Origin of the sequence: Clostridium ihumii AP5, assembly GCF_000612845.1 — a bacterium.
Lineage (GTDB): Bacteria > Bacillota > Clostridia > Clostridiales > Clostridiaceae > Clostridium_J > Clostridium_J ihumii.
This window is the reverse complement of sequence record NZ_CCAT010000043.1, coordinates 1-115,343: the sequence shown is the minus strand read 5'-3', so window position 1 is coordinate 115,343 and position 115,343 is coordinate 1. Positions and strand designations below refer to the sequence as shown.

At 25.9% G+C, this 115,343-nt stretch carries 101 protein-coding genes, 1 pseudogene and 2 riboswitches (1 of these 104 running past the window's edge); of the genes and pseudogenes, 37 read left to right on the top strand and 65 right to left on the bottom strand.

All coding sequences use genetic code 11. The features are described from left to right. On the bottom strand, positions 1-910 hold the 5' portion of the coding sequence (locus BN346_RS06375; protein ID WP_040327308.1) for a pseudouridine-5'-phosphate glycosidase. The gene continues 8 nt to the left of window position 1, outside the view; the window shows 910 of its 918 coding nt (coding positions 1-910); its start codon is at positions 908-910; the stop codon falls past the left edge of the window. Between the two features lie 4 nt (positions 911-914). After that, positions 915-2,003, bottom strand: coding sequence for a PfkB family carbohydrate kinase (locus BN346_RS06370; protein WP_040327307.1), 1,089 nt, complete (start codon positions 2,001-2,003; stop codon positions 915-917). 1,426 nt (positions 2,004-3,429) lie between these two features. Here BN346_RS06370 and rsxC point away from each other — a divergent pair. The 10 genes and pseudogenes from rsxC (at position 3,430) to pdaA (ending at position 13,248) form a co-directional block, all read left to right on the top strand. After that, positions 3,430-4,746, top strand: a complete 1,317-nt coding sequence (gene rsxC / locus BN346_RS21330) for an electron transport complex subunit RsxC (protein ID WP_040327306.1) — start codon at positions 3,430-3,432, stop codon at positions 4,744-4,746. A 15-nt stretch (positions 4,747-4,761) separates the two neighbouring features. Continuing rightward, positions 4,762-5,703 carry an RnfABCDGE type electron transport complex subunit D gene (locus tag BN346_RS21325; RefSeq protein WP_040327305.1) on the top strand — a complete coding sequence of 314 codons (942 nt, stop codon included), beginning with the start codon at positions 4,762-4,764 and terminating at the stop codon, positions 5,701-5,703. Continuing rightward, on the top strand, positions 5,704-6,264 hold the full coding sequence (locus BN346_RS06355; protein ID WP_051540118.1) for an RnfABCDGE type electron transport complex subunit G: 561 nt from the start codon (positions 5,704-5,706) through the stop codon (positions 6,262-6,264). It abuts the gene before it with no gap. A gap of 2 nt (positions 6,265-6,266) precedes the next feature. Next, positions 6,267-6,884 (top strand): electron transport complex subunit RsxE, encoded by a 618-nt coding sequence (rsxE, locus tag BN346_RS06350; RefSeq protein ID WP_040327304.1) that lies wholly within the window; start codon positions 6,267-6,269, stop codon positions 6,882-6,884. Between the two features lie 20 nt (positions 6,885-6,904). After that, positions 6,905-7,480, top strand: coding sequence for an electron transport complex subunit RsxA (rsxA, locus tag BN346_RS06345; protein ID WP_040327303.1), 576 nt, complete (start codon positions 6,905-6,907; stop codon positions 7,478-7,480). 18 nt (positions 7,481-7,498) lie between these two features. Beyond that, positions 7,499-8,302, top strand: a pseudogene (locus BN346_RS06340) (RnfABCDGE type electron transport complex subunit B); the annotation flags it as partial. Between the two features lie 854 nt (positions 8,303-9,156). Then, positions 9,157-9,576 carry a SoxR reducing system RseC family protein gene (locus BN346_RS06335; protein ID WP_040327302.1) on the top strand — a complete coding sequence of 140 codons (420 nt, stop codon included), beginning with the start codon at positions 9,157-9,159 and terminating at the stop codon, positions 9,574-9,576. Positions 9,577-9,781: 205 nt separating this feature from the next. Continuing rightward, positions 9,782-10,447: a deoxyribose-phosphate aldolase gene (deoC, locus tag BN346_RS06330; RefSeq protein ID WP_040327301.1), complete on the top strand. Its 666-nt coding sequence runs from the start codon at positions 9,782-9,784 to the stop codon at positions 10,445-10,447. A gap of 256 nt (positions 10,448-10,703) precedes the next feature. Continuing rightward, complete coding sequence (locus tag BN346_RS06325) at positions 10,704-12,218, top strand: Na+/H+ antiporter NhaC family protein (protein ID WP_242838401.1); 1,515 nt, start codon at positions 10,704-10,706, stop codon at positions 12,216-12,218. 181 nt (positions 12,219-12,399) lie between these two features. Then, the gene (pdaA, locus tag BN346_RS06320) at positions 12,400-13,248 is read left to right on the top strand and encodes a delta-lactam-biosynthetic de-N-acetylase (protein ID WP_040327300.1); all 849 of its coding nucleotides are present in this window, start codon (positions 12,400-12,402) and stop codon (positions 13,246-13,248) included. Between the two features lie 40 nt (positions 13,249-13,288). Here the strand turns inward: pdaA and BN346_RS06315 are convergent, their stop codons facing one another. The 8 genes from BN346_RS06315 to BN346_RS06280 form a co-directional block, all read right to left on the bottom strand. Then, on the bottom strand, positions 13,289-13,549 hold the full coding sequence (locus BN346_RS06315; RefSeq protein ID WP_040327299.1) for a DUF1292 domain-containing protein: 261 nt from the start codon (positions 13,547-13,549) through the stop codon (positions 13,289-13,291). Between the two features lie 82 nt (positions 13,550-13,631). Continuing rightward, a complete protein-coding gene (locus BN346_RS06310; protein ID WP_040327298.1) occupies positions 13,632-14,969 on the bottom strand; it encodes a CCA tRNA nucleotidyltransferase in 1,338 nt (445 codons plus the stop codon). 121 nt (positions 14,970-15,090) lie between these two features. Further along, a complete protein-coding gene (locus BN346_RS06305) occupies positions 15,091-15,987 on the bottom strand; it encodes a polysaccharide deacetylase family protein (RefSeq protein ID WP_051540114.1) in 897 nt (298 codons plus the stop codon). 166 nt (positions 15,988-16,153) lie between these two features. Next, entirely contained in the window at positions 16,154-16,819 is a 666-nt protein-coding gene (locus BN346_RS06300) for a deoxynucleoside kinase (protein WP_040327297.1), read from the bottom strand. Between the two features lie 424 nt (positions 16,820-17,243). After that, a complete protein-coding gene (locus tag BN346_RS06295) occupies positions 17,244-17,861 on the bottom strand; it encodes a class I SAM-dependent DNA methyltransferase (protein ID WP_040327296.1) in 618 nt (205 codons plus the stop codon). A 422-nt stretch (positions 17,862-18,283) separates the two neighbouring features. Beyond that, complete coding sequence (gene cplR, locus BN346_RS06290) at positions 18,284-19,927, bottom strand: ABC-F type ribosomal protection protein CplR (protein ID WP_040327295.1); 1,644 nt, start codon at positions 19,925-19,927, stop codon at positions 18,284-18,286. A gap of 291 nt (positions 19,928-20,218) precedes the next feature. Beyond that, complete coding sequence (locus tag BN346_RS06285) at positions 20,219-21,100, bottom strand: glycerophosphodiester phosphodiesterase family protein (RefSeq protein WP_242838400.1); 882 nt, start codon at positions 21,098-21,100, stop codon at positions 20,219-20,221. A 145-nt stretch (positions 21,101-21,245) separates the two neighbouring features. Next, positions 21,246-21,866 carry an HD domain-containing protein gene (locus tag BN346_RS06280; RefSeq protein WP_040327294.1) on the bottom strand — a complete coding sequence of 207 codons (621 nt, stop codon included), beginning with the start codon at positions 21,864-21,866 and terminating at the stop codon, positions 21,246-21,248. Positions 21,867-22,083: 217 nt separating this feature from the next. Between BN346_RS06280 and BN346_RS06275 the strand changes: the two genes are divergently transcribed. Then, the gene (locus tag BN346_RS06275; protein WP_040327293.1) at positions 22,084-24,081 is read left to right on the top strand and encodes a FapA family protein; all 1,998 of its coding nucleotides are present in this window, start codon (positions 22,084-22,086) and stop codon (positions 24,079-24,081) included. An 83-nt stretch (positions 24,082-24,164) separates the two neighbouring features. On the opposite strand, the gene BN346_RS06270 is transcribed toward BN346_RS06275, so the two are convergent. Continuing rightward, a complete protein-coding gene (locus BN346_RS06270; RefSeq protein WP_040327292.1) occupies positions 24,165-25,022 on the bottom strand; it encodes an undecaprenyl-diphosphate phosphatase in 858 nt (285 codons plus the stop codon). Between the two features lie 1,050 nt (positions 25,023-26,072). Between BN346_RS06270 and BN346_RS20460 the strand changes: the two genes are divergently transcribed. Then, positions 26,073-26,627, top strand: a complete 555-nt coding sequence (locus BN346_RS20460) for a flavodoxin family protein (protein ID WP_051540112.1) — start codon at positions 26,073-26,075, stop codon at positions 26,625-26,627. A gap of 46 nt (positions 26,628-26,673) precedes the next feature. Here BN346_RS20460 and BN346_RS06260 read toward each other — a convergent pair whose 3' ends face one another. The 3 genes from BN346_RS06260 to BN346_RS06250 all read right to left on the bottom strand — a co-directional run bounded on the left by BN346_RS06260 (position 26,674) and on the right by BN346_RS06250 (position 30,027). After that, positions 26,674-28,026, bottom strand: a complete 1,353-nt coding sequence (locus tag BN346_RS06260) for an MATE family efflux transporter (RefSeq protein WP_040327291.1) — start codon at positions 28,024-28,026, stop codon at positions 26,674-26,676. A gap of 151 nt (positions 28,027-28,177) precedes the next feature. Next, positions 28,178-29,566 (bottom strand): MATE family efflux transporter, encoded by a 1,389-nt coding sequence (locus BN346_RS06255; protein WP_040327290.1) that lies wholly within the window; start codon positions 29,564-29,566, stop codon positions 28,178-28,180. Then, positions 29,563-30,027 carry a MarR family winged helix-turn-helix transcriptional regulator gene (locus BN346_RS06250; protein ID WP_051540110.1) on the bottom strand — a complete coding sequence of 155 codons (465 nt, stop codon included), beginning with the start codon at positions 30,025-30,027 and terminating at the stop codon, positions 29,563-29,565. Before BN346_RS06250 ends, BN346_RS06255 begins: the two co-directional genes overlap by 4 nt. Before the next feature lie 208 nt (positions 30,028-30,235). Between BN346_RS06250 and BN346_RS06245 the strand changes: the two genes are divergently transcribed. Together BN346_RS06245 and BN346_RS21905 are read left to right on the top strand one after the other, a co-directional pair. After that, a complete protein-coding gene (locus BN346_RS06245; protein ID WP_051540108.1) occupies positions 30,236-31,087 on the top strand; it encodes a hypothetical protein in 852 nt (283 codons plus the stop codon). Positions 31,088-31,176: 89 nt separating this feature from the next. Then, positions 31,177-31,332 (top strand): hypothetical protein, encoded by a 156-nt coding sequence (locus BN346_RS21905; protein ID WP_187372128.1) that lies wholly within the window; start codon positions 31,177-31,179, stop codon positions 31,330-31,332. 302 nt (positions 31,333-31,634) lie between these two features. Here BN346_RS21905 and BN346_RS06240 read toward each other — a convergent pair whose 3' ends face one another. The 7 genes from BN346_RS06240 to BN346_RS06210 form a co-directional block, all read right to left on the bottom strand. Next, entirely contained in the window at positions 31,635-33,008 is a 1,374-nt protein-coding gene (locus BN346_RS06240) for a Na+/H+ antiporter NhaC family protein (RefSeq protein WP_051540107.1), read from the bottom strand. Between the two features lie 84 nt (positions 33,009-33,092). Next, positions 33,093-34,160, bottom strand: coding sequence for a methylcobamide--CoM methyltransferase (locus BN346_RS06235; RefSeq protein ID WP_040327289.1), 1,068 nt, complete (start codon positions 34,158-34,160; stop codon positions 33,093-33,095). Positions 34,161-34,396: 236 nt separating this feature from the next. After that, entirely contained in the window at positions 34,397-34,906 is a 510-nt protein-coding gene (locus BN346_RS06230) for a GNAT family N-acetyltransferase (protein ID WP_051540105.1), read from the bottom strand. Between the two features lie 38 nt (positions 34,907-34,944). Further along, positions 34,945-35,490, bottom strand: coding sequence for a spore protease YyaC (gene yyaC, locus BN346_RS06225; protein ID WP_051540103.1), 546 nt, complete (start codon positions 35,488-35,490; stop codon positions 34,945-34,947). 228 nt (positions 35,491-35,718) lie between these two features. Continuing rightward, complete coding sequence (locus BN346_RS06220) at positions 35,719-35,976, bottom strand: hypothetical protein (protein ID WP_040327288.1); 258 nt, start codon at positions 35,974-35,976, stop codon at positions 35,719-35,721. A gap of 9 nt (positions 35,977-35,985) precedes the next feature. After that, a complete protein-coding gene (locus BN346_RS06215; RefSeq protein ID WP_040327287.1) occupies positions 35,986-36,771 on the bottom strand; it encodes a class I SAM-dependent methyltransferase in 786 nt (261 codons plus the stop codon). Between the two features lie 348 nt (positions 36,772-37,119). Further along, the gene (locus BN346_RS06210) at positions 37,120-37,968 is read right to left on the bottom strand and encodes a Nif3-like dinuclear metal center hexameric protein (protein ID WP_051540102.1); all 849 of its coding nucleotides are present in this window, start codon (positions 37,966-37,968) and stop codon (positions 37,120-37,122) included. 477 nt (positions 37,969-38,445) lie between these two features. Between BN346_RS06210 and BN346_RS06205 the strand changes: the two genes are divergently transcribed. Beyond that, positions 38,446-38,973, top strand: a complete 528-nt coding sequence (locus tag BN346_RS06205) for a GNAT family N-acetyltransferase (RefSeq protein WP_040327286.1) — start codon at positions 38,446-38,448, stop codon at positions 38,971-38,973. A 537-nt stretch (positions 38,974-39,510) separates the two neighbouring features. Here BN346_RS06205 and BN346_RS06200 read toward each other — a convergent pair. The 4 genes from BN346_RS06200 to BN346_RS06185 all read right to left on the bottom strand — a co-directional run bounded on the left by BN346_RS06200 (position 39,511) and on the right by BN346_RS06185 (position 42,302). Further along, entirely contained in the window at positions 39,511-39,753 is a 243-nt protein-coding gene (locus BN346_RS06200) for a hypothetical protein (RefSeq protein ID WP_040327285.1), read from the bottom strand. 116 nt (positions 39,754-39,869) lie between these two features. Next, a complete protein-coding gene (locus BN346_RS20455; RefSeq protein WP_051540100.1) occupies positions 39,870-40,268 on the bottom strand; it encodes a DUF3888 domain-containing protein in 399 nt (132 codons plus the stop codon). Between the two features lie 110 nt (positions 40,269-40,378). Then, positions 40,379-41,815, bottom strand: coding sequence for a PH domain-containing protein (locus BN346_RS06190; RefSeq protein WP_040327284.1), 1,437 nt, complete (start codon positions 41,813-41,815; stop codon positions 40,379-40,381). After that, a complete protein-coding gene (locus BN346_RS06185; protein WP_040327283.1) occupies positions 41,799-42,302 on the bottom strand; it encodes a PH domain-containing protein in 504 nt (167 codons plus the stop codon). The genes BN346_RS06190 and BN346_RS06185 overlap by 17 nt, the downstream gene beginning before the upstream one ends. A 172-nt stretch (positions 42,303-42,474) precedes the next feature. Between BN346_RS06185 and BN346_RS06180 the strand changes: the two genes are divergently transcribed. Next, a complete protein-coding gene (locus BN346_RS06180; RefSeq protein ID WP_040327282.1) occupies positions 42,475-43,107 on the top strand; it encodes a hypothetical protein in 633 nt (210 codons plus the stop codon). A 156-nt stretch (positions 43,108-43,263) separates the two neighbouring features. Further along, positions 43,264-44,031, top strand: a complete 768-nt coding sequence (locus BN346_RS06175) for an SDR family NAD(P)-dependent oxidoreductase (protein WP_040327281.1) — start codon at positions 43,264-43,266, stop codon at positions 44,029-44,031. Positions 44,032-44,083: 52 nt separating this feature from the next. Here the strand turns inward: BN346_RS06175 and BN346_RS06170 are convergent, their stop codons facing one another. The 11 genes from BN346_RS06170 to BN346_RS06120 all read right to left on the bottom strand — a co-directional run bounded on the left by BN346_RS06170 (position 44,084) and on the right by BN346_RS06120 (position 61,134). Next, a complete protein-coding gene (locus tag BN346_RS06170) occupies positions 44,084-44,764 on the bottom strand; it encodes a nitrite/sulfite reductase domain-containing protein (RefSeq protein WP_040327280.1) in 681 nt (226 codons plus the stop codon). A 215-nt stretch (positions 44,765-44,979) separates the two neighbouring features. Continuing rightward, complete coding sequence (locus BN346_RS06165; protein ID WP_040327279.1) at positions 44,980-45,825, bottom strand: DegV family protein; 846 nt, start codon at positions 45,823-45,825, stop codon at positions 44,980-44,982. Between the two features lie 318 nt (positions 45,826-46,143). Continuing rightward, the gene (locus BN346_RS06160) at positions 46,144-48,042 is read right to left on the bottom strand and encodes a magnesium chelatase subunit D family protein (protein WP_040327278.1); all 1,899 of its coding nucleotides are present in this window, start codon (positions 48,040-48,042) and stop codon (positions 46,144-46,146) included. Continuing rightward, positions 48,043-49,074, bottom strand: a complete 1,032-nt coding sequence (locus BN346_RS06155) for a magnesium chelatase ATPase subunit I (RefSeq protein ID WP_040327277.1) — start codon at positions 49,072-49,074, stop codon at positions 48,043-48,045. 16 nt (positions 49,075-49,090) lie between these two features. After that, entirely contained in the window at positions 49,091-50,059 is a 969-nt protein-coding gene (locus tag BN346_RS06150; RefSeq protein WP_040327276.1) for a TIM barrel protein, read from the bottom strand. A 590-nt stretch (positions 50,060-50,649) separates the two neighbouring features. Next, positions 50,650-51,666 (bottom strand): radical SAM/SPASM domain-containing protein, encoded by a 1,017-nt coding sequence (locus BN346_RS06145; RefSeq protein WP_040327275.1) that lies wholly within the window; start codon positions 51,664-51,666, stop codon positions 50,650-50,652. Then, positions 51,659-55,405: a cobaltochelatase subunit CobN gene (gene cobN / locus BN346_RS06140; protein ID WP_040327274.1), complete on the bottom strand. Its 3,747-nt coding sequence runs from the start codon at positions 55,403-55,405 to the stop codon at positions 51,659-51,661. The genes BN346_RS06145 and cobN overlap by 8 nt, the downstream gene beginning before the upstream one ends. Next, the gene (locus BN346_RS06135; protein WP_040327273.1) at positions 55,398-56,540 is read right to left on the bottom strand and encodes an adenosylcobinamide amidohydrolase; all 1,143 of its coding nucleotides are present in this window, start codon (positions 56,538-56,540) and stop codon (positions 55,398-55,400) included. Before BN346_RS06135 ends, cobN begins: the two co-directional genes overlap by 8 nt. A gap of 469 nt (positions 56,541-57,009) precedes the next feature. Then, on the bottom strand, positions 57,010-58,209 hold the full coding sequence (locus BN346_RS06130; protein WP_040327272.1) for an ABC transporter ATP-binding protein: 1,200 nt from the start codon (positions 58,207-58,209) through the stop codon (positions 57,010-57,012). Next, positions 58,206-59,234, bottom strand: coding sequence for a FecCD family ABC transporter permease (locus BN346_RS06125; RefSeq protein ID WP_040327271.1), 1,029 nt, complete (start codon positions 59,232-59,234; stop codon positions 58,206-58,208). Before BN346_RS06125 ends, BN346_RS06130 begins: the two co-directional genes overlap by 4 nt. 451 nt (positions 59,235-59,685) lie before the next feature. Then, the gene (locus BN346_RS06120) at positions 59,686-61,134 is read right to left on the bottom strand and encodes an ABC transporter substrate-binding protein (RefSeq protein WP_040327270.1); all 1,449 of its coding nucleotides are present in this window, start codon (positions 61,132-61,134) and stop codon (positions 59,686-59,688) included. Between the two features lie 234 nt (positions 61,135-61,368). Further along, a riboswitch (cobalamin riboswitch) is annotated at positions 61,369-61,547 on the bottom strand. 395 nt (positions 61,548-61,942) lie between these two features. Between BN346_RS06120 and BN346_RS06115 the strand changes: the two genes are divergently transcribed. Beyond that, entirely contained in the window at positions 61,943-62,398 is a 456-nt protein-coding gene (locus BN346_RS06115) for a GNAT family N-acetyltransferase (protein ID WP_051540098.1), read from the top strand. A 138-nt stretch (positions 62,399-62,536) separates the two neighbouring features. Here BN346_RS06115 and BN346_RS20450 read toward each other — a convergent pair whose 3' ends face one another. The 7 genes from BN346_RS20450 to BN346_RS06080 all read right to left on the bottom strand — a co-directional run bounded on the left by BN346_RS20450 (position 62,537) and on the right by BN346_RS06080 (position 69,655). Further along, complete coding sequence (locus tag BN346_RS20450) at positions 62,537-63,508, bottom strand: stalk domain-containing protein (protein WP_051540096.1); 972 nt, start codon at positions 63,506-63,508, stop codon at positions 62,537-62,539. A 159-nt stretch (positions 63,509-63,667) separates the two neighbouring features. Continuing rightward, positions 63,668-63,841: riboswitch (cobalamin riboswitch) on the bottom strand. Between the two features lie 466 nt (positions 63,842-64,307). Next, positions 64,308-64,580, bottom strand: a complete 273-nt coding sequence (locus tag BN346_RS06105; RefSeq protein ID WP_051540094.1) for an RpnC/YadD family protein — start codon at positions 64,578-64,580, stop codon at positions 64,308-64,310. A gap of 239 nt (positions 64,581-64,819) precedes the next feature. Beyond that, a complete protein-coding gene (locus tag BN346_RS20445; protein ID WP_051540092.1) occupies positions 64,820-65,779 on the bottom strand; it encodes a stalk domain-containing protein in 960 nt (319 codons plus the stop codon). 440 nt (positions 65,780-66,219) lie between these two features. Next, entirely contained in the window at positions 66,220-66,705 is a 486-nt protein-coding gene (locus tag BN346_RS06095) for a hypothetical protein (protein ID WP_040327269.1), read from the bottom strand. Between the two features lie 16 nt (positions 66,706-66,721). Next, positions 66,722-66,913 (bottom strand): hypothetical protein, encoded by a 192-nt coding sequence (locus tag BN346_RS06090; RefSeq protein WP_040327268.1) that lies wholly within the window; start codon positions 66,911-66,913, stop codon positions 66,722-66,724. A gap of 330 nt (positions 66,914-67,243) precedes the next feature. Beyond that, positions 67,244-67,723: a hypothetical protein gene (locus BN346_RS06085; RefSeq protein WP_040327267.1), complete on the bottom strand. Its 480-nt coding sequence runs from the start codon at positions 67,721-67,723 to the stop codon at positions 67,244-67,246. A gap of 573 nt (positions 67,724-68,296) precedes the next feature. Next, positions 68,297-69,655 carry an MATE family efflux transporter gene (locus BN346_RS06080; RefSeq protein ID WP_040327266.1) on the bottom strand — a complete coding sequence of 453 codons (1,359 nt, stop codon included), beginning with the start codon at positions 69,653-69,655 and terminating at the stop codon, positions 68,297-68,299. 306 nt (positions 69,656-69,961) lie between these two features. Here BN346_RS06080 and BN346_RS06075 point away from each other — a divergent pair, with 306 nt between their 5' ends. After that, positions 69,962-71,032, top strand: coding sequence for a DnaD domain protein (locus tag BN346_RS06075; protein ID WP_040327265.1), 1,071 nt, complete (start codon positions 69,962-69,964; stop codon positions 71,030-71,032). Positions 71,033-71,078: 46 nt separating this feature from the next. Here the strand turns inward: BN346_RS06075 and BN346_RS06070 are convergent, their stop codons facing one another. The 3 genes from BN346_RS06070 to BN346_RS06060 all read right to left on the bottom strand — a co-directional run bounded on the left by BN346_RS06070 (position 71,079) and on the right by BN346_RS06060 (position 76,535). Further along, positions 71,079-73,121 carry a methyl-accepting chemotaxis protein gene (locus BN346_RS06070; protein ID WP_040327264.1) on the bottom strand — a complete coding sequence of 681 codons (2,043 nt, stop codon included), beginning with the start codon at positions 73,119-73,121 and terminating at the stop codon, positions 71,079-71,081. 432 nt (positions 73,122-73,553) lie between these two features. After that, positions 73,554-74,429: a DUF2268 domain-containing putative Zn-dependent protease gene (locus BN346_RS06065; protein WP_040327263.1), complete on the bottom strand. Its 876-nt coding sequence runs from the start codon at positions 74,427-74,429 to the stop codon at positions 73,554-73,556. Between the two features lie 195 nt (positions 74,430-74,624). Continuing rightward, positions 74,625-76,535: an FUSC family protein gene (locus tag BN346_RS06060; RefSeq protein ID WP_040327262.1), complete on the bottom strand. Its 1,911-nt coding sequence runs from the start codon at positions 76,533-76,535 to the stop codon at positions 74,625-74,627. A 683-nt stretch (positions 76,536-77,218) separates the two neighbouring features. Here BN346_RS06060 and BN346_RS06055 point away from each other — a divergent pair. Further along, a complete protein-coding gene (locus tag BN346_RS06055) occupies positions 77,219-77,791 on the top strand; it encodes a sigma-70 family RNA polymerase sigma factor (protein ID WP_040327261.1) in 573 nt (190 codons plus the stop codon). After that, a complete protein-coding gene (locus BN346_RS06050) occupies positions 77,784-78,746 on the top strand; it encodes a DUF4179 domain-containing protein (protein ID WP_158644461.1) in 963 nt (320 codons plus the stop codon). The genes BN346_RS06055 and BN346_RS06050 overlap by 8 nt, the downstream gene beginning before the upstream one ends. A 66-nt stretch (positions 78,747-78,812) precedes the next feature. Here the strand turns inward: BN346_RS06050 and BN346_RS06045 are convergent, their stop codons facing one another. The 5 genes from BN346_RS06045 to BN346_RS06025 form a co-directional block, all read right to left on the bottom strand. Next, positions 78,813-79,598, bottom strand: coding sequence for an ABC transporter ATP-binding protein (locus BN346_RS06045; protein ID WP_040327259.1), 786 nt, complete (start codon positions 79,596-79,598; stop codon positions 78,813-78,815). Then, entirely contained in the window at positions 79,598-80,593 is a 996-nt protein-coding gene (locus tag BN346_RS06040) for a FecCD family ABC transporter permease (RefSeq protein WP_051540148.1), read from the bottom strand. The genes BN346_RS06045 and BN346_RS06040 overlap by 1 nt, the downstream gene beginning before the upstream one ends. 132 nt (positions 80,594-80,725) lie before the next feature. Further along, complete coding sequence (locus BN346_RS06035; protein WP_051540089.1) at positions 80,726-81,724, bottom strand: ABC transporter substrate-binding protein; 999 nt, start codon at positions 81,722-81,724, stop codon at positions 80,726-80,728. 712 nt (positions 81,725-82,436) lie between these two features. Then, entirely contained in the window at positions 82,437-83,930 is a 1,494-nt protein-coding gene (locus BN346_RS06030) for a Na+/H+ antiporter NhaC family protein (RefSeq protein WP_242838399.1), read from the bottom strand. Between the two features lie 904 nt (positions 83,931-84,834). Then, positions 84,835-85,440, bottom strand: a complete 606-nt coding sequence (locus tag BN346_RS06025) for a peptidylprolyl isomerase (RefSeq protein ID WP_074432680.1) — start codon at positions 85,438-85,440, stop codon at positions 84,835-84,837. Between the two features lie 153 nt (positions 85,441-85,593). Between BN346_RS06025 and BN346_RS06020 the strand changes: the two genes are divergently transcribed. Further along, a complete protein-coding gene (locus BN346_RS06020; RefSeq protein WP_040327258.1) occupies positions 85,594-85,932 on the top strand; it encodes a DUF1622 domain-containing protein in 339 nt (112 codons plus the stop codon). Between the two features lie 6 nt (positions 85,933-85,938). Here the strand turns inward: BN346_RS06020 and BN346_RS06015 are convergent, their stop codons facing one another. Continuing rightward, positions 85,939-87,165, bottom strand: coding sequence for an MFS transporter (locus tag BN346_RS06015; RefSeq protein ID WP_040327257.1), 1,227 nt, complete (start codon positions 87,163-87,165; stop codon positions 85,939-85,941). Positions 87,166-87,966: 801 nt separating this feature from the next. Between BN346_RS06015 and abc-f the strand changes: the two genes are divergently transcribed. Further along, the gene (abc-f, locus tag BN346_RS06010) at positions 87,967-89,850 is read left to right on the top strand and encodes a ribosomal protection-like ABC-F family protein (protein WP_040327256.1); all 1,884 of its coding nucleotides are present in this window, start codon (positions 87,967-87,969) and stop codon (positions 89,848-89,850) included. Between the two features lie 51 nt (positions 89,851-89,901). Here abc-f and BN346_RS21900 read toward each other — a convergent pair whose 3' ends face one another. Together BN346_RS21900 and mprF are read right to left on the bottom strand one after the other, a co-directional pair. Further along, complete coding sequence (locus tag BN346_RS21900; RefSeq protein ID WP_187372127.1) at positions 89,902-90,039, bottom strand: clostri-philic family protein; 138 nt, start codon at positions 90,037-90,039, stop codon at positions 89,902-89,904. A 270-nt stretch (positions 90,040-90,309) separates the two neighbouring features. Next, positions 90,310-92,844, bottom strand: a complete 2,535-nt coding sequence (gene mprF, locus BN346_RS06005; protein WP_040327255.1) for a bifunctional lysylphosphatidylglycerol flippase/synthetase MprF — start codon at positions 92,842-92,844, stop codon at positions 90,310-90,312. Between the two features lie 708 nt (positions 92,845-93,552). On the opposite strand from mprF, the gene BN346_RS06000 reads away from it, so the two are divergent. Continuing rightward, a complete protein-coding gene (locus tag BN346_RS06000; protein WP_040327254.1) occupies positions 93,553-94,506 on the top strand; it encodes a transposase in 954 nt (317 codons plus the stop codon). A gap of 215 nt (positions 94,507-94,721) precedes the next feature. On the opposite strand, the gene BN346_RS05995 is transcribed toward BN346_RS06000, so the two are convergent. Beyond that, positions 94,722-95,453, bottom strand: coding sequence for a class I SAM-dependent methyltransferase (locus BN346_RS05995; protein WP_040327253.1), 732 nt, complete (start codon positions 95,451-95,453; stop codon positions 94,722-94,724). Positions 95,454-95,562: 109 nt separating this feature from the next. Between BN346_RS05995 and BN346_RS05990 the strand changes: the two genes are divergently transcribed. Genes BN346_RS05990 through BN346_RS05975 form a run of 6 tightly spaced genes read left to right on the top strand, consistent with a single transcriptional unit; the run spans position 95,563 to position 97,924 of the window. Continuing rightward, positions 95,563-96,009, top strand: coding sequence for a hypothetical protein (locus tag BN346_RS05990; RefSeq protein WP_051540085.1), 447 nt, complete (start codon positions 95,563-95,565; stop codon positions 96,007-96,009). A 27-nt stretch (positions 96,010-96,036) separates the two neighbouring features. Further along, entirely contained in the window at positions 96,037-96,525 is a 489-nt protein-coding gene (locus tag BN346_RS05985) for a GNAT family N-acetyltransferase (RefSeq protein ID WP_081770933.1), read from the top strand. A 20-nt stretch (positions 96,526-96,545) separates the two neighbouring features. Further along, positions 96,546-96,989: a hypothetical protein gene (locus tag BN346_RS05980; RefSeq protein WP_040327252.1), complete on the top strand. Its 444-nt coding sequence runs from the start codon at positions 96,546-96,548 to the stop codon at positions 96,987-96,989. A 30-nt stretch (positions 96,990-97,019) separates the two neighbouring features. Next, complete coding sequence (locus BN346_RS21570; protein ID WP_158644460.1) at positions 97,020-97,190, top strand: hypothetical protein; 171 nt, start codon at positions 97,020-97,022, stop codon at positions 97,188-97,190. 32 nt (positions 97,191-97,222) lie between these two features. Continuing rightward, the gene (locus BN346_RS21565) at positions 97,223-97,396 is read left to right on the top strand and encodes a hypothetical protein (protein WP_158644459.1); all 174 of its coding nucleotides are present in this window, start codon (positions 97,223-97,225) and stop codon (positions 97,394-97,396) included. Between the two features lie 21 nt (positions 97,397-97,417). Beyond that, a complete protein-coding gene (locus BN346_RS05975; RefSeq protein ID WP_051540083.1) occupies positions 97,418-97,924 on the top strand; it encodes an NUDIX domain-containing protein in 507 nt (168 codons plus the stop codon). Positions 97,925-97,964: 40 nt separating this feature from the next. On the opposite strand, the gene BN346_RS05970 is transcribed toward BN346_RS05975, so the two are convergent. After that, the gene (locus tag BN346_RS05970; RefSeq protein WP_040327251.1) at positions 97,965-98,306 is read right to left on the bottom strand and encodes an SdpI family protein; all 342 of its coding nucleotides are present in this window, start codon (positions 98,304-98,306) and stop codon (positions 97,965-97,967) included. 66 nt (positions 98,307-98,372) lie between these two features. After that, positions 98,373-98,735 (bottom strand): SdpI family protein, encoded by a 363-nt coding sequence (locus BN346_RS05965; RefSeq protein ID WP_034440495.1) that lies wholly within the window; start codon positions 98,733-98,735, stop codon positions 98,373-98,375. A 384-nt stretch (positions 98,736-99,119) separates the two neighbouring features. Between BN346_RS05965 and BN346_RS05960 the strand changes: the two genes are divergently transcribed. Genes BN346_RS05960 through BN346_RS05950 form a run of 3 tightly spaced genes read left to right on the top strand, consistent with a single transcriptional unit; the run spans position 99,120 to position 100,794 of the window. Then, positions 99,120-99,659 (top strand): GNAT family N-acetyltransferase, encoded by a 540-nt coding sequence (locus BN346_RS05960; RefSeq protein WP_034440494.1) that lies wholly within the window; start codon positions 99,120-99,122, stop codon positions 99,657-99,659. Between the two features lie 17 nt (positions 99,660-99,676). Beyond that, complete coding sequence (locus BN346_RS05955; protein ID WP_034440492.1) at positions 99,677-100,303, top strand: class I SAM-dependent methyltransferase; 627 nt, start codon at positions 99,677-99,679, stop codon at positions 100,301-100,303. Between the two features lie 23 nt (positions 100,304-100,326). Next, positions 100,327-100,794 carry a GNAT family N-acetyltransferase gene (locus tag BN346_RS05950; protein ID WP_034440490.1) on the top strand — a complete coding sequence of 156 codons (468 nt, stop codon included), beginning with the start codon at positions 100,327-100,329 and terminating at the stop codon, positions 100,792-100,794. Positions 100,795-100,872: 78 nt separating this feature from the next. Here BN346_RS05950 and BN346_RS05945 read toward each other — a convergent pair whose 3' ends face one another. After that, entirely contained in the window at positions 100,873-101,199 is a 327-nt protein-coding gene (locus tag BN346_RS05945; RefSeq protein ID WP_034440489.1) for a hypothetical protein, read from the bottom strand. Between the two features lie 95 nt (positions 101,200-101,294). Here BN346_RS05945 and BN346_RS05940 point away from each other — a divergent pair, with 95 nt between their 5' ends. The 3 genes from BN346_RS05940 (at position 101,295) to BN346_RS05930 (ending at position 102,558) form a co-directional block, all read left to right on the top strand. After that, positions 101,295-101,570: a hypothetical protein gene (locus tag BN346_RS05940; RefSeq protein WP_034440488.1), complete on the top strand. Its 276-nt coding sequence runs from the start codon at positions 101,295-101,297 to the stop codon at positions 101,568-101,570. Positions 101,571-101,727: 157 nt separating this feature from the next. After that, positions 101,728-102,090, top strand: coding sequence for a VOC family protein (locus tag BN346_RS05935; RefSeq protein ID WP_034440486.1), 363 nt, complete (start codon positions 101,728-101,730; stop codon positions 102,088-102,090). 99 nt (positions 102,091-102,189) lie between these two features. Continuing rightward, positions 102,190-102,558 (top strand): VOC family protein, encoded by a 369-nt coding sequence (locus tag BN346_RS05930; RefSeq protein ID WP_034440482.1) that lies wholly within the window; start codon positions 102,190-102,192, stop codon positions 102,556-102,558. A 436-nt stretch (positions 102,559-102,994) separates the two neighbouring features. Here the strand turns inward: BN346_RS05930 and BN346_RS05925 are convergent, their stop codons facing one another. From BN346_RS05925 to BN346_RS05910, 4 genes are all read right to left on the bottom strand, one after another. Then, positions 102,995-105,184 carry a DNA topoisomerase III gene (locus BN346_RS05925; RefSeq protein ID WP_034440480.1) on the bottom strand — a complete coding sequence of 730 codons (2,190 nt, stop codon included), beginning with the start codon at positions 105,182-105,184 and terminating at the stop codon, positions 102,995-102,997. 309 nt (positions 105,185-105,493) lie between these two features. Continuing rightward, positions 105,494-106,930 (bottom strand): DEAD/DEAH box helicase, encoded by a 1,437-nt coding sequence (locus BN346_RS05920; RefSeq protein ID WP_040327474.1) that lies wholly within the window; start codon positions 106,928-106,930, stop codon positions 105,494-105,496. 131 nt (positions 106,931-107,061) lie between these two features. Next, complete coding sequence (locus tag BN346_RS05915) at positions 107,062-108,660, bottom strand: putative ABC transporter permease subunit (protein ID WP_034440476.1); 1,599 nt, start codon at positions 108,658-108,660, stop codon at positions 107,062-107,064. After that, on the bottom strand, positions 108,653-109,369 hold the full coding sequence (locus tag BN346_RS05910) for an ABC transporter ATP-binding protein (RefSeq protein ID WP_034440475.1): 717 nt from the start codon (positions 109,367-109,369) through the stop codon (positions 108,653-108,655). The genes BN346_RS05915 and BN346_RS05910 overlap by 8 nt, the downstream gene beginning before the upstream one ends. A gap of 198 nt (positions 109,370-109,567) precedes the next feature. Here BN346_RS05910 and BN346_RS05905 point away from each other — a divergent pair, with 198 nt between their 5' ends. Beyond that, positions 109,568-109,942, top strand: a complete 375-nt coding sequence (locus tag BN346_RS05905; RefSeq protein WP_034440473.1) for a hypothetical protein — start codon at positions 109,568-109,570, stop codon at positions 109,940-109,942. A gap of 81 nt (positions 109,943-110,023) precedes the next feature. Here the strand turns inward: BN346_RS05905 and BN346_RS05900 are convergent, their stop codons facing one another. From BN346_RS05900 to BN346_RS05890, 3 genes are read right to left on the bottom strand one after another with little or no spacing between them, the layout of a single operon-like run. Next, entirely contained in the window at positions 110,024-111,793 is a 1,770-nt protein-coding gene (locus BN346_RS05900; RefSeq protein WP_034440472.1) for an ABC transporter ATP-binding protein, read from the bottom strand. Beyond that, on the bottom strand, positions 111,786-113,600 hold the full coding sequence (locus BN346_RS20440) for an ATP-binding cassette domain-containing protein (RefSeq protein WP_051540081.1): 1,815 nt from the start codon (positions 113,598-113,600) through the stop codon (positions 111,786-111,788). Before BN346_RS20440 ends, BN346_RS05900 begins: the two co-directional genes overlap by 8 nt. Before the next feature lie 5 nt (positions 113,601-113,605). Further along, positions 113,606-115,204, bottom strand: a complete 1,599-nt coding sequence (locus BN346_RS05890) for a sigma-70 family RNA polymerase sigma factor (protein WP_034440470.1) — start codon at positions 115,202-115,204, stop codon at positions 113,606-113,608. Between the last annotated feature and the right edge of the window lie 139 nt (positions 115,205-115,343).

Sequence of the window (115,343 nt, the reverse complement as noted above, 5' to 3'; positions counted from 1 at the left end):
GTTTGCTTAATTCAACTGCAAGTCTTGCTCCAACTTTTGCATTGTTATAAACTAATTCTATATTAGCATCTAAGCTCTTTCCTTTAGTTATATCTTTTACTTTTGATAATAAGAATGGAGTTGACTCTTTTCCTCTTATACCTTTTTCATCAGCTTCTTTAACTGCATTTTCTATAGCAGTTGTTATTTCATCATAATCCATTGCAAATTCACTTGGAATTGGATTTGCAACTACTGCTCCACCTTTTAAGTCTAAATCCCATTTAGCTTTTAATGCACTAGCAAGTTCTTCTTCAGACTCAACTTTATAATCAACTTTGAATCCAGATTTTATTGTATAGAATGCTGGTAATTCTGCTGTTTTAAATCCAACTACTGGCACACCATGAGTTTCTAAGTACTCTAATGTTAAACCAATATCTAATATAGATTTACATCCTGCACATACTACTGCTACATTTGTTTTTGCAAGTTCTTCAAGATCTGCTGATATATCAAATGTTTCCTCAGCACCTCTATGTACTCCACCAATTCCACCTGTAGCAAATACTTTTATTCCTGCTAAATTTGCTAATATCATAGTTGATGCAACAGTTGTAGCTCCATCAAGTTTTTTGCTTACTATAAATGGTATGTCTCTTCTGCTTGTTTTTATAACATTTTCAGCCTTACCTAAGTATTCTATTTCTTCATTTGTTAATCCAACTTTTAATTTTCCACCAAGTATTGCTATTGTTGCTGGAATTGCTCCATTATCTCTTATTATTTTTTCCACATTTAAAGCTGTTTCAACATTTCTTGGGTATGGCATTCCGTGTGATATAATTGTAGATTCTAATGCTACTACTGGTTTACCTTCCTCTAATGCTTTTTTTACTTCTTCATTTATTTCTAAATACTTTTCTAACATAAAATTACATCTCCTTTAGTATACTATTTACATTTTCTAAATTAATATTTGGATTTATAGTGTTTTCATGACTTATTGCCATTTTTGAACATCCCATAGCAAAATTTATTGTATCTTCTATGGAATAATCTTTTATATAACTATATACAAGACCTGAAACGAATGCGTCTCCTGCTCCATTAGCATTTACAACTTTAGTTTCAGGTGGTTTAACAAATTTTTCAAAACCATCTGCATCATTATAATATATGCCTTCTTCTCCTAAAGATAAAAATACTCTCTTAACTCCTTTTTCTAAAAAGAAATTACTAACTTTTTTAAAATCATCATTTGAGTTAATTTCTATCCCTGATAACATTTCAGCTTCATATCTATTAGGTTTAATAGTATGAAACTTTCCTATTATATCTTTTACTTTTTTACTTTTTTCAGTAGAAACAGTATCTAAAAAGAACTCTGTTTCCTTAAAATTGTTTACAATATAGTCCATAACATCTTTAGGTATATTAGTATCAATCACTGCTACTCTTGAATTTTCTATTATGTTCCTCTTTTGTTTAATAAAATCAATAGACATATTAGAAAGTATATCCATTTCAGATATAGCAAGATGCATATCGTTAGATGAATCTAGTATAGACATATATACTGAAGAGTTATATCCTTTTAACTTTAAACTGTTTTCAAGGTCTATCCCTATATCTCTACATTCATTTAAAATTTTCATTCCATATATATCATCACCGATAGCTGTAATAAGTTTAGTGTTAACACCTAATCTCACTAAATTTTCTGCTATGTTTCTTCCAACTCCACCTAAGGACATTTTTATATTCCCTATATTAGAGTCTTTATATCTTAATTCATTTTGTGATATTCCAACTATATCTACATTTGCGCCACCAATAACTACTGCAAAATCTTCATCACTTACAATATAACCTTTTCCTTTTATATATCCTTTTTTTATCAAGTTTGTTATATGTACTGCTACAGAAGATCTTGTAATTTTTAGAATATCGCTTAATTCATTTTGTGATATAAGTGGATTACTCTTTATTAAATTTAAAATTTCTTCTTCTCTCTTTGTCATATCTTCACCTATATATTTGCTTATTATCTAAACATTTGTTTACGTTGATTTAATAATAACACCTTTCTTTAATAATTTCAACTACTTATTTTATTTTTTATGTATAATTTTAATATATTTACTTTTACTTACATATACTTAGAATATGAACTGGATAATCTATAGGGTTCCAAGTTTAAATTTAAAGTAATGTATTTCTCAAATGATAGTACTAATCTTACACTTTATTCTATTATCATGTTTGGAACCAATTAACAATTAACAGTTAGCAATTAACAATGATGGTTGATATTAATCACTTCGCTTTTAATATCTAAAAATAGAAATATAAAAAACTAGTTTTTATATTATTTTCAACTAATTTGTTATGCAAATTTAATAAAAAATCATTCTTTTAAATTGAGAATCAGTTAACGATGATGGTAAATATCTCTGGGGATTGAAATCCCAGCTAAAATGTTTTATTTGCACTTCACATAATATTTATCCATAAAAAGTTCATTTTGGAGAATAAATTTCCCACTATAATATTCTTACTAACCATGGTTTTAATATTATATATAACTATTACTTTGAATATTTTATAAAATTTATTTTTTATACTGGTATTTAAATAATTTCATTTTTCAATTTAAAATTCTATAGAATAAATTTAATTTTGTTAATATTTTTCTTTACTTTTTATTTAATATTTTTATATTGTTTAATACCTTTAAATATATGTTAATACCTATATTTACTTTAATATAATTTTAATTTTTCCTAAAATTCATGAAATATTTATCGTTTTTATAATCCTACAAATAAATTACTTATATATTTTGTTACTATAGAATTTAAATTCAAATGAATTTTAATAAATAGTCCTTGTTAAATTATTTTTATATTAATATAAAAATTTATCCCTACATATATATATGTAATTATATCTATAATTTTAATTTTTATATTTTACCTAATGACATTAATTTAATTGTATATTGATTATTTTAAATAATTAATATTATTGTATTTTTATAAGTGAACTTGTATTTTTTATAAAAAATAAAATTTTAGCATTTTAAACATATTTTTTTGTTTTTTTAAAAATTTTTATTAGATTTTTTTCTATTTTTTGTTTAAGTTTACTTTAGCTTTTGTTTTCTAGTAAATTTAAATATTATTTATATGTTTTTTACTTTTTTTGTATTTTTAATACCTTGTCATTTTATAATTAATAGCTAAAGAGTTTTCCTTTTACATTTTTCGTCACAAGTTAATATTATTGATAATTAAAAAAATTACCATTATTTTAACTTTTTATACAATATATTAAATTCAAGGTTTTACAAATTAGTTTATTTGCCTTATAATTTTACTTATACATACACTGAAAAATTTTTTAGGTGTTAAATTTGTTATTTTATAATATTAAAGGAGGGTTATTATGGGACTTTTTAGTTTCAAAGGTGGTATTCACCCACCACATGGGAAACATTTAAGCAAAGATACTGCAATTGAAAGCTTACTTCCCAAAAAAGATCTTATTTTTCCTATGAGTCAACATATAGGTGCACCTTGTGAACCTACTGTAAAAAAGGGAGACAGAGTACTTGTAGGTCAAAAAATCGGACAAGCAACAGGATTTGTTTCAGCTCCAATCCACTGTAGTGTATCTGGTACTGTTAAAGACATTAAACCAGTTCTAACTTCTAGTGGAAAAAAAGTAATGTCTGTTATAGTTGAAAACGACAACTTATATGAAAAAGTAGAAGTTACTCCTCATAAGGACTACAAATCACTTTCTAAAGATCAATTATTAGAAATAATAAAAGAAGGTGGTATCGTAGGTCTTGGTGGTGCATGCTTCCCTACTCATGTAAAACTTGCGCCAAAAACTGAAATAGACACAATTATAATAAACGGAGCAGAATGTGAACCTTATTTAACTTGTGACTATCGATTAATGGTTGAGAAACATTCTGAAATAATTGAAGGTTTAGAAATTCTAAAGCATATGTTTCCAAAAGCTAATATTTATATTGGTATTGAGGATAACAAAAGTGATGCAATATCAATTTTCAATTCTGCTTTAGAAGACACTAAAGGTATTGAAGTTAAATCTTTAAAAACTAAATACCCACAAGGTGCTGAAAAACAACTTATATATGCTACAACTAAAAGAATGGTTCCTACTGGAAAACTTCCAGCAGATGTAGGTTGTATAGTTCAAAACCTTGCAACAGTTTATGCTATACGTAATCTTGTTATAGATGGCATGCCATTAACTGAAAGAATTGTAACCGTTACAGGTGAAGCTATTACTACACCAAAAAATTTACTTGTTAAATTTGGTACTTCATTAACAGAATTAATAGATGCTTGTGGTGGTTTCAAACAAGATCCTGTTAAAGTGCTATCTGGTGGTCCAATGATGGGTATGTCTCTTATTTCTTTAGATATTCCTTCTATTAAAGGAACATCTGGAATACTTGCATTGACTAAAGATATGGCTGACTTATCAGAAGAATCTAGTTGTATAAGATGTGGAAGATGTGTAGAGGCTTGCCCTATGTTCCTTACACCTTATAAATTAAACAGCTATGTTTTAAGAGGAGAGTTTGAAGAATTTGAAAAATTAAATGGATTATCTTGTATAGAATGTGGTGCATGTTCTTACATTTGTCCAGCTAAAAGACACTTAACTCAAAGTTGTCGTGAAGGCAAACGTGTAGTAATGAACAATAGAAAGAAAAGTAAATAATTGAGGTGAATAAATATGTCTGAAAAGTTATTTACAGTATCATCATCTCCTCACATTAAGTCTAAAGAATCTGTTAACACTATAATGAGAGATGTTGTTATTGCTTTAATGCCTGCATTAATCGCAGGAGTTATATATTTAGGTATTGGTGCTCTTACAGTTACTGTTACCTGTGTAGTTTCATGTGTACTTTTTGAATATTTATTTCAAAGATTCACAAAAAGACCTATTAAGATTAAAGATTTAAGTGCTGTTGTTACAGGTATACTTTTAGCTTTCAATCTTCCGCCTACAGCTCCACTTTGGATGTGTGTTGTAGGAAGTGCAGTTGCTGTAATTGTTGTTAAAGCCTTTTTTGGTGGAATTGGACAAAATATAGTAAACCCTGCATTACTTGCAAGAGCATTTTTACTATCTGCTTATCCTGGTCATATGACTAATTGGACTTTAGATGGTAAATCAACTGCTACACCACTTGCTATAGCAAAATATGGTGGTGCTTCAATGCCATCACTTACTGATGTATTCCTTGGAAACGTTGGTGGATGTATTGGTGAAATATCAGCACTTGCCTTACTTATAGGATTTGCTTATTTATTATATAGAAGAGTTATAACTTATCATATTCCTGTAGCTTATATAGGAACTACATTAATCCTTACATTAATATTAGGATTTGTAGGAAGAGATGGTTTCTCTGTACAACAAGCTTTTGTTGAATTATTTTCAGGTGGTTTAATGTTAGGTGCAATCTTCATGGCTACTGATTATACTACTTCTCCTATGACTAAAACAGGACAAGTAATCTTTGGAGTGTGTTGTGGTATCTTAACAGCTGTAATACGTATATTTGGTGGATATGCTGAAGGTGTATCTTATTCAATATTAATTATGAACTTATTTGTACCTATAATAGATAAATATGTTAAGCCACGTGCGTTTGGGGAGGTAAAATAAGTGAAAGAGAATTTAAAATTAGGAATAATACTTCTTATAATAGCAGCTACTGCTGGGCTTATATTATCTGTTGCCCATTCAGTTACTATGAAACCTATTTTAGCTAAAGAAAAAGAAGAAAAGGAATCTGCTATGAAATTAGTTCTTCACGAAGCAGAATCATTTGAAACTGTTAAAATAGATGAATCTGAAGAAGTTCTTGGTGCCGAAGCTGGAATGAAAGATGGTAAGAACATCGGCTACTGTATAAATGTATCAAGTAAAGGATACGGTGGTCCTATCAACATGATGGTTGGTATATCAGAAGACGGAAAAATTGAAGGAGTTAAAATTTTATCATTAAGTGAAACTCCTGGTTTAGGTAGTAAAACTCAAGAACCTGAATTTATTGATCAATTTAAAGATAAACAAGCAGCTGAATTATCTGTAGTTAAAGATAATGCATCTTCTGACAATCAAATACAAGCTGTTTCTGGAGCTACTATAAGTTCAACAGCTGTAACAAATGGCGTTAATAATGCAATTAAATTATTTAACGACACTCTGAAAGGAGGCAAATAATTATGAGTAAATTTAATGAAAGATTAAAAACAGGTTTAATTATAGAAAACCCTGTATTTATACAAGTTTTGGCTATGTGCCCTACTCTTGCAACTACTAATAGTGTTAATAATGCAATCGGTATGGGACTTGCAGCAACAGCAGTTCTTATAGGATCAAATGCTGTTATATCATTACTTAGAAAATGTATACCTGATAAAATCAGAATACCAGCATTCATAGTTATTATTGCTAGTTTCGTTACTTTAATTCAATTTTTAGTACAAGGTTATTTACCAGAGTTATACAAATCTCTAGGATTATTTATTCCACTTATAGTTGTTAACTGTATAATTCTTGGAAGAGCTGAAGCTTATGCTTCTAAAAATAAAGTATCAGATTCTATATTCGATGCTATCGGTATGGGTCTTGGATTTACTTTAGCCTTAGTTATATTAGCCTCTGTAAGAGAAATATTAGGAGCTGGAACATTTGCAGGATTTAGAGTTCTACCTAGTTCTTATGAACCAGCAGGAATCATGCTTTTAGCTCCAGGAGCTTTCATGACTTTAGGAATACTATTAGCTGGATTAAATCAATTTAAAATTTCTAAAGCTAAAAAAGCTAAAAATTCTAAATAGAAGTAGAGAGGTGAACGGATTTGGAACTTTTTGCAATTTTTATAAGTGCATTACTAGTTAATAACGTAATATTATCTAAGTTCTTAGGAATATGTTCATTCCTTGGTGTTTCTAAAAAAACTGAAACTGCTAAAGGTATGGGACTTGCTGTTGTATTCGTTATGATACTAGCTTCAATAATTACTTACATTGTTAATAAATGTATATTAATTCCTTTAGACATTGGCTATTTATCTACACTTGCTTTTGTATTAGTTATAGCTGCGTTAGTTCAATTTGTTGAAATCGTTGTTAAAAAGACTAACCCTAGTCTTTATAAAGCTTTAGGTATATTTTTACCTCTTATAACAACAAACTGTGCTGTTCTTGGAATAGCCGTTTTAAACATGGACAATAACTATAACTTAATTGAAGCAGTTGTTAACTCTGCTGGTGCCGCCCTAGGTTATATGCTTGCTATAGTTTTACTTGCAGGACTTAGAGAAAGAATGGAAGAAAATACTGATATACCAGAAGCATTCAAAGGATTGCCTCTTGCATTAATAACTGCAGGAATTATGGCTATCGCATTCTTTGGATTCAATGGTCTTATATAAGGAGGTATTTTAATGGAAATTAAAGAAATACTATTTCCTGTATTAAGCCTTGGAGGTCTTGGTCTTTTATTTGGTTTATTACTTGGATTTGCTAACGATAAATTTAAAGTTGAGGTAGACGAAAGAATTCCTAAAGTTCGTGAATGTCTACCTGGTGCAAACTGTGGTTCTTGTGGATTTGCTGGTTGTGATGCTTATGCAGAAGCTGTTGTTAATGGTGAAGCTAAGCCTAACCTTTGCAATCCTGGTGGATCTTCTGCTGCTTCAAACATTTCAGAGATTTTAGGAATATCTGTTGAAATGGGAGATCCAGTTGTTGCTTATGTACATTGTAATGGAACATGTAATAATGCAAAAACAAAATCTATATATTATGGTGTAAAAGATTGTAATATGGCTATGAATACACCAGGAGCTGGTAACAAAAGTTGTGACTTTGGTTGCTTAGGTTTTGGTAGTTGCGTTAAAGCTTGTAAATTTGATGCTTTAGAAATAGTTGATGGAGTAGCAAAGGTTAATAAAGATAACTGTGTTGCTTGTGGTGCTTGCGTAAATGCATGCCCTAAGGGAATAATAAGTATTGTTCCTAAAGAAACTAAAGTACTAATTAACTGTAACTCTCATTCAAAAGGCAAAGAAGTTATGGATGCTTGTAGTGTAGGTTGTATTGGTTGTGGACTATGTGCTAAAAATTGTCCTAAAGAAGCTATCACAATGGTTAATAATCTTCCTGTTATAGATTATTCTAAATGTGTAAACTGTGGAATATGTGCTAATAAATGTCCTAAACATTGTATTGAAAACTTACGTAAACCAGTAAACAAAACTACTCCTACTGCGAAAGCTCCAGTAGCTAAAGTTGAAGCTACACCTAATGTTAAGAGTGAAAATAATGTTGAAGCTACAAAATCTACTGAAATTAAATCAGAACCTAAAGATGAAGTGAAAGTAGATATAAATGCTAAAACTAGTGAAGCTGTTGAAGTTAAGGAAATTGAAACTTCTAATGATAAAGAAAATAATTCAACTGAAGTTTCTCATCCTAATGAAGATAAACTAGAAAAATAATTAAACTCTATATTAGAAAAGAAAAACCTTTAGAATATTAAATATTCAAAGGTTTTTCTTTTAAATAAATTAGTATCTTATATATAGGGTTCCAAGCTAAAAAATGAAATTATTAAAATATTAAATGAGAATAGTGGTAGTAAAGGAAACAGTAATTCTTTAAAACGTTATTCATAAAAATTTTAAAGAATGATTTTTTATTAAATTTGCATAGCAAATTAGATTGAAAACAATATAAAAACATAGTTTTATAAAATATCCAAAGTAATAGTGATAGTTACTATTGAAACTATGATTAGTAAGAATATTATGATGGGGAATTTATTCTCCAAAATGAACTTTTTATGGATAAATATTATACTGATTTTATTTGAAGTACAAATAAAACATTGTAGTGGGGATTTCAATCCCTGGGATATTCACCATCACTCTTCACTCTTACTTCTTACTTGGTTCCAAATACAAAATCAGGAACAAACTGTAAACTTAATAGTATCATTTGATAAAAAGATTACTTTAAATTTAAGCTTGAAGCCCTATAATTTTGCTTGCTTTTATAATTTTAAATATTAAAATGTACATAAAGAGTATTAAAGGAGGTTTTATTCTTGGAACAAGATGGTGTTGTAAAAAAAATTAATGGAGATACAGCAGATATAGCATTTATTAAAAAATCAGGTTGTGGTGGAAATTGTGGAAGTTGTAAATCCCCTTGCCCTTCTGATATTATTATAATTCCTGTAAAAAATACTTTAGATGCTAAAGTCGGTGATAAAATAAAAATTTCTGTAGGTAAGGAAGCTTTTTCTAATATGACTTTTTGGGCTTATGTGTTCCCTACTATTATGACTTTAATAGGACTAATTGGAAGTATGTTTTTATTTAAATCCTTAAACTTTAAAAGCTATGAAGTTTTATCTGTTGTAGTTGGAATAATATTTTTAGTTATTTCCTTTTTAATTTCTTCTAAATTAAATAAAAAAGCTAAAGATGGAAGTTATAATTTTAAAATGATAAAAAAATTATAATATATTTTTGTATTTTAATAGTATAATTTTATTAAATAATATAAACTTTATTATATTTATTGTGTTAGATTTGACAGTTTTTTCTTTTAAGTATATACTTTATTTATCTTTATATAGTTAATTAAAGTATACTTTTAATTATATTAGAAACACTATATGAAGTAATACTATTTTACAAAAGTTTTAAATTTCGGAGGTTTACAATATGAATATTGCTTCAATGATTGATCATACTATTTTAAAGGCAGATACTACTTTATCACAAGTTAAGAAAATATGTGATGAAGCTAAAGAATATAAATTCAAATCTGTTTGCGTTAATTCTTGTCACACTAAATTTGTATCTGATGAGTTAAAAGACTCTGGTGTTTTAGTTTGCACAGTTGTAGGGTTTCCTTTAGGCGCTATGGATGCAAAGGCTAAAGCTTTTGAAACAGCAAGAGCTATAGAGTTAGGTGCTAATGAAATAGACACTGTTATAAATATTGGTGCTTTAAAAGATAAAAACTATGATTTAGTTTTAAATGATATTAAAGAAGTTGTAGATACAGCTAAAGGAAAAGCTTTAGTTAAAGTTATAATTGAAACTTGTCTTTTAACTGATGAAGAAAAAGTTAAGGCTTGTGAACTTGCTGTTGAAGCTGGCGCTGACTTTGTTAAAACATCAACTGGATTTAGCACAGGTGGTTCAACTCCAGAAGACGTTAAGTTAATGAGAGAAACAGTAGGTCCTAACATAGGTGTTAAAGCATCTGGTGGTGTTAGATGTAAAGAAGATGCTATAAAAGTTATCGAAGCTGGTGCTTCTAGAATTGGAGCTAGTGCTTCTATTGCTATAGTAACTGATACTACTTCAAATTCTGATTATTAATATTTCAATATAAACAAAAACTTTCCTATATTAGGGAAGTTTTTTTTCATTTTATTATTTACATTTTAAAATATCTTTATAATTTTAAAATTTTCTAAACATTTTGATTATTCATAGATTGTTCAGTTTTCTTATAGTATAATAAAAAAAACTTAAAGTATTTCTTTTCCTTTATTAATTAGATATTTAATATCAAAATATGATATTAATTAAATAAATAAAATCTTTTACACGGGGATAAAAAGGGGGATTTATCTTGTCTAATTCGGAAAATACTTTTTTTAAAGTACTGATTGCTATTTTAAAGTTACTACCAGTAGTAGTTCTAGCGGTATTAATGCGGCTTGAATTTAATGTGTTAATAGCTGCACCACTTGCTACTATATGTGCTGCCTTAATAGCCTTTTTAACTGAAAAGTTAAAATTTAATGAGCTTATAGATTGTGCTGTAGATAATGTAAAAAATCTTCAATTAGTATTTTTTATATTAATGCTTGCATATGCTATGGCTGCAGTATTTATGTCTACAGGAGTTGGAGCTTCTATAGTTAACTTAGCATTAAAATTAGGACTTAATGCTAGAACTGTAGCTGTAACTGGATTTTTAGTAACTGCTATTTTATCAGTAGCAACTGGAACCTCTTGGGGAACATTTGCCGCTTGTGCTCCAATATTTTTATGGTTATCACATATAGTTGATGGAAATATTATATTAACTGTTTGTGCTATAGCTGGTGGTTCATGTTTTGGAGATAATATAGGTCTTATATCTGATACTACTATTGTTAGTTCTGGTATACAAAATGTTGAGGTCATTCATAGAATTAAACATCAAGGTGTTTGGTCTATAAGTTGTTTAATTATTACTGCAATCCTTTTCTATGTTGCAGGTATTGTTATGAAACTTCCAACAGATGTTTCAAATGCTAGTTTAGCTATTGATGCAATACCTAAAGAAGTTTGGGCAAATTTGGAGTTAAAAAAACCTGCTGCTATTGATCTTTTAAATCAAGTTAAATCTGGTGTTCCTTACTACATGGTAATACCACTAATCTTAGTTATTATTGCAGCTATAAAAGGAATTCCTACTTTAGCTTGTCTAGCCATAGGAATAATTTCTGCATTAATATTTGGACTATTTGCTGGAACAGTAACTAACTTAACAGAGTTTCTTGATTTAGTTCAAGGTGGTTTTGCTGAAGCAGGTGGTTGGGTTATTGTTATGATGATGTGGATTGCTGCATTTGGTGGAATAATGGCTAAAATGAAAGCCTTTGATCCGCTTTCTAAATTAGTAGTATTTCTTTCAAGAAATGTTCGTCAACTTATGTTTTGGAATGGAGTTCTTTCTATTGCCGGAAATGCACTTTTGGCCGATGAAATGGCTCAAATAGTTACAATAGGACCTATAATAAAGGAACTTGTTGATGATAATGTTGAAGGTGATGAAGAATCTATGTATACTCTTCATTTAAGAAATGCAACATTTTCAGATGCCTTAGGAGTATTTGGATCTCAATTAATTCCTTGGCATGTATACTTAACTTATTATGTAGGAATTGCAACAGCAGTGTATCCTTTGCATACCTTTACTGGAATGCAATTTTTAAAATATAACTTTATGGCCTTTGTAGCTGTAATTTCAATACTATTGCTTACTTTAACTGGATTAGACAGATTTATTCCTAAGTTTGCAATACCAAGAGAGCCAAAAGTTAGATTAAAAAAAAATAAATCACTTGCACATAATGAGCCTTCTAATTTTAATTAAATAAATTTATAAAAGAAGTAGAGATCTATCTGAGTATCTACTTCTTTTTCTCTTTATATAAAAAATGTCCTTAAAAAGAGAATATAATATAGGCTATTGCTTAAAATATATTTGTAACTCATTTTAGTCATTCAAAAGTAACATTTAAAATCAATTAAATTTTATAGAAAGGAGATACTTTATGAAAAACAAAAGATTAATCGCAATGATATCTTTATCTGTTATTTTAATTTCAAATTTTGCTAACAATACAGCCTTTGCTAAAACTACAACTGAAATGCCTGTTTTTGAAGATACTGTTCATGATAGCAATAGCGAAAATAAAAAGTGCGATACTAATGTAAACAATAATTGCATAGACTGGTGGATTGTGCCTAATAAAGACCATCAAACACCTAGAGTCAATACAGATATAAATTTTAAACTTGAAGATTATGATGCATACTATGTTGGTGATACTTCAAAAAAAGTATTATATCTTACATTTGATGAAGGCTATGAAAATGGCTATACTTCTAAAATACTAAATATATTGAAAGAAAATGATGTGAAAGCTATCTTTTTTGTAACTTTACCTTATGTAAAAGATAATCCAGATCTTATAAAGCGTATGGTTGATGAAGGACATATTGTAGGTAATCACTCACATCATCATCCTGCTATGCCTGATTATGCTGTAAATGAAGCAAAATTCAACAAAGAATTTTCAGATGTTGAAGATTTGTTTAAAGAAATTACAGGCACAGACATGCCTAAAGTTTTTAGACCACCAATGGGTAAATATTCTGAGAGAAGTTTAGCTATGACTAAAAATTTAGGCTATAAAACATTATTTTGGAGCTTTGCATATCACGATTGGGATATAAATAAGCAACCAAATCCTGATACTGCTAAAGAAAAAATTGTAAGCAATTTTCATGACGGCTCTGTAATGCTTATACATGCTGTTTCTAAAACTAATACAGAGATACTAGATTATGTATTAAAAGAAGCTAAAAATCAAGGTTATAGTTTTGAATTATTTCAATAAAATTTTATGAAAATAAAAAAGCACCTAAGGTGCTTTTTTATTAGTTATTCATTTCTTCTTCAAAAGACTTATCGTACGCTTCTACTACAGCTTGGAATTCTGCATCGTCTTCCACTTCTGTAAGCTCATATTTTTCGCCCTCTACATTTACGATTTTATATATAAACGCATCATCAGCATTATCAAGTGGTGCTAATAATAAATAAGTAGTACCATTTAATTCTATTCTATCAACTTCCTCTAATTCTATAACTTCATTAGTTTCTGGATCTATAAATTTCATTCTTTTCTTTAATTCCATTTTGTTTCTCCTTTTCTACTATAGGTTTCAATGTTATCCATTATATACTATTAAATAACTTTTAACAATAAAATTTATCATATTAGAATTTTATTAACTTTAATGACTTTTCCATTAAATATTCTCTTTCATTCAAATTTGGATTTTCCAAAACATCCTGTAATAGTAAATTAAGTATCTCTCCTACTTTTTTCCCCTTTTCTACACCTATTTCAATTAAATCATTTCCATTTATCTTTAAGTCTTTTATTCTCATAGGTTCATTATGTTCTAATATACTATTACAAGCTCTATTTAATTCATCTATATCTTCATATTTCGCATATGTTGGATGTGATGATATTCTATCTGCTCTCATTAAATTAAAAAGTGCATTTAAATTATCTTCACCTATATCTACTATATATTTTTTTAATTTAGCTTTACTTGTTATTCCAGGAACTCTCATATGATTTCTTATAAGTAAAGACACTTTTTCTATAGAACTATTGTCAAATCTTAATTTTTTTAATATGTCTTTAGCCATTTTTTCACCTTCAACTTCATGAAAATAGAAATGGCCTCCCTTTTTATCCATAGTAAAAGTTTTAGGTTTTGCTATGTCATGAAGTAATGCAGCTAATCTAATTTCTAAATTGTTTTCCACATTGTCAAGTACCATCATTGTGTGATTAAATACATCTTTATCATGATACCTACTTCTTTGGTCAAAATTTACTGTTTCTAAAAGCTCTGGAATTATATACTGTAAAAGGTTTAAATCAACTAGTCGCCTGATTCCTTTGGATGGTGATGAACTTATTAATATTTTTATAAATTCATCACGTATTCTTTCAGCACTAATGTTTTTTAAAAGAATACTATTAACTTTTATTGCTTTTAAAGTTTCTTTTTCAATTTCAAATCCTAATTGAGCTTCAAACCTTACAGCCCTAAGCATTCTAAGCCCATCTTCTTCAAATCTTTTTTCTTTTTCTCCTATTGCTCTTATTATTTTATTTTGTAAATCTTCTTTACCACTAAAATAATCTATAGTTCCAAATTTATTATTATAAGCTAGTGCATTTATTGTAAAGTCTCTTCTTTTTAAATCTTCTTTTAATTCATTGGTAAAAAAGACTTCGCTAGGTCTCCTATTATCTAAATACTCCCCTTCTATTCTATATGTTGTAACTTCAAAATTTTCTTTTTCTATAACAATAGTCACAGTTCCATGCTGTAATCCAGTGTCAATAACTTTATACCCTACTTCTTCAAAAATTTCTTTAACTTTAAGAGGTTTTGCATTTGTAGTTACATCAAAATCATTAGGATTTTTTCCTAAAATGCTATCTCTTACACATCCACCCACAACAAAGGCCTCATACCCATTACTATATAATGTATCAATTATATTATTAACATTTTTGGGTAAAATCAAAGTATCTCCCCCTCTAACTAAAATATATAATGTCGCACCATAGCAAAATAAAGTTAATCATTCTATTATATTTTTAACTTAACCAGTATATTATATCTTAGTTTTGAACATTTAATTATATTTAATACTTAGCTCTTAAGAATTGTATTACATATTCATCTGGACTTAATGCTCTAAATTCATAACCATCTTTTTTAAGTGTTTCTATAACACATGGTAATGCATAAACCGTAGTAGTTTTTGGTGGTGCATCATGCATAAGTATTATTGGAGAATTAAATTGTTTTGCTCCTTTTATAGCTTCTCTTATTATATTATCCACACTCATTGTTGTTGCATTTGCATCAGTAGAATCTACATTCCAATCAAAATAAGTTACATTGCTTTCTATTAAATATTTGCTTAAGTCCACCATAATATCTTTATGATATCTATCACTTACAGTATTATTGCTTCCACCTGGAAACCTTGCTATTTCTATATCATAATTACATTTTTCTTTTAAAAGCCTTTGAAGCTTTAAAAAGTCTTCTGAGTAGTTTTCAAGTGATGTATATATGTATTTATAATCGTGACTATAACTATGATTACCTATAGTATGCCCATTGTTTATTATTTCTTTATAAAGCTCTATAGATTCGTCATCTTCCTTACCAACAACAAAAAAAGTAGCTTTTATATCATACTTTTTTAAAATATCTAATATTTTTCTAGTATTAACACTTGGTCCATCATCAAAAGTTAAATACACTACTTTGTCATCAATTTCATTGGTTATGTAATATGATACCGCTTTCTCTCCATTGAAACTTTTTATAGTTTCTATTATTTTTTCACTGTTTTTCTCCATATCATCTATTAAGTTATTACTTTTATAATTAGCATTTACGGCTAAAGTGCTATTCACCTCGATTTTTTCACTAATATTTGTTATGATACCACTACTATAGCATATCATAACAACTAAACATACTAATATAAAAACCATATAAGATAAAAAATTTTTTTCATTATTCATATTTAATTCCTTCTTTAATCCAAAGTTTTGTATAATATATCATACCTTTTTATTTTACCTAATAAGCAGTAATTTATTCTTTAAAACCATTTTATAAAAAAAATAATTCTAAAATGAAATATAAATCTCATTTTAGAATTATTTTTAGATAATAAATTCCTATAAATTACATACCTTGCTGAATTTCTTTAAGTTTATCTTCAATAAGGTTCATAACTTTTTTTCTATCTTCAATATTATTCTCAAAGTCTAAATTATCTACATTTATTTTTAATATAGGTGATATGCTATATTCATCAAAATATTGTCTATAATTATCATTTAATTTTTCCCAATAATCTCTTTCAACTATTTTTTCGTATTCTCTTCCTCTTTTATTTATTCTTCTCATTGCTTCATCAACAGTAACTTCTAGATAAACTAAAAGCTTAGGAGCTTTACAATGTTCTATCATGTTTTCAAATAATTCTATGTAAAGATCAAACTCTTCCTTAGACATCTCCCCTGCATCTTGTAACATCTTTGCAAATATTATATCTCCATAAATACTTCTATCCATAACAGCATTTTCTATTTTAGATGCATCTTTTATATTTTTAAATCTCTTATTTAGGAAAAATATTTGTAATGGAAAACTATATCTTTCTCTATCATAATAGAACTTTTCTAATATAGGGTTGTCTACTACTGGCTCTTCAAACGCTACATACCCATTTTCCTCTAATATATTCATAAGGGTACTTTTACCTACACCCACTACTCCATCAATTACTAACATATTCCAGTATCCTCCTCTGTTGATCTTTTCTAATGTCTTCTTATAGAAACTCATTCCAATTACTCCTTATATATGGTTCTAAGCTAGTATTTCAGTTTATACCTTTATCCTTTGATAAATTTATATTTAAATCCTAGTTTGCTATCTGAAAACAGTTGAAAATTAGAAAGTAATAATCCCAATGTTGCCATTTAATATTAAAATATTGCGTATAATTCAATTGGCACATTTCATTTTTCCTTTGTTGCTAAAATCTAGCCTACCTTCGTAGCTGAAATTTTAACCTTAGCGGTCTTTGATTTGGATATAAATTTCCTACTTTCAATTATACTAATTTAATTATCAGTTGAAACAATAATAATTTAAATTTTCAACTATATCATACCAAATATTGTGTTTCACTTTTTTAAAACTACAAGTATTAGTATATTAATAATTTAATCTTATTTCAATAGATTTATTTAAATTTCATTTTTCATTAATCTTCACAATCTTCTTTCTTAATTCCACAGATACTAAATAAGCTATATTTATGTTTTTTATCTTCTATATCTTTAAAATCTGAATAAAAAACTCTGCCATCATTTAAAACATCAAAACCACTTTTTCTCAATATAGATTTAATTTCACCTATGTCAAATCCATTATGACCTTTAAAATCTTTATCATGAAAACTTCCATCATCTTTTGTTAAATCAACTATTATTATTTTTCCGCTTATATTTAAAAAATTATTTAACTTACTTAAAGTTTCTTCTAAATTCTCTATGTGATGTAATGCCATAGACGTATATATTACATCGTATTTTTCATCACTTTCTAAATTCAATATATCTCCACACCAAGTTTTCATATTATCTATACTATTTTCTTTTATCTTTTCATTTACAACATTTATCATACCTTCTGATAAATCTATTAACATAAACTCTTTAAAACTATCTATAAGTCCAAAAGATATAAGCCCCGTACCACATCCAAACTCTAAACCTTTACTCTCATTATTTAAATAACTTCCAATTTCCTCACTTATTTTCTTTGCTCTATTTACTCTATACTCACTATCCCATGTTTTTGACTTCTCATTAAAATCCATAATAAAAATTCTCCCTTACTTTTATAGGGAAACAAGCTCGAATTCAAAATAACAAATTTATCAATTGAAAAGCTTTTTTCTTGTAACACTACCACTCTCATTTAATATTTGAATAATTTCATTTTTCAGCTTGGAACCCTATATATACTCATATATAAATTCTACAATTCTGACATATCCATTGTCAATTTAAATAAGAAAACTTTAAAATATTATACAAAAATTAACTATTGACAATTAACAATTAAAATAGAACTAAACTAGAACTCTACAATTATCATTTAATAAATTTTTTCTCTTTATTTATAAAATGAATAGTACTGATATTCAATTTTATTTTAAAATTTACATTTATAAGTAGTTTAAAATCCTACATAAAAATGGTAGCCAAGTTATACCTAGACTACCATGAAACAACCAATCTATACTTTTATCTTCTTTATTTTGCTAATTAAATTTATATACTCATTATTTAAAGTTGACTTTTTCTCTTCATCAGTTTCTATTGATAATAATGAAATAGTTTCTGATAATCTATTTTCTAAAACTAATAACTCATCATCATGTTCTTTATCTACTTTATTTATTAATTTATTTTCATATTCTAAATATTCATTATAACTTCCATCAAATTGTTCAATTCTTTTATCTTTAAATTCCATTATATAATCACATACATTAGAAATAAAAGCTTTATCATGTGATACTACAATTACTGTTTTATCTGTACTTATAAGTGCATTTTCTAATGACTCTATAGATTTTACATCTAAATAATTTGTTGGTTCATCTAATATTATCATATTATTATCGCATAATATAACTTTACAAATAGCAACTTTAACTTTTTCACCACCACTAAGCTCTGAAACAAGTTTATTTACATCATCACAATTAAAACCAAAGTGATTTAAGTTCATCATTATAAAGCTATTATCATAGGATGAGTTCATTTTTACATTTTCTAATATACTTTTATTATCATTTAAAATGTTTTGACTTTGATCAAAATATCCTATATAAGCAGTATTACAAACATGTATATTATCATTAGTTCTATTTAATATTTCTCTTATCAAAGTAGTTTTCCCACAGCCATTTTCACCTATTATAGCTACTTTTTTTCCTCTCTCAATACTAAAATTAGCATCATTTAATAGAACTTTATCTTCAATACATAATGTTAAGTTTTTAGCAGTGATTGGATGTTTTGAATTCATTTCTTTACCCTTTTGTATATTAATTTTTATTTCAATTTCTTTTTTAGGTTTTTCTTTAATATCCATATGTTTTATTCTATTTTTTATTGACTTTATGTTATTATCAAGAGTTTTCTTTCCACTTTGATCACCCATTTTTATTGTCTTAGCTTCAGATTTCCCCATACCTTTTGGCGCTTTATTTATTCTTTCTCTTAATTCTTCTTTTTTCTCTATAGCTTTTTCTAACCTTATTTTTTCTTTCTTATATTCACAGTATTCCTTTTCTTCTCTTTTTCTTTTTTCACTTTTCAACTTACTATATGTATTATAATCACCACTATACTGAGTTAACTTTCCATTTTCTATTTCTACAATACTTGTACAAAGTTCATTTAAAAAGCTCCTATCATGAGAAACTATAAGTAATGTACCTTTAAAATCTTTTAGCATCTCTTTAAGTTCATCTATACTTTTAGAATCTAAATTCGATGTAGGTTCATCTAATATTATAAGACTAGTATTTTCAGTAAGTGCTTCTGATATCTTAAGCTTTACTTTTTCTCCACCAGATAAGTAGTCTTCATATTTAGTTGGTGCATTAAACACACTTTTTGCTTTAGAATCTAAACACTCGCCTAAAAAATTTTTTTGTTGGCTTACATAGGAATAACTATCTGTAATAAAAACCTTACCTTCATCTACTAATTCTTCTCCAATTAAAATTTTAAGTAATGTAGTTTTTCCTACACCATTACATCCAACAATTCCTATTCTATCTCCTTCTATAATCTCAAACTTTTTAATATCTAATATAACTCTGTCTTTGTAAGATTTTTTTACTTTATCTAACATAGCTAGTTGCATAAAAAGTTCCTCCTTAAAGAAATAAAAGATTTAAACTGTAATTCTTGTCATAAGTTTAATAAAAAACAAAATCATTTAATTAATCACATCAAAGATACGCTTTCATAAGGTAACTTTACACATCAATTAATCATATATATTATTTCATAAATGAAGTCATTGTATCCTATTATATTAAAAGATTTATTTGAATTATTAGTAAATATATATTTTAAAATTCAAATTATAGGAAAACAAGCCAATTTAAAAATAAATTGACTTGTTTTTTAATCATCATATTAATTTATAAGTTTATTGGGGTCTGAAATCTGAATATTCCACACTTCCTATTTCAAAAACATCTTTTGGATCTATATTTTCAAATATTGCATTGCCATATTCTTTAAGTGCTATCTTTAAATCCTCTTTTGTTCTTATTGTCCAACAAATAGGTGGTACACCATTTCCTCTTTGTTCATCTATAAACTCTTTATTTCCTTCTTTAAATTCACAAGCTATAAAATTAGGTCTACTTTTGAAATTTAGAAGCATATTTTTAAGAACAAATTTTTTTAATCCATTCATATCTTCATTTTTAAAACTTCCAACTAATTGACCTCTTAATACTTCAGGATTATTCTTTTTAAACCATTCTAAAACAAAAGGATTAAAGGATTGAACTGCATATTCTCCTTTATAATTTTGCAATTCTTTTTTTACCTCTTCTTCTAAAGTACCAACTTTACCTTCATTTTTTATTTCTATTAATAGTGAAGTTTTTTCATTCACAAACTTTAAAACTTCTTCAAATGTAGGAATTTTTTCTTTGCTATCTTTTAATGTAAGTCCTTTTATTTCTTCATAACTACATTCATCAATATTCTTATCTAAGCCTGTCATTCTCTTTAAATTTCTATCATGAAAAACTACAACCTTATTATCTTTAGTCATATGCACATCTAATTCTATTGTCATTTTATTATTTATAGCATTTTCAAAAGATTTTATTGAGTTCTCTGGAATAGCATCATTATGTAACCCTCTATGTGCTATAGGTTTATTTAGTAGCCATGGTGTTGCATAATTTTTACTATTATCTCCATTCCTCATAAATGAACTTAATGCTTTTATAACTATTATTAAAACTAATATTATTATTGCAAAAGTAACTATTTTATTTTTTCTTAGTTTCACAAAACAACACTCCCATCTTTTTTATTATGTATATATAAGTAAATTTTATCTTCTACATAATAAACTATACATTTTGTATAAGCTTAAAAATATATTAGTTTCAACACTTTCAATGTATTTCTTTATAAGATACATGTAGTAAAAGTTAAAAATTTTTTTCTACTATGCTTTCCAAATACTTTTTAGCATCTAATATCCACTTATGCGGACATAAAATAACATTATTATCTATTATATAATTAATATATGTTAATGATGCCTTTTCTAGAGATATACTTAGTGCTTTTTCTACCTCATTATAAAATGGTGGAACATTCTCTTGATCCCATGCAAGTTTATCTGCTATAAAAAGTGACATATCATACTTGGATGGATTGCTTTTTAAAGTTGTATGACATTCTATTGCATCTAACACTCTTATATCTTCTATTTTAAAAACTTCTTTTGAAATTATCTTTGATATTCTTTGATGTAATATAAACGGATATTTCTCTTCTGCATTATCTATATAGCTAAAGTTTTCTTTTGCATATTTAGACATTTCATTTAAACTTACAATTGCACCTATATCATGAAGATATCCTGCATTTTTGCAAGCTTCTATATCTAAATTAAACATCTTGGCTATTTTCACATTCATTTCAGCTACATTCTTACAATGATTATATGTTTCTTCTTTCTTACATTCATAAAGTAACTTTCTTACGCCCTCTTCTAATGTATTATCTAAAATATTGGTTGTATTATAATTTAACTTTATTGTCATATTACCCTCCTACATATACCTTAATTAAATACTAGATAAATTTGATTTTAACTCAATATGTACTTTCGATATTTCATTTAATAAACCCTCTATTTCAGTACATTTTATTTGAGATTGAAATTATTTTATAGTTAATTATGTAAATTCGTGTTATAATATGTCTAAATATAAATTATTTTTAAAATTTTCTAATAAATATCGAAAGGTGTGTGATATTATGCATTTATTATATCGTGGTATATCTTTAAATGACTGTTTAGAAAAAGCTTCTCTTGAGTTAAATTTACCTAAAGAAAAAATAGACTATAATATCATAAAAAAATCTAATTTTTTTAATAAGGAATTTATGGTAGAGGTCATATTTGACTATCTAACTCTAGATAATGATAAAGTAGAAAATCATTATTTAGATAATACTTCTACTACAGAAGAGAAATTAGACAACACATGTTCACTGCCAATATCCCCTAGTTTTGAAACATCTCTTAAGGAATATGGTGCTAGTGTTAAAAATGGTGAAATATTAGTTTATGAAGATATCTTTAATAAAAATAAAATACAAATTACACCTTGTCATGGAATTACAGTTTATATTAACAATGAAAAATGTGATGAGAACTCTCAATATACAATTACTGAAGAAGATATTATTACTTATGAAAGTATTGAGAATGATTCATTTAGAAAGTTTAATATATCTATATCTGATGATTGTATGGAAGCTTACTTAACTGTTGAATACATACCTAAATCCACTTATAAATTGAAAGACAGTGCTATTAAAGAAATTTTAAATTTAGAAGTTGAAGAAGAAATTATAGAGTTTCATAATAAATACACACTAATAGATATTGTTAAAGAATTAAATAAAATCAATGTAAAAAGTGGAGTTATTATAAAAAATATTAAGGATTGTTGCTTAAATGGTGGTGAAAACATTCTTATAGCAAAAGGTACACCTGTTATAGATGATACTAAAACTAAAATAGAACTTTTATTTGATTGCAATGATGACAAAAGTTTATATGATATAGATGAATTTAAAAACCTTTATTCTATGTCATATGTGAAAACTCAAGATATAATTGCTAAAATTATTCCAGGCTCCATTGGTGAAGATGGAATAAATATATATGGTGACATAGTAAAGAAATTAACTATAAAAAATACACCCATTAATGTAGGTGATGGCTGTAGAGTTAAAAATAATATAATTACATCTACAACTTCTGGACGACCTGTTGTTCAAAATGGTGTTATATCTGTTAACCCTGTTTATATGCTAGATAATATAGATGAGGATTCTGGTGACATTACTTTTAAAGGTGATATTGAAGTATCTAGTAATATTACAAACAACAACAAAGTTATAAGTACTAATTCCATATTAGTAAAAGGTAATGTTTTATATTCTAAATTGTCTTGTACTGGAAACATTAAAATTTTTAAAAATGTAATAAGTTCAACACTTATTTCAGGTGGAAAAGATTTAAATCCTTTAAAAGAATCTTATCTTAATACATTAAAAATTTATATAAATGAACTAGGTAATATAATAAACACTACAGAAAGGTTATTAACACATTATCCTAATAAAACTATTGGAGAACTTACTAAAATACTTATAGAAACTAGATATAAAACCTTACCGAAACTTTCAACTAACATTCTGACATATAACTTAAAACAAGGCATTATAAATAGTGATGTTTTAGACTTTATAAAAAATAAACTAGTAGGTTTATGTAGTTTTAAAGTTTCTTCAATTAAAGAACTATATAACTTTAAATTTATTCTTGAAAATGAATTTAAGAATTTAAATGTAAATGTAATAATTCCATCTGATGTTTATATATCTTACACAGAATCAAGTTTAATAAAATCTACAAAAGATATTATTATTTCTGGCAAAGGTTCCTATAACTCTGAAATAAGAGCTCTTTCAAATATAAAATTTCTTAATGAAAACGCTGTAGCCATGAGAGGAACTTTATATGCTGGAAATCATTTAGATTTAAAAACTGTTGGAAGCCCTTCTGGAATAAAAACTAAATTGCAAGTTGATGAATTTGGTGTAATAACTGCTGATAAAGCATATTCAAATACGTTATTTACCATTGGATATAAACAATATTTACTTGAAAGACCTATGAGAAATATTAAAGTTCAATTAAACTCTCATGGTGAAATAGACATAGAAGGTTTAGATCTATAAATTATACTGGTTTTATATAAATTTTAAAATACATTATAAAAATTAAGAGAGAACAGTATTTTGTTCTCTCTTTAAATCATTTGTTATGCACTTAATGTTATTACTTTTGTAAATACTAGTATTGCAAGTAAAACTCCTGCTGCTACTCTGTATATAGCAAATATTCTCATTGGTCTTTTCTTTAAGAATGTTACAAACTTATCCATAACTATTATTGATACTATGAATGCAACGATAAATCCAATTATAAGAGCTATCCATAATGTTGGAGTCATTATAGAAAAGTCAAATTCAAATAAATCTTTTCCTGATGATCCTATCATTGCTGGAATTGCTAAGAAAAATGAAAATTCTGCTGCTATTGGTGTTGAAAGTCCTGCAATCCATCCACCCATTATTGTAGATGCACTTCTTGACATTCCTGGCCACATAGATAACACTTGGAATATACCAACTTTTAATGATTGCATGTAGCTTATATTATCTATATCTCTTGTAGCATGTTTTTTCTTTCTAAACATGTTTTCTATAACTAATAATAATATACCACCAACTATAAAGCCTACAATTACAGCTTCTGGTTTAAATAGTTTCTTTATATCACTATAAAATAAAACACCAACTATACCTGCTGGAATAGAACCTACTATTACATTTATTCCAAATTTAAAACCTGTTCTTCCTTGTTTACCTTTTGTGAAAATATATTTAAAAAACTCGATTACACTGTCTTTTATTTTTTTCCAATATAGCACAACTACTGCAAGTATTGCTCCAAGCTGAATTACAACTTCAAACATTTTTGCAAATTCACCGTGAAAATTAATAGCACTTCCTACTAAAATCATATGTCCTGTAGATGATACTGGAATAAATTCCGTTAATCCTTCTACTATTGCGACTATAATTGCTTTAAAAATAAATAAAATATCTAATCCCATTATAAATCACTCTTTCTTTCTAAATCATTAACAATATATATCTAAATTAATATAAATCTAAGTTATTTTGACACTATATATCCTATGTAACCACTCCCATCACCATCAAATTAAGTACAACAACCATTATTTTATCACATATAAGTTTACATGACAATTATTGATATTTAATTCCATTTCTTATATCTAGGGTTCCAAGTTCAAATTTAAAGTAATGTCTTTCTCAAATGATAGTACTAATCTTACAGTTTATTTTTATATTTGGAACCAAGTAAGAGTTAAGAGTGAAAAGTGAAAAGTTATGGTGAATATCCCGGGGATTGAAATCCCCACTACAATGTTTTATTTGTACTTCAAATAAAATCAGTATAATATTTATCCATAAAAAGTTCATTTTGGAGAATAAATTCCCCATCATAATATTCTTACTAATCATAGTTTCAATAGTAACTATCACTATTACTTTGGATATTTTATAAAACTACGTTTTTATATTGTTTTCAACTAATTTGCTCTGCAAATTTAATAAAAAATCATTCTTTAAAATTGGAAGTCCAATTTTTACATTCACTTTCAATTTTCAATTTTCCATTTTCAATTAAATTAATTAGAATTCTCAGCTGAAACATAAATAACTTAAAGTTTCAACTTGGATACCCTTAAGAGTGAGACTAGCTCGGAATCATTTTATAATAAGTATTCTTTTGAAATCAATATATTTACAGCTTTAAAAAGAGTTTTGAATTCGAGCTTGTTTCACTATAGAATTAAATCTTCATTAAGTTTTACCTGCACTTTAAACTAGACAACCTATCTTAAATCTCTGTACTTGTAATTTTAATTCTTAACTGTTTACCCTATTAAATTATTGACTAAAAATCTAATTATTTTCATATACCTTATATTAAATAAAAATTTATAAATGTACCATTCATTCGTCTAACATATATCTAATTTAAAATTAAATTTATGTAACTTTGGATTTTTGATGTATTTTAAATACATTTATGTTATCATATACAAAATAAAAATAATTAGGGGGATTTATTTATGAAAGCAATATGTATAGTTGGAAGTCCAAACTCTAATGGAAGTACATCATATGTATCTGATAAAATTATAGAAGGTCTTAAAGTTAATAACATTGAAACAAAAAAATATGTTCTTGGGGAAATGAACATAAATTATTGTAAGGGTTGTAATTCATGTCATGAAACAAGAAAATGCATTCAAACTGATGATATGGATAAAATCTTTGCGGATTTATATGATTCAGATATTGTTATAATTGCATCACCTTCATACTGGGGTGATGTTACTGGACAATTAAAAGTTTTTTTTGATCGCTCTACTCCACTTTGTGATACAAATGGTGAAACATTAGTTCCTAAAGGAAAACTTGGAATTTCTGTTTCAATTAGAGCAGGTAGCCATGTTGAAGAAAATATACATTTAATTAACGCTATAGAACATTACTATGGTCACCTAGGCATAAAACCAATTAAAAGATTTACTATAGAAGGTGTAAACACTAAAAATGATCTTATAAAAAAACAAGACAAACTTAATGAAGCATTTGAATTAGGTAAACATATTTTAGTCTAATTTATAATTCCAATAACCTTGTAAATACAACGTTAAAATGTAATATTTACAAGATTATTTTCTTTTTCATGTTTTTAATTGTTTTTACAAGTATAATAGCTGTTATTACGGCTGAAAGTCCATCTGATATAGCTCCTGATAGCCATACTCCTGTAATTCCTTTAAACTTAGGAACTATTATCATACATGGTATCAATATAATTACTTGCCTTAATAAACTTAAAACCATAGCTATTTTCACTTTACCAATTGCTTGAAATAAATTAGATATGATTACTTGAAATCCAACCAATGGCATCATCATAAGATATATTCTTATACCTTTTATAGTTGTATTTATAAGCTCAGAATTATCATTAAACATTGATATAAGTACTTTAGGCATAAGCTGAATAATTAAAAATCCTAACATAAGAATAATAGTTGCTACTATTACTCCATATTTTACTGTTTCTTTAACTCTCTCATAATTTTTAGCGCCATAATTAAATCCTATTATAGGTTGAGATCCTTGATTTATTCCAAATACAGGCATCATAAATATCATTGATATACTTGAAATTATTGCCATAGCTGCTATTGCATTATCTCCACCATAAGTTTTCAATGCATTATTTGATATTAATTGCACAAATCCCTGTGCAATTTGTATACAAAATGGCACCATTCCTATAGTAATTATACTTATTACAACTTCTTTTTTTAATTTCATATTACTTTTCTTAATTTTAAGTATACTTTTTCCTTTAGTAAAATAATATAAAATCCATATTGTAGAAATAGACCGTGCTATAATTGTTGCTATTGCAGCACCCCTAACACCCATATCTAATACAAATATAAATATTGGATCTAATATGATGTTGGCTATGGCTCCTATTAACATAGAAAACATAGCTGTCTTTGGACTACCATCGCTTCTTATTGAGTGATTTAACCCAAAACTTAACATATTAAATACAGTTCCTATAAATATTATTTCTATATAATCTCTAGCAAATCCAATTGTATTTTTACTAGCACCAAATATATTTAATATAGGGTCAATAAATACAAGCCCTACAACTGATGCTAAAAAACTTAGTAATAATAACAATGTTACTGCATTGCCTAAATGATTTTCTGCATTTTCTTTGTCATTTTCGCCTAATTTTATTGATATTTTATAGGAAGTACCTATTCCAACCATCATGCTAAAAGCAGACACTACTGTAACTATTGGCATTGCTACGCCAACACCGCTTAATGCTAAGTTGCCAATTCCTTTTATATGACCTATATACATTCTATCTACTATATTATATAAAGTATTTACAATCATCCCCACTATTGCTGGGATTGAAAACTCTAATAATAACTTATATATTTTCTCTTCACCTAATCGCTTTTGCATATCCATTATTTAAATCCTCCATATCCACTCCTTTAAAACCCTTTTAATTGTATATTCTACATGAAGGTTTAAATTACCTTTAACACTTTTTGACCAAAAATAATTTACTATAAAAAAAATGATATACCATCTTGTGATATACCATTTCAAAAATAAATTATTTTGTTTCTAATGCAATTTTACCTTCTTCAATTTCATTACCATTTTCATCTTTTAAAGATCTAATTGTTTTTATAAATATTACCGCAGTTATAAGTGCTGATAATCCATCTGCTACTGCTCCAGATAACCATACTCCTGTAAGTCCTTTAAATCTTGGTAATATTAACATACATGGTATTAATATTATAACTTGTCTTAATAAACTTAAGAACATAGATATTTTCGCTTTACCAATTGATTGAAAAAAGTTAGAACTAACTACTTGGAATCCTATAACTGGCAACATCATAAGGAATATTCTTATTCCATGTACACCCATTTCAACAAGTTCTGGGTCGCTATTAAACATTGATATTAACATTTTTGGTGCAAGTTCAACTGCTAAAAATCCAATTGTAACAATAGTTGTTGCTGCTAAAACAGCATATTTAACTGCCATCTTAGCTCTTTTATACTTTTTAGCACCATAGTTAAATCCTATTATAGGTTGTGAGCCTTGATTTATTCCAAATACAGGCATCATAAATATCATTGAAATACTTGAAATTATAGCCATAGCACCAATTGCATTATCTCCACCGTATGTTTTTAATGAATTGTTAGCTATTAATTGAACAATACTTTGTGCAATTTGCATACTAAATGGACTCATTCCAATGGCAAATATACTTAATACAACTTCTTTTCTTAATATCATATATTTTTTCTTAATTTTAAGTACGCTCTTACCCTTTGTAAAGTAATATAATATCCATATAGTTGAAACAATTTGAGATATAACTGTTGCTATAGCTCCACCTCTAACTCCCATATCTAATGCAAATATAAATATAGGGTCTAAAACTATATTTGTTATAGCTCCTATAAGCATAGAACCCATTGCAACTTTTGGGCTACCATCACTTCTTATTGAGTGATTAAGACCAAAGCTTAACATGTTAAATATAGTTCCCATAAAGATTATTTGTACATAATCTTTTGCATAAACAAATGTATCTTTACTAGCTCCAAATATATTTAATAAAGGATCAATAAACACAAGTCCTATAATTGATATTAAAATACTTATTATTAGTAATAATGTAAATGCATTTCCTAAATGATTTTCTGCACTTTCTCTTTCGTTTTGTCCAAGCTTTATTGATATTTTTGCTGAAGTTCCTATACCAACAAGCATACCAAATGCTAATATTATTGTCATAATTGGTAGTGTAATTCCTACACCTGTAAGTGCTAAGTTTCCAACCTTAGGTATATGTCCTATATACATTCTGTCAATTATGTTATACAGAGTATTTACAACCATTCCTATAATTGCTGGAACTGAAAATTCTAAAAGCAATTTAGATACTTTTTCTTCACCTAATCTTTTTTGATGATTCATTCTTCAAACTCTCCCTTCATAAACCAATCACTTAAAACTATTTTCTTTAATACTTTTAAAGTAATATCTGACTCTTCTTTTGTTATTGTTTTACTTATAAGTTCTTTCCAATCATTTAAAACATGAAAAAACTCATTTTCTATATCATGAGCTTTTTTCGTTAATCTTAAATTATATGAACGTTTATCATCTTCTTTCCTAGTCCTTATAACATATCCTTCTTCTTCAAGTTTCTTAATAGCTCTTGCTGTAGTTCCTTTATCAACTCTAACTTCATCAGTCAGCTGTTCTTGAGTTATATTGTCATTTCTATATAAAAATAGTAGAAATAAATATTGTCCTGCTCCAATATTAAACTTAGCAAATTTTTTAGAATAGAACATAATTTGAGTTCTATATATTTCTGCTACATATCTACCTATAGAGTCACAATCAGTTATTTCTATATCATTTATATTCATAAAATTCACCTTCTAAATATTTATAATATAGTTGCGCCAACAACTATATTATCACTAATTAGTTGTCATTGCAACTAATTTAAGAATAAAATTTTATCTTATAAAAAAATTGTCTTATTTCAATTCTTGACATAATTATGTAATCCAATTTATTCTATATTAATAGGATGAACCTATACTTATTTTATATAGAAAAGAGGTGTTATAAATGAGCATTCCTATTTGGAAATATGCTTTATCTATGCTTACATACTTTGTAGTATTGCTATGCATAACAGAATTACTGAGGAAGAAATACAAACTTGCAAATATTGTTTGGATTTGTTCTTTGTTAACATTCCCACTTTGGTTAATGGGTGGTGTTAGTGGTTGGTTCCGTTGGGCAAAAATATTAAGTGTTATATTACCTACAATTGTAGTTGGTTTTTGCAGAATTGCTAACTTTGAAGAAAGAAAAGGTTCATTTTGGGAGTTCTTTCAAAAAGGTTGGATTCTTTGGTTCGTTTATGGAATGCTATTTTTAAATATACTAGAAGCAACATTAAAAGATGTAAGTTTAGGAAACTATGCTAATGCAGCTTGTGGTTTTTTACTATGTGCAACTATCCCTTTTGCACCTAAGTTTTGGGAGTATTCAAAAACTGGTGAAGGTGATTTAATATGTTACACAACTGTAGGCTGGAATTTCTTATATACTACTTGGAATTTATGTTTTGTATATGGTGAAAGTCCTAATTACTTTGCTAGTACAATCTGTATTTTAATGGCTGCAGAACTATATCCTATTTTCAAGAAGAAACCTGAATTGTATATTATGTCACGAGTTTACACTTTAGCAACTCATATGATTTTACGTTCTTGTTTTGGAACAATGTTCTTAAAAGTAATGGATGCATCAACATGGTATAATGCAAGTTTTGCAAAATACTGGGGGATTCTAAACTTTATACTAATTATACCTTATTTATTTTGGTATATGTGGCAACTTCACACTGGAAAAGCGGAAATATCATTTAAACGAGGAAAAACAAATAATAATGTAACTACATTAAATACTTAATATAACTTTTGTATAGTAAAAGCCTTTTGTAGCATACTAAGTTTATAAATTAAATATTTATTTAAAACTTTAAGAAAGGACTTTTAAATATGAAAGATAAAAATCAAAAAGAATACACTAAAGAAAATTACTTAAAAAACGGTAATAAAACTCAACATCAATATGCTAATAGTAGTTTTAATACCACAATTGAAGAACCTGGAACAAACGAAAGCGGAATTATTGCTAAAAAGAAAGGTTTTTAGGTATAAAAAACAAGTTAAATATTAATATTTAACTTGTTTTTTTACTTTACATAAATTTAAACTTCTTTATAAAAAACTATATTATTAGTATATGGTTCAAATTTTAAATAACACATTTATCAAATAAAAATTGTTTCTTCATCAATAACCAGAAATTATTTACATAAGTATTTCTTTAAAAATTGATTTAGAAAATTTTTATGAATACCGTTTTAAATAATTACTGATTCCTTTAATAACTTTGTTTTCATTTGATATATTAATAATTTCATTTTTCAAATTGAAACCCTATAAAAATAATTTTAAGCATCTAACTCATTAGATATTCCACTTGAATTTTCATTAAAATTCCAAGGATGTTTTTTTATATATCCATTTCCTAAAGGAGTCATTATTGATAAAACTGCAAATACTATTAATACAAATGAATACCACATATATGGAACTATTTGAACTGGACTTACCATTCCATTTGAAAAACTTCCAGCTATAAGCAGTTGTGCTCCATATGGTATAAGTCCTTGCATTATACAAGAAAATGCATCTAGTAATGACGCTGTTTTTCTTGGATCTATATTATGTTCTTTTGATAATTTCTTTGAAAGTTCTCCACTTACAATAATAGATACAGTATTGTTTGCTGTTGCTGCATCAGTAAGTGCTACTAGTGCACTAATTCCTATTTGAGCAGATTTTTCACCTTTTATTCTCTTGTTTATTTTATATAATAAATAGTCAAGTCCGCCACCTTTAGATACCATGTTTGCAAGTCCACCAGTTAATAAAGATAACACAAATATATCAAACATACCTGTGAATCCTGCATATATTTCTTTAACAAAACCTAAAAATGAAAAACTTCCATAGAACATTCCAATAGCTCCTGAAAGAATAATTCCTCCAGTTAAAACAGCAAATACATTTTTCCCTGCTAATGCCATAATCAAAACAAACATATATGGAACTATTTTTATTAAGTTAAATGCATGACTTTCAATTTGTGGTGTAGTTACTGGTTTACCAAATATGAATAAAAATATTATTGTAACTATTGCTGCCGGTAATACAAATCCTAAGTTAACCCTAAACTTATCTTTCATTGATACACCTTGAGTTCTTGTTGCTGCTATAGTTGTATCTGATATAATAGATAGATTATCTCCAAGCATTGCTCCACCAACCAATGCTCCTAATGCTAATGGCATATTCAGCCCAGCCTTTTCAACAAGTTCAACAGCTATAGGTGCTACAGCAACAATAGTTCCTACAGATGTTCCTGTTGAAATAGCTATAAAAGCTCCTATTATAAATATACCAACTATTATAAATTGTGCTGGTATTAAAGTTAATCCTAAATTTACTGTAGCATCAACACCACCCATAGCTTTTGAAACTGCTGAGAATCCTCCTGCTAATAAATATATGATACACATAATAATTATATTGTCATCTCCACAACCTTTTATAAATGTATCAAACTTACTATCTAAATTTCCTTTTATAAGTATAAATGCAACTATTATTCCTATGATTGCTGCTATTGGTGCTGGAAATTGATAAAATGCCATTTCCTCACCTTTTATAGAAAGTATAATCCCCGATGATAAATATACTAAAACAAATACAACAAATGGTATAAGTGCTAATCCATTCCCCTTTTTTTCATTATTTTTCATTTTATTTTCCCCCTTGTGTAATTAATGACATTCATTAATTACAGTACCTTATCCTTTTTAAATCCCTATTTTCCTTTAAGTCATTTACTCATTTAGTAAATTTATATCTATAGGATATTTTCCATACTTTTTAGCCGCATCCATAAACATTTCAATATTTTCAATTGGTGTATGCATTGGAATTTGACAGCCTGTACTTAAAACATATCCTTTTTTAGAATCATGACCTTTTCTAATACATGTTTTAACTGCTTCAAAAATTTCTTCCTTAGTACCTGAGTGTACCGCATCTACAGGTGGAACATTTCCTGTTATAACTACTCTATCCCCTATCATATTTTTAGCTTCTTCTAAATCTTCTACATTATCTATACTAAAGTTTGAAACTCCTGCATTAACAACATCTTCCCAAATTTCTTTACTTTTACCACAAATATGTATTCCTGGTGCACTGCCTGTTGTTTCTTTTATTTTATCAATATTCTTTTTTAATGCTGGTAATGAAAATTCTCTAAATTGCTTTGCACTTATTAAACTAGTAGATGATACTGGATCTGCAAATCCTATAGATAAACCAAGTTTAGCTACCTCTTCAATGTATTTATTATTGCACTCTGCAATTATATCCATTAAAGTGTGAACTTTTTTAGGATATTTAATCATCCATTTTAATAAATTTTCTGTTCCTACTACAGATGCTGCCACACTAAAAGGACCTGACATTGCTGCACTAACATCAACTTCATCTATAAGTGCATCTCTTGTTAGAGTCAATGCTTTAAGTAAAGTAGGTAAATTTCCATCTTTTAATGGATTAATTATTTTAAGTGATTCTATTTCATCTACAGATTTAATAGCTGGTTCTATTAAGTAAGAAATTCCATATTCAGGATACCCAACTTTTGCACCCATTGCTTCTGCAACACCTCTAAGACTTGTAGATATTCCTACTCCATCATGACGTAATCTTTTAAACAATGCTATTTCTAAATCGGCCATAAGCTCTGCTGAGTGATAATAATCACTTGCTTTAACTCCAGTAAATGGTGTCATTGTAACTCCCATATCTGGAACGCATATAACTCTATCAATTTCCTGTCCTTTAGAGAATGCTATCATTCTTTCCTTTGGTGTCATTTCTTCTCTAATCAATTTTAAAACCCCTTTCTTAAAAAATATTTATTTTAATATTTTTTACTCTACATCCTTTATATGTTAGCACCCTCCTATAACACTTTCTATAATTATAAATATTTCTAATAGATAAGAATTTCTTATAATTTTTTATAATATTATAAAAAGCAATAAAACCATAACTGATTTTATTGCTTTAATATGAAAAAATTGTATTTTTATTTCAACATAACAAATAATTTAATAGTCTAATTTTATAATTTGTCTAATCGCCACCAAAAACACTCCTCATCTTCCTTATACAAAGTCATACCTAATTTCTTTAATAAATTTTGAGATGGAATATTACTTTTTACTGTATCTGCAATTACACTTTTAACATCATTATTTAAAAATATCCATTCTATGATACATTTTAAAACTTCTTCCATGTACCCTTGTCTTCTATATTCTTTTCTTATAACATATCCAATTAACACTTCACCATTTTCATTTGGATACCCTTTTATCATCAGATGTCCAATATATTTATTTTCATTTTTAGATATTATAATCCACGTTGTGTACCACATATATTTTTCATTATTTTTAACTACATCTTTTAGCCTTATTAAAAAAACATTTCTATCTTTATCCTCTATATTCTTTTCAGAACAACTTAATCCTATATTTTTCTCAAACTTCTCAAAATCATTTATACATAATTTTAAATTTTCTTCATTTAAAGCTAAAATATCCAATCTTTTTGTATTAAGTTTCAACATTTTTATACCTCTTAATTTTTCTCATATAAAATTACTATTTACATTAACATTTCTAATTTCTCTATAATTTTATATATCTCTTCTACTGCTTTATTTATATCTTTTATGTCTACATTATTTAATTGAAAAAATGGGTTATACCCTTCTTCGTTAACTATATATAATATTGATATATCCCCAATAGAAGGCAAACTACTTCTTAGTCCTTTTCTAGGTGAAATAGCTTTATTTCTAACATAAACTTTTCCAATATCGCGTTCATCATCACAGAGGCATGCATCTATAACTATTACAAAAGCATTTTCATGATGTTTATCTATATAATCAATTTTTTCTCTAAAGTTTTTTGCATGAATAGGATCATCTAAAGTTCCATAAAATTTAATACTCATATTATGTTCTTCCATATAGCTTCCAAGCATTGGAGCAAAACTATCTCCAACACATTTATCAGTACCTACATTAATTATTATTAATTCATCTTTTGCACTTAATTTATAATGCTCTAAAATAAAATTAACTACATCACTAATATTTATTTCATCTAATTTGAAACTTAACTCTTTATATAAAAGTTTCTCCATTCATCAATTACCCTTTCTAATATTAATTTAAGCTTTTATAAAAAATTCCTATAATAGTATTTTAAATTAATTTTAAGAAAATTCAAATTATTTTTTATATTTTATTTGATTTTTCACATAAAGTTTAAAATATATTACTTACAATTTTTAAAACAACTTCTCTTATCTTAAATTAAAATTTCTATATAAAAAAATAAGCTAATATAAAAAATTAGCTTATTTTTTTGCTTAACCTACACTTTTGTATAAATACATTGTATATAAACCAACAAATATAACAAATATTGAACTCATTAAAAACAAAATAGCATCCATTTTCTTTTCATTTTTAAAAGAATTATATGCATAAATTATATTTAATACACCTAGCATTAATAATGAAATTGACATACCTATTTTAGAGTCAATGACTTTAAATAAACATAATACCGCATTAGCTATAAGAGCTATGACTAAAATAATTATTACTACTTTTAACCTCTTCATTTTTGCACTCTATAATTCATTTTTATGTGCAACTAATGTAAATTCACCCGGTATGTTTTTATGTTCATCAAATCTAGGTCCTTCAATAAGTTTTTCAATAACAAATCCAGCCTCTGCAAATGATGTTATTATTTCTCCCATGGTCCAGTATCTTAATAAGCACTTAGGGAATTGCTCTTCACAATTAATTTCCATTAGTTTTTCATAAGCTACTTCTGCCTCATGTAAATCATTTTCAAAGTAATCACCTACTACATCTAAGCTATCAGCATTATTTACAAAGATATCTCTGTCTTTAAATATCTTTCTTATAGGATGAAAATCATTTAAAATTAACTTTCCTCCTACCTTTAACATATCATATACTTTTCTTGAAAAATCATTTAATTCTGAAAAATAATGCAGTATTCCACCTTCCATATATGCAATATCAAAGCTATTTTTAATATTCTTTATATCAACTTCTAAAAAATCAGACACTATATATGTTAAATCTACCTTTGCATTTTTTGAAACTTCCATTGCATAATTTCTATTTTCACTTGATATATCTATAACTGTAACATCTGCTCCAAGTACTGCAAGTGGTACTGCTTTCTTACCACAAGAACCAAGTATATTAACAATCTTCTTATCTTTAACATCTCCTAAAAATTCAATGTGTCTTCTTAAATATTTATTAGGATCATTAACCATATCAATAGCAACCTTATCTGGGTTTCCTAAATCTTTTATCCAATGCTCATTTGCCCTATAATTCCATGCTCTTTTATTAATATCACTTTGTTTTTTCATAAACTTCTCCCCTTTATATACTCACTCCACATTACAGTATAATTTCAATTATATCACAATTATAATTTTTATTGTAAAAGGATATAATGTTCCAAGTACAAATTTAAAGTAATATCTGTATAAAATGATAGGACTAAAATCACATATTAATTCTATTTTAATGTTGGGAACCAATTAAGAAGTAAGAGTGAAAAGTTATGGTAGTTATTACTCACTTTGTTCCTAATATCTAAGATGGAAATACTTAAAAGCTACGTTTTTATGTGATGCTTAAATAACAAATTTATCAATTGAAAAATTTTTTTCTTTCATTAAATTATTATATTTATTTTATAAAATTTTTATAACTTACATATCCTCATATACTGGTTCTCCTTCAATAAAACAAGATGGAATTCCAAGGTTTTGAAAATATATACACATCTTTTGACATGCAAATTTTTCTGTAGAATAATGTGTTCCTCCCAAAATATTAATATGATTTTTTTCTTCAAACTCATGAACTTCTGAATATTTTTTGTTATTTATAGAAACACCTGTGATAAGAATATTTACATTATTTTCAATCATTTCTTTAGCAGTTTCTATGCTATTTCCCCCACCTGCTACAATTGCTACTCTTTCATCTTTTATATGGTTGTTTCCATACAAATAAAGTTTTGTATCATGACCTAAAACCTTGGAAAACTTATTATGCAGTTCTTCCATGGTTTTACATGCTGTTTTACCAATTACACCACTTAAGGCTCCACAATAGTTTTTAAATGGTTTTTCAATTTCTATATCCAAAATATCAGCTAAAGTTTTACTTGTTGAATATTCACCAAAATTATCTAATGGCACATGTAAATTATATATCGATATCTTATTTTCTTTAAATTTTTCTATTAGTTCTTTATCCATTTGATAAAATGACTTTTCTCCTCTAATATCCCAAATAGAAGGATGATGTAAAAACAACATTGAGTTTTTAACACCATCATCAATTATACTCTTTAAAACTTCTTTAGTAGGGAAAACAGCACAATACACCTTTTCAATTTCATTTGTGAAATCACAAACTAACCCCATACTTCTTTCCTTAAAATTTTTAGAAAGATAACAATCTAATTTTGTCATAAAAATTGCCCAAGTATCATTCATCTCATTTGTTATAAAGTCCTTTTCTAATTTATAATACAAATCAATAGCCCTCATAAAAATCCCCCTAATCCTATAAGTATTATATACTTATAATTTTAAGTTGATTATATCTCTTACAATTATTCCTTGCAAATATATAGGAATACAAGTCTAAACTTTAAGTTATTCATGTTTTAGTTGAGAAATATATATTTAAACTATTGTAGAAAAATTAATAATTAACGATAAACATTTTTTTGAAATCAATATATCCAAGTGACGTTTGGCAAAAATGAATTCTCGCCTACAAAGGTGGTAATGACATTTAAGAATAGAAATACTTAGAAACTTAACTTTAATATTAACTTTCAATTCTTAATTTTTAATTTTTCATTAAATTAATTAGAGGTTTCACTTGAAACATGAATAAACTCATCTTTAACTATATATATCTATATTAAAACTGAGATGCCTTTCATTACTTTAATTTACTTTATTTCTAATTTATTGTATAATAATATAAATTTTGTGCTTTTACTTTGGAGGTAGCATATGAATATTATTATTGAATTAGGAAAAGAATGTGATATAAATGAATTAGAAAATCTTTATAATGATTTAAATGATTATTTGGCCAGTGGAATAAATTATCCCGGATGGAAAAAAGGTATATATCCTACAAGAGAAGATGCAATCAATGGAATTAAAAATAGAAATCTTTATATAGCAAAGTATAATGATAAAATTATTGGTTCTATTATTTTAAGTAATACGCCTGAAGAAGCATATCATAATGCTACTTGGAACTTCAAATCTGACTATTCAAAAATTTTAGTTATATATACTTTTGTTGTTCATCCAAAGTTTATGAAATGTGGTGTAGGTAAAAGATTAATTGATTTTGCTACTGAATATGCTATTAATTTAAATATAAAATCTATTAGATTAGATGTTTATGAAGGTAATACACCAGCCATTAAGCTTTATGAAAAATGTGGTTTTAAGTATATTGACACTGTAGACTTAGGACTTAAGCATTATGGATTAGAATTTTTTAAACTATATGAAAAATTAATATAAAATAATATAAATAAAAAAATATTAGAACCACATAAAATTTAAGGCTCTAATATTTTCTTTATGCGAAATAAGTTGTTTTAACTATTTTTCTAGTATTCACTATTATGATATCAAAATTTGATATTACTTACTTATTTTAATATTTAGAACCAATTAATAACTAAAAAATAAGAATGAAAAGTTTCTTTACTAACATTATTCATATTTCAGTTGAGAAAGAGCAATTTAAAGTGTTATACAAAAATGAACAATTAACAATGAAGAATAAAACTGAAAGCTCAATTTTTTTAATAGATTTTTAAAATAATTTGTACAACAAATTAATTAAAGATTATATAAAAACTTAGTTTTTATAGATTTCTATTCAAAAATATTAGTAACGAAGTGAGTACTATTAACCATCATTGTTAATTGCTAATTGCTAATTGTTAATTGCTTCCAAGCATTATAATAGAATAAGCTGTGAGATTATTATTGTCATTTGAGAAAGCTATTACTTTGAATTTAAAATTGGAACCCTATATAATCTAATAAAGTCTAACCTATAAATATTACAATTGAAACTACTACAAGAAATAAAGAAGTTGCACTGTATATTACAGTATCCATTTTCTTTTGATTTTGAAAAGAATTATATGCGTACATTATATTTAATATACCTATCATTAAAAATGAAATTGGCATTCCTATGTTAGAATCAATAACTTTAAATAAACATAATAAAGATATAACTATTATAGCTATACTTAAAATAATTATTGCTGATTTGAATTTTTTCATAACTCCCTCCTATTTATCTACTTTTTTGTATATTGTTACAATTTATATTATATCATACCTACTACTTTTTATTTTTAAAATATATAAATTATAATTATTATATATATAAAGCTCTATTATAAATACTTATCTTGAAATTTAACTAATTTAGTTCCATAAGGACTTGTTTTAAATATCATTCTAACTAATTCACCTGGTGGATTATGGGCACCTGTATATGTATCTACTTCTATAATTATATAAAACTCAAATTTTTCACTAGGCCTTTTTATACTAATTACATTTGCATCAAATAAATCAAAGTTTCTTTCTGTACCAAAATACTTTTCAATTGAACTTTGAATATATGGGTATAACATACTCATTAAAGCTTCATGACATAATTTTTGTGACTGCTCATTATTATTATCTTTATAATTTATTAATTCCTCAGCATTAACATTTAAAGTAGAAATATTTAAAAACAAATATACAGTAATAATTATTAAATATAAAATTTCTTCAAATCTTTTCAATATATCACCTCGCTTTTATATCTAAACTTTTTGCTTTAAAAAGAGTTTAAATCTCTATAAAATTAAAAAGTATTAGAACCTTAAATTATTTTGATTCTAATACTTTATGTTTATACTCTTAAGTTTTCTTCCATTTCTTTTATAAGTTCACACTCTAAATGTTTTACCTCAACTACTTCCCCAAAGTAATTTGTGCATACATCAACTTTGTAATTGCAAACATTTCTAAATCGTTGTAATGGATTTTGTTTTGTCCCAATTGATTGAACTGTTTTTTGTTTTATTAAATGAGTTGTTTTTACTACTGCTCCACTGCTCATTACTATAACATCCCTATTTAATCCTATTGATGCATTTTTATAATTTCTATATCCCAATAAAATTTGACTTAAAATGCACATACCTATAAGAATTAACTTTAAAGGAATTGTTGGTATAAAATATACTGCTGGACTTATTAAAATTAAAGAAATTATATTTCTCTTAACTATAAATTTAAATATTGCTCTCTTAGGAGGATTGTTGAAATGTCCCTCAAAATTAAACTCAGGTAATAATGTATTTATTATATGATTTTTTAATTTTTCATTAGCAACTGGAAATATTATTGCTTTTTTATCATCTTCATCACCATATCCAATAACTATCCCCTCCATATTATACAGCCCTAAAAATTGTCCTAAAAAATTTTGTTTAAGTTTTAACGCCTGTATTTTTTCTATAGGTAATGAATATTTCTTTTTAGTAATTAATCCATACTCTATATTTAATTTATTAGAGCTTTCATAAAGGGTAAAATTATAGTATTTTATAATCTCTATTAATATTGATACTACACTTACAATGATATACAAAAATAAAATCACTAATATAACACTTATAACTATAAATGCTATAGAAGTAGAATTTTTTGCAATATCTCCTATTCCATTTACAAAACTTTCTGCTTTATTATCTATTGAATTTAAAAAGTCTTCACTTAAAAATTCATTTATTTGAGAAAGTATAGCAAATAGTCCTACAAGCCATCCTAGTTTATTTTTCGTAATACCATATATAGCTAAATCCTTCATGCTAGCTTTTATATAGGATTCTTTTAAAGATTTATCTTCTTTAATCTCTTCACTACTTTTATAACTTTTTAAAAGTTCTTCTCTAAATTTCTTAGCAAAATCCATTTTCACTGTGATTTTTACTTCTGTTTGTCCATCTCCTACTGCTCCACTATCAACTTTTAAATTACAAACATCAAAAATGCGATTTATTAAGTTTTGTTCCATATCTACTGTACTTATTTTATCTAAAGGAATTTCTTGTTTTTTTCTTGATAAAACTCCTTGCTTATAAACTAACATTTCATCGCTAATATAAAATTTTATATTATACCATTTAATTATAGAATATATTAAAATTATTACGCATGCTAAAACTATATAATACCATTTAACTTTAAAGAATAAAATTATTAATAAAAATAACCATTCTTTTAAACTACTTACTGCTTCATAACCTATAAAGATCCAATGATTTTTATTCTCTACATTCATTATCATTTTCCACCTTTATTTTTATCTTGCTTTTTAAATACTCACAAATTTCTTCAGCTTTTTGAATTTCTATATTAGGTATTCTATGACTTCCTCCAGCTGTTACAATTTCTACATCAGCAAGTTTAAACATCCTATTTATAGGACCTTGATTTATCTTTATATGTTGTACTCTTATTATAGGTATTACAGTTCTTTTAATAGAAAATATACCTTCTGAGAAATCAATTTTATCATCAGTTATAGCATATTTCCATTGCTTATATTCTATAATTGGATATAATAATGTATTTAAAAGTAATAGTCCTAAAATAATTGCTATTATAAGATTTATAACAAAACTATATTTAGTTATCCAACCTAAATCAAAATAATCTCTTAAAAACCACTTACCTCCAATTAAAACTCCCGAAAATATAATTGTTGTTATAAGCCTTGCTATAAACCATGACTTTTTTGAGTTAGCATTAAGCTTATTATAATCCATATAATCCCATCCTTTATTCTATTATTTTTTATATAATATCATATAAAGAAAATACACATCATATACTTTATAAATATTTTATAAATGCATATATGTTTTCACTAAGTATAAGGTATAATATATAAGAAGTTAAATTCAAATCTTAAAGTATATTTATAGGAGATTTTTTAAAATGAGTAAAAAGAAAAGTTTGTTACGCATACCATTAATAATATTATCAGTAATTCTTGTTTTATTATTAGCAGTTATTAGTATTTATTACATTTGGTTTAAACCTAAAGTTGAAGTTAAACCTATTGATTCTGAAATAACCATAAACAAAGGTGATATGATAAAAAAATTCATTCCTAATGATTTAAACTTTAGTAATAAAAAAATTACTGCTACTGCTACTGCTTCATTTAGTGAAGAAGAACTTACTGACTTATCAATAGAAATATTTAAAAATATAGATGAATTAAAACCTTATTTAACTGGTTCTAAAATATATTTAAATGACAACTCATTAGATTTATATTTACATCTAAAATATAAAAATATTCCTTTAGAAGCTAAACTTAAATTTACTTATTCAGTAAGCGACGGCAATGCTATTTTCCATTACGAGGAAGGTAAAGTAGGTTTCTTTAATATTCCAAAAGAAATACTATTTTCACGTTTAACTGAAACTTCATCTGTTAAAATAAATAGTGAAAATGGAGATGTTATATTAACACTTGATGATTTAAATGTTGTTGATATAACAAATATAACTATCGAAGATAACCTTCTTAAAATAAGCTTTGAAGGTAGTATAAAATTTTAAAATAAAAGAAGCTGTTACATTTATAGATTTTATTATTTATAAATGTAACAGCTTCTTTTATTTTAAAAAGCAATTTATTTTTATTGACATAATGAATATATATATGAAATATACTGTTAATATCCAATTTTTAAAGTATTTATAGGGGGAATTTTTATGAGTAAATTATTTGATTTAACTTCTAAAGTTGCAGTAATAGTTGGTGCTTCAAGTGGTATAGGTGTACAAGTTGCTAAAGCTCTTGCAAACGAAGGCGCTAATGTAGCTATACTTGCTAGAAGATATGACAAGTTAAAAGATGTAGCTAAAGAAATTGAAACTCTTGGTGTTAAGGCACTTCCTGTTAAATGTGATGTTACAAGTGAAGAAGAAGTAAAAAATGCTGTTAATAGCATAATAAAAGAATATGGAAAAATAGATATATTGTTTAATAATGCTGGTGTAGCCTCAATGGCTGATGTTGACAGTTTAGATGAAAATGAATGGAATAGAGTTATGGATACAAATGTTAAAGGTATATTTCTAATGACTAAATATGTTGTACCTTATATGAAAAATAATCATTACGGAAAAATTATAAACACATCTTCAGTTATGAGTTCTGTTGCTGCTAAAGCTGCTCCACTTCATGCATATGAAGCATCTAAAAGTGCGGTATTAGGTCTTACAAGAGGAATGGCTTCTTCTTGGGCTCAATATGGAATTACTGTGAATGCCATTTGTCCTGGCCTTTTCAAAACAGAAATGACAGAACATACTTTATTTGAAGAATCATTTCTAATGAGATATAACGCAGTATGTCCAGCATCAAGACCTGGAAAAGAAGGCGAACTAAATGGCGCTGTAATCTACTTTGCTTCAGATGCATCTAATTACACTACTGGCCAAGCATTATTTGTAGATGGTGGTTGGACATCAGTTTAATTATTTGAATAAAAATAGATATGCTTAAATGCATATCTATTTTTTATATTATTTAAGCATTAAGAAAATTTTCAAGATCTAATTTATTTTTAAGTTCATCTAAGCCTACTCTATCTATATAGTCTCCTAATCTTTCTTTTCCTTCTGCGTTTTCATCATACACAGCAATTATGTTTTCAATTAATTTAGTTACTTTTTCTTCTTCTACATTAATGCAAAGTTTATCACCAAGTCTTGGTTTTACTCCACCTTTTCCACCAACATAAACTGTCCAACCTTTAGGACCTCCAATAAGGCCTATATCTCTTGTGTGGCTATCAGCACAACTATTAGGACATCCACTTATACCCATTTTAAGTTTGTTAGGTAGATTTCTTCCATGATAAGCACCATCTAATTTTGTACCCATTCCTACTGAATCTTGCATACCTCTTTTACAGAAAGTAGTACCTGGACAAATCTTAACACTTCTTACACAAAGACCTATTGCAGCACCTGGTTTCATACCTAAGTCTTCCCATACGCTGTCTATATCTTCTTCTTTTAATCCAACAATAGCTATACGTTGCGCACCTGTAACTTTTATAGCTTGAGCATTGTATTTATCTGCCACATCAGCAATAGTTCTAAGTTGATCTGAAGTAATAAGACCACCTGTTAAATGTGGAGCAATTGCATAAGTTTCCTTGTCTCTTTGAAGTACTGCACCTTTTTCTAATAAATCTTTCATAATATATAATTCCTCCTTAAAACGCTTTCGTATAATACTAATTATTAACTAATAATTAGTATTATACTATATATGTATATAATTTACAACACTTTATTAATAAAATAATATTCACTTCTTACATAAGTATTTCCATTACAGCATAACTTTATTTATAAAACTACAAAAAGAAACCAATTAATGATATTATCACTAATTGGTTTTTAAATTATTTTTTATTAATTTTCTTCTAAAATGCATATTCCTAAAGCACCAGGACCAGTATGTACTCCCATAGCTGCTCCTATTGTTTCTAAAGAAACATCTGTTATGTTAGGATGGTTTTTAATATCATTATAAAAAGCAGTTGCTTCTTCTAATGCATCTCCACTTAGAACCCATACTCTACATTTACATGATTCTAAATATGTCATAAGAATCTCTTTAAGTTTTGATATTGATTGTTTTCTTCCTCTAGTTTTACAATATGTATAAAGTACACCTTCTTCATCAGATGATACTACAGGTTTTAAATGAAGTAAATTTCCTATTTTTCCGGTAACTTTTCCTATTCTTCCACCTTTTATTAAATAATCCAAAGTATTAAAAGTTATAAAACCATGTACTTTATTTTGAATTAATGGAAGATTAGCCATTACTTCTTCAACGCTATGTCCTTTTTCTATCATTTTTGCAGCTTCTAATACAATAGCACCTTGAGGATATCCTAGTGTTTTAGTATCAAAAAACTCAAATTTGAATTCTTCATGATGTTCACATAATAGTCTTAAACTATTTAATGTTCCTGATAATTTGCTTGATACTGTAGCTACAATTACATGTGTATATCCTTCATTTTTAAGGTCTTCTAAAACTTTATTACAGTAGTTTACATCAGGTAATGAAGTTGTTGGCAATTCCTCTTTTAAAGATGCATACATTTCTTCTGATGTTATATTAACCTTGTCCAAATATTCTCTATTTTTATAAATTATTCTTATCGGTAGTAACTTAATATTGTACCTTTCTAAAGTTTTATTATCTAGATCACAACTACTATCCGTTAATAATGCTATTTTTTGCAACCGCAACTCCTCCTTAGAGTAATGTATATTAAATCAAGCTTTAAACTTCATAGATTTTTAAACCATTTAATTGTAAGGCTTGTATAATTTATTTTTTCAAATTTATATGTATAAATTTTTTATACATAGTGTTTAAACTATACCATAATATTTTACGTAAAACAATATTTTTTATACGACTTAATTTTATTTTATTAAATTTAAGTATGAATATTTGTAATATTGTTTTATTTTACTTTCAAATATTCTTATAATTCTACTTTATTCTTATGTTTTAAACAAAAATACTTTCCAAATATGAAAAGTATTTTCTCCAATTTATTCTATATTTCTTATTGTTTTTGCAATTTCATCTGCCTTTAAATCTTCAAGTTTATAGTAATCTGCATTCATTTCAGTTGCAAGTTCTTTAGCAAGTCCTAGCTTTATAAAATCTTCTTCTGTATCTATAACTATAGTTTGTATTTTTTCTTCACTTATAGTTTTTCCTATTTTTAAAGCTTCTTCAAATGGATCACATTTGTTTATAGCTTGATTAGTTCTACCGTCTGATAATATTACCATAACTTGAATCATGTCTTTATCTTTCTTTTTATAATTTTTTAATACTTCATATGCCTTAGATAATCCTAATGAAAGTGGTGTCTTACCTCCAGTTGGCAAATATTCTAAATTTTTCTTTGCAAGTTCTACACTTCTTGTAACATCTAACAATAATTCTGCTTTTCCTTTTCTAAATGCAATCATACCTACCTTATCTCTCTTTTCATAAGCATCAGTAAGAAGTGACACTATTGCACCTTTTACGGCTTCCATTCTCTTTTTTGCTCCCATTGAACCACTTGCATCAACAACAAACATTATAGTGCTTCCTGTTCTTCTTTCTCTGATCTTTTCTCTAAAATCGCTTTTCTTTATATCTATGGCAACACTTTTCTTTTCATTTTTGTTTTGATGAATACACGCAGCTCTTAAAGTAGCATCAAATGCTAAATCTTTAACTTTTTCTTTTGAAAAATCATATTTTACATATCGTCCTTGAATTAATGTTGTTCTTGTTTTACTTCTCTTTCCAGTACCTTTTCTTTTCCTTTTTTCCATAGGTTTTATATCTAATTTTTTTACTTTAAATATATTACCTATATCATCTAATTTATCACTACTAGAACCTTCATTATTGCTTTCTTGTTTATTTTCTATATCTAAATCTTCTTCTAATTCATTATTATTAGTATCATTTTCATTATTTCTAGATTCATCTTCTGAATTTAAATTGTCCTCATTATTTTGTTCATTTGAGCTATTATCATCATCCTTTTCCTCTTTGTTTTCTTCTTTATTTTCATCATCTTCCTTTTGATTTGGAAGATTTCTCATTCTATGAGGTAAAGCAAAGCGTGAAGCTTCTTTTATATCATCTAGTGTCACATTTTTTCTAGAATCTACTGCTGCAATTGCCTTTGCTGTTTCAATGATTACAATTTCTCCTCTATGACCTTCACAATTAGCTTTATCACAAATTTCTGCTGCAAGTTTCATTGCTTCTTCAGAAACTTTAACAAGCTTTAATATTTTTTTAGCTTTTTTTATACTATCTAAAATACTATTACTTTCACATTTATATTTTTCTATATATTTTATAGGATTACTTTCATATTCTAATCTTCTCTTTATTATTTTTTTTCTTTCATAAATATTTTTATTACTATGTATATCTAAGTATAAACCAAATTTATCTAGTAGTTGACTTCTAAGCTCTCCTTCTTCAGGGTTCATTGTTCCAACTAATATAAAATTACATTCATGTGAAAAAGATATGCCCTCTCTTTCCACTTTATTAACTTTTGATGATGATATTTGCAATATTGAATTTACTATGTTATCACTTAAAAGATTTACTTCATCTATATAAAGTATATTTCTATGAGCTTTTTTTAAAATACCTTGTTCAAAAGTTCTTTTTCCTTCTAATATGGCATCTTCTATATTTATACTTCCTATAAGTCTATCTTCTGTAATATTTAAAGGTACATCTACAATTTCTACATCATCTATAATTGCACCTAAACTTCTAACTAAAGTAGATTTTGCAGTACCTTTTTCACCACAAAGTAAAACTCCTCCAATTTGAGGATTTATTATATTTAGTATAAGAGCTTTTTTAGCATCATCTTGTCCTATAACTGCAGCAAAAGGATATATACTTTTAGTAGTCATTTAAAATTTTTCCTCAATTATTTCTTTAACTTTTGAAATATCAAAACTCTTTTCTTCAAAAGGTTTTTTTCTCATTCTATGAGGAAGTACAAATTCTGCTGCTTCTAACATATCTTCTTTATTAACTTTAGTTCTACCATTAAATGCTGCTATAGTCATAGCTGTTTTTATCATGCTAATATCAGATCTGTGTCCATCTACATCCATTTCAATACTTATAATTGCTGCTATTTCTAAAATATCATCATCATATTTGACTTCTTTTAAAATACTTTGTGCTTTTTCAATTTTTTCTCTTAACTTTTCTTGACTATTTTCAAATTTTTCTGTAAAAATTTTTTTATCTTTTTCATATTCAATTCTTCTTTTTATAACTTCTACTCTTTTTTTAGTATCTCTTTCTCCCATAACATCAACAACCATTGGGAATCTATCCAAAAGCTGAGGTCTTAAATCACCTTCTTCTGGATTCATAGTTCCAACCAATATAAATTTTGATGGATGTGAAAAAGAAACACCTTCTCTTTCTATTGTGTTAACTCCCATAGCTGCTGAATCTAAGAGTACATCTACAATATGATCATCAAGTAAATTTATTTCATCAACATAAAGTATATTTCTATTTGCTTCTCCTAGTATTCCAGGTTCAAATTTCTTTTTACCATTCTTTATTGCATATTCAATATCTAAAGTTCCAACAACTCTATCTTCTGTGGCACTTACAGGAAGATCCACAACCTTCATATTCTCAGTAACTAACTCTATCTTTTCATTTTCCTCAAATTTTCTTTTACATTCATTACACATACTACTTTTATCATCAATACTGCATCTAAAAGCACAACCCTTAATCTCACTTCTTAATGGTAATAAATCAGCTATACCTCTAACAGCTGTAGACTTTGCTGTTCCCTTCTCACCTCTAATTAAAACTCCTCCTAAAGTTGGATTTATAACATTAAGTATCAATGCCTTTTTCATAGACTCCTGACCAACTATTGCTGTAAACGGATACATATTCTTTCTTTCCATACAATTCTCACTCTTTCTATAATAAAACTTTATTTTGAATTTCTACATATTCATTTAATTGATTTAATGAAGTAGTTATAAATTCATAAGTTAAATACTTTGGATTCACACTTTCAACTATTTTTTTAGCATTATAACTTCTAAAAGGTTTATGTTCATCTATATTTATTACATGACCATGAATATTTTTCTTCATTTCTTCTAAGGTAAATTTAGATTTATCATTTCTTTGTTTTCTTATTTGTGCCCTAACATAATCCCCACTTAATGAATAATTAAAATGAATTCCTTTTATAAAGGATTTAACATCTTTTAAATCTTCTAAAACCTTTAGTATATATTCTATAGCTTCATTTTCTGAACTTATATTAACATTTGTGTTAATTAAATGACCTGTATCTAGCATTATCCCTTTATTTTCATAATTTATCTTGTCAATAAAATTCCTAGTTTCTACTCTATTTAAAACTGTTAATCCTGGCCACCACAAATTTTCAAATAGAATTTCTATTTTAGTATCTAATCCCTTTAACACTTCATTTATAAATTCTACAGATGCTTTTAAAACTTTTTCATTAGAAGTTTTAAATTTGTAATTATAAGTTTCTTCTAGTTCTACATGTGATATATGAAAAACCACATATTTTGCTTCAATTCTATCTGCCATTTTTATTTCATTTCTAAACTTTTCAATTAAAACCTGCTTGTCCAAACTTCCATAATAAATTTTAATCTCTTCATCATTTTTAAATTGTCTTTTTAAAGCTTCTTCATCTTCATTCCAAAAATCAACCCATATAGGATAATAAGATAAATGAACACCCTTTATTAATCTTTTAGGTATTATATCTTCATCCAATGCACCAACTCCTAATAATTCAACACCATCTAATGAATTTTGATTTAAAAACTTCTCTATTTCTTTATAATCACCTTTAAACCTCTCCACATCATATCTATAAGTTGACATATTAATAAGCCTCATACTCTCAACCCCCTTCAAATTTAAAATAACATCTTTATCAAGTAATATTATTAAGCTTACACTTTATTCTATTATCATGGTTAAAACCAATTAAGAATTAAGAGTGAAAAGTGAAAAGTTATGGTAGATATTACTCACTTAGTTCCTAATATTTTTGAATAGAAATCCATAGAAACTAAGTTTTTATATTGCATTTAAATAATTTACTTTGCAAATCTAATAAAAAATCGTTTTTTAAAATTGGATCTCCAATTTTTACATTCACTTTCAACTTTCAACTTTCAATTTTCCATTTTCAATTAAATTAATTAGAATTCCCAAATGAAACAAAAATAATTGTACTTTTGAACTTGTTTCGCTATATAGGGTTCTAAGTTCAAATTGAAAAACTTTTTTTAATCAAGGAACAGGAATTATTTAAATAAGTATTTCTTTAAAAATTGATTTAGAAAATCTTATTAATTTGTCTTTTATTAGAGTTTCTTTGAAATTTTTATAAATAACGTTTTAAATAATTACTGTTTCTTGGAATAATTTTGTTCTTATTGGATATTTTAATAATTTCATTTTTCCAGTTCAAACCCATTAAATCAATTAAAATTATCACATATTTCAAATGACACTTTTCTAAGGTAACAATCTTCTTTTGAAACCTGCCCATTAGAATTTATAATACTTCTAGCTGGGCATCCTTTTGTACAAATATTATTAAATCCACAACTGTTACAACTTTCGTTTTCTGCAGTATTTATAGTAATCATTCTTAAGGATTTCAAATCATGTACATTTCCCATATAATATTTTTTACTTCCACTTAAAGATCCACAAGGATATACATCTCCACTTGGATAAACAACCATAGAACCACCATAAGTTGCATGACAATAATTTGTATTACAATAACTTGAAGAATGTTTAATTCTACCTTTTGCATCCTCAATTTCTCTTATTATCACTTTTCTATTTGTTAAATAACTTAAATACTCAGTTTTTTTATAAGCTTCATTAAGATATTTTTCTATATCCTTGTAACTTGCCACCTCTAAATTATTCTTTTTTGCTCTACCTGTTATTCTTAATAAATCTAAACCTATTCCATTAACATTACCAAGATAATAAGCAAGCTCAATTAATTTACTTAAACTTCTTATACTATCTTTTGTTATTACTGTGTTTAAATTTACTATTACTCCATTTTTACCTAAAGCTTTTATACCATTTATAGCTTCTACACTTTTCCCTCTAAGTTTTTCATTTATGTCTAATCCACCATCAAAACTTATACCCATTTTTATATCCATTTTTTTAATTTCTTTAGAAATTTCATCATCTATTAACGTTCCATTGCTTTGCATTTGTAATGTTATTTTTTTATCTTTACTTTGAACATAATTATAAATATCTCTTATAAGAGAAAAATTCATCATTGGCTCTCCACCAGCAAATTGAATTTTGAAACTATCACTTTTAATCATATCAATAGCTTTTTTAGCTGTATCAAAAGTCATATATTCCTTCTTTTCTCCACCATTTGCATAGCAATATTTACAATTTAAATTACAATCATTTGTAACCCACAAAACTAACAACTTAACATTACTAAACATAATCTTCTAAATCGCCTTCTACATTAAGATATATTTTTCTAAGCTCATTTAAAGTGTCTTTATCTCCATTCCACATACCTCTTTTATTTGCTTCTAATAATCTTTCTGTCATATTGTAAACTGCCCATGGATTAGCCTCTTTTATCCAATCTCTTCTTTCTTCATTTAAAAGATATTCTCTTGCAACACCATCATACATCCAATCTTCTATAACACTTGATGTGGCATCCCATCCAAACATAATATCTACCATAGCTGAAACTTCCTGTGCCCCTTTATAACCATGTTCTTTTAACCCTTCAAACCATTTTGGATTCAATATTCTTGATCTCATTATCCTAGCTGTTTCTTCATTTATATCTTTTAATTTAACTCTTTTAGGATCACTGCTATTTCCTGAGTATGATTTTGGCATGTTGCCTGATGCTCTACTTACAGCAGCTACAAGCCCACCATGATAGTTATAAAAATCATCACTATCTAGCATATCTATCTCCATTGAAGATTCATTTTTAACAGTAACCTCCACACTAGACAATCTTCTTTCAAACACTTCCTTAACTTTTTTACCATGAATATTTTTTCCGTAGGCATGTCCACCCCAAAGAGTATACACATCACCTAAATCATTTCTGTCATTCCACTTTTTACTGTTGATTAAAATATCTACACCTGCACCATAAGTACCTGGTGGGCAACCAAAAATTCTCATACCAGCTTCTTCTTTTGCCACTTCTAAAGAAATTCCTTCACTTAAAAGTTCATCTATTTCATTTAAAACATGTTTTCTTAAGTAATTGTTTTTTTCATCTTCTGGAAGACTAGAAGCTAGATTAACAGCATCTTCTATAAGTTCAATAAGATTTGGAAATGTATCTCTAAAAAGACCTGTAATTCTTAATGTTACATCAATTCTTGGTCTTTTTAGCTCTTCTAAACTAATTTTTTCAATACCAACTACTTTTTGAGACCCTTCAAGCCACTTTGGTTTAATGCCCATAAGATATAAAATTTCTGCTATATCATCACCAGTAGTTTTAATAGTTTCCCCTGAATAAACTACAATTGAAATACTTTCAGGATATTTCCCCTCATCTTTTAAATATCTATTTATTAATTCATCACCTAGTCTTTTGCCAACTTCCCAAGCTGATTTAGTTGGAACAGACGTTGGATCTATCGTATAAAAATTTCTACCAGTAGGTAATATGTCCACTCTTCCTCTTGTTGGGCATCCAGAACCACCACTAGATACAAACTCTCCATTAACACCTTTAATAAGATTTTTTAATTCATCAGTTGTATCATTTAACTTTTTAGTTACAACCTTTGAAACAAACTTAAGTACTTTATCTAAATCACTTGCTTTTTCTTTATCAAAATATTTTGTAATTATAGAAGTTATAGAATCTTCACTATAATTTTCTTTATGAAAATCATCTATAATTCTTCTACTTAAATCTAAAAGCTTGTCCAAAATCATTAAATTAGTTTCATCATTTTCATTTTTTTCATAAGGCTTATCTTTTAAAGTGTTATAATTTATATTTTTAGCTATGCATACACTTTCTATTAATGAAGGAACTTCTCCATTAGGTAAATTTAAAAGTGCAACTATCATATTTACATATCGTTTTTCTTTTGGAGCAACACCAAATATATGAAGCCCATCTTTTATTAAAGAACATTTAATTTCTTCAATCCAACCATGTAATTTTTCTATGCTATTAAAACTATCTTCTCTTAACTCTTCCTCTTTTATATTTAAATCATCATGAAAATTATTCTTTATCATTAGCTCTATAAGTTCATTTTTAATTCCATCTACTTTACCTACATCACTGTTTTTAGCATGATAATATTGTTTTATAAGTTCATCTATATTTTCCATTTCTCCATATAGTCCACTCTCCATCAGTGATGGAATTAAGTGATCTAAAACTGTTGCATATGACCTTCTTTTAGCCTGTGCACCTTCACCAGGAACATCTATTATATATGGATATAAGTTAGGAATATCATCAATGTTTATATCTGGATAACATTCATCTGTAAGCCCTATTTCCTTACCTGGAAGCCACTCTAATGAGCCATGGGTTCCAACATGTATAATGACATCTGCTTTAAATACATTTCTTATCCACTTATAAAAAGCTATATATTGATGTGGTGGAACTATATCTGTACTATGATAGACTTCTTCTGCTTTATCTTCATATCCTCTTGCTGGTTGAAGTCCTATAAACACATTTCCATTAAGAATTCCTGGCACTGGGAATTTATCATCATAAACCATAAATTCTCCTGGTGCTTTTCCCCAATCTCTCTCCATTTTTTCTTGTACATTGTAACTTAATTTTGAAAACCAACTAATATAAGTATCTTTATCTATTAAATCTATGCTTTTTTCTTTAACCTTTTCTTCACTTAGCCACTTAGAATCATTGCTAACACAATCTATGATATTATTTATAATTTCATCACCATTTTCAAAATCATAATCTAGTTTAACATTATTACTTTTTAATTCATTTACAATGTTAAAAACACTTTGTGGTGTATCTAATCCAAAAGCACAACCTATCATGTCATTTCTTGGTGGCATATTATGAAATATTATTGCAACTTTTTTATCTTTGTTTTCTTTTCTTCTAAGTTTTGCAAAATTAAGTGCTAGCCTACATACCTTATTTACACGCTCTTCAATAGGGAAAAATGCATACCTATCTCCAAGTGCATCTCTTATAAGCTCATTAGTTGCTGTAGCTACTGTTATAATTTGGCCATCAAATTCAGGATCATAAACATTACCGCAAAGTGCCATACTATCTATTCCCTTAATTGATTTTTTAAAGCTTTCATAACTTTGATAAGTTCCAATTGCTTGAAGCACAGGTACTTTTAATTTTTCAAAAATGCTTTCTTCTACATATGTAGTTCCATCTCCTGGATTTCCAAGAATACTTTGTGCATGAGCCATAGTATTTATAACTACATCTACTATAGGCTCATTTTCTTCCATTAAGTAATTATCTATAACATATTGAATGCCTTTATATCCTACAGATTCATCTTTTGCAGATGCAGTATATACAGCTAAAGGAACTCCACCTAAATTTTCTACTTCTTCTATAAATTTATCTATATGTCTTGTATTATTTTCAAAGTAATAATTACTATAAAACAATATTCCAACTACTGACTTATTACTATCTTTTGCTTTTTTTATATACTCTTTTTCATCTTCAACTTTTCTTCCCTTGTAATAAATCCCTTCCCAAACTCTTTTTTCAGCATCACTATAATTATAGTTTTTACTACTATAGGTAGATGCTAAGTATAAAACCATATTTCTAAAGTTATTATTTCCACCTATTTTATAGTATTTAAATATGCTACCAAACTCTTCTTTTGATATACTAGACTTTCTAAGTAAAAGTTCATTTTCTCCATCAACTGAAGAATATATAAAAAACTTCTTTTTCCCATTAAATTCATCTATCAGTGAATTCACTGTTTTAAAATATGTAATTCCACTATGAAGTGATATAAAGATAAAATCTGATTTATTAAATATATCTTTATATTCATCTAAATTTTCTTTGTCATTTTCAATTTGCCTACTTTCTAAAAAATTAAATACAAATTCATTTTTAAATTCTTCCTTTAAATTTCTACAAACTTCTTTTAATCTATACTGTGCATCAAAATTTGACATTACAAATGTTATATTAAACATCTCTTTTCACCCCAGCTACAAGTGTTATAATAAGTATAAATTTATCTATTAATTTTGAAATAATCTGGTCTTTTGAATCTTCATCATTAATATTTAACTTAGCATGACCACTTAATGGACTTTCTAAATCAAAATTACTGCAAATTTCATTTAAAATATTAATACATTCTAATGAAACTTCTTCTTTTGATAAAAGTTCCCAATCTAATTCATCTATAAGATGCGCATATAAGGATGTTAGTGTTACAAGTCTATTGTTTCTTTCAATTTTATGTACACTATTAATAAATTCTGCTTTTGTTAGATCTAACTGAGCTTTTTTATGAATACAAATATTCTTGTATTTTTCCCAAAGTATATCTTCATCTACTTTAAATCTTTTCATTCTCTTTAAAAAGCTATGTTGATACTTTGGGCTTAATTCTGTTTGTAAAAAAAGTGCTTCTTTTACTGCTGACTTTACAGAAAGTCCTATAAGTTCACCAAGCTTTGAATGTTTTCCTGCATCAGTTAACTTATTATCTGAACTTGGATTAGAAACTACTATTATTCCATCAGTTCCTGAACCAGTAGCAAGTCCTCTTGAATACATGCTTCCTGCCATAAGTTCTGTAATTGCTGCTGTCTTTGCTTCTGTCGCTGTAACCACTGACCTAACCATTGTTCCTTCTGCTAAATCAGCATCTATAACCAAAATAATATTAATAGTTCCTAGTTTTAACTTACTAATTTTTTTATTTCTTTCAACATAAGATGCAGGGTCACCAGCTCTTCCACCATTCACATCTATACCACCAGTTACTATTGCTGTTACTTTAACATCTTCAAACTCTTCCTCTTTTATAGATACATTATCCATTGATGCAGCAGTACAAAGACCACTTGCAAATTCCCCATCAAGTCCAAGCTCTGTTGCTGTTATCATCATATGTTCTTCATAAGTTTCCCCCTTCATTGTACAAGCAATTCCTGCACCAGGATTAGAATCATTATTAAAAACATACTTCAAATCTTCTCTATAACCTCCATTTAAAGGCCCTGAACTAACCACCTTTCTTTCACCTTTAAAAGGTATAACTATACTTTTATCATATCTATGTACTTCATCACCAGTTGACAATTTATATATCATCATAAAAAAACCTCCTTATCACATGGTTTTAATCTCTTTCTCAAATGATAGTACTAAAGTTACATGTTATTTCTATTTTTATATTGAAAATCAGGTAAGAACTAAGAGTGAAAAGTTATGGTAGTTATTACTCACTTTGTTCCTATAATTTATCGATTTGTATTTGAAACCAATTAAGAATTATGGTGAATATCCCCGGGGATTGAAATCCCCGCTACAATTTTTTTATTTGTACTTCAAATAAAATTAATATAATATTTATCCATAAAAAGTTCATTTTGGAGAATAAATTCCCCATTATAATATTCTTACTGACCATAGTTTTAATAGTAAATATACCTATTGCTTTAGATACATCAGTTTTATCATTAATTGTTAATTTTATTTAACGTTTTAAATAATTCCTGTTTCCTTTACTAAAATTAATCACATTTACATCTTAAATAATTTTATTTTGGAACTTTAAATTATATTAAACATTTACTACTTTGTAAAATTCCTTTAAAACATCTGAAACATTATTAAAATAAACTATATTTTTATAATTATCACCATATAGTTTCATACTGTCTTCTTTGCTTCTTAAAGATACTACAGTTTTTTTTCTTTTTATGGCTTCTTTAATTATTTCTGTATTTTTAAAGTTTATATCTCCTATGATGCTGCCTGCATCTATTACAAAATTAATATCATTTAATTCATTCTTTATATGTACAACATCACCATCTTCTACTTTTTTATATGGCTTTAAACTGTATATTTTTATTCCCATAGTTCTTGCAATTTCATAATCTATATCATTCTCATAAATTATACCAGTTGAAATTCCTATATCTGATTTTGTAAATATTCTATATATTGGTGTTCCTTTTCCACATCCACCTAAAACAAAAACTTCTGGTTTTAATGTGTTTTCTATTTCAACAGAACCTAATAAATTATTATAATTAGACTCCATTCCATATAAATTATTTATTATCTTTTCATCTACAACATCTTCTGGTGCTCCATAAGCAAATATTTCATTATCCTTTACAAGAACTACTTTATCAGCACTTTTAAGAGCAATATCAATTTCATGTAAACACACAACAACTGCTATATTTTTATCTTTGCTAAGTTTTTTTAATATATCCATAAGTTCTAATCTATGTTTTATATCAAGATGAGTAGTTGGCTCATCTAATATAATAATTTCTGGTTCTCCAGCTAATGCTCTTGCAACTAAAACTTTTTGTTTTTCACCATCACTTAATTCGTCAAAATAACGCTCTTTTAACTTATCCGCATTTACAGTTTTTAATGCATCAAATACAATTTCATTATCTTTTTCACTAAGCTTTCCAAAAAATCCTGTGTGAGGATACCTTCCCATAGCTACAACTTCATATACAGTTGTAAGAGAGCCTTCAAATTTATTAGTTAAAACTAATGCTAATTTTTTAGCTAATTCTTTTTTATCAATTTGAAGCAAATTTTTTTCTTTTATATAAACTTCTCCACTTATAGAAGTTAAAAGACCTGATAAAGTTCTAAGTATTGTTGTTTTACCAGCTCCATTAGCACCTAAAAAACATAATATCTCCCCACTATTCACTTCAATTTCAACATTGTCTACTACTATTTTCTTCTCATATCCAACAGTTAATTTATTTGTATTTAACATAATCATAATGAAGCCCTCCTTTTTAACACAAGGAATATTACAATTGGTGCTCCAACAAAAGAAGTTACTGCACTTATTGGAAGTTCCACTGGTGACACTATTGTTCTTGCAATTAAATCACAAATAGAAGTAACTATTCCTCCAAGCATTATAGTTCCTGGCAAAAGTACTTTATTATCTGTAGTCTTAAATAACAATCTTGAAATTTGAGGAACAGCTAGTCCAATAAATGCAACTGGACCTGCAAAAGCCGTAACAACTGCTGCTAAAATACTTGAAATGGCTACAATAGCTATTCTAAATCCTTTTATATTAACTCCCATACTTTTTGCATACTCTTCACCTAACAAAAATGCATTTAACGGTTTTACTATACACATACTTAATAAAATTACTGGAATACCTATTATCATAAGTACTTTAACTTGATTCCATGTAAATGCAGAAAAAGTACCCATCCTCCACATTGTAAAACCTTGAAGCTTTTCTTTATCAGCAAAAGCTGTTAATACACTTGTAACTCCACTACATAAATATCCAACCATCATACCTATTACAAGTAATGTAACTACATTTTTAACCTTTCCTGCAAATAAAATTACTATAGCCATAACTATAAGTGAACCTAAAAAAGCACCTAACACTAACATAAATGGTGATACTGTCTCAAATCCAAGAGTTACACCACCAAGCATTATAACTCCAACAAATAATGATGCTCCAGATGAAACACCTAAAACATAAGGCTCTACTATTGGGTTTTTAAAAAATATTTGTAATAAAAGTCCTGACGCTGCAAGAGAACATCCTCCTATAATCGTCGCTACAGCTCTTGGAAATCTAATATTCCAAACTATATCGTAAAAAGGATTCACTGTAGCTTCTTTATTAAATAAAATATCTAAAATTTCCCTAAGCCCAATCTTAACTGAACCAAATCCAACACATAACGCTAAAGTTAAAAACATCAAACATGCTAATATAACAAAAACTATTGTATACCTAACCTTAGACTTTCTTAAAAAATCCATATTTTATCCTCTCCAAATTCAAATTTAAAGTAATGTCTTTCTCAAATGATAGTAACTATATTACAGTTTATTACTATATTTCTATTGGCAACCAACTAATAAGTAAGAGTGAAAAGTGAATAGTTATGGTGAATAGAAGTCCATAAAAACTAAGTTTTTATATAATCCTTAATCAATTTGTTCTACAAATTATTTTAAGAATCCATTTAAAAAACTGAGCTTTCAGTTTTATCCTTCATTGTTAATTGTTCATCGTTAATTGTTAATTTTTGTACAACACTTTCAATCTCTCTTTCTCAACTAAAATAAGAGTAATTTTGTTTTTAAACTTATTTCTCTATATTTTGATTTAAAATATATAAGATGTACCAATTTAAAATAGTACATCTCTATATTTAATATCTATTTATATGTCAGCTCTATTTTTAGAGCTTCTGTAGGATTTTTGTTTTTATTCTTTATAATTTACATAGTGTTTAATTTCATTTCCAGTTGAACCTGGGTGGAACATTTCCATTAAATCTATAATAAGTTCGTCACTTTTATCTATTGATTGGAAATAATCCGGTGCAAAACACCATACTTTTTTATCTTTTACAAGTTGGAGTTTTTCAAGTATAGGAGCTTTTTCTACTACACTTTTTAATGTTGGACTATAATTTGTTGAAGATGAATAAACAAAAATATCTGCTTCATTAGCTTTTGCATATAATTCTTCTATACTTATAGTTCCACTTCCTACACCATCATCTTTTAAAATATATTCTCCTCCAGCCATTTCAATCATTTTTGCAACATATGAATCACTTTTAGGAACATATACTTTACCTTTACTTATAGTTGCCCATACTACTTTTGGTTTTTCTTTGCCTTCTATCTTTTTACTTGCAGCTTCTACATTTTTTATTGCCTTATCAAATTGCTTTTCAGCCTCTTCTTCTTTATCATAAAATGCTGACATTAACTTAGACCATTCCATTCTTCCATATGGATTTTCCTCTAAATATTCATTATCAACTACATAATTTATTTTTAACTCATCTAATTTTTCCATAAGTTTTTGTTGACCAGCTGGACCACTATAAACTACTGCTAAATCCGGCTTTAAAACTGATATCTTTTCAAAATCTGGAGAATCACCTTTTCCAACAAATTCTATATTTCCATTTTCAAGTCCTGTTTTAATTTCATCTATACTCCAATTTTTAGCTTCAGTTGTTACAGCTTTAACACTATCAAGTTCACCTATTGCCCTTAAAAGACATGCCTGAGTAGTTGAACCTAACAACACATTTTTAGCTGGTGTTTTTATAACTATTTCATTTTTAAATTCTTCTGGCACTTCTTTTCCTTCTGGCACTATTATTAAAGTTCTTTTATCACCATCAACAACTTTTTTAATTCCACCCTTAAGATATTTCACACTAAATGCTTTTGTATACTTAAGTGGCATTTCTGTTCTTATATTTAAAACCTTTTCTTCCTTATCATAATTAAATCTTGCATCTATAGCATCACTTAAAAATTCTATTGGAACATATATATCTTCCTTGTCAGCTTTAGTTTTTTGTTCTAATTTTATTTCTTTTGAATTTACCTTTGCAGTTTCACTATCCTTATTTACTACAATTTCATCATTGTTTATTTTTACTACTGCGTCTTTATCATTTAATTTAAATTCACCCTTAAAATAATTACATGTATCTTTTAATGAAACAAAAACTTTCTCTTCATCAATTTTAGTTTTAACCACATTTTCTGTTTTTTCATTATCTACAACTACACTTGACTCTGTACTTTTCCCTTCTCCTATTGAGCACCCAATGAGACTCATAGATATAGCTGTACATAATGCAGCACTTATAACTAATTTGCTTATTCTTTTATTATTTCTCAACATTCCCTTATCCTCCAAAAATATGTACTTATTAAGATTTAAACTATCTTTAATCTTATTTTTTATATAAATTATTAATTTTATATTTTAGCTTTAAAATATATATTGATTTTTGCAATAAAAAAACCTCTTTAAATAGAGGTTTTTTTAATATATCACTAATTTTAAAAACATTAAAAATATTTTAAAATTAAAAAATAAATTTTGATATACTTTGATTTCCCTCCGAAACCTCTGATCTAAATATCTATTTAGGCAGGTCTCCTGACTAACGACTTAACCTTAGTCATCCTTCCCAGTTAAAAACCAGTGGATTTGACTTCGTATCCGTTACAGTAGCGGGGGCTGTAGTGGATTTTCACCACTTTCCCTATTAAACTCTTTTATAAAATGCAAACTTTTTAAACTTAAAAACTTGTACAACTTATATCATGAAATTAATTTCACAGTGAGTACCTAAATATAACTATTAAATTTTCAAACAACCACATTATATTGCTAAATTTTACATAATTCAATACCATTTTTTGTATTATTTTAATGATTATTTTATATTTTTTAATTTTTTATAACATTTTTCTAAAAATTAAACTAGTTTCAATGCCCTATTTATCTCATTTAACGTTATATTTATTTAAATTTTAATATACTAAAATTTCAACACATTCCATTTTGGAATATATGGTTATTCTTGAAATTTTTATAATCTACATCTAATATTTTTAACTTTTTTTTACATAATTGTACTAATATATAGTATAATTTTTATTATTAATTAAAATACAAATTTATATGAGTGAGGTAATAATCCATGAATAATAAAACAACCCCTGAAAACATCAAGTTAATTTTATCTAATATCTCATTACCAAAGGGCTTTTACATTAGGGAATTTAAGGAAAATGACTTTTCATATATTCAAAAAATATATGAAACTGAAGGCTGGTTAACCATTATAAAAAGACCCAATGATGCTTTAAAAGCCTTTAAAAACTCTGATATAGTTCTTGTTATAATCTATGAAGATAACATTGTTGGTGTTCTACGTGGATTAACTGATACAGAAATAACTACTTATATTATAGAATTAATAATTAATAAAAATTTTAGAGGAAAAAGCCTTGGAAAAGCTCTTATCAATGCTTGCCATTTATTATATCCTAAAACAAGAATTGAACTTTTAGGCAGTAATAGTTCTAAAGATTTTTATAAAGCTAATGAATTTAGAGATTTCTTTGGTTTTAGAAAAAGCTTCAAAAATGACTAAAAGCTACACTCTAAACTGAAACATGAATAACTTAGTTTTTAACTTTAAGTTATTCATATTTCAATTCAAAGTTTTAATCTAATTTTTTACATTCATTTTTCACTTAAGATAATTTGCGTTAAACTTAATAATTATTATTTATTTTACTACCTTTACTGTATCTTCTTTGTCATAAAATGCACCGATTAGTTTTCCCCATTCATTCTTTGCATTTTGATTATTTTCTAAATTTGAATTTTCAACTACATAATTTATATTTAACTCCTCTAATTTTTTTACTGTATCTTCATAATCCTTTAATCCTCTATCAACTATAACAAGCTTGGGACTAAAAAATGATATCTTATCAAAATCAAATTCATCATCTTTACTTACATATTGTATAATTCCATCTTGAAGCCCCATTTTTAATTCTATTTCATTTGAAGTTGCTGCTTCCTTTGTAACTTCTTTTATACTTTTTATTTCGTCTATATTTTTTAAGACCCCTACTTGGTGCTCTGATGTTACTAAAACATTTTTTACTGGTGTTCTTACAATATTTTCACCTTTAAACTCTTTAGGTATATACTTATCTTCTGGAACAAGAATTAAAGTATGATTTTCTCCATCTATAACCTTTTTTACTCCACCTTTAAAATATTCAACACTAAAACCACTAGTATATTGAAGGTGCATACATTTTTCTATAATCAAATCATTTTCTTCCCTATTGTAATTAAAATTTGCATCTACATTATCTTTTAAAAAATCTAACGGCACATATATATCATCTTTATCCCTTTCTATATTAGCCATAAGATTAACATCTTTTTTATTAACTTTTATAATGTCACTATTGTCACTTACAACTATTTCATTATTATTTATATTTGATATTGCCTTATCATCTTCCATTTTAAAATTCCCATCAAAATAATTTGTAGTGCTTTTTAAAGATGCAAATACAATATTATTTTTTACTTTAGTTTTAACATCATCAGTACTTTCATAGTTCTCAACTTCACTTGAACTTGTACTTATATATTCATTATTAGAACACCCTATTAAAGATGTACAAATAACACTTCCTATAACTAAGCATATTAACTTTTTATTTAACCTTAACATTTAAAAATTTCCTCCCTAAACCCTACTTAAAGAAATTTTGTGCAAAATAAAAAACCCCTATAAAACAGAGGTTTTTCAATATAACTTTAAAACGCATCAAAAATACGCTTTAATTTAAAGCTTACATTATCATAATTCAATCTCCCTCCGAAATTTCTTTTACATACTTATAATTAGGTAGGTCTCCTGACTAACGGCTTAGCCTTAGTCATCCTTCCCAGTTAAGAACCAGTGGATTTGACTTCGTATCCGTATACAGTAGCGGGGGCTGTAGTGGATTTTCACCACTTTCCCTATTAAACCTATTTAGGTACCTAAATATATTTTATTCAATTTTCAAACAATTACATTGTAGTACTAATCTAATAAAAACTCAATAGTCTTCCTTGTAATAATATTTTATTTTTTCATTACTGAATTTGATTTATAGGAAAACAAGTTGAAAAATGAAATTACTATTATTCCAATTGAGAAAGATATGTTTAAACGAGTGTACAAAAATTAACAATTAACGATGAACAATTAACAATGAAGGATAAAACTGAAGTCTCAGTTTTTTAAATCAATTTTTATAATGATTTGCGAAGCAAATTATTTAAACACAATATAAAAACTTAGTTTTTAGATATTTCTATTCATAAATATTGAGAACAAAGTGAATAATATTAACCATCATTGTTAATTGCTAACTGTTAATTGTTAATTGGTTCCAAACATAATAATTGACTTAATTGTAATATGGCTAGTGTTATTTGATAAAGCTATTATTTTTGAGTCAAATTTGGAACTCTATACTAATTTATTTTATTTCTTTTCTTAATTCTTTCACTTTATTTATATCTAACCCTGTTTTTAATGCTATTGTTTTATCATCTAATATATCCAATAAATTTATAGCAATTTCTAACTTTTGCTTTTCTATACCTTTTTCTATTCCTTTCTCTATTCCTTTTTTTTCAACTTCTGGATCATATAATGTTTTTGTCATCATAATCACCTCTTCTTCTATTTTTTCATCATTAAAATAATTTCTATTTAAGTATTCTACTAAGTTTTGTATTGCAAGAAGCATTTTATGAAAATCATCATGTAGTATTTCATTTTCATGTAATAAATATCTATTTTAAAATGAATTAATCCTACCACCTAGCAATCAAAACAATATTTTCACATTAAAACATAGCTATAATAATGTTAATAATTATATTATAATTTTTTCTAAAAAAGTTCAAATTCCCATACAATAAAAAAGATAGATAACAAAATGTTTACCTATCTTTTATATCCTATAAATTAATTCAATTTTTGCATTTATTCCTTATCATAAAATACACTTATGAATTTTCCCCATTCATTTTTTGCATTTTGATTATTTTCTAAACTTGAATTTTCAACTACATAATTTATATTTAATTCATCTAATTTTTTTACTATATTTTCATAATCTTTTAATGTTCTATCAACTATAACAAGTTTTGGACTAAAAAATGATATCTTATCAAAATCAAATTCATCATCTTTACTTACATATTGTACAACTCCATCTTGAAGTCCAATTTTAATTTCTATAGAATCAGAAGTTACAGCTTCTTTTGTTACTTCTTTTACACTGTTTATTTCACCTATGCTTTTTAAAACATCTATTTCATCTTTTGATGTTGCTAAAACGTTTTTTAGTGGTGTTTTTATAATAGTTTCATTTTTTAACTCTTCTGGTACAACTTTTCCCTCAGGAACAATAATCAAAGTTCTATTTGATCCATCTGTAACTTTCTTAACTCCACCTTTAAAATACTCTACACTAAATCCACTTGCATACTGAAGTTTCATACTGCTTTCTAAAGTCAATCTTCCACTCAATCTATCATAAGTAAATCTTGCATTTACATTATCTCTTAAAAAATCTAATGGCACATATATGTCATCATCATACATTCTAGCCTTTGTCATAAGACTCACACTCTTAGAATTCACTCTTGCAACTTCTCTTTCAGAGTTCACTACTATCTCATCACCATTTATATTAACTATAGCTTCATCACCATTTAATTTAAAATCCCCTTTAAAAAAGTTAGAAACATCTCTTAGTGATGCAAAAACAACATTACTTTCCATTCTTGTTTTAACTACATCATTATTACTAGTCTCACTCATAACTACATTTGAACTCTTTAATTCCTCTTCCCCCATACATACACTAGCCATACCTGTAACCATAACGCCACAAATCACAGCTCCTAAAATAACCTTACTTAATCTCTTGCTTAACATAACAAAATCCTCCTTAAACTAATAAACCCTCTTTATGCAAAACATAAAACCTTTTGTAATGAGATGCTATGTTTTACATAAACATTTAAATAATTAATGGAAATATCACTGCCATAAAATTTAACCATCTATGCAATTATTTCCTTAACCACCTCTATATTAGTACTACTATTTACAAAAAGCAATGGATTTTGTGTTTTTTTTAACATTTAAATTTATCTTTATAATGAGAAATCATTAAATTTTCTAACTATTTTACTATATTAAAGCACTTTTCTCATTTATTTACTAACTTCGACAAATATTTTTCATATAATCAATGTTAAATTTATAACAAATATACAATTTCAATCATAAATTTAAAATTCTCTTATTACATTTATATTTTTTACATAAACAAAAATAGATAGACTATTAAAAAGCCTATCCACTTATATTATTTACATTGTTTCGCAATGAAGCCAACTTTCATCCTTATTTTTACAATTCAAACAAGTTATATTAGCACTAATCCACTCAAAAGCATTAACCCAATCGCTTTCATTTAAAGTTTCTCCATGGGAATTTTCAAGGCCACTTTCATCAATAAAATCTTCTTTTCCTTGAGAAGCTATAGTAACTTCTATTTCAAATTTATCATTGTTACACTTTGAACATTTTGTAATGTTTAAAGATTCTTCTCTATTTAAAAAGTTATCATTACATACAAATCCATTCCATCCATGTTTATCTTCGTCAAACAATATTAACTCTTCATTACATAATGAACAAAAAACTTTCACTATCATTTTATTATTACTTTCATAAATTTTAAAACTTTTTGAACCACATTTACATTTTACTATTCCTTTAATTTTAAATTCGTCATTTTCATCACCAATCAATTCTAAGTAATTTTTTAAATGACTAGGTATTGGGTACTCCATTAAATTAAATCTCCTTTTATATAACTTTTTTATTTTTCTTTTTATATTTTTTTCGTTTTTTTATTTTAATTTTTAAAAATCTAATAATCCATTTTATAATCTTAATTAATATTTTAACTAACGTCTCAATTGTTCTTGTGAGTACAAAATATAAAATTACAGCTTCAAAAATTCTACTTAGGAAAAATCCTATTGTGCCAAACTCCATTGTCTTTCTTACTCCTTAAATTTAATATATAACACTTATTCTAAATTACGATATTAAACTTAAAAAATCATCCGCCACGGCTTCAAAAATAATCTCAGGTAAATTTAGATTAAATGTGTTAGTTATATTATAAAATATCCTCTAGTACAAAATATGTCCATAAGCTTATTTCATAATATTTTAAATATAAAAAAGATAGACTATTAGAAATCTATCTTTTTTTATATTATTAAATTTTTTAAATTTAGTTAAATATATAAATAAGTTATTTCTTCCAATAATATAATGAACTTTCAATTTGTATGAACTCATATTTCAATGTTTATATATCTATATTTTCCCTAAGGATTTCATTGCATAAGCATATGATTTAAATCTTGGCGTTTTCATATCTATATCTCTTTTTGTTACACCCATATAAATAATTATATCATTATATAGTTTATTATTTCCATTTACAATACGCAAATTACCTGAATTTACTTCTATTTGTATTATAGTATGTTTTTCTATATCACTTATAAGTTTATATGCTCTTATATCTAATTCATCGAATTTTAAATTATAGCTATACTTTAAAATTTCTAAAAACATTTCTTTTTCAATACCTGAAACTTGAAAAGGAACAGCATTATAATTTTTAATTAAATATTCTTCAACTTTTAAAAAACTTTTATTATTAGCTTTTATTTTTGATGATGCATATTCTAAAAACTTATTATCATCATCTATATTAATTTCAACTTCACCATCTGAGCCACCAATTATATTATGTGTTTTTAAAAAATCTTTTTCATTTAAACAATTCACAGCATTTTATCTCCTATATTATATTTTATCTATTTTTTCATATTTAATTTCGCACAATATTAATTACACATATTATACATTATTTTTATATTTTACCCAATATTTTTCATTTAATATAAAAGGTATTCTCTATTTACTTCATATTTTGAATATTTGTTTTCACTTGAATTTAGTTTACAATAATTTGTATCGTCTTAATTATAATTATGTAAACTAAAATGGATTTTAAAATAGTACTTTAGATTTTTTATCCAACATCACGGACTTTTTTACATGGGTCTGTGGATTCAAAAAAGATCACACTTATATAGTTAAAATTTAAAATAATATATTTATCAATTGAAAAACTTTTTTCTTTCATAAAGAAACAGGAATTATTAAAATTAGTATTTCTTTAAAAATTGATTTAGAAAATCTTATTAATTTGTTTTTTATTTTCAAGACCTGAACCCAAGGATGGGTTAAGGTCTTGAAAATAAAATATCAAATTCATTAGAGTTTCTTTGAAATTTTTATGAATAACGTTTTAAATAATTACTATTTCCTTGGAATAACCTTTTTCTCATTTCATACTTAAATAATTTCACTTTTCATATTACAATTACATAGTTTCATATATTCCTTTTTTATTAAAATTAAACTTCCTATAACAATAATTGTGTCTACTACTGGTTGAGTATACCAAACTGCTGGCAATTTAAAAATTGAAGTCATTATTATAACACTTGGAATAAATAAAATTATTTGCCTAAACATAACTAATAATCCTGAAACTTTTCCATTTCCTATGGATTGAAAGAACGTAATAGCCATAACTATACATCCATTTAACGGGAATATACTATAAAAAATTCTAAAGTATTTAATTCCTTCTGCTACTAAATTTTTGTCTTTTATAAAAAGACTTAGTATTTGCCTCGGATATAATTCTATTGGAATCCAAAATAATAGTCCTAAACATACAGCTCCAATAATAAAAGTATTAGTAGATTTTCTTACACGATTATAACTTTTAGCGCCAAAATTAGTTCCCACTACTGGTTGTAATCCTTGAGACATTCCCCAAAGAGGTATAAATGAAAATGAATAAATTCTCATTACTGCTCCCATTAAAATTCCTTGATTATCTCCACCATATTTAAATGCCATTCTATAAAGTAAGGTTTGTTGCACAAGTGATAGAACTTGCATCATCATTGCTGATATACCTACAGCAAATACCTCCTTTTGAATATTACTATCTAATTTAATTTTTTTGATTTTTACCTTTTTGCTTTTTTTCTTAAAATAATGCATTGTAATTGCAGCTTGTATTATCTGAGAAATTACTGTAGCAGCTGCGGCTCCTTCTATGGCTCTTTCTTTAAATAAAATTATTAATATAGGATCCAAAATAATATTAAGAATTGCTCCAAATGCCATTATCAGCATAGCTTTTTTCATAAGTCCTTCTCCACGCATTACCATATTAGCACTTTGAGCAAAATTAACAAAAATTGACCCTAAAAATATAATTCTTAAATATCTAGTACCTAGATTTAAAATCTCTCCTGATGCTCCACTTATTTGTAAAAGTTGTTTTGTGAAAACAATTCCAACAATCATTATTATAGTAGATAAGATTAAAATCCAACCTATTAAATTTCCCATAATTGAATTTATAACCTTTTGATTTTTATTGCCTATAGCTCTAGATAAAACTGATGCAGATCCAACACCTATTAATGTAGCTATTCCAGTATTTAAAAATGTTATTGGATATGAAATAGAAATTGCAGCCATTGCATTTTTTCCAATAAGCTGACCTGCATATACCCCATCCATAAATGAGTATAGACCTATTACTACCATTCCAATTATAGCTGGTGTACACAGCTTAAACATTAATTCTACAGGTGACTTTGTTAAAATTTGTTTTCTATTATCCTCCATTTATACCCCTCCTACCTTTAAATTATAAATTTAATTTTTTTCATGCTTCTAATAAGATAATTTTTGAATTTTCTTGATATTTTTCTCTACATTTCCAATTATATACCAAATGATAAAGATTATCAATATCATTTAATTGTGAATTTTATTAATTAATTTATGACTTCACATTAACAATTTCATGTGGTTTGTAAACATTTTGAAAACTTCACATTTTCTTTTGTTGTTTTTTTCATTTTTCACCTATATAGAGATTGAGGATCTTATAGTACATAAAATTAAATTTATATTTTAGGGGGTTTTATTATGTTTTCAATTTCAAATGTTAATCAAATTTATTGCAATGAATTAGGATTATCTTTAGATGATTTGCTTATTTTAGACTATTTAAGAAAAGGTATAGATAACAAGAAGTTTATGTGTAAGATTATTGATGATGAACGATATTACTGGATTAATTATAGTGATGTTATAACTTTCTATCCTATTCTTAATATAAAAAAAGATACTCTTTATAGAAAATTAAAGAAGCTTTGCAAATGTGATATTTTAAAACATAAGACTTTAAAATGTGGTGGCACCTACTCCTTTTACACTTTTGGAAATAAGTTTAATACTATATTTAAAAATAGCAATGAGGAAAACACTAATACTTGTAGCAGAAAAACTGCTACTTCTAATTGTGATTCTATAAATCATAAGAAAGCTAACTTTAAAGCTCTTCTTAACAATATGATTTTTTCTCAAGATAAAGATAATTTTTCTATATTGGATTTGTTTTCATGTGATACTGAAGATAATTCCTATGACATAGATTTTTTATCCAACATTAAGGATTTTTTTACATCTATCCTAGGATTTAAATCCTTAGCTAAATATATATTTAATATATTAAATAAAATAACTTCGTTATTTTATAATTTATCTAAATCTAAAGATTTAGATATTAACTCTATAAATAGAGTTAATAATAATAACAACTTAAATACTAATAATCATAGTTTAGATATGGATTTAAATTACAATACCTCTAAGGATTTAAATACTGATGACTTTGAAAATGAACTTTATAGTTATTACAATGATTGTGGTTTTGGTTCTTTAACTAAAGTTACTAAAAACATTCTTGATTCATTATGTAAAAACTATGGTGATGAAACTTTAAAAAATGCTATGACTGAAGCTGTTAAAAATAATGTTTTAAATCTTAACTACGTAGAAGGTATCCTTAAAAACTGGAAAAATAAAACTCAAAAACCTACCATAGATAATTTGGAAACTAAACTATATAAAAAAGAAAAAGATAGTTTTAATAACTTTGAGCAAAGAAAATATGACTTTGATCAACTTGAAAAAGACCTTTTAGGATGGTCATAATAAAGAAATACTCCTACCTAATTAAAAGTAAGAGTATTTTTCATAATTATATTTTAAATATATCTATTTCATTAGTTAACTTCTCTGACATTGTACTTAATTCTTCTGAACTTTCATTAATAGTTGTAAATACTTCTGCTTGTTCATTTATAGAAGCATTAACTTCTTCTGTTATGGCTGCTATTTTTTCTGCTGAACTTGCTACTTCTAAAATAGAATTAGTTACATTTTCATTTTGTGAGTATACTAAATTAATATTATCTTGTACTTTTTTTGAACTTTGTAAAACCGTTTGTAGTATTTTAATCATACTTTCAAAAGATTTTTCCATTTCTTTGAAAGAATTTTTTTCCTTCATATTAATTTCATCAGTACTTACAAGGTTATTATTAGTAACTTTAGCCATATCATTAATATTGTTTATAATTGAAGAAATGTTTTTTGTTGCTTCTTGAGTTTGTGTTGATAAATTTCTAATTTCATCTGCAACTACAGCAAATCCCTTACCCATATCACCTGCTCTTGCAGCTTCAATAGCAGCATTTAATGATAATAAATTTGTTTGATCTGCAATAGAACTAATACTTACTAGGAATTCAGATATATTACTAAGACCATTAAGTAATTCTCTAATAGTGCTTTTTAAACTTTCAAAGCTTTCTAGAGATTCTTCTTTTGAATCTATTAATGATTCTATTTTTTTACGATTATCTTCTACAACAACTACTATTTCTTTATTTTGCTCTTCCATGGAATTATTATGAACTTTTAAATTTTCTACAGTTTTATCAAGTTCATATACAATTTCTTTACAATCCACAGAGCTTTCAGCCACATTACATATCTTAGTTGATATTTCATTAATAGCCTCTACAATTTCCTCATTAGATGCTGCTGTTTCTTCATTAATTGCAGCAAGATTACATGATTGCTCATTTACACTACTAGTGGCTATTTTGACTATATTTAAAATACTAGATAAATTCTCACATGTATAATTTAAAGAATTTGCAAGTTCTTCAATTTCATCACCAGTGTTTACATCACTTATTCTTACTGTTAAATCTCCACTTGCTATTTCTTTTAATTTATCTGTAATTACTCTTATTGGCTTAATCATTTTTTTCATTATATACTTTACTATTATAACAGTTATAATAAGTATTAATAAAGTTAATCCATTTACAACTAAAGAAGTTGTTTTTATAGGTGCTTTTATAGCTTTTACAGTTGCTGCTGAAAAAATTGTCCATCCTGTATTTTCTACTTTTCCACATAGCGCAACTTTTTTTTCATTTTTATAATTATAATGAACTTCTTTTATATCACTAAAGCTTTCCTTAGATAATGAATCAAGTTCATTTACACCAGTTAAGCCACCTATTAATTCTAAAGAACTATCATATATAACATTTCCTTTGGTATCCATTAATGCTACGTTGAAGTTATCATAATTGTACTTTTCAAATATAGGAACAAATAATGTAGAGATTATATCTTTACATACAACTCCAATAGTTTTTCCATTTGAATCTTTTATACTTCTTGCAATTACATTTATGTAATTTCCAGTTTCATTAGACTTTATTATATCTGAAATATATAAGTCTTTTCCATCTTTAATAGATTTAAAATAATCACGATCAGAAACATCAGTTAAAAATGCTTGATTATCTGACGCTGTAACAATAGTTCCATTCATATTTACTATGTATACAGTTTCAATATTTTTATTATTGCCTTCTTCCTTTAATATGTCATCTAAATATACCTTTTTATTTAATAATTCTTTGTCATTATTCTTTAAATTATCTGTTTTCAAATTTAAAAAATTTATAACATCATCATCATATATGTACTTATTTAATTCAACAGCTTCTTTATTTATCATATTTTCTATAGTTGCTGACAACCCTTTGACATCCGCTTCAAAATTTTTAAGTTTTCCTTTAAATATTACATCTTCAAAAATTACAAAACTTACTTGTGACAAAGTAATTGTACTAACAACTAAAATAGCAGCTACCATAGCTACCATCTTCCATTCTAAGCTTTTAACAATTTTCTTTTTTTTAATACATTTGCTCAATTTTAACTCCCCCAGTCATCTTTTTATTTTTTATATTTTATTAAAATTATTTATACTACTTAAATTTTAAAACTTCTATTTTATTCTCATATTTTACTATTAACTCATTCTAAAATAGCAACCATAATATATTAAATATTTAACATTTTTATATTTAGTATAATTATTTTAAAATAATACCACAAATTTACTAAATTATTTCTTATTTCTTAATGTTTTTATTAGTATAATTTAATTATTTTATAAATTTATACTAATATTACATTATAAAACAATAGAAATACCTACTAAATATTTCGTTTATTTTCTAATTTTATTAACATTTTTTTAAAATAAAAAATAATTTTTAATTTTTTGTTAATATTTTTAAAATAAAAATCATAGATAAATTTATATCTATGATTTTTATATGTATTTAATCTTTTCTATGTTCTATTTCAAAGTTATTATACATTTTTTTACTTCACATATTACTTTTTCTTTATTCCATCTTAAAAGTTCTTGAAAGCTATTTGTTTTAAGTAATTTTTTCACAATATTATATCCATATGCATAACCAGCTCTTTTAGGTAAATTTTCATTACCAGTATCTCCTGCAAAATATTTTGATGTATACTCATCACTTTTATTATCTAAGTTATCTATTATATCTAATTTTACATTACTCCATTGCAATTCGCATTTTTCAACAATTTCATTAGCATTTTCTGTATTGTGATATATACAAAATCCTTTATCTTTTATATTACATAATTCTTCTGATGCTGCCACTGCAATTCCTTCAATAAATAATCGTTCTGCCAATGTAATTTTACCAAATTCTATTAAATTATTGTGTATATTATGTGTAATTTCATGAGCTAAAAATATTTTTATTGCATCCTCATTTTTCATATACTCAATTGCAAAAAATGCCGTAGTTTTATTGTTAAATTCAGTTACCCATCCATCAACCATGTATAATCCCACAAGCAATACAAAATTTAACTCTAATTTTTCATTTTTTAAATTAAATAACTCATTGCATTTATCACAGGTTTCTATTATATACTTATCTATATTTTCACTAAACTTTTTAATGTTTTCATAATCATTATTGTATCTATTAAAAGCATGCTCATATCTATTTTCTAGTCGATACTCTTTATCAAATATTCTCATTAATTTTAAATAAGCATCAAAAATATCTTTATTTTTCTTTTCATAAAGCAAATTCCATAATTTTGACTTTTCATCAAAGTTTTTTTCTTTAGATTGCTCATAATAATTTACAAAATCATTTGATATATTTTTTATATTTATCTTCATAAAATTTTATTTATTCACTAAACTCTTTTCAATCACGCTAATATAATTTTAGTGAATAAATTCCCCCTTTTTTATTTTAATATTACAATGTATAACGTATGTTAAAAGTTAACTTAATTTATTTTACTACATATATATTAAATTATATTAAATAAAAGAACTTCAAACAGAATTAATCCATTTGAAGTTTCTCTTTTATATTTCATTTAATATATTATTATAAATTCTACTAGCTTTCATCATGCTGTATTTTATTTCTACTACATTAATTAATATTAATTTATCATCATTATTTTGTAAATTATTAAAACACTCTGTAACATCTTGTTCTGTAATATCTTTATTTAAAATTAATTCAATGTCATAAATTAACTTTAAACTGTACATATTATTCTTTACATATGTTTTAAAGTTGTTTATAAGTGATCTTATCTCATACATAAATATACGCTGACTATATAAGAATTCATCTATACTACTTAATGATAATGTATTACTATTATTACTTATTTTGTTATTCAAAAATTCGTTTATAGTTAAAATTTCTTTGAAATCATCATTTATTTTTAACTTTTTAACACCTATATCATATAACTTATCTACTATACTTTTATTTAACTCTAAGGATGATTTAATTTCCCTTTTTATAACATCACTAATTCTATATGGAAGTATTATTTTACTTGCATATAATGCAATCAATGTTCCAACAATTACAAATATCATTCTATTAAAAAACACATAATTAACAGTATCTATCATTGCTGCTGCCCCTAATGCAGACACTGTTGTGCAAATCATTTGATATCTATACTCAGTTAAATAATTACTAATATATCCAACTAAAAGTATAATAAATGTTCTACCAGCCATAGATGGCACTAATGAAAATAAAATTTCAAATATTAAAAGACCTATTACAGTTCCTATAATTCTATCTTTTCCTTTTGTTTTGCTTGCTTCAAAATATGGTTGAACTATAGAAATCAAACTAAAAACTAACCATTTCCCATATTGAAGATTGAATAAACTTACTATAAACACTCCAAGACTTGTTATCAATGCCCCTCTAAATGCAAATGTGAATTTAAGCGAGTCTCTATTAATATTATTTTTTAAATTATTCAACCCATATATAACTTTAGATGAAATATAATTTTCATCCATTTTTTGAACATAATCTTCTTTATATCCTAAGTCATCCCTTAATGTTTCTATACATTGATATAATTCAAAGTTTAAATAATGCATTTTTTTAGATTGTTCAATATCTTTTAATGCATTTTCTAAACCAACTATCAACTCTTTTAAGCATAAATTTCCTTCAATAAACAAATTTAATCTGACTAATATTTTTTGAACTTCAATTATCACTGTATTATATTCATCTTCTTTGCCATACATTTTCACTCTATTCAAAACTAAATTTATACGTTCTAAATATTGACTTATAAATAAGTACTGCATTATATTAGTAGGTAATTTTATTTTTGAATCTATTCTTTTATAAATAGATTCCAGTATGTTTTTTAAATTATTGTAGGTTACATTATTTATTTTTTCTATAGATTTATCACCTGATAAAATCAAATCTATTTCTTCAGATATATATTTTATAGATGACTTTATTCCATGTTGAGCTTCTTTTTTCAATTTATTTCTATTTACAATCATTTGCATTATCATAATTAGCAAACCACAACTAGCAAGTCCTATAAGTCTTCTAGGTAATAAATCAAAAGTTACAGGTGTATATAACATAAAGAAATATCCCAATGTAAATGCTACATAAGTAGGTTTTTTTGTATTATATGTGAATGAATATAATATATAGAATATAGATATAAATGTTATTATAAATCCTAAAAAAGCATTAACTGATGCTATATATGTTAAAACTCCTATTCCCACCTCTAAACTCACAAAGTATATTGTATTTTTTATTGGATTAATTGTATAATCCGTTCCTAATAATGATAACGCTGCAGTTATACCAGCTACTGCAACTAATGTATTTTCATTCCCAAATACAGTTTTAAATCCTACTATTGTTCCAACTATAACTATAAACAACATAGTTGTAGATGCAATTTTATTTTTGTCCATAATAAAATCCTTTGCTGCTTATAAAAAGCTATTCACTTTAAGCAACTTATCCTTTCAACAAATTTATTTTTCTTCATTATATCTTTATACAATAAATTATTTAGCCATGAAATTAATTGTGACAACACCATTTTAATATTATTGAAATTGAACTAATACACTCCTTTCACTATGTACTTTGCTTTTTCTATATGTAAACTATGTGGCTACAATCTAGTATTTTATAAACTTATTAATTCGTAATCTTAATTTTCAATTCTATCTTTGATAATGATTTCTTCATTTTAAATTAATATTATTTAATTTCTCATTTGAAATCCTCAATAAGCAATATTATTGAAATTTAATTAATTTGTCAACTATGGTTTATAAAAAAATAAACCATAGTTGTTTTATTTAAACGATAAATTATAATATTTTATTTTTAGTGCAACTTTTATGCTATGTTTACCGTCTAATATATAGTAATGCAAGTTTAAACTTTAGATTATACATATTTCAATTGATAATTTTAATCTATATTTTAAAATTTTAAATTTATTACAAATATAGTAATAACTTTAATTTTACAAGTGTTCTTTAATAAATATAATATTTTAAATTTGAGCTTAGAATTTTATAGATATAATTAATTTTATTTACTTTTATATTTCCATATTTAATAATTATTAGGAGGTGATTTTTTGGAAAATTTAAATTCTTTAACTAATGAAGCTTTTAACACTAGTTCAGATTACTTGAGTTTAATAGAAAATTCTATTTTAGGATCAAAAGATTCTTTTGCTGAATTAATTTTTTTAAATAAAGAATATCTTTATAAAACAGCATTTCTATATGTAAAAACTGAAGTTGATGCATTAGAAATTTATAGCGAAACTGTTTATAAAGCTTATATATCTATTCATAAACTTAAAAATCCAAATTTCTTCAAAACTTGGATAACTAAAATACTTATAAATAATGCCTATAGTAAACTAAATAATAAAAATAAATTTATAGATTTAGATTGTATAAAAAATAAATTTACTAAAGAAAACACTATATCTATTGAGGATAAATTAGACTTGTATAATGCTATTGATAATTTAAAACCTAAGTATAAAACAGCAATTATCTTAAAATACTTTCAAAATTTATCAATAAAAGAAATTTCACTTGTAATGAATTGCAAAGAAAACACAGTAAAATCTTATATTTACAGAGCAAAAGATATGTTACTTAAATATTTAAAGGAAGGATATGATTTTAATGAATGATTTAAAAAATATTGATATACCTAAAAATATTGATAATATAACTATTGATTCCATAAATAGAGCAGAACATGATAATTTGAAAAAGAAAAAATCACACATAAATTATGCAATAGCACTTTCTTTGAGTATATTAATATTGGGAGTTTCTTTTAATAATATAACAAATGCATTAGAAACATTTAAAAATTCTATAGCTACTTTTTTCCATGACAATATAAATGAGTCTATAGTTAATTCTTATACAACTCCAATAGGACAAAGCATTGAAAAAAGCAATATAAAAATTACAATAAAAGACGTATTATTAGATGATAATCAAATATATATTTCCGTAAATGTAAATAAATCTAACGTTAATTTTGAAGATATAAGTTTAAAATTAGGAAATTCACCAAAAGAATATAATTGTATATCAGGTAATTATAAATACAATGATGATAGTTCTCAGGATATTTTATATACTTTCAATATTGATAACTTAAATTTAGATGAAGATTTAGATATAAATTTAACTTTTAATAATGCTGCAATTAAAAATATAAATTCTGACTTATTAAAAAATGATTTAAAATTTAATGCTAAATGGAATTTCAAATTTAAAATAAATAATAGAAATCTTAAAAATAATATTGAAATAGTAGAAGTAAATAAAAATAATGTTATAGAAGACACTTTAGGATTTAATATTGAAGAAGTTAAAATATATCCATTTAAAATAAAAATTAAATTCACATCAGCTTTGCTTACTTGTCCTAGTAGTTCTTTAGTTTTAAAAACACCTAGTGGCAATGTATTTCATCCTTCAGATAGTACTTACAATTATAATGACAATATTGGATATTATAATTTTATTCTAGATACTACTAATTTAACTGAAATAAGCTTAATAAAAGTTGATCTTGAAAATAACAATCACATATTAAATGATTGTTATCTAAAACTACGTTTAGATTAACTCTTTAAAATTAAAAGGTTGTACAAGTTCTAAGAATTTGTACAACCTTTTATTTATATACTTTTACTAAGTTATATCATCTTTTATACAAAAATCTAAATTATTTGTCACTGGATTTTTATAAACACTAACATCTATATCATATGCCATTTTTATATTTTCTTCAGTTATAACTTCATTGCATTTTCCATTAGCAATTACATATCCATTTTTAATTAAAATAAGTTTTGTGCAGTATTTAATGGCAACTCTTAAATCATGTATTGTAGTTACTATTAATTTTTGTTCTTCAGTAAGTTTTTTCATATACTTAAATATTTCTTCTTGATATTTTATATCTAAATTTGATGTTGGTTCATCTAATAGTATTATATCTGTTTCTTGTGTTAGCACTTTTGAAAATAGTACTCTCTGCCTTTCTCCACCGGATAATTCTGTTATTTTCTTTTCTCTTAAATCAATTATATTCATGTATTCCATATATTTTTTAGCAATTATTTTATCACTTTCTTTTAAATCATATCCACTTTTTATATAAGGATATCTCCCCATTAAAATAATATCTTCACAACTAAAAGGAAAATTTATATTTGTATTTTGATTCATGAAAGATATATTTTGTGCTAATATTTTATCTTCATATTTTTTAATATCTTTACCTTTTATACAAATTGTACCTTCATATGTATTTATACCATTAAAACACTTTAAAAGAGTGCTTTTTCCAGCTCCATTAGGTCCAATTATCCCAACTAACTCACCCTTATAAAATTCTAAATTAATATTTTTTAATATATGTTTGTTTTGCACCTTAAAATTCAAATTTTCTATAGTCATTATAGCTTCATTCATTATAATATAACACCATCTTTTCTGTTTTTATTTAATAAATATAAAAAGTAAGGTGCACCAATTATGGACGTAATTATTCCTACACTTAATTCTATTGGTGATAATAAAATTCTAGCTATTAAATCGCATCCAATTAGAAATATGGCACCAAGTAATGCACTAGAAGATAATAACAATTTGTTATCAGGACCTACAATTAATCTCATTATATGTGGAATAATTAACCCTATAAAACTTATTCCACCACTTACACTAACAGCTAAAGCTGTTGTTATAGATGCCCATAACAATATCTTTTTTCTAGTTTTATTTGGATTTAACCCTAAGGAATGGGCTTCTTCATCACCTAATAATAATATATTAAGATCATGAGAATACTTTCTAAGCATAAATATACATATTATACTTGGAATTAATATTAGCTTTACATGTTCCCATCTTCTATCTGCTAAGCTTCCAATTGACCAAAACATATATGATTTCATTTGTTCTTCATTTAAGCTTGTCAAAATAAATGAAATTATGCCTCTTATAAATGTACTAATAGCTATACCTGATAAAATAAGACTTAACATTGATGCATGCTCATTTTTTCTATTAGCTAAACGATAAATTAAAAGTGCAATAAGCAATGCACCTAAAATAGCAAAAACAGGCACAAAATATATACTCATTCCACTTAATCCTAAAAATATTGCAACTATTGCACCTAAACTAGCTCCACTTGATATTCCTATAACTCCTGGATCAGCCATGGGATTTCTAAAAATACTTTGTACTACTGTCCCAGCTATAGCAAGACTTGCCCCTACTATTGCTGTTACAATTACTCTTGGTAGTCTAACATTAAAAATTATACTTTCAAAACTTCTGTCTAAAATAAATATATTTTTATTAAATAAATTGTTTATAATGATTTTTATAGTTTCATCAATAGGTACATTAACAGCTCCAATTGAAGTTCCTACAATTATAGAAACTATTAATGATACCATTAAAATTATATATAACTTTTTCTTTTTGTTTCTAATAATAATCACGCTCCATAAAAATAAGAGATTACTTAGAAAATTAATACTAAACTATTATATAAAGTATTAATTTAAAATAATCTCTTAATTATTTAACTATTTTTTATATACATCCTTATATATGGATTCAGCCATAAATTCAACACCTTCTATTATGTGTTGTGAAACTGATGTCATATATCTATTTGATGCAATATACACTCTTCCATTTTTTATTGCATCTACATTTTCTAAACTCTTATCGTTTTTTAAGTCTTCTGCAAAGGCTTCAAATTCTTTCAAATCATCTTTTTCCCATGCCATTAATACTAATACTTCTGGATTTAATTCTATTATTTTTTCTTTTGATATTTTTGCAACACCTTCAAGTCCTGCTTCTGAAGATACATTAACTGCACCTATATTCTTCACAATATCATCAAATATTGTGTTTTTCCCATTACTACTTCCATGCATATTATATGCCATAACTTTTACATCTTTAAATTTTGAATCTTTAATAGTCTTTTGAACTTTTTCTAATCTAGTATCAATGTCCTTAACTATTTCTTTTCCTTTTTCTTCATTTCCAACTATTTTAGATAAATCTATTATAATCTCTTTTTGCTCTTCTATTGTTTCTGGAGTTTTATATCCATAATAAGTTATATTGTTTTCTTTTAATTGCTCTAAAAACTCTTTTTTAATCCAACTTGAGCCTATAACTAAATCTGGCTTTTGAGCTAAAAGCACTTCAATATTATTTTCTATTTTAGGAAATTTTGTTGCTTTATCTGCAACATTTGATACTGCTTCATCATCTGCATTTTTTCCTGATAATCCTACAACCTTATCATCTTCTACCATTTCTAATAACATTTCATCCATACCTAATGTTAAAGATGCAATTTTACTTGGCTCTTCCTTTACAACTAAATCATTTCCATCATAATTTTTTACTGTTACTGGATAAGTAGCTTTACTAACTTCCTTTGACTCAGCCACTGTTTTATTGCTATTTGCATTAACATCATTATTCTTTGCTCCACAACCATATAAAACTGTAGATGTAGCAATTAAAGTTACTACTAAAATCTTGTATAAATTTTTTCTCATTTGTTTCCCCCTAATGTACACTAAATTTAAAAATATATTAAAAACACTGTATTTTTTAATATATCCTGCATAATTTTAGCATCACCTGTAATCATTTACAAATAACATTTTGTTATCACTATAGGGTTCCAAGCTAAAAAATGAAATTATTCAAATATTAAATGAGAATAGTAGTATTCCAAGAAATAGGAATTATTTAAAATGTTATTCATAAAAATTTCAAAGAAATACTAATTTAAATAATTCCTGTTTCTTGATGAAATAAAAAAGCTTTTCAAATTCAAAATAATAGCTTTATTAAATGATATTACTAAAATTACACGTTATTCCTATTTTTATATTTGGAACTAAGTAAGAAGTAAGAGTGAAAAGTGAATAGTGATAGTGAATATCCCGTGGATTGAAATCCCCACTACAATGTTTTATTTGTACTTCAAATAAAATCAGTATAATATTTATCCATAAAAAGTTCATTTTGGAGAATAAATTCCCCCATTATAATATTCTTACTGATCATAGTTTCAATAGTAACTATCACTATTACTTTGGATATTTTATAAAACTATGTTTTTATATTGTTTTCAATTAATTTGCTGTGCAAATTTAATAAAAAATCATTTTTTAAAATTGGAAATCCAATTATCACTTGTAAGTTTATTCAAAATAGAAAGAGCCATATCAAAATTTTATTTCGCTATGGCTCTTTGATTAATTACATTATTTCTACAGATCCCTCATAATATTCTTCTCTATTTTTCTTTTTAAGTTTAACTTGTGGTTCTTTAGGTATTCCAAATAACGGTATAAACCTATCTAATCCTGTTATTGTAAGTAATAACAATGAACCAACTGCAACTATAGCCATTACATTGTATCTAATAAATGAAATTGCTGTAAATTTATATAGTGGATATACTGCATTAGCTATGGACACATAAAATCCTAAGTAAACATGCCAAGGAATTAATTGAGAACCAAATACTCCAAGTGCACTTGAAAATGTGGCATTTCTAAGATGAAGCTTGTACATATCTTCTTCACTACCTTCAACATTTTCATCTACTAATTCCTTTATAATTGGTCCTATAGTAACTATTTGAGCCATTTCATCTGCTAATAATGCATTTCCTAGTATTGATAAACAACCATTAAAAAACATTAACTGTCTTACATTTCTAGATACAAATATAACAAGCTTTGATATAGGCTCAAAAGCTTTCATTTTTGCCATTATACCCCCAAAGGCTCCAACCCACATCATCATTACAATTACAGTTTTTCCTGCATCACTAAATCCTACCTGAACTAACTCTAAAAACTGAGGGATAGTTGTAGTTCCTGCAAGCAATCCTAATAATAAAGAGGATACTATCCCCATAGATAAGCATGCTATTGTGGATATTCCTTTTATTGCAGCTATTATAACAATTATTAGTGGAATAATCATATATAAAGGAACTCCCACTTTAACTTGATTTAAAAGATCTACTGCTTCTGGTCTTTTCTTTCCAAGAACTGCCCAAACATCTTTAGGAATTGAATCAATTGCTGATGATGCATTAACTGATGCTACATTTGACAGATTCATTGATATGCTTAATACATAAAATATTATTGCAGTTATAACAAGACAAATTCCAGACCAAACTCCTTGATTTTTAATTCTATCTATAACTTCAACTTTTTGAATTCCCGAACTGACTACCGTTGTATCTGATATTAACCCTATATTATCACCGAAACAAGATCCACCAGCAATTGCTGCTACTGTTAATAATACATTTCCTTCAACTATATGTGAAAGCCATAAAAATATTGGTGCACATGCAGCAAAAGTTCCCCATGAAGTACCTGTTGCCACAGATAATATTGCTGTTACTAAAAATCCTATTACAGCTACTGACCTTGCTGTAAGTCCAAGTTCCAATGCAACATTTACTATTGCTGCACCAACGCCTGTAGCCATGAATGCTGATGCCATTGCATATGCAAACATAAGTATAAAAAATACTAATTGCATTGATTTAACATTTTCGACTGAACAATCTACCAGTTCATTAAATTTTATTTTTTCTGTTACATATGCTACAATTGCAGCCCAGCAAGTAGCAATTGGTGCTGCTATTAAAATTTCCATACCACTTAACATAAGCCCAACTAAAATAGCAACTGGTGAAAGTTTTAAGATTCCATTTAAAATTTTCAATTTTATTTCCCCCTTTTTTATATAAGGCTTCAAACTCATTTTCAATTTTTTATAAGTTTCTCACCTTATATCAACCCCATAGATATAATTTAGTATGTATTAATTTACAATATTTTAATAATTTTTGAATAAAAATTCATTTGCTTAGTATAATTTTAAGCCTTAAAATTTGTATAGGTAAATTATATTTGCATATGCCAACGAATTCAACAGTTTTTGAAATTTCTAATAATTTGTTAATATTTTGTATATATTTTATGGAATTTATTCAACTTATTCTAATTTATGTAATTTTTTTATGTAATATATTGAACTAAAATCCCTTTAAAATATACTATTACTTAAATATATTTATATTTCTAAAATCCACATTATAGTTATCTATAGGATTAAAGGTTCAAAATGAAAATAATATATTTATTAAATGATACTACTAAACTTACAATTTATTTCTATTTTTGTATTTGAAACCAAGTAATAAGTATGAGTGAAAAATAAAAAATTATACTAAATATTACTCACTTCTTCCTAAGATTTAAATATAGAAACACATAAAAACTATTTTTAGATAGTATTTAAATACTCTTATTTATTTTAAATTTTGTTCATTTTATATAAAAATTTATATTTAAACCTATTTTTTCTTATTTTTAATATAAATTCATTTTTTATTCATACAAAATTAATATTTGACGCTAATAAATAATCTTTCTATACATTATTACTTTATAATTATACTAATATATTTTTGTATTCAACTATTATTATACATATCCTTATACACAAGATTCACAATATTCATATCATGAATTTTCCTGTTATCTCTAATTTAAATTTTACTTTTAACGCTAAAAAAGCCACGAATAAAATTAAATTATTCATGGCTTTATATAAAATATAAATGTTATATAACTTTATGACCAGATTTTTTTCTTTCTTCAATTATATCGTTATTCTTTTTTACCATTTCTTCTTTTGTAAACCCTGGTAATTTTTCTGGCTCACCATACTCCACACCAAAAGTATCAACAGTCATTTTTTCAATAGCAACTTCTTCTGCAGCTTTATGAAAAAATCCCATTTCTATTGTTTTTATTTTACTTATTCTATCTACCTCATCCATTCCCTCTACAACTCGTCCAAAAGATGTAAATTTTCCATCTAATTGTGGTGTATCTACTGTTACAATGAAAAACTCACTATTTTCAGTATTAAATTCAAATCTTCCAAGACCTATAGTTCCTCTTGTAAATTTTAAATTATTATCTACACCATTTTCCTTACATTCACTTTTTATACTATATCCAAGAGTTCCTGTTCCATCATTATCAGGACATCCACCTTGAATAAGTTTATCATTTTCAACTCTCCAAAATAATAAACCATCAAAGAAACCTTTTTTTATTAACGCAATAAAGTTTTTAACTGACTCTGGTGCTTCACTAGGATACAACTCTATTTTTATTTCTTTACCATCTCTTATTTTCATGTTAACTATTGGATTTTTCATTTTAATCTGTCCTTTCTAATAAAGTTATATAATTTTCTAATTACATTATATACTAATATTGTTTTAATTCATAATTTTAAAATTATTTCTTTAATATATAAATTATTTTCTACACATAATAGCATTAATCAAAATTAAAGTTAGGTGAAATTTATGATTGAAAATATAATTGAACATTATCTCCCATTTATTATAAGTGCTTTAGAATTTATGGGTATAACAGTAATAACTATTGGTGGTTTTAAAGCATTTTATCATTACTTGAAGGGATTAATTTTAAAAGAAGAATATCCAGTAAAACATCAATTTGCAAATGCTATGGCTACGGGACTAGAATTTAAGCTGGGAGCTGAAATTTTAAAAACTGTTTTAATTAGAAGTTTAGACGAAATAGTGATCTTAGGTTCTATAATTCTTTTAAGAGCCCTTATGACAATTATAATTCAATGGGAAATGAAAAATGATGAAAAAACTAGGAGAGAAGAAAGATAATCTCCCTTAGTTTTTTCTTAGTAACTTATTAAATCTTAATAAATACATAAATACTGAACCTACAAGTACAACTATTGAAATCACCATCCAGGATGTTGTTACTCCATAACTTTCAAGCATATTCCCCATTATAAATGGTCCAATAGCATTTCCTGTTCCATAAATAAGTGGAATCACAGCATTTACTCTTCCTCTATGAGAAGCTGGTGTAAGATTAGTTATAAAAGTTCCACTATTAGTAGAAATAGCAACTTCTCCTAATGTCATTATAGCTATGGCCATAAAAAACATTGGAAGTATTTCTATAAATCCACATAACCCAAATGCAATAGCATACAAAAGCCCACCAAAAGATATTATCTTTAATATATCTATTTTTCTTGTGCACGCAGTTAATATTGGTGTCAATATTATAACTAATATTCCATTACATCCACTTAAAAGTCCAAAATATTTAGCACCCTTACTTCCAAAAATACTTCCAAGTTGTATAGGTATAGCAAATCCCCACTGAGAATATGCAAACTGGAAAGTAAGCATAATAAGTGCAAAGTATATAAGTATTGGTCTTTTTAAAAATACCTTAATAACCGATCCACTTTCTTCACTTTCAAATTCATCACTACTATTTTTTTCATCTTCATTTTTAACATGAGTTTCTTTAATAAAGATAGTTATAAGACTTAAAGATATTAGTGTTGTAATTGCATCTCCAATAAAAACTAGTGGAAGATAATTTTCATATAACAACCCACCTATTATAGGTCCTACAGAAAATCCTAAGTTAAGCCCCATATATATAAGTGAAAATGAAGCTTTTCTATTTTCCTTAGTTGTAATATCTCCAACCATTGAATCATATGCTGGATTTGCAAAAGAAGAAAAACAGGCTGCTACAATTATCATATACGCAAGTTTTTTAGACGGATTTATAAAACCACACACTATAAATAAAATTGACGCTATTCCTTGAAAAATAACTATAACTTTCTTCCTTCCAACACTATCAACAAGCTTTCCTCCAAGTATTATACAAGGAGCTTGAAGTATGGCTGCAAAGGTTACTAATGACCCTGCTTCCTTTACTGTTAATCCTATTTTTTGAGTTAATATTAAAGAAAGTAAAGGAAAAACAAATGCCCCAATGCAATTAATCATTTTACCAAAAAATAATATATAAACCTCTTTTGGTAGTCCCCTATATGTTTGTAATAAGTTTGTCTTTCTTTTCATGACATTCCCCCTGTGTCATTAATATTTTCTGAATTTTCTTTATTATACTTTTTCATTTTATTACTTTAAGTTTATAAAATCAACATTATCCTATTTCTAATGTATACTATACTAAAAATATGTATCTTAATTACTGTGTAATTTTAAAATAATTATGAATTTTCTTTGTTTTTGTTGATATTATTTGTATTTAGTTTTATACTGATTAATATAAATATATTATTTGTTAAAAGGAGGTGTAAAAATGAATACTCGCTTTATAGATAAGATGTCAAAAATTAGAGCTATATCTGTTAGAATCTCTGCATTTTTATGCTACTAACGGTATTACTATGCCTAATTTTAGATGTGTTATGAATAAAGCAAGTAGTTCATCTTTCACCGGTTAACCTTTTTAAATTTTTAAATGAAAATTTATCCGGGTAAGTATGACCTTGCCCGGATTTTTATATGGAACTCTAAGTTGATTTAAACTATAAATTTCAGATAAATAATAAAATCTTAGTATTATATAGTAAAACAATTTAAATTTATCTTTTTTACTGTAAAAGTCTTATTTTTAAGTTGCTGTTAAATATGTCTATTTTTAAATTAACAGTTTTAAAATAGATAATGTATTGTTTTTAATATTAAGATTAAAGTAATTAATTTTTGTTATCTTTTATTAGTTTTAATAATTTATAGTGATAAAGGTACTATATCTTTAATTCTTTCAACTTACTACTGAAATCCGGGCAATAAAATATAGTTTTATCTATATTTATACTTGCTCGGTTTTTATTATGTTAGGAGGATTTTAGAATGAGTGAATTATCATTAAACAATGTATCAAAATATTTTGGAGCTACCTTAGTTCTAAAAAATATTAACTTTGAAGTTTTTAAAGGAGAAAAAGTAGGCTTAGTTGGAAGAAATGGATGTGGCAAAAGCACTATTTTGAAATTAATTACAAAAGAAGAATCTATAGATAAAGGTGATATCATCATAAGAAAAGATGCTACTATTGGATATTTAAGACAAATACCACAGTATGATAAAAATCATACTGTTAGAGATATTTTGAATATAGCATTTAATGACATCTATGCTTTAGAAAAACAAATAAAATCTATAGAAAAAAGCATGAAAGATGCAAAAGGTATAGAACTTGAAAAACTATTATCAAAATATAGTAATTTACAAGAAAAATATGTTATATTGGGTGGCTATGATAAAGACGAAAAGTTTAGTAAAGTTTGTGGTGGCTTAAAAATTACAAATACGTTTTTAGAGAAAGATTTTGACACCTTAAGTGGTGGTGAAAAGACAACAGTAATGCTTGGTCAAATACTTTTAGAATGTCCAGATATGCTTTTATTAGATGAACCTACAAACCATTTAGATGTTGAATCCCTGGAATGGTTAGAATGCTATTTAAAATCCTATAGTGGATCTGTAATTATAGTATCTCATGACAGATATTTCTTAGATAATGTTGTGAATAAAATAGTAGAAATTGAAAACTTTGAGAGTACTGTTTATAAAGGCAACTATTCTAAATATATAAGTGAAAAAAATGAAAATAAATCAATTCAATTAAAACATTATAAAGATCAACAAAAAGAACTTAAAGATATGGAAGATGCATATAAAAGATTTCGTAAATGGGCTCAAGAAGGTGGCGGAGAAAAGTTTTATAAAAAAGCTGAAAATATGAGAAAAAGAATAGAAAGAATGGATAAAATAGATAAGCCAAATTTAAAAGAAAAGAATATGAATCTTTCATTTTTAGACACTGAACGTTCTGGAAATGAAGTAATAAAGGCTATAAATATAAGTAAATCCTTTGATGATAAATTACTATTTAAAGATGGTAATTTTCTTATAAGATATGAAGAAAGAGTTTCTCTTATAGGTTCAAATGGATGTGGCAAATCTACACTTTTAAAGATTTTATTAAATGATGAAACTTTAGATAATGGAGTACTTTCTTTAGGTGCTAATGTTAAAGTTGGCTATCTTCCTCAAATAGTTGAATTTGAAGATGAAAATCTAAATGTTTTAGATTGTTTTAGAGGAAATTTATATCTAAGAGATGGAGAAGTACGTGAATATCTATCGAAATATATGTTTTTTGGTGAAAGTGTATATAAAAAGGTTAAATCTCTATCTGGTGGTGAAAAAACTCGTTTGAAACTTGCTAAGTTGCTTTTTAATGAAGTTAATTTATTAATATTAGATGAACCTACAAATCATTTAGATATTGAATCTATTGAAAATCTTGAAAAGTCACTGCAAAATTTTAAAGGTACAATTTTCTTTGTATCTCATGATAGATACTTTATAAATAAAATTTCTACAAAAATAATATCTATAGAAAATAAGGCCTTTAATATTTATGAAGGAAACTATGATAATTATAAAACTATAAAAGCAAACCTAGTTGAAGAAACTCAAAAAAATTCTATAAAGAAAGAGAAGAAAACTAGACCTGTTAGGACAAATGTAAAAAAGAAATTGGAGAATGATACCTTAAAACTAGAAGATAAAATTTCTGTATTAGAATCTAAAATTCAAGAGTTAGAAAATTATATGCTTACATTAGGCCCTAATTATGAAGAAATAAATAAATGCTTTAGCGAAAAAGAAATTCTTCAAAATGAATTAGATGAAGTCTTAAATAAATGGGTAGAACTTTCTAGCTAATTAAAATAAATTTAAGGTGGCTTTTTAGTCACCTTAAATTTATTTACTAACTTATTCTATAGGTTCACCTTCAAAGTTTTCATATTCTGGAGGATTTTTAGAATTACCTACGTTATTTTGATTTTTATGTAGTTTTTGTCTTCTTTCACCTTTTTGTAGTGAATTGTTAGGTTTATGCTGTTTGCTCATAAAGTCTCTCCTTCCTTTAGGTTTAAATAAGCTTTTAGGTATTATACACTTTAACATTTATTCATTTATTTAACTGGAGGGCGTTATTATGGTAGTAGTTATTAGTGTAGCTTTAAGTTAAACTATTTTATGATTTATGTATTTTAATTTCTAATACCTAAAAGCTTAAAATTAGTTTTACCTTTTTAAAATTTTTGATACATGGATTTTTATTATAAAAATAGCTTTAACTTGAGAATTCATTTCAAGTTAAAGCTATTTAAAATTTCTTTATTTATCTGAATTTGGACTTTCTGCTACTAATTTAGCAAGATCTACAAGTGTTGATGGTAATTTAGAGCTTGCTGGATACGCTAAATATCTACCATGCCATGTTGGATCAAATTTTTCTTTATATCTTCTAAGTCCTTTAAAGCTATATATTTTATTTCCATAATTAAATACATATCTTCCCATTCTTTCTTTTACTTTTGAGAATTTATTCACTCCAACATTTGAAAGTGGTGCCATTCCTAAATTAAACTCCTTATATCCTTGTTCTTTTGCCCAATTAATAAATGAGTAAAAAACAGCATCCATTGTACCATTAGGTGGATTTGGAATTAATCTCATAAGATCTATTCCTACAGTTTTATTATCATAATTTGGCATAATAGTACCAAATGCTATTATTTCCCCTTCATATTTTACAATTCCAAGCGGTGCTAAATTTATATATTCTTCATTGAACCATCCTAATGAATATCCCTTTTCTTTTCTATCTCCTAACCATTTATCTGAAATTTCTTTTGTTTTTTCTAAAATTTCCTTATCAAATGGTGGATATAACATTTCGAATTCAAAAAGTCCTCTTTCAATTCTATTCTTTATATATCTAAGGTCTGCTTTTTTCTTTCCATTCAAATTAAAACCTTCTAATTGTACAAAGGCTTCTTCTCCTAACTTAAAGAAGTTAAACCCATTTTCATGATATATAGGAAGATTTTCCTCATTTATTTCATAAAATACTGGTGTCATGTGATATTTATCTGCAAATTTTCTAAACTCACTAATACCTTCTTTAAATAAACTTTTATCGCCTATTGGATCACCTAATGCTATCATCTTATCATCATATGTTTTAAATGCAATTAATACCTTTTTATCCATAGCATAAAAGAAATTCTTATCCTTTAAAAATAATAGATGTGTTTTACTGTTTCCTTCATACTTCTCTAGAAACTTCTTAAGTTCTTCTAAATCTTCATTATCTGGCATTTTTAACTCTAATTTCTTTAAACTTAAAAATTGAATCATAAAAACTATTATAAATAATATAAATAAGTACGTAAAAATAGCTTTGGGACTGTACATAAAATCTTCTATTAACGAATTATATCCTAATAAAGGCTGTCCATTATTTATAACTTTATATATAGCTAAATAAAACAAACTTATAAATAATATTGTTACAAAAGATAAAATAGCTGTCTTTATTTTCATTGAAGATTTTTCTCTATAAAAACTATCCTTTGCTAAATATAAAAGAAATGCTATTAAACTTAAAAATATTGCTTCTTCTATGTTGAAGCCTTTAAGTAATGTTAAAACTGCACCTACTATTAAAAGCACTTGTGTTGCTCTATATGCGCTTTTTACTTTATCCATTATCCCTTTTGAAAGTATTATTAATATAAATCCTATACCTGTTATTGTAACCTGTGAAAATTGCAATATAGGCGTAGACAAAAACTGATGCACTATTTTAAACCTATCAAGTAACATTGGTACTGTTGAAGTTACTAAAAGTAATGCTCCACAAAATAATGTTAATGCACCTAATGCCTTTATTCCAAATTCATTTAAGAATGCTAAATTCTTTTTATTTTTCTTTAAAGTTTTGGAATGTAAAAATTCTACTACCAATGCTGCCATAGATAAAAGCCATGGAATTATATAATAAAATATTCTAAAAAATAGTATTCCACTTAAAATACCTGGAGAACTTATTCCTAAAAGCTTAAATCCATATATACAAGTTAAATCAAATGATCCTATGCCCGCTGGTATAAAACTGCATATACTTACAGTTATACCCAAGCAGAATACACCTATACCTTCACTAAGTGTTACTTCCGGTACAAAATACTTTATTATCATTGCAAAAAATAGTCCTGCAACAAGCCATTCAGTTATTGCAACTGCTATCATTTTCATTTTTATCTTAATTGATACACTTGGTATAATTTTTCCCTCACATTTATTTTTAATATAAGGAATTTTATCTATAAACAAATAAAATGGTATATATAATCCAATTATTAATGATAAAATGAAAAACAATTTATTATTAAGTGTATATGCAAATTTAGAATTTATTAAAATTAGTCCTGAAAGCCCTGTAAGTGTAGTTAACCAAATCACAAAAGTCATCTTAAAAGAATCTTCACTTGAAACATCTTCCTTTTTATAGAAAGCAGTTCTAAGTCCACCAGCTGCAACTCCTCCAGCACCTATAAAGTTATTAGTAGTATTAGCAATCCATGATACCTTAAAAGTTTTGATTTTTCCTATATCTATACCTAGCTCTTTGCAAAGCACTAAATCATATAGTGTTGTTACTGCAAGTGCTGCTAACCCTAAAACAGTAAACCCCATAACCACTGAAACCTTCTGATTTTTTATAATGTCACCTAACTCTATAAAATTAATCTCATTAACATCATTTCTAAGTAGCATTAAAATAAATATTACTATGCTAAGTCCCATCAAACTTTTTAGCATAAGTATCTTATTTCTCCTACTAAAAATCTTTTCTTTTTTCAAAAATAACCACTCCTAAATATAATCTATTTTATCCCCTTTTAATCTAAAATCTATTTTACACTACTTTAACATTTCATATAATTGATTTACATTACAAATTCTTTACATTAAAATTACAAAATTGTAATCTCAAATTTACCAAACATTAATTAATAGACATATTATAATAGCTTGTTATAACTTTTTCTACATTTTAAATTATTTTTAAGGTTCTATTAAACTTTCTCAATTCTTCAATAATAATTATAACTTTAAAATCTACATTATTTCATAACAAATTCTTAATATTTTCTTAAGATTAATATATCTGTACATCTTACATTTTTAACTTATAAACGTAAACTTATTCCTAACTTTACTAACAACTTAAAAATTACTTTAATATCAACAATTGCTTTTTACACTATAATAAAAATATTACTTTCTAACTTTACTTATCATCGTAAATAACTTAAATTTTTTTAGATTATTTTTCCATATGCTAATCCAACATATTATACCATTTAAATTATAAATAAAATTTAATATTCTATTACAAAAGATTTAAATTTTATCTTTTGATTATCTTTTGATGACTGTCACCTAATTGATTATCTTTTATTCATTGATGACTGTCCCTAATTTATTCTTTATTTTGGTTGATTAAATATTTTCTAGAAGTCAATACTTTAAAATAAATAATTATATTTGTTTAAAGGAGATATTATTTTGGCACGTCATGCAAGAATAACTGATATAAATGGCATATATCATATAGTTATAAAACAATCTGATTCTAAACCACTATTTCCTAACGATACATATAAAGATGCACTTCTTGAAAAAATAACTGAAAGCAAAATAAAATATCAATTTATAGTTTATGCTTATTGCTTAATGGATACCCATGCTCATTTTATAATTGACTCAAACGGAGAAAAAATTTCAGATATAATGAAAAATATTAATCTCAGATATGCAAAACACTACAATAAAAATAAGAAAACAAACGGACCATTATTAAAAGAAAGATTTTTTAGTGAGCTAATAACCTCTGATGAATACTTACTTAAAGCCTCATTGTATATTCATGCTAATCCTAAAGATACCATAAGATTTAGTGCACAACCACAAGCTTATAAATATTCAAGTATGCGTTTTTACTTAGGTGAAAAAGATGAACTTGAAATAGTTGATACAAGTTTTATACTTAGCATTCTATCAAAAAAAATATACTATGCTACTGAATCATATGCTCAACTTTTTGAGTATACATTAGAACAAAATGCTAAACACTTTAAAGAATTAGACCTTTCTATAAAAATAAAACTTAAAAACAAAGAATTTAAAATAGACATTAATAATATAGAATTTGAAGTAACTCGAAACATCCTAAAAAGAGATTTTGAAACAGAACAAATAATTAAATTCATTGAAGAAGAAACAGGTATACTAAGAAGCTCATTTTTAAGCAAAAATACCCATGGTGTAAAACTTCCAAAGGCCCTTTTTGCATTATTATCTGGAATATATACAAGAAGAAGTACTTATGAAATTGCCTCTCTTCTTGGTGGAATGTCTATTGAACAAGTTAGTATGCTCTGCAATGATGCAATTCAATTAGTAATACATAACCCAGACTCCAAAAATATAATTCAAAAATTTTATAAGGAAAATAAATAGAAATTTTTTATACCCTAAATGTAACTACATAAATTTTTTTGAATTAAATTTTTCTACTTTAATACTTTGTTGTTGTACAAGCCCTATTTTTATAAATCTAAAATATACTTTTGTATAAAATTATATGTATTATTACTTGTCCAAATTTATTTTGCACAAAATATTTTTTAAATATAGGTTACAGTCACCAACAAATGATGACTGTAACCTATAAATCATATTTTCGTTGCAATAATTTTATATATAGGAACCTCCATTCCATTTGTTCTTGTTGCATATTCCTCTAATTTTTCCATTTCTTTTTTTATTCCATTTACAATGTCTTTATCTTCAAGTTTGTTTAGCATTTTATTTAATCTATTATTCGAAAATTCTAAGCAATTATCTCCTAAAAATTTAGATGAGTCCTTTTCCCATTCTATATCTTTAAATCCTTGAAGTTCTAATATTTTTGCTAATATATACGGATTAATTTCATTAAAATGACTGTCACCTAATAACATTGAAGTTGCTCTACGCAATTGCCATTTTCTTTTCCATACATATTCCATATCATTGGTTTCTATATCTATTGGGTATTCTTCTTCTATGTATAATACTCCATTTTCTTTTAAAACTTCATTAAATCTATTTATAGCTAAAGCTTCACTACCACATTTAGAGTTTATTGCACATAAAGTATAATTACAGACTAAAAAATCTATTGAATTATTTTCAATACCTTCAAGTATACAACCATCTGTTTTAATAAACTCTACTTGTACATCGTAATTTCTTATTTCCCCTTCTATTTTTTCAAAGTTATCATCATTTAAATCTGTAGTTACAAGTTTACATCCATTAAATTTGCTCAAAAATTTAGCAAGCTCTATTGTGGTTCCTCCCCTACCAGTTCCAACCTCCAACACAACTTTATTAGAAAAATCTTGACCATAAAAATTAATCATAAACACACCTCATTTCTATTTTAAATAAGAAAATATTGTCTTAATTTTCAAAATATACTACAATAGATATTGTACCATATTTTTCCGTATACTTTTGGGAGGTATTAATATGTTTTTTGATGAATCTTTAGTAAAAGATTATTTAATAAAATGGCAAGATATTTTAAGATTAAAAGATTGGGATATTAAATATGAACTTGTCGATGTGGAATGGCGAAAAAGTGGTGATATAAAAATTGATATGACTGACCGAAAAGCTATTCTTCTTATAAACACATTTAATCCTAAACAAACAAATTTAGAAGCACTCGTTATCCACGAACTTTTACATTTAAAATTATGGGGAATGGATCAAATGCTTGAGGGATTATTATATTCAGTGTTTGGAGAAGATGACTCCGATCCTAAGTTTAACTTTGCTTATACTGAATTCATGCATATATTAGAACCTACTGTTGAAGATTTAACAAAAAGCTTTTTAACTTTAGGTGGAGAAAATAAAGAAATTTCTTTTGGTCGTGTTCAAAAACTTGTAGATGAAGAATTAAATAGATAGCTAAAAAATTTATTTCTGAGGTATAAAATGAATAATATAAAACTAAAGAAAATAGTTACAAATAATAATGATGACTGTCACCAAATGAATTATGACTGTCACCTTACAAATCTTTTGAATAATGATAAAAAGCTGCAATTAGCTTTAGGATCTAAAAATATTAATATATCTATAGACGAATTTATTCATAGTAATTATGAATGGTGTAAGAATACAAATTCTGAATTATTTGCGATAGTTCTTAATGATGCTGCCATAGGCACAATTTCATTGAGTAAACAAGATATGGTTAATAAGAAATCACAAATTGGTTATTGGATAGGAAGCTCTTATTGGAATAATGGCTATACTACTGCTGCATTTAAAGAACTTTTAAATTATGCTAAATCTAAAAATATGAAATATGTCATAGCTAAAATCCAAGAAAGCAATATTGCTTCCATTAAAATTTGGCAAAATGTTGGCGCTGATATAAAGTTTAAAGAAAACTATTTTTATGTTGCATTAAATTTATAGAATACATAAAGGAGCTTTAAATGAAAAAGAAATATAAATATAATACTTTAATATTTATTGTTATTTTATTAATAATTTGTATTACATTTTTCAAAGAATTTAATAGATATTCAAACATTATAAATTTAACCTGGGATATAGATCTTCCAAGATGTTCAAAAGAAATATATGAAATTGATAGTGGTCCAAGTTTCCATGGTGATGGTGAAAGATATCATATACTTAAATATAGAAACACTAAAAAAGTTCATCCTACATTAAAATGGCAAGATAATAATAACCTTATTTTAGAAGATGACGTGAAATCAATTCTTAATAATTTGAATGTTCCAATTGAATATCATCCTAATTTTAATCATGACTACAAATTCTATTATATCTCTAAAGAAAATGACGGTTCAAAGATATATATGATTTTAGATGATAAAACTAATAACCTTTATACAATAGAACATTTGCAATGAATTTAAACTGGACAGGAGGTTTTAATATTAATGAATTTACTTATATTTATTATTAAACTTTTAACTATATATCTTGTTGTAAAATTAGCTATTATACATAGTATAAATAGCAATGTAAATAATTTTAAATATAAAATACGTGGTTTTGTTAGACGAGATATAAGTGAATTTCTTTGGGAAAAAAATAATAAAAAATTATAATTTTCAAATTGTAATTAAAGGAGGACTTAATTATGCTTTATTCTTTTAAATTATTATGTATACCTTTTGTAAAATTGTGTATTTTATATTTCGTAGTTAGATTAGCTATGTCTCATTGTATAAAAAGAAATATGACTGAATTTGAGCGGCTTATACGTAAATCAGTAAGACAAGTTTTAACTGAAACTGATTGGATTGATAAATAAATTTTTAATTAAGGAGTTTTTATGGAATATTTTGATATTTTAAACAAAGATGGAATACCTACTGGTAGAGTAGCCCCTAAAGGAACTGATGTTTTTAATGATGATTATTATTTAGGTGTGCATGCTTATTTGTATAACTCAAAAGGTGAATTTTTGCTTCAACAAAGGGCAAAAACGAAAGAATTTTTACCTGGTGGTTGGGATATACATATGGGTCATGTAATTGCTGGCGAAACTGGAAAAGAAGCTATTCTAAGAGAAATTCGTGAAGAACTTGGTTTAAATCTTAATGATATAACTTTTATTAAACGAGTATGCTGGGAAAAATACAATCACCTTATTGATATCTTTATCGCATGTATCGATGTTAATGTGCAAGATTTAGTTCTACAAAAATCTGAAGTTGATGATGTTAAATATGTTTCTAAAGAAGAAATGCTTTCCCTTATTAAAGAAATGGATTATAGACCAAAAGAATATCGAATTGCAATTAAAAATTATATAGAAAATGAAATTAAGATTTCTTAATATAAAAAATGGCGAGATTTCTCGTCATTTTATTAGATAATTATTTTCTACTACCATCTTTATTAAATATTCTTCTTAACTTAATTTCATCATAAACTATCATAAGTATAGATCCTACAACTAAAAATATCATTTGTATATTTAAATTAACTACATCATCAAGCCTTAATGTGAAATTTAAAATTCCTCCTATACTCATACTTACTATTCCAAATACACTCATGCTTTTGCCACCTTGTTTTTGAGCTTCATCCCAAGTATCTTGGTTTTTGTATGCCATATCCGTTCTATACCCTATAAAACTATTTATTTTTTTAGGTGGAAATTTATATAATATTAATCCACAAATAAAAAATACTATTCCTGTTAATAAAGATATCATACTTTAACACATCCTTACTTTTTTTAATATGTAATATTTCAAATACTACATGTTTCTAAGATTTTCTTAAACATTTTTATCAATATTTATTTTCCTACTACCATCCTTATTAAATATTTTTCTTAAGTGTATTTCATCACAAATTATCATAGTTACAATTCCTCCACTACAAATTAACATTTGTATGTGCATACTAAAAGTAATATTTTCCTTCATTGCAAACCATAAAATTGAACCTAAAACTATACTTACTAAGCCTAATATAATCATGCTTTTTCCACTTTGCTTTTGAGCCTCATCCCAAGTTTCTTGATTTTTTGATGACATAGGTGTTTTATATCCCAGTGTCCCATTTATATCGTTAGCTGGAAATTTACTTAGTACTACTCCAAAAATTAAAAATATTGCACCTACTAATACACATATCATTATTAACTACCTCAACTTTCAACTCTAATAAAAAGCAGTATACTATACATAAAAATTATATATACCTTTAATATGTATATAATGTTAATTATACACTTATTATGTTATAAATTTACTATATACTATGAATATAGTATTAACATTGTGTTGTTAAATAATCCTTTTATTGAAATATATGGTTTAATTGTATTATACTATTTATTGTTAGCTTTTTTTCTTCTTTTTTTATAAAGTTTCAAACTAATAGTTGAAATTAATTTATCTGAGACTTTTCACATCAAACTATTGGATTCCAAGTTAATCTTCAAAATTTAGATGCCATTAAGTGTAAGATTATCTTTGAAATCCTTTAAAAATTACGTAATTAAGGAGTACTTTAAATAAATGAATACTTTAGAAACTGACAGATTAATTATAAGAAAGTTCTCACCTAGCGATTGGAAAGACCTATATGAATGTCTTTCTAATGAAGAAGTTGTGAAATATGAACCTTATAATGTACAAAGTGAAGATGAATGTATAGAAGAAGCCTACCTCCGTTCAAACGAAGATGCTTTTTGGGCTGTTTGTCTTAAAGATAGTAATAAATTAATAGGAACTATATATTTTCAAAGACAAGAACCACTAGAATTTTTTACGTGGGAACTTGGTTATGTCTTTAATATTTTATATCATAAAAATGGTTATGCTACAGAAAGTTGCACTAAAATTTTAGAATATGGCTTTAATAATTTAAATGCACGTAGAATAGTTGCAATGTGCAACCCACTTAATGTTCCTTCTTGGAAATTATTAGAACGATTAAATTTAAGACGTGAAGGTCATTTAAAACAAAATATATTTTTTAAATATGATGATGAAGGAAATCCTATCTGGAATGATACTTATGAATACGGCATATTAAAACATGAATGGACAAGCTAGTAGGAGGTTTATAATGCATGACAAATACTAAAGCTATAAAATTTAATAAGATGATTTATGATAAAACTAATGATGAATTAGGTCTATTTGAAAAATATGATGATGTTTTGTATGAGATACAACAAAGAATATTTAACTATAATGCTAGTTCCATAGTTGATATAGGCTGCGGAACTTGTAATTTATGTGGTGAATTAAGTGATAGTTTAGATGTTATAGGTATTGATAATAACTTGGACATGCTTTGTTATTCATCTAATAAATTTAAAAATATGAAATTAAAATTAGGAAATTTCTTAGATGAACCTTTTAAAAGAAATTTTGCTGATATAGTTGTGTCTACTTATGCTTTTCACATTTTAAATACTGATGAAAAGAAAAAGGCACTTAACAATATGTTAGGATACTTAAAAAGCAATGGAAGAATTATAATTGCAGATTTTATGTTTTATAATAATTTAGAAAAAGAAAAGTGTAAAAGTTTATTTTATGAAAGAAATAGAAAAGATCTTGTAGATTTTATAGAATCAAAACATTATACAAATTTAGATGAGTTTACTAATTATATAAAATCATTGGATCTAACCTTTTCTATTGATCATATTATAAATTTTACATGGATATTAGAAATAACTTTTAAATAGCAAAAATTAAGGAGTTTAAAAATATGTGTACTATAAAAAATTATGAATTTAAAAAAGTTTCAAATAGAGATGTTGAAGATATGCTTACATGGAAATATGGTGGCATATATGAATTTTTTGACAATGATTTTTCTGAAGGTAAAATAAGTTATATAAAAAGCTTTCCTACTATTGAAAATGTTTATTCTATTTACTCTAGTAATGAATTAATTGGAAATTGTTCATTTTACTTTAATAATGACCTTCCTACCTTTGCTATTCAATTAAGACCAGACTTAACAAGTAAAGGTATGGGCAAAGAATTTTTAAATAATATTTTATTATTTGCAAAAGAAAAATATAATTTAAATAAAATAGGTCTTTCTGTACTTAAATTTAATGAAAGAGCTATAAGGCTTTATAATAGTTTGGATTTTAAAGTTACTAATGAATTTATTGGTAAGACAGTTAAAGGTGAAATGGAATTTCTAAGCATGGAAAAAGCTTTATAAAACTTAAAATAAAACTACTAAATGATATTAGTATTATATATTAACATCATTTAGTAGTAAATTTATAATATTTTAAGTTTAATTATGAAAATTAATTGCTAATTCTCCATCACCTATAACTACAATAGTAGAGTTCTTAGAAACATTGCCTATATTAATCTTTTCATGATAATCACCAAACTGCTTAAATATTTGTGTAGCTCCATTATCATTAACAATAAGTATACATGCGAAACTATTTTCACTTATAAGCTCAGCTGTAGTACCATCATTCAATTCATCCTTAATGTGATAAATACCCTCTTTGTAAACATTTGACGTAGGAATAGTATCTGCTGCTTTAACATTAACAACTAAACAATTACATAATAGTAAGACTGTCACTATAAATTTTTTTAAATTCATTTCATCACCTCTTATTAAATTGTCTTATACTCGTAGTATTTCATTAAATCAAAAAAATATTAAAATAAATTATTAATTTTAGGAGGTTTTCCATTTTGGGAAAATATAAATCACTGAAAATAGTAATATTTTTGCTTGTAATTGCCTTAATACTTTTAAATTTATTTCATATAATTAGTCGTAAAATTTTAACACCAATTTTGATAGTTATATTAGTTATTATAAATGTTATAAATATTAATGACCCTTGTAATAATAATGAATCACCTAAAACAAAAAAAGAAATTATTCTTTCTATTTGGTCTATAATTACTATAATTTTAATATGCTTCTATGCTGTAATACTTTTCCTTTCTTTTTTAAATACTTAACAAATATGACATACTGATGTCTTATTTAAAAGTTTATACTTTAATTATAAATTTAATAAATATTTATAGAGTTAAAAGTTCATCTTTAAAATCAATACATTTAAACTAAAATAGATAATTTAAAATTAGAATTTACTTCTCTATTGGAGGTTTTTTTATGAAGTTAAGTATAAACATAAATTCCTTGTATATATGTGTTAAAGACATGAAAAGAGCTATATCATTTTATGAAGCCTTATTTGATCATTCTGTAGATACAGAAGATGAGGTGTTCAGTATTTTTAAATTAAATGACTTTAATTTTTGCTTATTCAATAATGAAAAAGTAAATGAACACGTACTGTATGGTTATAACTGTTTACCTAGTTTTGAAGTTAATAATATAAACTTATTAATAGAAAAATTAGAACTTCTTAAAGTTAAAATAGTATTTCCATTAAGTAAAATTAACCATAACTTAGTTTTGGAATTTGAAGATAGTGAAGGTAATCATATAGAAGCATATTATAAGATAAAATAAGCATATTATTTTAAAATTGAATTTATTTCCATAAACATCCATAAATACAAATGTGTTATAATAATGTAGTTTAATAAATTTACTTTTGGAGGATTTGACATGAATTTTAATATAACATTGAATTCTTTAACTATTGCTGTTAAAGATATGGATAGAGCAATAAATTTCTACGAAAACTTTTTTAATGAAACCTTAAATGTAAAAAATGAAATTTTTAATGTTTTTAATTTAAATGGATTTGAATTTTGTTTATTTGATAATGAAAAAGCATTTGAGTCTGTTTCATATGGTACAAACTGTTTACCAAGCTTTGAAGTTAACGACATAAATTTAATAGAATCAAAACTTAATAAATTAAATGCTCAAATAACGTTTCCATTAACTCAAATAAATAATAAATTAGTTTTAAATTTTGAAGATAGCGAAGGCAATGTTATAGAGGTTTATTCTAAATTAAACTTTAAATAGAGATAGGTCACCCTATCTCTATTTCTTATTATAATACTATCTTATTTATAACATAGTAATTAAAATTTATAATTATATAGAGTTCCAAGCTCAAACTTAAAGTAATCTTTTTATCAAATGATAATATTAATCTTACAGTTTATTGTGATATCATGATTGAAACCAATTAAGAACTAAGAGTGAAAAGTGAATAGTTATTTTAAATATTACTCGCTTCGTTCTTAATATTTAAAATAGAAACACCTAAAAACTACGTTTCTATATTGTTTTCCACTAATTTGCTCTACAAATTATTATAAAATCTGATTGAAAAAAACTGATACGTCAGTTTTATCCTTCATTGTTAATTGTTCATCGTTAATTGTTAATTTTATATAGCACTTTCTCATCTGAAACATGAATAACTTAAAATTTAGACTTGTATTCCTATACTTATTTACTTTTTAAATAAATCTCCTAATGCTGCAAATGGATTGTCCTCTGCTGCTTGTTTCTCTGCTTCTTTTTGCATCTTCTTCATGTAGTTTTTAACATCTTTTTTATCTATCTTACCGCCTTTTTCAAAACGTTTCTTAAATACAGATGCTTTTTCTCTAAAGTTACAATTAGCTCCAGAGCATACATAAATTTGACCTTCTCCATGTCCTTTTATCACAAGTTTTTTCTTGCATTCTGGACATCTAGCATTAGTAACTCTACTTACAGCTTCTCTATGTCCACATTCTCTATCTTGACATACATTCATAACACCATTTTTAGTTTTTACTTCTAGCATGTATTTACCGCATTTAGGACATTTACTACCTGTTACATTATCATGTACAAATTTATCACTACTACCTTTAACATCATCAACAAGTTTTGTTGCATAATCTCTCATTGAACTTGTAAAGTTTTTATCATTTGCTTTTCCTTTACTTATACGCTCAAGTTCCCCTTCCCACTTAGCTGTTAAAAGTGGTGATTTTAAATCTTCTGGAACCAAATCTATAAGTTGTTTTCCCTTAGATGTTGGAATTAAATCTTTACCTTGTTTTTCTACATAGAACATATTATATAATTTCTCTATTATATCTGCTCTTGTAGCGACTGTTCCTATTCCACCTGTTTCCCCTAAAGTTTTTGCAGATTCTTTATCCATTTGTACATATTTTTGTGGGTTTTCCATAGCTGAAAGTAATGTAGCTTCATTAAATCTAGCTGGTGGTTTAGTTTCACCCTTTTTCATATCTACAGATAAAATTTCTACTTTATCTCCTTTTGACATCTTAGGAAGTGTTTGTTCCTTTAAGTCATCACTATCATCATCTTCTACATCTCTATCATAAAGGGCTTTCCATCCTTTAGATTTTACAACTTTACCTTTAGCTACAAAGTTTTCCCCTTTTACATCTACTTTTATAGTAGTTTGTGTATATTCAAATGGATCTAACATAACAGATAAAAATCTTTTTATAACTAAATCATATACATTTTTTTCTTCACTACTTAAATGTGATAACATAACTCTTTCTTCTGTTGGAATAATAGCATGGTGATCGCTTACTTTATTGTTATCTACAAAAGATTTATTTGCTTTAATTCCTTTTCTTAATACATCATCACAGAATTTTTTATAGTTTCCAAGAGAAATAGATTTTATTCTATCTTTTAATGTTGGAACTATATCTGTTGTTATGTGTCTTGAATCTGTTCTTGGATAAGTTAATATTTTATGATTTTCATATAATCTTTGCATTATTGATAATGTTTGCTTTGGAGAATAACCAAAAATTTTGTTACAATCTCTTTGAAGCTCTGTTAAATCATAAAGCATTGGTGCAAAATTCTTTTTGTCACTTTCATTGACTTCAAGTATAGTACCTTCTTCTCTATTAACTTTTTTAACTATATTTTCAGCACGATTTAAATCAAATAATCTAGATTTATTGTTTTTATCTAAATAAGTTAAATTAAATCCTTTGCACTTTGCATTTATAGTATAGTAGGCTTTGGGTTTAAAATTCTTAATTTCATTTTCTCTATTAACTATCATTGCAAGAGTTGGTGTTTGAACTCTACCTGCTGAAAGACTTGCATTATATCTACAAGTTAATGCTCTTGTAACATTTAATCCAACAATCCAGTCAGCTTCTGCTCTTGATATAGCTGCTTTATAAAGATTTTCATAATCCTTACCTGGCTTTAAATTTTTAAACCCATCTAAAATAGCCTTATCTGTTTGTGAACTAATCCATAATCTTGAAAGTTTTCCTCTGTAGTGACACTTATCAAGTATCCATCTTGCAACAAGTTCCCCTTCTCTACCAGCATCTGTAGCAATAACAACTTCATCTATATCTTTTCTTCCTAAAATGTTTTTAATTTCATAAAATTGTTTTGCACTTTTCTTTATAACTTCTAATTTCATTTTGTTTGGAAGCATAGGAAGGTTTTCCATATTCCAACTCTTATACCTATCATCATAACTTTCTGGTGATGCTAAAGTAACTAAATGACCTAATGCCCAAGTTACTATATATTTATTTCCCTCTATATATGATCTTTTATTTTGATTGCATTTTAAAACTCTAGCAAGATCTCTACCAACACTAGGTTTTTCTGCTAAAACTAATATTTTTCCCATAATTTCCTCTTTTCCTAAAGAATATCTTTAAATTCATTTAAAGATTCATTATATATTTTATATAATAAGTTAAAAAATAATTTCATTTCAAAGCCTTATTTTATATCCATATGAAAGGCCGCCAAGACTGAAGTCTCATCTACGAAAGAAGAAGAAGAAGTAAAAATTAAATAGATAAACTATTTCATTCATCATTTTCAATCTTCAATCTTCAACTTTCAATTAACAAATTAGATAAGAATTCATTCTTGCATAAGACTATTATTTATATTTTACCTTGTTTTAACTGTTTTCTCAAATAAGTCCTAATTACTTTTTAGCTTTTTGAATTTTTAATTTTTTCCCTTTTATAGTTATTTCTTTGTTATTTTTAAGGAACATTTGTCCTTTATTATTTAATATATCTACAAAAGAAAATCCATCTTGAACGTCTATAATTCCTATATCTTCTCCAGTTAGTCCCTGTACATTGCTTAAAGCTCCAACTATGTCTATATTTCTTAATTTCTTTTTCTTCCCGCCACTTATATGAATTTTTGTAATTTCACTGTGAACTTGTTTCTTTTTATTATTTTTATTCTTTATAAATTCCTTTTGACTTTCTTTAAATTTTATTTTTCCATCTCTAATTTTTTCACCTTCTGGAAAAGCTCCTCTCTCAATGTTATATCCAATATACTCTTGAATTTCATCTAAGAACTTCTTCTCATAATTTGATACAAATGTAATTGCCTTTCCTTCTTTTCCAGCTCTTCCAGTTCTACCAATTCTATGTACATAGCTTTCTTTTTCCATTGGCACTTCAAAATTGAAAACATGAGTTATATCTTCTATATGAATTCCTCTAGCAGCTACATCTGTTGCAACTAAAACCTTAAATTCATCATTTTTAAATTTTTCCATAACACTAAGTCTTTCTCTTTGTTCCATTTCACCATGAAGTTCTTCTGCTAAAAAGCCTTCTTTTCTCATAAGTTCATAAACTGACTTAACTTTATTTCTTGTATTGCAAAATACTATGCATTTATTAGGCACTTCACTATATATACTTTGCCATAATAATTTAAACTTAGCATTATCCTCAACATTTACAAAGCTTTCTTTAATTCTATCTCTGTTAAACACTTTAGATTTTACATTTAAAACTTTAGCATCTTTCATATAAGATTTACTTAAAATTTCTATTTCATCTGGAAGAGTTGCAGAAAATAATGTTGTAACTCTATTTTTAGGAAGTTTATTTAATATGTCTTTTATTTGATCTATAAATCCCATATTTAGCATTTTGTCTGCTTCATCTACAACAACATATTTTAACTTGTTAACTTTTAAAGTTCCTCTTTCTATATGGTCAGCAATTCTTCCTGGAGTTCCTATTACAATATGTACTCTTTGTTTAAGTTCTCTTATTTGATCATTAAATGGTTGTTTTCCAAAAACTGCAGCACATCTAATCTTTTTTAATCTTCCTATATCAGAAATATCATCTTTTACTTGCATTGCAAGCTCTCTTGTTGGAACTAAAACTAAACATTGAACCTCAGAACTTTCTACTTCTACCTTTTCACAAAGTGGAATACCAAAACTTGCTGTTTTTCCACTACCTGTTTGTGATTTAACTATAATATCAGTATCTTTTAATATGTATGGTATAGCCTCTTTTTGAACTTCTGATGGCTCATCAAATCCTAAGTTTTTTAGAGCCTTTAATATATCTTCACTTAAATTTAAATCCTTAAATAATATGTTTCCCATTGTATCTCCTTTTTCATTAAATATAATAATAGGAAACTAAGCTTATATAAATTGCACATAAACTCAGTTTCCTATATATATTATTATCTATAAATTTTTCATTAATGTACTATATTATAATATTATAATTTGTTAAATAGTTCAACTCCCTTTGTTTTTAGCATGTTCCAAATTACAAATATTACTGATAAAAGTATAACTGCTAACACACCTATAAACACTGCAAAATTTTCTATTCTAAAGTATATATATATTAGTGTTGGAATAGCAATGATTACCATGCCCAAAAGCATTGAAATCATTGTACTTGCACTTTGCTTTACCACTTGAGTTTCTGATGTCCACATAAGCTTTGGAAAATATAAATTTATTAGAAGTCCTCCCATTGAAATTATAAATGCATATAACGTTGGTATTAAGAACACTCCTATTAAATAAACTCCACTTATTCTAAACTTAAAACTTAGAACTAACATATTAATATATAGAAGTGGTAATATAACTAATAAATTTAATGCTATTTTGCTTTTAAATATCTCAGTTTCTTTTATTGGCATACTTTTTAATATCCATAGATTAGGACTTTCAAGAGATATTGATGGTGCTGTAGTGCATGTCAATGCTACAAGTCCTGATCCAATTAAAATTATATAGCTTGGTAATATTTCTGCCATCATTGGCATTTCTAATATTACACTAATTTTTTCTACACCTACAAATATTAATGCTACTGAAAATATTGTAAATAATATCATTCCTACAGATGTATTTAAAACATAAATATTACTTGAAAAATATCTTCTTACTTCTTTTCTTAATAATGCTTTAACTGGACTTTCTACCTTTAACTCTTTAAATTTATAATTAGATTTTTTGTAGCTCTCTTTAAGTTTTGAATTTATAGTTTTAAAACTCCTACTAAATACTAATATAAATACTATAAAAGGTACTATTGATATTAAACTAAATTTAATTCCATTTATTATACTAAAATTTTTAAGTGCCTCTGTAAAATAGTATGATGGTAAATACATCTTTTGCATTACTATACTTATTGCATTACTATTCTCCATTACATACTCAATTATTTTATCACTTCTCATAGATAAAACCATAATTAAAACCAAGCTTAGAACACTTAATAAAATTGCTACTATATTTTTATGTTTAGATCTTGATGAAAAGAAACTTATGATAAAAGCTATTATTGAAGCTAAAACTATTGGTATTAATGGTACAAACACTGATAATACAATTACATATATAAAAAATATAAAACTTACATTACTATTTATAAAATATGATATTGCAAATGGTAAAAGCATTATTAATGATATACAGTAATTTATAATTATAAGGCTTAAAATTTTGCTTAAAAGTATTGTTGAAGATTTTATTGGCATTGCTGCTAAAATATCATAATCTTTATTAGAAAATAAATAACCTTGTGCTTTATATATTGAAGTAAAAAATACAAATACTGTGCTCATAGTAATAGCAAAAGTAAGTAGTACATCTAACTTACTTATTTCTTTTAATACTTTACCTAAAGACATAGCATATACTGTAAACATGCAGAATAACATAGCAAAACTCATAAATATCAACAAAGATGTTCCTAATATTTTATTTTTTTCTGACTTAGACTTTTCTTTTAGTATTTTATTAATACCAATAGAGTTAATAAAATTTACTTTTAATAATGTACTTAAATTACTCATTTTCTATCATCTCCATAAATACTTCTTCAAGTGAACTATCCCCCTTAACTGTAGCCACATCTCCAAGTGCTACAATTTGTCCATCTTTAATTATAGCTATTCTATCACAAAGCTTTTCAACTACTTCTAAAACATGACTTGAGAAAAATATAGAACCACCACTTATGCAAATTTCTTTCATTATTCCTTTTAATGTATGTGCTGCTTTAGGGTCAAGTCCTACAAATGGTTCATCAAGTATAAGCAATTTAGGTTCATGAATTAGTGCTGAAATTACAGCTAATTTTTGTTTCATACCATGTGAATATGATGAAATTAAATCACCTAAACTATTTGTTATTTCAAATTCATCACTATATTTTTTTATACGATTTTCTCTATCAATTTTTGATATACCGTATATATCAGCTACAAAATTAAGATATTGTATACCTGTTAATGCATCATATAAATCTGGATTATCTGGAATATATGCCATAATTTTTTTACATTCAATAGGTTTATCTTTTATAGACATATTATCTATTAAAATTTCACCTTCTTCAAAATCCAATATGCCTACTATTGATTTTATAGTAGTTGTCTTTCCTGCACCATTATGCCCAATAAACCCAAATATTTCTCCATCTTTAACCTCTATATTAATATTACTTGCAGCCTTCTTTTTTCCGCCACTATAAATTTTAGAAAATTCTTTTATACTTAACATAATATCCATCCTCCCAAATAAAATTGCCTTTTTAGATATTTAGATAATTATCTAAATATCTATATACATATATTATTCTCACCTTATAAGTTTGTCAACATTTTTATAATTTATATTTTGAAAATTTAAATTTTGCTAATATATACATTAAATATGCAATATAATATAAATATATAATATATTTTATAGGAGTTTATAATGAATAAATTTATTGATATTATTATAGGACTAGGTATTAATATTTTCATACTAATATTATTTGTATTTAAAATGATTGTAACTTCAGATGTACCTGTATCTATGTCACTTAAAGAATGTACATTTATATGTATACTCTTAATTTCTATTTTACTTATATACAATTTTTACATAAATAAAACAGAATTTTTGATAATAAACATTATATTTATATTGTTTCCACTATTTTTATGGTTTACTTCTATGAAGCAAGCATTAATTTATAATTATCATAAATATGATACCTTAACTTGTATTATTGGTTTTTCTATTATATTAATTCTTTTATTAAAAATAATTTATATAAAAATAAAAAGAATTAAAATTGTTAAATAGACCTTAGTACTAAATTTCTATACAATAAAAAGAGTTCATTGAATGCTTATTTTTCAATGAACTCTAAAAACATTAATTTTATTAAGCCACATACCATGATTCTTGATTTTTATACATCTCTTTATATATTCCATCTATATTTAATAGTTCTTTATGTGTTCCTTCTTCTTCAATTTTTCCATCATTAAAAACTACTATTCTATCAGCACGTTTTGCAAAACCTAACCTATGTGATATAAATAAAACTGTCTTATCTTTTGCTAAATCATATATCATATTATAAATTTCAATTTCCGATATTGGGTCTAAATATGCTGTTGGCTCATCTAATATCCATATAGTAGAATCACCTTTTGCTAAAAGCCTAGCTATTGCAAGCCTTTGCCACTGACCTTTTGATAGTTCTATTCCATCTTTAAGTTGACCAAGTTCTGTATCTATACCCTTAGGCAAATTGAAAACTATTTCTTTTAAACCCACTTTATCTAGTAAGTCCCAAATTTCAATTTCAGAAAACTTATAACTTTCATTTCCTACTTCAATATTTTCTCTTATAGTCATTTCATATTGAGCAAAATCTTGTAATATACATGAAATACTACTTTTTAATATACATTGAGCTTTCAATCCACTACTTCCATCTACCATAATTTCACCACTTGTAGGATTTGTAAGTGCCATTAAAATATTGGTACTTGTGGTTTTTCCACTTCCATTATGACCAACTATAGCAATTTTTTCTCCACTATTTATATGAAAATTAAGATTTTTAAGTGCATATCTTGTGCCTTGAGGATAATTATAAGTTACATTTTTCAAAACTATATTCTTAACCTTTTCATTTATAGCTATTTTATCATCATTTTCATAATTCATTATCTCATAATAACTTTTAATGAATTTACTATCAATTTCATTTTGTGCAAGTGTACTCTGTACACCTTCAAACGTATCTATTACACCATTGAGAAGTTCATTACATAGCATTAAAAAACCAATTTCAAGTCTGCCTTTAACTATTTCATATGCAACATAAATAAGCATAGATATATATGGAATGTTAAAAACTATTCTTGCCAATTGTAATGTAATTTCAAACTTCTTAAATATTTTCATTCTACAAGTATACTCTTTTTCATAAAGTTCATCCCATTTACTACTAACGAAATTAAATAATCTATTAAATTTAAACTCTTGATGAGTAATCTTATCTCCACTAAGACTAAAAAAATAATTTTGCTTTTGGCTATATGGTTGTATTTCATCCCAAATATTCATTATACTATTGTACATGTTTCCTGCTAACTTATTAAATACAAAAACTAAAACTAAATATATTGCTACAACTAGAATATTTATCTGTATAAGAAAATATCCATAAATAATTGTTTTAAAGACTGCTTGTATATAAAACATAGTACTTTCTATAAATTTTTTCATAGTTTCTAAACTCTTGGTTCTTACTTCATGAATTTTTACGTAAGTTTCATTGTTTTCATAATAATCTATTTTAATATTTGAAAGTTTAGTGTTAAGACTATTTTCAAATGTATATGAAAGTTTTAAATTGACTTTATTTGTAAGTAATATATTTATAACATTGCTAAATTTTAATATTAATTTTGCTAAAGAAAATATAGTTATTCCTATAACTACAGATTTAAAATCATGAGTTTTATTAAAAATCCCATATGCTGAGTTTATAGTGTATTGGGTAGCATTTAATAATACATATACAAAACATGCTGAAAATATATTTATAAGTATTAAAAAGACATATGAGGCTGGACTACTTTTATAAGCTATATTGTTTACTTTTTTTAAAGCTTGTATCTTATAACTTCTACACACACACTTCACCTTCTTTATAAATTTCTTGTTGTGAATTAAACAATTCATAATATTTGCCTTTTAACTTTAAAAGTTCTTCATGTGTTCCACTTTCAACTATTTTCCCATTATCCATTATGCAAATACGACTAGACATTCTTGCAAATCCAATACGATGTGAAATTAAAAGTGCAGTTTTATTTTTAACTATATCTTTGAATTGATTTAACATTCTCATTTCTTCAATTGGATCTATTGATGCTGTTGGTTCATCTAATATTAGTACTTCTTTGCTACCCATATAAGCCCTTGATAAAATTACTCTTTGCCACTGTCCAAGACTTAAATCCTGTCCTCTACTATCATATTCTTTACCAAGTATTGTATTTATTCCACTTGGCAATTTATTTATTACTTCTTTTAAATTTCCCTTTTCTATTGCACTATTAAAACTATTTTCATCATTAAGTTTTTCAATCATTCCAACTTGTACATTTTCCTTTAATGATATACTGTACTTTGTAAAATCTTGAAATCCTATACCAAAATATCTATATAAACTTTCTTTATCATAATTTCTTATATCTTTTCCATTTAGTTTTATAATTCCCTTGTAATCTTCTAAAAGTCCACACATTAGCTTTGAAAAAGTGCTTTTCCCACTTCCATTGTATCCAAGCACACTAACAACCTCTCCCTTATTTAATGAGAAATTCAACTTTTCAACTGCATCCTTATTTCCATTAGGATATTTATAACTTACATTTTCAAATGTCAAACTTTCAAATTTACCTTCAATATCATCAGTTTTTAAATTATAATCTGAAGATATATTTTTTAATGCATCTAAACTTATTTTTCCTGTGAAATTTTCATATTTTTCTACATATTGATAATTATCCATTAAATCCTTTGAAAGTATATCTACTATGCTTTTTATATTAGAAGTAAGTGACCACATTATTGAATTCAAAAATACAAATTCTCCTACATCTATAGTTCCATCATATACAAGATATAAAAAGTATACTGTTAGCCCATATGTCATAAACGCCTCAATAAAATTTGTAATATTAGTTAATATAGTTGCCTTCACTTCAAATTTATATTTTGAAACTGTATAATTTTTATATGAATCATCCCATTTATTAAGGAATTTATTTTGAAGATTAAATATTCTAATCTCTTTTGCGTATTTTCTTGATGAAAGTAACTCTCTATAATAGTTAGCAGTACGTTCTTCATTAACATATTCTTTATTTAAATTCATACGTTTTTTTACAACATATTTATTTATAAATACTAAAATTAAAGATAAAATAAATACACATATAAGTACAAGTGAGTCAAAACAAGAAATAGCTAAAACCGATAACATAAGTCTAAACACAGCTATTGTAAACTTATTAAATACTGTAACTGTAATTTTTGTAGTATTATCCATATTATTTCTTACAAACTCATAATTATCATAAAAACTTGTTTTATAAAAATTGTCTTGTTTTGTGTTATAACTTTTATACATAAAAAACTTTGAAAATAGTTTTTTAGATTTTTTAGTATATGCATTTATCATCATATCTTCAAAATTTATTGTATTTCCACCTATGCATATCATTAAAAAGAAAAATAATATAGGAATTACTACTTTAAAGCTAGTTTCTTGAATACTTTTGTAATGTAATATTGTATCAGTAGCCATCTTAAATGAATAACTCATTCCAATTTTTGCTAATGCTATAATAAATAATGTAGTTAAATTTAAAACAAAAAATATAGGAGCTGAAACAACACTAATCTTGCAAAAATTTAATATTTTCTTTAACACATACATCACTCCCCAAGGAAAAGAATTGTTGATATGCTTTTTTCCTTATCAAAATTTACTTCTTTTAATAATCCTCTATCTAGTAAGTTTTTTAATACATAAGTTTTCAACTTTGCTATATTATTTTGACATATGTACTTTATAGTTTTATACATATGAATAGGCTGACCTATTTTTTCAATTTCATATACTTCCTTATCAAATTTTTGTCCTATTTTTATAAAATCATCTGAAGGTACTGGTATTATTTCATTTAAAATGTTTTTGCTTTTTAAATAAACTACATTCACTTTATATCCACTTTCATTTTTAAATAAATATCCTTTATCTATTAGCCTTCTATAAATATCTATATTTACATCATTTTCTTCTAATTTTCCATTTATAAAATGATATAGTCCTATATAATCTGACATAATATTATCTCGCCAATCAAAATCTCTTTTACTCCATACAGTATTAATCTGCCAACCTAAAATAGGTAATTCACTGTTACTTCTATACATGTCACCACAACAATTATAATTAAATTTATCAATCTTATTTATTTTCTTATCTAAAGTTGCAGTTGAGATGTAATTTCCTCCATCTTTACGTATTACACTAACTTCATCAAAAGTTATCTTTTGTAACTCAGCAAATATGAATTTCTGCATTGAATATGGGATTATACTCCACATTAAAAAGTTAAAATCATTATCTGGTGAATAAATATTAACTTTTTTAAATATTTCTCTATTCTCAAAAAATTGAAGAAAATATTTTTCTACTAATATATTTGCATATTTTTTATATAAACTGTTTAATTCTTCATATTTTTCTTCTGATGGTTCTTCAATTAAAATATTAGTTTCATATTTTTCACCTTTTACTTTATTCATAAAACCATATTCTTCAAGCTCATTAACTTCATCTTCTACAAATATAGGTGATATTCCCAGCTCCTCTGCAATTTCATTTATTGTAAGTGATTTATGATAAGCTGCATAAGATATATTTTGAGTTATTCTCTTTTTCAAAAAATCTTTAGTATCACCTCTACTACCTGGATTCCCCAAGTGTCCTATATTAGAAAAGTTAATAGGGTTAATTCCTAAATTACCAATAGTTCTTAATACTTCCATACTATTTTTCATCTCCTTTTTAATCTCATAAATATGCCACTTTACAGTTCCCTCTGACAAATCTAGTTCTTTTGCAATTTCCCTTATTTTTAATCCTTTATAATAATGTAACAAAACTATTTTCCTTTGCTGACTTGATAAAAATGCAATCTCTAATCTAAGTTTTCCTATGATTTCTTTTTTCACAATATCATTTTCAATATTTTTATTTTCAATAATATTTACATCATCTATAAAAACATTATTAATAACCCTTGTTTTCTCACTTAAATACTTTGTCCAAACATTATGAGCAATTCTAAAAACATAACTATTTAAATCTATAAAATTATCTTTTTTTATAAGTACATCATAAATTTGAATTATAATCATACTTGCTAATTCTTCTGCATCATTAATATTCCTAGTTTTATTCATTGCAAAACCATACATAGGTTTTATGTATTCTTTTATCACTCTATCTGCATCCTGTTTTTTCAATATCAATTCTCCTTTCAAATCTCTGTATATTTATATACTGTCTACATTTGTAAAAAAGTTGGCAAATATATATAAATTCTTCAAAAAAATAAATAACTCCTTCTCTTGAGTTCCATCTAATATTTTATAGGGTTCCAAG

Bases quoted from the DNA above. Each gene is read 5' to 3' on its own strand.
- BN346_RS06370 (WP_040327307.1), bottom strand. From the start codon at position 2,003: ATGACAAAGAGAGAAGAAGAAATTTTAAATTTAATAAAGAGTAATCCA.
- rsxC (WP_040327306.1), top strand. From the start codon at position 3,430: ATGGGACTTTTTAGTTTCAAAGGTGGTATTCACCCACCACATGGGAAA.
- BN346_RS21325 (WP_040327305.1), top strand. From the start codon at position 4,762: ATGTCTGAAAAGTTATTTACAGTATCATCATCTCCTCACATTAAGTCT.
- rsxE (WP_040327304.1), top strand. From the start codon at position 6,267: ATGAGTAAATTTAATGAAAGATTAAAAACAGGTTTAATTATAGAAAAC.
- deoC (WP_040327301.1), top strand. From the start codon at position 9,782: ATGAATATTGCTTCAATGATTGATCATACTATTTTAAAGGCAGATACT.
- pdaA (WP_040327300.1), top strand. From the start codon at position 12,400: ATGAAAAACAAAAGATTAATCGCAATGATATCTTTATCTGTTATTTTA.
- BN346_RS06315 (WP_040327299.1), bottom strand. From the start codon at position 13,549: ATGGAATTAAAGAAAAGAATGAAATTTATAGATCCAGAAACTAATGAA.
- BN346_RS06305 (WP_051540114.1), bottom strand. From the start codon at position 15,987: ATGAATAATGAAAAAAATTTTTTATCTTATATGGTTTTTATATTAGTA.
- BN346_RS06300 (WP_040327297.1), bottom strand. From the start codon at position 16,819: ATGAGTTTCTATAAGAAGACATTAGAAAAGATCAACAGAGGAGGATAC.
- BN346_RS06295 (WP_040327296.1), bottom strand. From the start codon at position 17,861: ATGGATTTTAATGAGAAGTCAAAAACATGGGATAGTGAGTATAGAGTA.
- cplR (WP_040327295.1), bottom strand. From the start codon at position 19,927: ATGCAACTAGCTATGTTAGATAAAGTAAAAAAATCTTACAAAGACAGA.
- BN346_RS06280 (WP_040327294.1), bottom strand. From the start codon at position 21,866: ATGACAATAAAGTTAAATTATAATACAACCAATATTTTAGATAATACA.
- BN346_RS06275 (WP_040327293.1), top strand. From the start codon at position 22,084: ATGCATTTATTATATCGTGGTATATCTTTAAATGACTGTTTAGAAAAA.
- BN346_RS06270 (WP_040327292.1), bottom strand. From the start codon at position 25,022: ATGGGATTAGATATTTTATTTATTTTTAAAGCAATTATAGTCGCAATA.
- BN346_RS20460 (WP_051540112.1), top strand. From the start codon at position 26,073: ATGAAAGCAATATGTATAGTTGGAAGTCCAAACTCTAATGGAAGTACA.
- BN346_RS06260 (WP_040327291.1), bottom strand. From the start codon at position 28,026: ATGGATATGCAAAAGCGATTAGGTGAAGAGAAAATATATAAGTTATTA.
- BN346_RS06255 (WP_040327290.1), bottom strand. From the start codon at position 29,566: ATGAATCATCAAAAAAGATTAGGTGAAGAAAAAGTATCTAAATTGCTT.
- BN346_RS06250 (WP_051540110.1), bottom strand. From the start codon at position 30,027: ATGAATATAAATGATATAGAAATAACTGATTGTGACTCTATAGGTAGA.
- BN346_RS06245 (WP_051540108.1), top strand. From the start codon at position 30,236: ATGAGCATTCCTATTTGGAAATATGCTTTATCTATGCTTACATACTTT.
- BN346_RS21905 (WP_187372128.1), top strand. From the start codon at position 31,177: ATGAAAGATAAAAATCAAAAAGAATACACTAAAGAAAATTACTTAAAA.
- BN346_RS06240 (WP_051540107.1), bottom strand. From the start codon at position 33,008: ATGAAAAATAATGAAAAAAAGGGGAATGGATTAGCACTTATACCATTT.
- BN346_RS06230 (WP_051540105.1), bottom strand. From the start codon at position 34,906: ATGTTGAAACTTAATACAAAAAGATTGGATATTTTAGCTTTAAATGAA.
- yyaC (WP_051540103.1), bottom strand. From the start codon at position 35,490: ATGGAGAAACTTTTATATAAAGAGTTAAGTTTCAAATTAGATGAAATA.
- BN346_RS06220 (WP_040327288.1), bottom strand. From the start codon at position 35,976: ATGAAGAGGTTAAAAGTAGTAATAATTATTTTAGTCATAGCTCTTATA.
- BN346_RS06215 (WP_040327287.1), bottom strand. From the start codon at position 36,771: ATGAAAAAACAAAGTGATATTAATAAAAGAGCATGGAATTATAGGGCA.
- BN346_RS06210 (WP_051540102.1), bottom strand. From the start codon at position 37,968: ATGAGGGCTATTGATTTGTATTATAAATTAGAAAAGGACTTTATAACA.
- BN346_RS06205 (WP_040327286.1), top strand. From the start codon at position 38,446: ATGAATATTATTATTGAATTAGGAAAAGAATGTGATATAAATGAATTA.
- BN346_RS06200 (WP_040327285.1), bottom strand. From the start codon at position 39,753: ATGAAAAAATTCAAATCAGCAATAATTATTTTAAGTATAGCTATAATA.
- BN346_RS06190 (WP_040327284.1), bottom strand. From the start codon at position 41,815: ATGAATGTAGAGAATAAAAATCATTGGATCTTTATAGGTTATGAAGCA.
- BN346_RS06185 (WP_040327283.1), bottom strand. From the start codon at position 42,302: ATGGATTATAATAAGCTTAATGCTAACTCAAAAAAGTCATGGTTTATA.
- BN346_RS06180 (WP_040327282.1), top strand. From the start codon at position 42,475: ATGAGTAAAAAGAAAAGTTTGTTACGCATACCATTAATAATATTATCA.
- BN346_RS06175 (WP_040327281.1), top strand. From the start codon at position 43,264: ATGAGTAAATTATTTGATTTAACTTCTAAAGTTGCAGTAATAGTTGGT.
- BN346_RS06160 (WP_040327278.1), bottom strand. From the start codon at position 48,042: ATGACTACTAAAAGTATATATCCTTTTGCTGCAGTTATAGGACAAGAT.
- BN346_RS06155 (WP_040327277.1), bottom strand. From the start codon at position 49,074: ATGGAAAGAAAGAATATGTATCCGTTTACAGCAATAGTTGGTCAGGAG.
- BN346_RS06150 (WP_040327276.1), bottom strand. From the start codon at position 50,059: ATGAGGCTTATTAATATGTCAACTTATAGATATGATGTGGAGAGGTTT.
- BN346_RS06145 (WP_040327275.1), bottom strand. From the start codon at position 51,666: ATGTTTAGTAATGTTAAGTTGTTAGTTTTGTGGGTTACAAATGATTGT.
- cobN (WP_040327274.1), bottom strand. From the start codon at position 55,405: ATGTTTAATATAACATTTGTAATGTCAAATTTTGATGCACAGTATAGA.
- BN346_RS06135 (WP_040327273.1), bottom strand. From the start codon at position 56,540: ATGATGATATATAAATTGTCAACTGGTGATGAAGTACATAGATATGAT.
- BN346_RS06130 (WP_040327272.1), bottom strand. From the start codon at position 58,209: ATGATTATGTTAAATACAAATAAATTAACTGTTGGATATGAGAAGAAA.
- BN346_RS06125 (WP_040327271.1), bottom strand. From the start codon at position 59,234: ATGGATTTTTTAAGAAAGTCTAAGGTTAGGTATACAATAGTTTTTGTT.
- BN346_RS06120 (WP_040327270.1), bottom strand. From the start codon at position 61,134: ATGTTGAGAAATAATAAAAGAATAAGCAAATTAGTTATAAGTGCTGCA.
- BN346_RS06115 (WP_051540098.1), top strand. From the start codon at position 61,943: ATGAATAATAAAACAACCCCTGAAAACATCAAGTTAATTTTATCTAAT.
- BN346_RS20450 (WP_051540096.1), bottom strand. From the start codon at position 63,508: ATGTTAAGGTTAAATAAAAAGTTAATATGCTTAGTTATAGGAAGTGTT.
- BN346_RS06105 (WP_051540094.1), bottom strand. From the start codon at position 64,580: ATGCTTCTTGCAATACAAAACTTAGTAGAATACTTAAATAGAAATTAT.
- BN346_RS20445 (WP_051540092.1), bottom strand. From the start codon at position 65,779: ATGTTAAGCAAGAGATTAAGTAAGGTTATTTTAGGAGCTGTGATTTGT.
- BN346_RS06095 (WP_040327269.1), bottom strand. From the start codon at position 66,705: ATGGAGTACCCAATACCTAGTCATTTAAAAAATTACTTAGAATTGATT.
- BN346_RS06090 (WP_040327268.1), bottom strand. From the start codon at position 66,913: ATGGAGTTTGGCACAATAGGATTTTTCCTAAGTAGAATTTTTGAAGCT.
- BN346_RS06080 (WP_040327266.1), bottom strand. From the start codon at position 69,655: ATGGAGGATAATAGAAAACAAATTTTAACAAAGTCACCTGTAGAATTA.
- BN346_RS06075 (WP_040327265.1), top strand. From the start codon at position 69,962: ATGTTTTCAATTTCAAATGTTAATCAAATTTATTGCAATGAATTAGGA.
- BN346_RS06065 (WP_040327263.1), bottom strand. From the start codon at position 74,429: ATGAAGATAAATATAAAAAATATATCAAATGATTTTGTAAATTATTAT.
- BN346_RS06060 (WP_040327262.1), bottom strand. From the start codon at position 76,535: ATGGACAAAAATAAAATTGCATCTACAACTATGTTGTTTATAGTTATA.
- BN346_RS06050 (WP_158644461.1), top strand. From the start codon at position 77,784: ATGAATGATTTAAAAAATATTGATATACCTAAAAATATTGATAATATA.
- BN346_RS06045 (WP_040327259.1), bottom strand. From the start codon at position 79,598: ATGAATGAAGCTATAATGACTATAGAAAATTTGAATTTTAAGGTGCAA.
- BN346_RS06040 (WP_051540148.1), bottom strand. From the start codon at position 80,593: ATGGTATCATTAATAGTTTCTATAATTGTAGGAACTTCAATTGGAGCT.
- BN346_RS06035 (WP_051540089.1), bottom strand. From the start codon at position 81,724: ATGAGAAAAAATTTATACAAGATTTTAGTAGTAACTTTAATTGCTACA.
- BN346_RS06025 (WP_074432680.1), bottom strand. From the start codon at position 85,440: ATGAAAAATCCAATAGTTAACATGAAAATAAGAGATGGTAAAGAAATA.
- BN346_RS06020 (WP_040327258.1), top strand. From the start codon at position 85,594: ATGATTGAAAATATAATTGAACATTATCTCCCATTTATTATAAGTGCT.
- BN346_RS06015 (WP_040327257.1), bottom strand. From the start codon at position 87,165: ATGAAAAGAAAGACAAACTTATTACAAACATATAGGGGACTACCAAAA.
- abc-f (WP_040327256.1), top strand. From the start codon at position 87,967: ATGAGTGAATTATCATTAAACAATGTATCAAAATATTTTGGAGCTACC.
- BN346_RS21900 (WP_187372127.1), bottom strand. From the start codon at position 90,039: ATGAGCAAACAGCATAAACCTAACAATTCACTACAAAAAGGTGAAAGA.
- BN346_RS05995 (WP_040327253.1), bottom strand. From the start codon at position 95,453: ATGATTAATTTTTATGGTCAAGATTTTTCTAATAAAGTTGTGTTGGAG.
- BN346_RS05990 (WP_051540085.1), top strand. From the start codon at position 95,563: ATGTTTTTTGATGAATCTTTAGTAAAAGATTATTTAATAAAATGGCAA.
- BN346_RS05985 (WP_081770933.1), top strand. From the start codon at position 96,037: ATGAATAATATAAAACTAAAGAAAATAGTTACAAATAATAATGATGAC.
- BN346_RS05980 (WP_040327252.1), top strand. From the start codon at position 96,546: ATGAAAAAGAAATATAAATATAATACTTTAATATTTATTGTTATTTTA.
- BN346_RS21570 (WP_158644460.1), top strand. From the start codon at position 97,020: ATGAATTTACTTATATTTATTATTAAACTTTTAACTATATATCTTGTT.
- BN346_RS21565 (WP_158644459.1), top strand. From the start codon at position 97,223: ATGCTTTATTCTTTTAAATTATTATGTATACCTTTTGTAAAATTGTGT.
- BN346_RS05975 (WP_051540083.1), top strand. From the start codon at position 97,418: ATGGAATATTTTGATATTTTAAACAAAGATGGAATACCTACTGGTAGA.
- BN346_RS05970 (WP_040327251.1), bottom strand. From the start codon at position 98,306: ATGATATCTTTATTAACAGGAATAGTATTTTTTATTTGTGGATTAATA.
- BN346_RS05965 (WP_034440495.1), bottom strand. From the start codon at position 98,735: ATGATATGTGTATTAGTAGGTGCAATATTTTTAATTTTTGGAGTAGTA.
- BN346_RS05960 (WP_034440494.1), top strand. From the start codon at position 99,120: ATGAATACTTTAGAAACTGACAGATTAATTATAAGAAAGTTCTCACCT.
- BN346_RS05955 (WP_034440492.1), top strand. From the start codon at position 99,677: ATGACAAATACTAAAGCTATAAAATTTAATAAGATGATTTATGATAAA.
- BN346_RS05950 (WP_034440490.1), top strand. From the start codon at position 100,327: ATGTGTACTATAAAAAATTATGAATTTAAAAAAGTTTCAAATAGAGAT.
- BN346_RS05945 (WP_034440489.1), bottom strand. From the start codon at position 101,199: ATGAATTTAAAAAAATTTATAGTGACAGTCTTACTATTATGTAATTGT.
- BN346_RS05935 (WP_034440486.1), top strand. From the start codon at position 101,728: ATGAAGTTAAGTATAAACATAAATTCCTTGTATATATGTGTTAAAGAC.
- BN346_RS05930 (WP_034440482.1), top strand. From the start codon at position 102,190: ATGAATTTTAATATAACATTGAATTCTTTAACTATTGCTGTTAAAGAT.
- BN346_RS05925 (WP_034440480.1), bottom strand. From the start codon at position 105,184: ATGGGAAAAATATTAGTTTTAGCAGAAAAACCTAGTGTTGGTAGAGAT.
- BN346_RS05915 (WP_034440476.1), bottom strand. From the start codon at position 108,660: ATGAGTAATTTAAGTACATTATTAAAAGTAAATTTTATTAACTCTATT.
- BN346_RS05910 (WP_034440475.1), bottom strand. From the start codon at position 109,369: ATGTTAAGTATAAAAGAATTTTCTAAAATTTATAGTGGCGGAAAAAAG.
- BN346_RS05905 (WP_034440473.1), top strand. From the start codon at position 109,568: ATGAATAAATTTATTGATATTATTATAGGACTAGGTATTAATATTTTC.